Annotated in this window: 101 protein-coding genes and 2 tRNA genes; 37 read left to right on the top strand and 66 right to left on the bottom strand. The window is 59.4% G+C overall.

Translation table 11 applies throughout. From position 1 onward, the window contains the following. The first annotated feature begins 416 nt into the window (after positions 1-416). The 8 genes from KGB24_RS05705 (at position 417) to KGB24_RS05670 (ending at position 10,291) form a co-directional block, all read left to right on the top strand. Complete coding sequence (locus KGB24_RS05705) at positions 417-2,867, top strand: penicillin acylase family protein (protein WP_223416042.1); 2,451 nt, start codon at positions 417-419, stop codon at positions 2,865-2,867. Between the two features lie 199 nt (positions 2,868-3,066). After that, on the top strand, positions 3,067-4,101 hold the full coding sequence (locus KGB24_RS05700) for a ligase-associated DNA damage response exonuclease (protein WP_008030073.1): 1,035 nt from the start codon (positions 3,067-3,069) through the stop codon (positions 4,099-4,101). Beyond that, on the top strand, positions 4,098-5,786 hold the full coding sequence (locus tag KGB24_RS05695) for an ATP-dependent DNA ligase (RefSeq protein ID WP_223416041.1): 1,689 nt from the start codon (positions 4,098-4,100) through the stop codon (positions 5,784-5,786). The genes KGB24_RS05700 and KGB24_RS05695 overlap by 4 nt, the downstream gene beginning before the upstream one ends. A 321-nt stretch (positions 5,787-6,107) precedes the next feature. Further along, entirely contained in the window at positions 6,108-6,890 is a 783-nt protein-coding gene (locus KGB24_RS05690; RefSeq protein ID WP_008030070.1) for a transporter substrate-binding domain-containing protein, read from the top strand. Between the two features lie 56 nt (positions 6,891-6,946). After that, on the top strand, positions 6,947-7,675 hold the full coding sequence (locus KGB24_RS05685) for an ABC transporter permease (protein ID WP_008030068.1): 729 nt from the start codon (positions 6,947-6,949) through the stop codon (positions 7,673-7,675). Beyond that, positions 7,672-8,382, top strand: coding sequence for an ABC transporter permease (locus KGB24_RS05680; protein WP_008030066.1), 711 nt, complete (start codon positions 7,672-7,674; stop codon positions 8,380-8,382). Before KGB24_RS05685 ends, KGB24_RS05680 begins: the two co-directional genes overlap by 4 nt. A gap of 12 nt (positions 8,383-8,394) precedes the next feature. Then, on the top strand, positions 8,395-9,513 hold the full coding sequence (locus KGB24_RS05675) for a succinylglutamate desuccinylase/aspartoacylase family protein (protein WP_223416040.1): 1,119 nt from the start codon (positions 8,395-8,397) through the stop codon (positions 9,511-9,513). Positions 9,514-9,526: 13 nt separating this feature from the next. Continuing rightward, on the top strand, positions 9,527-10,291 hold the full coding sequence (locus tag KGB24_RS05670; RefSeq protein WP_008030062.1) for an ABC transporter ATP-binding protein: 765 nt from the start codon (positions 9,527-9,529) through the stop codon (positions 10,289-10,291). Positions 10,292-10,422: 131 nt separating this feature from the next. Here KGB24_RS05670 and KGB24_RS05665 read toward each other — a convergent pair whose 3' ends face one another. Both KGB24_RS05665 and dcd read right to left on the bottom strand, forming a co-directional pair. Beyond that, positions 10,423-10,632: a hypothetical protein gene (locus tag KGB24_RS05665; protein ID WP_084321795.1), complete on the bottom strand. Its 210-nt coding sequence runs from the start codon at positions 10,630-10,632 to the stop codon at positions 10,423-10,425. A 107-nt stretch (positions 10,633-10,739) separates the two neighbouring features. Then, positions 10,740-11,306: a dCTP deaminase gene (dcd, locus tag KGB24_RS05660; RefSeq protein WP_008030058.1), complete on the bottom strand. Its 567-nt coding sequence runs from the start codon at positions 11,304-11,306 to the stop codon at positions 10,740-10,742. A gap of 353 nt (positions 11,307-11,659) precedes the next feature. On the opposite strand from dcd, the gene KGB24_RS05655 reads away from it, so the two are divergent. Further along, positions 11,660-11,869, top strand: a complete 210-nt coding sequence (locus KGB24_RS05655) for a cold-shock protein (RefSeq protein WP_002554837.1) — start codon at positions 11,660-11,662, stop codon at positions 11,867-11,869. A 196-nt stretch (positions 11,870-12,065) separates the two neighbouring features. On the opposite strand, the gene KGB24_RS05650 is transcribed toward KGB24_RS05655, so the two are convergent. Beyond that, positions 12,066-13,073 carry a DUF481 domain-containing protein gene (locus KGB24_RS05650; protein WP_223416050.1) on the bottom strand — a complete coding sequence of 336 codons (1,008 nt, stop codon included), beginning with the start codon at positions 13,071-13,073 and terminating at the stop codon, positions 12,066-12,068. A gap of 253 nt (positions 13,074-13,326) precedes the next feature. Between KGB24_RS05650 and KGB24_RS05645 the strand changes: the two genes are divergently transcribed. From KGB24_RS05645 to KGB24_RS05630, 4 genes are all read left to right on the top strand, one after another. Further along, positions 13,327-13,680 carry an MGMT family protein gene (locus tag KGB24_RS05645; RefSeq protein ID WP_008030054.1) on the top strand — a complete coding sequence of 118 codons (354 nt, stop codon included), beginning with the start codon at positions 13,327-13,329 and terminating at the stop codon, positions 13,678-13,680. Positions 13,681-13,723: 43 nt separating this feature from the next. Next, positions 13,724-15,283, top strand: coding sequence for an AmpG family muropeptide MFS transporter (locus KGB24_RS05640; RefSeq protein WP_008030052.1), 1,560 nt, complete (start codon positions 13,724-13,726; stop codon positions 15,281-15,283). A 130-nt stretch (positions 15,284-15,413) separates the two neighbouring features. Further along, positions 15,414-17,129, top strand: a complete 1,716-nt coding sequence (locus tag KGB24_RS05635; protein WP_008030050.1) for a proline--tRNA ligase — start codon at positions 15,414-15,416, stop codon at positions 17,127-17,129. Between the two features lie 17 nt (positions 17,130-17,146). After that, the gene (locus KGB24_RS05630) at positions 17,147-18,100 is read left to right on the top strand and encodes a hypothetical protein (protein WP_223416039.1); all 954 of its coding nucleotides are present in this window, start codon (positions 17,147-17,149) and stop codon (positions 18,098-18,100) included. 94 nt (positions 18,101-18,194) lie between these two features. On the opposite strand, the gene dinB is transcribed toward KGB24_RS05630, so the two are convergent. Continuing rightward, complete coding sequence (gene dinB / locus KGB24_RS05625) at positions 18,195-19,256, bottom strand: DNA polymerase IV (protein ID WP_223474747.1); 1,062 nt, start codon at positions 19,254-19,256, stop codon at positions 18,195-18,197. 301 nt (positions 19,257-19,557) lie between these two features. Between dinB and KGB24_RS05620 the strand changes: the two genes are divergently transcribed. The 4 genes from KGB24_RS05620 to KGB24_RS05605 all read left to right on the top strand — a co-directional run bounded on the left by KGB24_RS05620 (position 19,558) and on the right by KGB24_RS05605 (position 24,321). Then, positions 19,558-19,634, top strand: a tRNA-Met gene (locus tag KGB24_RS05620). Between the two features lie 394 nt (positions 19,635-20,028). Then, positions 20,029-20,105 (top strand) — tRNA-Met (locus tag KGB24_RS05615). Between the two features lie 278 nt (positions 20,106-20,383). Beyond that, complete coding sequence (gene mprF, locus KGB24_RS05610; protein ID WP_192228525.1) at positions 20,384-23,026, top strand: bifunctional lysylphosphatidylglycerol flippase/synthetase MprF; 2,643 nt, start codon at positions 20,384-20,386, stop codon at positions 23,024-23,026. Further along, positions 23,026-24,321: a virulence factor family protein gene (locus tag KGB24_RS05605; protein ID WP_008030041.1), complete on the top strand. Its 1,296-nt coding sequence runs from the start codon at positions 23,026-23,028 to the stop codon at positions 24,319-24,321. The genes mprF and KGB24_RS05605 overlap by 1 nt, the downstream gene beginning before the upstream one ends. A 532-nt stretch (positions 24,322-24,853) precedes the next feature. On the opposite strand, the gene KGB24_RS05600 is transcribed toward KGB24_RS05605, so the two are convergent. Continuing rightward, the gene (locus tag KGB24_RS05600) at positions 24,854-26,755 is read right to left on the bottom strand and encodes a potassium transporter Kup (protein ID WP_223414436.1); all 1,902 of its coding nucleotides are present in this window, start codon (positions 26,753-26,755) and stop codon (positions 24,854-24,856) included. A gap of 287 nt (positions 26,756-27,042) precedes the next feature. On the opposite strand from KGB24_RS05600, the gene rimO reads away from it, so the two are divergent. The 6 genes from rimO to tsaA all read left to right on the top strand — a co-directional run bounded on the left by rimO (position 27,043) and on the right by tsaA (position 32,257). After that, on the top strand, positions 27,043-28,380 hold the full coding sequence (rimO, locus tag KGB24_RS05595) for a 30S ribosomal protein S12 methylthiotransferase RimO (RefSeq protein ID WP_008030039.1): 1,338 nt from the start codon (positions 27,043-27,045) through the stop codon (positions 28,378-28,380). Positions 28,381-28,493: 113 nt separating this feature from the next. After that, positions 28,494-28,967 (top strand): GNAT family N-acetyltransferase, encoded by a 474-nt coding sequence (locus tag KGB24_RS05590; RefSeq protein WP_008030037.1) that lies wholly within the window; start codon positions 28,494-28,496, stop codon positions 28,965-28,967. Positions 28,968-29,155: 188 nt separating this feature from the next. Continuing rightward, positions 29,156-29,866 carry an rRNA pseudouridine synthase gene (locus tag KGB24_RS05585; protein ID WP_223414435.1) on the top strand — a complete coding sequence of 237 codons (711 nt, stop codon included), beginning with the start codon at positions 29,156-29,158 and terminating at the stop codon, positions 29,864-29,866. 75 nt (positions 29,867-29,941) lie between these two features. Beyond that, positions 29,942-30,412 (top strand): DUF1456 family protein, encoded by a 471-nt coding sequence (locus KGB24_RS05580; RefSeq protein ID WP_008030033.1) that lies wholly within the window; start codon positions 29,942-29,944, stop codon positions 30,410-30,412. Positions 30,413-30,602: 190 nt separating this feature from the next. Then, positions 30,603-31,373: an SDR family oxidoreductase gene (locus KGB24_RS05575; RefSeq protein WP_223414434.1), complete on the top strand. Its 771-nt coding sequence runs from the start codon at positions 30,603-30,605 to the stop codon at positions 31,371-31,373. A 185-nt stretch (positions 31,374-31,558) separates the two neighbouring features. Further along, positions 31,559-32,257, top strand: a complete 699-nt coding sequence (tsaA, locus tag KGB24_RS05570) for a tRNA (N6-threonylcarbamoyladenosine(37)-N6)-methyltransferase TrmO (protein WP_223414432.1) — start codon at positions 31,559-31,561, stop codon at positions 32,255-32,257. A gap of 185 nt (positions 32,258-32,442) precedes the next feature. On the opposite strand, the gene fpr is transcribed toward tsaA, so the two are convergent. Next, a complete protein-coding gene (fpr, locus tag KGB24_RS05565) occupies positions 32,443-33,222 on the bottom strand; it encodes a ferredoxin-NADP reductase (RefSeq protein WP_003443014.1) in 780 nt (259 codons plus the stop codon). Between the two features lie 122 nt (positions 33,223-33,344). Between fpr and KGB24_RS05560 the strand changes: the two genes are divergently transcribed. After that, positions 33,345-34,271, top strand: a complete 927-nt coding sequence (locus KGB24_RS05560; protein ID WP_008030029.1) for a LysR family transcriptional regulator — start codon at positions 33,345-33,347, stop codon at positions 34,269-34,271. On the opposite strand, the gene KGB24_RS05555 is transcribed toward KGB24_RS05560, so the two are convergent. The 3 genes from KGB24_RS05555 to KGB24_RS05545 all read right to left on the bottom strand — a co-directional run bounded on the left by KGB24_RS05555 (position 34,268) and on the right by KGB24_RS05545 (position 36,309). After that, positions 34,268-34,630 carry a diacylglycerol kinase gene (locus KGB24_RS05555; RefSeq protein ID WP_008030027.1) on the bottom strand — a complete coding sequence of 121 codons (363 nt, stop codon included), beginning with the start codon at positions 34,628-34,630 and terminating at the stop codon, positions 34,268-34,270. The two genes, KGB24_RS05560 and KGB24_RS05555, sit on opposite strands and share 4 nt — an antisense overlap. Before the next feature lie 75 nt (positions 34,631-34,705). Next, on the bottom strand, positions 34,706-35,356 hold the full coding sequence (erdR, locus tag KGB24_RS05550; RefSeq protein ID WP_192228519.1) for a response regulator transcription factor ErdR: 651 nt from the start codon (positions 35,354-35,356) through the stop codon (positions 34,706-34,708). A gap of 209 nt (positions 35,357-35,565) precedes the next feature. Next, a complete protein-coding gene (locus KGB24_RS05545) occupies positions 35,566-36,309 on the bottom strand; it encodes a tRNA-uridine aminocarboxypropyltransferase (RefSeq protein ID WP_223414431.1) in 744 nt (247 codons plus the stop codon). 186 nt (positions 36,310-36,495) lie between these two features. Here KGB24_RS05545 and KGB24_RS05540 point away from each other — a divergent pair, with 186 nt between their 5' ends. Next, complete coding sequence (locus tag KGB24_RS05540) at positions 36,496-36,924, top strand: PA3611 family quorum-sensing-regulated virulence factor (protein ID WP_008030019.1); 429 nt, start codon at positions 36,496-36,498, stop codon at positions 36,922-36,924. On the opposite strand, the gene KGB24_RS05535 is transcribed toward KGB24_RS05540, so the two are convergent. Both KGB24_RS05535 and KGB24_RS29210 read right to left on the bottom strand, forming a co-directional pair. After that, complete coding sequence (locus tag KGB24_RS05535) at positions 36,925-37,119, bottom strand: hypothetical protein (RefSeq protein ID WP_008030018.1); 195 nt, start codon at positions 37,117-37,119, stop codon at positions 36,925-36,927. It lies immediately after the preceding gene. A 108-nt stretch (positions 37,120-37,227) separates the two neighbouring features. Continuing rightward, complete coding sequence (locus tag KGB24_RS29210; RefSeq protein WP_259331695.1) at positions 37,228-37,353, bottom strand: hypothetical protein; 126 nt, start codon at positions 37,351-37,353, stop codon at positions 37,228-37,230. A gap of 132 nt (positions 37,354-37,485) precedes the next feature. Here KGB24_RS29210 and KGB24_RS05530 point away from each other — a divergent pair, with 132 nt between their 5' ends. Continuing rightward, entirely contained in the window at positions 37,486-38,604 is a 1,119-nt protein-coding gene (locus KGB24_RS05530) for a TIGR00730 family Rossman fold protein (protein WP_008039292.1), read from the top strand. 214 nt (positions 38,605-38,818) lie between these two features. Here the strand turns inward: KGB24_RS05530 and recX are convergent, their stop codons facing one another. The 23 genes from recX to KGB24_RS05415 all read right to left on the bottom strand — a co-directional run bounded on the left by recX (position 38,819) and on the right by KGB24_RS05415 (position 56,259). Beyond that, on the bottom strand, positions 38,819-39,286 hold the full coding sequence (gene recX, locus KGB24_RS05525) for a recombination regulator RecX (protein WP_192228517.1): 468 nt from the start codon (positions 39,284-39,286) through the stop codon (positions 38,819-38,821). An 8-nt stretch (positions 39,287-39,294) separates the two neighbouring features. Continuing rightward, positions 39,295-40,353, bottom strand: coding sequence for a recombinase RecA (recA, locus tag KGB24_RS05520; RefSeq protein WP_008030012.1), 1,059 nt, complete (start codon positions 40,351-40,353; stop codon positions 39,295-39,297). Between the two features lie 83 nt (positions 40,354-40,436). After that, positions 40,437-40,937 (bottom strand): CinA family protein, encoded by a 501-nt coding sequence (locus KGB24_RS05515; RefSeq protein WP_008030009.1) that lies wholly within the window; start codon positions 40,935-40,937, stop codon positions 40,437-40,439. Positions 40,938-41,016: 79 nt separating this feature from the next. Further along, positions 41,017-41,553, bottom strand: coding sequence for a lysis system i-spanin subunit Rz (locus KGB24_RS05510; protein ID WP_223414430.1), 537 nt, complete (start codon positions 41,551-41,553; stop codon positions 41,017-41,019). Continuing rightward, on the bottom strand, positions 41,535-42,098 hold the full coding sequence (locus KGB24_RS05505) for a glycoside hydrolase family 19 protein (protein ID WP_223414429.1): 564 nt from the start codon (positions 42,096-42,098) through the stop codon (positions 41,535-41,537). Before KGB24_RS05505 ends, KGB24_RS05510 begins: the two co-directional genes overlap by 19 nt. Before the next feature lie 60 nt (positions 42,099-42,158). Continuing rightward, complete coding sequence (locus tag KGB24_RS05500) at positions 42,159-43,172, bottom strand: phage late control D family protein (protein WP_223414428.1); 1,014 nt, start codon at positions 43,170-43,172, stop codon at positions 42,159-42,161. Positions 43,173-43,181: 9 nt separating this feature from the next. Further along, on the bottom strand, positions 43,182-43,394 hold the full coding sequence (locus KGB24_RS05495; RefSeq protein ID WP_223414427.1) for a tail protein X: 213 nt from the start codon (positions 43,392-43,394) through the stop codon (positions 43,182-43,184). Then, positions 43,387-43,770 (bottom strand): phage tail protein, encoded by a 384-nt coding sequence (locus KGB24_RS05490; RefSeq protein WP_008030000.1) that lies wholly within the window; start codon positions 43,768-43,770, stop codon positions 43,387-43,389. The genes KGB24_RS05495 and KGB24_RS05490 overlap by 8 nt, the downstream gene beginning before the upstream one ends. After that, positions 43,770-45,302, bottom strand: coding sequence for a hypothetical protein (locus tag KGB24_RS05485; RefSeq protein ID WP_223414426.1), 1,533 nt, complete (start codon positions 45,300-45,302; stop codon positions 43,770-43,772). Before KGB24_RS05485 ends, KGB24_RS05490 begins: the two co-directional genes overlap by 1 nt. Before the next feature lie 128 nt (positions 45,303-45,430). Next, complete coding sequence (locus KGB24_RS05480) at positions 45,431-46,015, bottom strand: phage tail assembly protein (RefSeq protein WP_223414425.1); 585 nt, start codon at positions 46,013-46,015, stop codon at positions 45,431-45,433. Between the two features lie 161 nt (positions 46,016-46,176). Next, positions 46,177-46,683 carry a phage major tail tube protein gene (locus tag KGB24_RS05475; RefSeq protein WP_223414423.1) on the bottom strand — a complete coding sequence of 169 codons (507 nt, stop codon included), beginning with the start codon at positions 46,681-46,683 and terminating at the stop codon, positions 46,177-46,179. Next, a complete protein-coding gene (locus KGB24_RS05470) occupies positions 46,683-47,849 on the bottom strand; it encodes a phage tail protein (RefSeq protein WP_223414422.1) in 1,167 nt (388 codons plus the stop codon). The genes KGB24_RS05475 and KGB24_RS05470 overlap by 1 nt, the downstream gene beginning before the upstream one ends. A gap of 2 nt (positions 47,850-47,851) precedes the next feature. Continuing rightward, the gene (locus KGB24_RS05465) at positions 47,852-48,061 is read right to left on the bottom strand and encodes a hypothetical protein (protein WP_008029992.1); all 210 of its coding nucleotides are present in this window, start codon (positions 48,059-48,061) and stop codon (positions 47,852-47,854) included. 100 nt (positions 48,062-48,161) lie between these two features. Further along, the gene (locus KGB24_RS05460; protein WP_223414421.1) at positions 48,162-48,542 is read right to left on the bottom strand and encodes a phage tail assembly chaperone; all 381 of its coding nucleotides are present in this window, start codon (positions 48,540-48,542) and stop codon (positions 48,162-48,164) included. Next, positions 48,539-50,818, bottom strand: coding sequence for a phage tail protein (locus KGB24_RS05455; protein ID WP_223414420.1), 2,280 nt, complete (start codon positions 50,816-50,818; stop codon positions 48,539-48,541). Before KGB24_RS05455 ends, KGB24_RS05460 begins: the two co-directional genes overlap by 4 nt. Continuing rightward, complete coding sequence (locus KGB24_RS05450; RefSeq protein ID WP_223414419.1) at positions 50,819-51,454, bottom strand: phage tail protein I; 636 nt, start codon at positions 51,452-51,454, stop codon at positions 50,819-50,821. After that, positions 51,451-52,446, bottom strand: coding sequence for a baseplate J/gp47 family protein (locus KGB24_RS05445; protein ID WP_223414418.1), 996 nt, complete (start codon positions 52,444-52,446; stop codon positions 51,451-51,453). Before KGB24_RS05445 ends, KGB24_RS05450 begins: the two co-directional genes overlap by 4 nt. Next, positions 52,443-52,775, bottom strand: coding sequence for a hypothetical protein (locus KGB24_RS05440; protein WP_008029983.1), 333 nt, complete (start codon positions 52,773-52,775; stop codon positions 52,443-52,445). The genes KGB24_RS05445 and KGB24_RS05440 overlap by 4 nt, the downstream gene beginning before the upstream one ends. A 10-nt stretch (positions 52,776-52,785) precedes the next feature. Continuing rightward, a complete protein-coding gene (locus tag KGB24_RS05435; protein WP_223414417.1) occupies positions 52,786-53,397 on the bottom strand; it encodes a phage baseplate assembly protein V in 612 nt (203 codons plus the stop codon). A 3-nt stretch (positions 53,398-53,400) separates the two neighbouring features. Continuing rightward, on the bottom strand, positions 53,401-53,925 hold the full coding sequence (locus KGB24_RS05430; RefSeq protein WP_223414416.1) for a hypothetical protein: 525 nt from the start codon (positions 53,923-53,925) through the stop codon (positions 53,401-53,403). Between the two features lie 87 nt (positions 53,926-54,012). Next, the gene (locus KGB24_RS05425) at positions 54,013-54,360 is read right to left on the bottom strand and encodes a phage holin family protein (RefSeq protein ID WP_008029976.1); all 348 of its coding nucleotides are present in this window, start codon (positions 54,358-54,360) and stop codon (positions 54,013-54,015) included. Positions 54,361-54,430: 70 nt separating this feature from the next. Beyond that, the gene (locus KGB24_RS05420; RefSeq protein WP_008029974.1) at positions 54,431-55,006 is read right to left on the bottom strand and encodes a DUF642 domain-containing protein; all 576 of its coding nucleotides are present in this window, start codon (positions 55,004-55,006) and stop codon (positions 54,431-54,433) included. Between the two features lie 518 nt (positions 55,007-55,524). Then, positions 55,525-56,259, bottom strand: coding sequence for an XRE family transcriptional regulator (locus KGB24_RS05415; RefSeq protein WP_008029972.1), 735 nt, complete (start codon positions 56,257-56,259; stop codon positions 55,525-55,527). A 201-nt stretch (positions 56,260-56,460) separates the two neighbouring features. Here KGB24_RS05415 and mutS point away from each other — a divergent pair, with 201 nt between their 5' ends. Both mutS and fdxA read left to right on the top strand, forming a co-directional pair. Further along, the gene (gene mutS / locus KGB24_RS05410) at positions 56,461-59,040 is read left to right on the top strand and encodes a DNA mismatch repair protein MutS (protein WP_223414415.1); all 2,580 of its coding nucleotides are present in this window, start codon (positions 56,461-56,463) and stop codon (positions 59,038-59,040) included. 142 nt (positions 59,041-59,182) lie between these two features. Next, complete coding sequence (gene fdxA / locus KGB24_RS05405) at positions 59,183-59,506, top strand: ferredoxin FdxA (protein ID WP_223414414.1); 324 nt, start codon at positions 59,183-59,185, stop codon at positions 59,504-59,506. Positions 59,507-61,366: 1,860 nt separating this feature from the next. On the opposite strand, the gene rpoS is transcribed toward fdxA, so the two are convergent. The 8 genes from rpoS to KGB24_RS05365 form a co-directional block, all read right to left on the bottom strand. Further along, a complete protein-coding gene (gene rpoS / locus KGB24_RS05400; RefSeq protein ID WP_008029016.1) occupies positions 61,367-62,374 on the bottom strand; it encodes an RNA polymerase sigma factor RpoS in 1,008 nt (335 codons plus the stop codon). Positions 62,375-62,479: 105 nt separating this feature from the next. Next, positions 62,480-63,337 carry a peptidoglycan DD-metalloendopeptidase family protein gene (locus tag KGB24_RS05395; RefSeq protein ID WP_008029014.1) on the bottom strand — a complete coding sequence of 286 codons (858 nt, stop codon included), beginning with the start codon at positions 63,335-63,337 and terminating at the stop codon, positions 62,480-62,482. Between the two features lie 202 nt (positions 63,338-63,539). Beyond that, positions 63,540-64,175 (bottom strand): protein-L-isoaspartate(D-aspartate) O-methyltransferase, encoded by a 636-nt coding sequence (locus KGB24_RS05390; protein WP_177318174.1) that lies wholly within the window; start codon positions 64,173-64,175, stop codon positions 63,540-63,542. Between the two features lie 38 nt (positions 64,176-64,213). Further along, complete coding sequence (gene surE / locus KGB24_RS05385) at positions 64,214-64,963, bottom strand: 5'/3'-nucleotidase SurE (RefSeq protein ID WP_008029009.1); 750 nt, start codon at positions 64,961-64,963, stop codon at positions 64,214-64,216. Continuing rightward, positions 64,951-66,009, bottom strand: coding sequence for a tRNA pseudouridine(13) synthase TruD (gene truD, locus KGB24_RS05380; RefSeq protein ID WP_223414413.1), 1,059 nt, complete (start codon positions 66,007-66,009; stop codon positions 64,951-64,953). The genes surE and truD overlap by 13 nt, the downstream gene beginning before the upstream one ends. Further along, the gene (gene ispF / locus KGB24_RS05375; RefSeq protein WP_008029005.1) at positions 66,006-66,479 is read right to left on the bottom strand and encodes a 2-C-methyl-D-erythritol 2,4-cyclodiphosphate synthase; all 474 of its coding nucleotides are present in this window, start codon (positions 66,477-66,479) and stop codon (positions 66,006-66,008) included. Before ispF ends, truD begins: the two co-directional genes overlap by 4 nt. A 53-nt stretch (positions 66,480-66,532) precedes the next feature. Beyond that, positions 66,533-67,378, bottom strand: coding sequence for an S-formylglutathione hydrolase (gene fghA / locus KGB24_RS05370; RefSeq protein WP_223414412.1), 846 nt, complete (start codon positions 67,376-67,378; stop codon positions 66,533-66,535). Positions 67,379-67,386: 8 nt separating this feature from the next. Next, positions 67,387-68,499 carry an S-(hydroxymethyl)glutathione dehydrogenase/class III alcohol dehydrogenase gene (locus KGB24_RS05365; RefSeq protein ID WP_008029001.1) on the bottom strand — a complete coding sequence of 371 codons (1,113 nt, stop codon included), beginning with the start codon at positions 68,497-68,499 and terminating at the stop codon, positions 67,387-67,389. A gap of 106 nt (positions 68,500-68,605) precedes the next feature. Here KGB24_RS05365 and KGB24_RS05360 point away from each other — a divergent pair, with 106 nt between their 5' ends. Continuing rightward, positions 68,606-69,502: a LysR substrate-binding domain-containing protein gene (locus tag KGB24_RS05360; protein ID WP_008028998.1), complete on the top strand. Its 897-nt coding sequence runs from the start codon at positions 68,606-68,608 to the stop codon at positions 69,500-69,502. A 131-nt stretch (positions 69,503-69,633) separates the two neighbouring features. Here KGB24_RS05360 and ispD read toward each other — a convergent pair whose 3' ends face one another. The 23 genes from ispD to rpsB all read right to left on the bottom strand — a co-directional run bounded on the left by ispD (position 69,634) and on the right by rpsB (position 95,770). Then, complete coding sequence (ispD, locus tag KGB24_RS05355; protein ID WP_223414411.1) at positions 69,634-70,341, bottom strand: 2-C-methyl-D-erythritol 4-phosphate cytidylyltransferase; 708 nt, start codon at positions 70,339-70,341, stop codon at positions 69,634-69,636. Next, positions 70,338-70,616 (bottom strand): cell division protein FtsB, encoded by a 279-nt coding sequence (gene ftsB / locus KGB24_RS05350; RefSeq protein ID WP_008028992.1) that lies wholly within the window; start codon positions 70,614-70,616, stop codon positions 70,338-70,340. The genes ispD and ftsB overlap by 4 nt, the downstream gene beginning before the upstream one ends. A gap of 172 nt (positions 70,617-70,788) precedes the next feature. Further along, entirely contained in the window at positions 70,789-72,078 is a 1,290-nt protein-coding gene (gene eno / locus KGB24_RS05345; RefSeq protein WP_008039408.1) for a phosphopyruvate hydratase, read from the bottom strand. Positions 72,079-72,234: 156 nt separating this feature from the next. After that, positions 72,235-73,080 carry a 3-deoxy-8-phosphooctulonate synthase gene (gene kdsA, locus KGB24_RS05340; protein ID WP_008028990.1) on the bottom strand — a complete coding sequence of 282 codons (846 nt, stop codon included), beginning with the start codon at positions 73,078-73,080 and terminating at the stop codon, positions 72,235-72,237. Between the two features lie 5 nt (positions 73,081-73,085). After that, on the bottom strand, positions 73,086-74,717 hold the full coding sequence (locus tag KGB24_RS05335; RefSeq protein WP_008028989.1) for a CTP synthase: 1,632 nt from the start codon (positions 74,715-74,717) through the stop codon (positions 73,086-73,088). A 274-nt stretch (positions 74,718-74,991) separates the two neighbouring features. Beyond that, positions 74,992-76,320, bottom strand: coding sequence for a tRNA lysidine(34) synthetase TilS (tilS, locus tag KGB24_RS05330; protein ID WP_223414410.1), 1,329 nt, complete (start codon positions 76,318-76,320; stop codon positions 74,992-74,994). A 146-nt stretch (positions 76,321-76,466) separates the two neighbouring features. Further along, complete coding sequence (locus KGB24_RS05325; protein ID WP_008028987.1) at positions 76,467-77,414, bottom strand: acetyl-CoA carboxylase carboxyltransferase subunit alpha; 948 nt, start codon at positions 77,412-77,414, stop codon at positions 76,467-76,469. Between the two features lie 140 nt (positions 77,415-77,554). Further along, positions 77,555-81,076, bottom strand: coding sequence for a DNA polymerase III subunit alpha (gene dnaE, locus KGB24_RS05320; protein WP_008028986.1), 3,522 nt, complete (start codon positions 81,074-81,076; stop codon positions 77,555-77,557). A gap of 76 nt (positions 81,077-81,152) precedes the next feature. Continuing rightward, entirely contained in the window at positions 81,153-81,791 is a 639-nt protein-coding gene (gene rnhB / locus KGB24_RS05315) for a ribonuclease HII (RefSeq protein ID WP_008028985.1), read from the bottom strand. Further along, positions 81,788-82,918, bottom strand: coding sequence for a lipid-A-disaccharide synthase (gene lpxB / locus KGB24_RS05310; RefSeq protein ID WP_223414408.1), 1,131 nt, complete (start codon positions 82,916-82,918; stop codon positions 81,788-81,790). The genes rnhB and lpxB overlap by 4 nt, the downstream gene beginning before the upstream one ends. A 2-nt stretch (positions 82,919-82,920) precedes the next feature. Next, a complete protein-coding gene (gene lpxA, locus KGB24_RS05305) occupies positions 82,921-83,697 on the bottom strand; it encodes an acyl-ACP--UDP-N-acetylglucosamine O-acyltransferase (protein ID WP_008028983.1) in 777 nt (258 codons plus the stop codon). Further along, positions 83,694-84,134, bottom strand: a complete 441-nt coding sequence (gene fabZ, locus KGB24_RS05300; RefSeq protein ID WP_008028982.1) for a 3-hydroxyacyl-ACP dehydratase FabZ — start codon at positions 84,132-84,134, stop codon at positions 83,694-83,696. Before fabZ ends, lpxA begins: the two co-directional genes overlap by 4 nt. Before the next feature lie 108 nt (positions 84,135-84,242). Next, complete coding sequence (gene lpxD / locus KGB24_RS05295) at positions 84,243-85,298, bottom strand: UDP-3-O-(3-hydroxymyristoyl)glucosamine N-acyltransferase (RefSeq protein ID WP_008039404.1); 1,056 nt, start codon at positions 85,296-85,298, stop codon at positions 84,243-84,245. Positions 85,299-85,301: 3 nt separating this feature from the next. Beyond that, positions 85,302-85,805: an OmpH family outer membrane protein gene (locus KGB24_RS05290; RefSeq protein WP_008028980.1), complete on the bottom strand. Its 504-nt coding sequence runs from the start codon at positions 85,803-85,805 to the stop codon at positions 85,302-85,304. Positions 85,806-85,850: 45 nt separating this feature from the next. Continuing rightward, complete coding sequence (gene bamA / locus KGB24_RS05285; protein WP_008028979.1) at positions 85,851-88,226, bottom strand: outer membrane protein assembly factor BamA; 2,376 nt, start codon at positions 88,224-88,226, stop codon at positions 85,851-85,853. Positions 88,227-88,300: 74 nt separating this feature from the next. Continuing rightward, positions 88,301-89,653: a sigma E protease regulator RseP gene (rseP, locus tag KGB24_RS05280; RefSeq protein WP_008039401.1), complete on the bottom strand. Its 1,353-nt coding sequence runs from the start codon at positions 89,651-89,653 to the stop codon at positions 88,301-88,303. A 52-nt stretch (positions 89,654-89,705) separates the two neighbouring features. Next, complete coding sequence (gene ispC / locus KGB24_RS05275) at positions 89,706-90,896, bottom strand: 1-deoxy-D-xylulose-5-phosphate reductoisomerase (RefSeq protein WP_223414406.1); 1,191 nt, start codon at positions 90,894-90,896, stop codon at positions 89,706-89,708. Next, positions 90,893-91,699, bottom strand: coding sequence for a phosphatidate cytidylyltransferase (locus KGB24_RS05270; RefSeq protein WP_223414404.1), 807 nt, complete (start codon positions 91,697-91,699; stop codon positions 90,893-90,895). The genes ispC and KGB24_RS05270 overlap by 4 nt, the downstream gene beginning before the upstream one ends. Continuing rightward, complete coding sequence (gene uppS, locus KGB24_RS05265; protein WP_008028970.1) at positions 91,699-92,454, bottom strand: polyprenyl diphosphate synthase; 756 nt, start codon at positions 92,452-92,454, stop codon at positions 91,699-91,701. Before uppS ends, KGB24_RS05270 begins: the two co-directional genes overlap by 1 nt. Positions 92,455-92,467: 13 nt before the next feature. Next, positions 92,468-93,025, bottom strand: coding sequence for a ribosome recycling factor (gene frr, locus KGB24_RS05260; protein ID WP_008028968.1), 558 nt, complete (start codon positions 93,023-93,025; stop codon positions 92,468-92,470). Further along, positions 93,022-93,765, bottom strand: coding sequence for a UMP kinase (pyrH, locus tag KGB24_RS05255; protein ID WP_003172271.1), 744 nt, complete (start codon positions 93,763-93,765; stop codon positions 93,022-93,024). Before pyrH ends, frr begins: the two co-directional genes overlap by 4 nt. Positions 93,766-93,975: 210 nt before the next feature. Beyond that, on the bottom strand, positions 93,976-94,839 hold the full coding sequence (gene tsf, locus KGB24_RS05250) for a translation elongation factor Ts (protein ID WP_008028965.1): 864 nt from the start codon (positions 94,837-94,839) through the stop codon (positions 93,976-93,978). A gap of 193 nt (positions 94,840-95,032) precedes the next feature. Next, complete coding sequence (gene rpsB, locus KGB24_RS05245; protein WP_008028964.1) at positions 95,033-95,770, bottom strand: 30S ribosomal protein S2; 738 nt, start codon at positions 95,768-95,770, stop codon at positions 95,033-95,035. 373 nt (positions 95,771-96,143) lie between these two features. Between rpsB and map the strand changes: the two genes are divergently transcribed. From map to KGB24_RS05225, 4 genes are all read left to right on the top strand, one after another. Next, positions 96,144-96,926 carry a type I methionyl aminopeptidase gene (map, locus tag KGB24_RS05240; protein WP_008028962.1) on the top strand — a complete coding sequence of 261 codons (783 nt, stop codon included), beginning with the start codon at positions 96,144-96,146 and terminating at the stop codon, positions 96,924-96,926. Positions 96,927-96,971: 45 nt separating this feature from the next. Next, entirely contained in the window at positions 96,972-99,674 is a 2,703-nt protein-coding gene (locus tag KGB24_RS05235) for a [protein-PII] uridylyltransferase (RefSeq protein ID WP_223414403.1), read from the top strand. A gap of 152 nt (positions 99,675-99,826) precedes the next feature. Continuing rightward, positions 99,827-101,026, top strand: coding sequence for a succinyldiaminopimelate transaminase (dapC, locus tag KGB24_RS05230; RefSeq protein WP_223414402.1), 1,200 nt, complete (start codon positions 99,827-99,829; stop codon positions 101,024-101,026). 224 nt (positions 101,027-101,250) lie between these two features. Then, positions 101,251-102,006 (top strand): hypothetical protein, encoded by a 756-nt coding sequence (locus KGB24_RS05225; RefSeq protein ID WP_223414401.1) that lies wholly within the window; start codon positions 101,251-101,253, stop codon positions 102,004-102,006. A gap of 119 nt (positions 102,007-102,125) precedes the next feature. Here the strand turns inward: KGB24_RS05225 and KGB24_RS05220 are convergent, their stop codons facing one another. Then, positions 102,126-103,757 carry a Na+/H+ antiporter gene (locus KGB24_RS05220; RefSeq protein ID WP_223414400.1) on the bottom strand — a complete coding sequence of 544 codons (1,632 nt, stop codon included), beginning with the start codon at positions 103,755-103,757 and terminating at the stop codon, positions 102,126-102,128. A 288-nt stretch (positions 103,758-104,045) separates the two neighbouring features. Here KGB24_RS05220 and KGB24_RS05215 point away from each other — a divergent pair, with 288 nt between their 5' ends. From KGB24_RS05215 to KGB24_RS05200, 4 genes are all read left to right on the top strand, one after another. Continuing rightward, positions 104,046-104,408 carry an ArsC family reductase gene (locus KGB24_RS05215; RefSeq protein ID WP_008039388.1) on the top strand — a complete coding sequence of 121 codons (363 nt, stop codon included), beginning with the start codon at positions 104,046-104,048 and terminating at the stop codon, positions 104,406-104,408. A gap of 33 nt (positions 104,409-104,441) precedes the next feature. Then, complete coding sequence (gene dapD, locus KGB24_RS05210; protein WP_008039387.1) at positions 104,442-105,476, top strand: 2,3,4,5-tetrahydropyridine-2,6-dicarboxylate N-succinyltransferase; 1,035 nt, start codon at positions 104,442-104,444, stop codon at positions 105,474-105,476. Between the two features lie 147 nt (positions 105,477-105,623). Then, positions 105,624-106,829, top strand: a complete 1,206-nt coding sequence (locus KGB24_RS05205; RefSeq protein ID WP_223414000.1) for a cysteine desulfurase — start codon at positions 105,624-105,626, stop codon at positions 106,827-106,829. Beyond that, positions 106,826-107,230, top strand: coding sequence for a SufE family protein (locus KGB24_RS05200; protein WP_223414001.1), 405 nt, complete (start codon positions 106,826-106,828; stop codon positions 107,228-107,230). The genes KGB24_RS05205 and KGB24_RS05200 overlap by 4 nt, the downstream gene beginning before the upstream one ends. Positions 107,231-107,287 lie beyond the last annotated feature (57 nt).

The raw sequence follows: 107,287 nt of genomic DNA, 5'->3' as shown, positions 1-107,287 counted from the left end.
GGCTGTGGCGGTAGTCGCCCCCTCGAGAGGCCGGGCGCAGGTTCTGCGCAGTGGGCAACCCGGCATGGATGCCGGGTTAGCCGCCCCCGGCCATGGATGGCCGATGGCGGCGGGCCCACGGAGCAGGATCGGAGCGAGGGCATGCCGAGCCACAGCGAGGCACCGAACGAAAGGGGCAAGAGCGCTTTGGTTACTTTCGCGCTTTTCGAAAGTGACTCGCTGTAAAAGCGAAACCAATAGCCGCCGTCCCCCCCAAAATGGATATGTACTCCAAACCAAAAAACAACAGCATTCCCCCCAACCATCACGGTTTATCCGACAAATCCTGAAATAACCCCCTACCCTGCTTGCGCGCCCACCTCCTGCTCTCTAACGTAGCGCCTTTACTGACGCTACCCCCCCGCAGGAGCTTTGCCATGGCCTCGCCAGCCCTCACACATTTTCTTCCCCGGTTCGGCGTTGCCGCAGCAGTGGCCGGTGTTTTGAGCCTGTCCGGTTGTCAGACCTGGAACGCCCAAGACACGCTCCCGCCCACCACCGGCGTGCAGCCGCTCAAAGGTCTGGCGCAAAACGTTTCGGTGCGTCGCAACGCCATGGGCGTGCCGTTGATCGAAAGCAGCAGCTTCCACGACGCGCTGTTCACCCTCGGCTATGTACACGCGAGCGACCGCATCACGCAGATGGTCACCCTGCGCCTGCTGGCCGAAGGCCGGTTGTCGGAGATGTCCGGTTCGGACCTGCTGGACGCCGACCGCTACATGCGCGCCGTCAACCTGAAGAAAAGCGCCGGCGAGTTGTACAAGGCCTCTTCGCCGCGCCTCAAACGCTTCTTCGAAGTCTATGCGCGCGGGGTCAACGCCTACCTGTTCCGCTACCGCGACAAGTTGCCGGCCGACCTCACCGCCACCGGCTACAAGCCCGAATACTGGAAACCGGAAGATTCGGCGCTGATTTTCTGCCTGCTGAACTTCAGCCAATCGGCGAACCTGCCCGAGGAAGTTTCCTCGCTGGTACTGGCCCAATCGGTCACCACCGACAAACTCCCATGGCTGACACCGTCCGCCCCCGACGAAAAACTGCCGGTGGCCGAAGCCGAAAAACTTCAGGGTCTCAAGCTCAACGGGGCGATTCCAGGCCTCGCCGAAATCAGCAAAGCAACCGGCCAACTGTCCGATCTGAATCTGCTGGGCGCCACGTCATCGAACAACTGGGCGATTGCCCCGCAACGCAGCCGCAGCGGCAAAAGCCTGCTGGCCAGCGACAGCCATGGGCCGCTGGGCGTGCCGTCGCTGTTCAGTTACGTGCAGATTCGTGCGCCGAAATACCAGGCGTCCGGCGTGACCATCGCCGGTTTGCCGATGGTGCTGGGCGGTTTCAACGGCAAAGTGGCGTGGAGCATGACCTCGGTCATGGGCGACAACCAGGACCTGTTCCTGGAAAAAATCCAACGCCAGGGCAACGGTCTCTCCTACGAAGTCGGCGGCAAATGGCAGCCGGTTATCGTTCGCAACGAAACCTATTTCGTCAAAGGCCAGCGGCCGATTCGCGAAGCGGTGTACGAAACGCGCCACGGGCCGCTGCTCAACAGCGCCAAAGGCACGGCGCTGGCCAACGGTTTGGGCCTGGCGTTGCAGACACCGAACTTCACCGATGACAAATCCCTGGACGCGTTTTTCGACCTGTCTCGCGCACAAACCGTGGAGAAAGCCTCGGACGCCAGCCGTGAAATCCGTGCGATCACGCTGAACCTGGTCTTTGCCGACGCCAGCAATATTGGCTGGCAAGTCACCGGTCGTTACCCGAACCGTCGCGAAGGCGAAGGCCTGCTGCCATCGCCGGGCTGGGAAGGTCGTTATGACTGGGACGGTTACGCCGACGCGATGCTGCACCCATACGATCAAGACCCGGCGCAAGGTTGGCTCGGCACCGCCAACCAGCGGGTCATTCCCCATGGTTATGGCATGCAGCTGTCCAATTCGTGGTCGGCACCGGAGCGTGGCGAACGCATGGCTGAACTGGCCGGCGTGGGCAAACACGACACGCGCAGTGTGATCGCCATGCAATACGATCAGACCACCACGTTCGCCGCCAAACTGAAAAAGATGTTTGCAGCGCCGGGCATGGCCCAGCCGCTCAAGCAGGCCATTGAAGCCCTGCCGGTAGCCGATCGCGGCAAGGCGCACGAAGCGCTTACCCGCCTGATGGCATTCGACGGCAAACTCGCCGCGACCTCCGCCGATGCAGCGATTTACGAGCTGTTCCTGCAGGAAAGCGCCAAGCAAACCTTCCTCGATGAACTGGGCCCGGAAAGCAGCCCGGCGTGGAAAGCCTTTATCGCCAACGGCAAGTTGTCCTACGCGGCGCAGGCCGATCATCTGTTGGGTCGTGAAGACAGCCCGTTCTGGGATGACGCACGCACGCCGCAGAAAGAAGACAAACCGGCGATTCTCGCCCGCAGCCTCGCGGCGGCCATCACCGCAGGCGACAGTCAGTTGGGCGGCGATCACAAAGCCTGGCAGTGGGGCAAACTGCACCGCTATGAATGGAAGAACGCCAGTGGCCAGACCGTGCGCGGTCCGCTCGCGGCCGGCGGCGATCACACCACGTTGAACACGGCGGCGTTCGCCTGGGGCCAGGACTTCAACACCACGCTGGCACCGGCCATGCGCTTCATCGTCGATTTCGGCCAGGCCGAACCGTTGATGGGCCAGAACGGTACCGGCCAGTCGGGTAACCCGGCGAGTCCGAATTACCTCGACAGCGTTGATCCGTGGTTGAAGGGGCAATACGTGAGTCTGCCGATGCAGCCGCAAAACTTCGACAAGGTCTACGGGACCAAGCGGTTGACGCTGACACCCGGCAAATAACGCAATTCCCCCTGTAGGAGCTGGCTTGCCAGCGATGGTCGTTAACGATTACGCGCACTGCCCGGTTAAACGCGGTGCATGTGAGTCCATCGCTGGCAAGCCAGCTCCTACAGGGACGTTATTTACTGTGAAGTTTCGATAGAACTTCTGACCTCGCCCAAACCTCATAGCTAACAAGTCCCTCCATTTTGGTAACAACATGGATCTTGTTATCGCGCGTCCCGAAGGTTTGTACTGCCCCGCCGGGGATTTCTATATCGACCCGTGGCGGCCAGTCGAACGTTCGGTCATCACTCACGCCCACGGCGATCATGCCCGAGGCGGCAACCAGCATTATCTGGCAGCCGCGCCCGGCGAAGGCATCCTGCGCGCGCGACTGGGCCAGGACATCAATCTGCAAACCCTGGCCTATGGCGAGCGGTTGCTGCATCACGGCGTCACCCTGAGTTTCCACCCCGCCGGCCATGTACTCGGTTCGGCGCAGGTGCGCCTGGAATATGGTGGCGAAGTCTGGGTCGCCTCCGGGGATTACAAAATCGAACCCGACGGCACCTGTGCGCCATTCGAGCCGGTGCGCTGCCACACCTTCATCACCGAATCGACCTTCGGCCTGCCAATCTATCGCTGGCCGCCTCAGGCGCAGGTGTTTGCCGAGATCAATCAGTGGTGGCAAGCCAATGCCGCCGAAGACAAGACCAGCGTGCTGTTCTGCTATTCCTTCGGCAAGGCGCAGCGGATTCTCCACGGTATCGACGCGCGCCTCGGCCCTATTCTGGTGCACGGCGCCGTCGAACCGCTCAACCGGGTGTATCGAGAAAGCGGCGTTTACCTGCCACCAACGATCCACGCTGGCGAGGTGAAAAAGAGCGACCCGATGATGCGCAAGGCGCTGGTCCTGGCCCCGCCCTCGGCGGGCGGCAGCACCTGGATGCGGCGCTTCGGCGATTACAGCGATGGCTTCGCCAGTGGCTGGATGCGCTTGCGTGGCACGCGTCGGCGACGGGGAGTGGACCGGGGTTTTGTGCTGTCGGACCACGCCGACTGGCCAGGCCTGCTCTGGGCAATCGAACAGACCGGTGCCGAGCGCGTGATGGTCACCCACGGTTCGGTCGCGGTCCTGGTGCGCCATTTGCGCGAGCAAGGTTTCGACGCCCAGGAATTCACCACCGAGTACGGCGACGACGAGGAAGACATCACCGACACCGAACCGCAAAGCGCCGAGGTGCTGCCGTGAAGGCCTTTGCCCGGTTGTACGCCGAGCTCGACGCGACAACGTCCAGCAACGCCAAACTGGCGGCGATGCAACATTACTTCGCTCAGGCCGCCCCGGAAGACGCCGCATGGGCGGTGTACTTTTTGTCCGGCGGGCGACCTCGACAACTGGTGCCGGTGCGCATCCTGCGTGAACTCGCCGAGGCGTATTCCGGCCTGTCGCCGTGGTTGTTCGAAGAGAGTTATCAGGCGGTGGGCGATCTGGCGGAAACCATCTCGCTGGTGCTGCCCGAAGCGCCCCACAGTTCCACCGACGGTTTGGCGGTATGGATCGAAGACAAACTGCTGCCCTTGCGCGGCGAACCTCCCGACGTGCTCGCCCAGCGATTGCCCGAACTCTGGTCGCAACTGGACCGTCCCGGCCTGATGCTCTGCATCAAACTGATCACCGGCAGTTTTCGCGTCGGCGTCTCCAAGTTGCTGGTAACCCGCGCCTTGGCAGCGATGGCGCGGCTCGACAGCAAACGCGTGGCTCAGCGACTGGTGGGTTACACAGACCTGTCCAGCCGTCCCAGCGCAGCGAGTTACCTGAAACTGATCGCTGCCGAGTCGGCCGACGAACACTCACAACGGGGCGGCCAGCCGTATCCGTTTTTTCTCGCCCACGCGTTGTCGCAACCGGTGGAGCAATTCGAAACCCTGCTCGGTCCCGCCAGCAACTGGCAGGTGGAATGGAAGTGGGACGGCATCCGCGCCCAAGTGGTCAAGCGCGATGGACGACTGTGGATCTGGTCGCGCGGCGAAGAATTGGTCACCGAGCGCTTTCCCGAATTTGACAGCCTGGTTCACGGCTTGCCGGACGGCACGGTGATCGACGGCGAGATCGTTGCGTGGAAAACCGCACCACCGAGCACCGAAGATGCCTTCGATCCACTGGCGCCGAACCCACCGGCGGTGCAACCGTTCGCCCTGCTGCAACAGCGGATCGGCCGCAAGACCCTGGGCAAGAAAATCCTCGATGATGTGCCGGTTGTCGTGCTGGCCTTCGACTTGCTGGAATGGCAAGGCGCAGACTGGCGCAACCAGCCTCAAACCCGGCGGCGCACCCAACTGGAACAGGTCATCACCCAGTGCAATAACCCGGTGTTACTGCCCTCCCCGGTGTTGACCGGCAAAGACTGGCTCGACCTCGCCCGCCAACGCGAAGCCTCCCGCCGCCTCGGCGTCGAAGGCATGATGCTCAAGGCCCGGGATGCGCTGTATGGCGTCGGCCGGACCAAGGACATGGGCGTCTGGTGGAAGTGGAAAGTCGACCCGTTCAGCATCGACGCCGTGTTGATTTACGCACAACGCGGCCATGGTCGCCGAGCCAGTCTGTACAGCGATTACACGTTCGCGGTGTGGGACAGTCCGCCCGGCGCCAGCGAGCGCACGCTGGTGCCATTCGCCAAGGCGTATTCAGGGCTCACCGACGAGGAAATGCGCCAGGTCGCCAGCATCGTGCGCAAGACTACGGTGGAGACATTCGGTCCGGTGAGCAGCGTAAAACCGAGCCTGGTGTTTGAATTGGGGTTTGAGGGGATCGCCTTGTCCAAGCGTCACAAGAGCGGGATTGCGGTGCGGTTTCCGCGGATGTTGCGGTGGCGCAAAGACAAGAGCGTTGACGAGGCTGACAATCTCGCCACCCTGCAGAATTTACTCGGCTGAACGCAGCCCTCTGTAGGAGCCAGCTTGCTGGCGATGGACGTTAACGATGACGCGTTCTCTCTGAAGAAACGCGGTGCTTTCAAATTCTTCGCTGGCAAGCCAGCTCCTACAAAAAGCAGGATCGTGCGCTCAATGACGGTGCAGCTATTTCCCGGCGCCCGTTTTCGTGCATAAATCCCGTCCAGCCATTTCTTGAATCACCTTTTAAAACGCTTGTTCGGGACTCTGGTTCGGAAATTGCTACTTTCAATAGGTCTTACGCTTTCCAGTAACAATAATTCTGCGCCACAAGCGCTCATATTGGTTCTTAGGGATTGAATAATGAAAAAAGCATTGCTGACCCTTTCTGCACTGGCGTTGTGCATGGCTGCCGGCTCCGCGCTGGCCAAGGAATATAAAGAACTGCGTTTTGGCGTTGACCCTTCCTACGCACCGTTCGAGTCGAAAGCGGCCGACGGTAGCCTGGTGGGCTTTGATATCGATCTGGGCAATGCCATCTGTGCCGAGCTGAAGGTCAAGTGCAAATGGGTCGAAAGCGATTTCGACGGCATGATTCCGGGCCTGAAGGCCAACAAATTCGACGGTGTGATCTCTTCGATGACCGTCACCCCGGCCCGCGAAAAAGTCATCGACTTCTCCAGCGAGCTGTTCTCCGGCCCAACCGCCTATGTGTTCAAGAAAGGTTCCGGCCTGACCGAAGACGTCGCGTCCCTGAAAGGCAAGACCGTAGGCTACGAGCAAGGCACCATCCAGGAAGCCTATGCCAAGGCCGTGCTGGACAAGGCTGGCGTGAAAACCCAGGCCTATCAGAACCAGGATCAGGTGTATTCGGACCTGATGTCCGGCCGCCTCGATGCCGCGATCCAGGACATGTTGCAAGCCGAACTGGGCTTTTTGAAGTCGCCAAAGGGCGAAGGCTACGAAGTCAGCAAGCCGGTTGACAGCGAATTGCTGCCAGCCAAAACAGCTATCGGTATCTCTAAAGGTAACAAAGACCTCAAGGCACTTTTGGATAAAGGTATCAAAGCGTTACACGATGATGGCACCTACGCCACCATTCAGAAGAAACACTTTGGCGATCTGAATCTGTACAGCGGCAAATAATGCCCGGCGCCCATCTCGCGATGGGCGCTTTTTTCATCCGATCAGGTTGCTGATTTATGTTCGAAAACCTATTACAAAATCTGGGGCTCTCAGCCTTCAGCCTCAAGGGCTTCGGTCCGTTGCTGATGGAAGGCACCTGGATGACAATCAAATTATCGGCGTTGTCGCTGCTGGTGGCCGTGTTGCTCGGCCTGCTCGGCGCCAGTGCCAAACTGTCAAAAGTCAAACTCGTGCGCGTCCCGGCGCAGGTCTACACCACGCTGATTCGCGGCGTGCCGGACCTGGTGCTGATGCTGCTGATTTTCTACAGCCTGCAAACCTGGTTGACGTCGTTCACCGATTTCATGGAATGGGAATACATCGAGATCAACCCGTTCAGCGCCGGGGTCATCACCCTGGGCTTCATTTATGGCGCGTACTTCACCGAGACCTTTCGTGGCGCGATTCTCGCGGTGCCACGGGGCCAGGTCGAAGCGGCCACCGCCTATGGCCTCAAACGTGGCCAGCGGTTCTGGATCGTGGTGTTCCCGCAGATGATGCGTTTCGCCCTGCCGGGTATCGGTAACAACTGGATGGTGATGCTCAAGGCTACCGCGCTGGTGTCGATCATCGGCCTCGCCGACCTGGTCAAGGCTGCCCAGGACGCCGGCAAAAGCAGTTATCAACTGTTCTACTTCCTGGTGCTGGCTGCGCTGATTTACCTGCTGATCACCAGCGCCTCCAACGTCATCCTGCGCTGGCTTGAACGCCGCTACGCTGCTGGCTCCCGGGAGGCCGTACGATGATCGAACTCCTGCAGGAATACTGGAAACCCTTCCTTTACACCGACGGCTACAACATCACCGGCCTGGCCATGACCCTGTGGCTGCTCAGTGCGTCGATCTTCATCGGTTTCCTGGTGTCGATCCCGCTGTCCATCGCCCGGGTGTCGCCGCACTTCTACATTCGCTGGCCGGTGCAGTTCTACACCTACCTGTTTCGCGGGACGCCGCTGTATATCCAGCTGCTGATTTGCTACACCGGCATCTACAGCCTGGCCGCCGTGCGAGAGCAGCCGATACTCGATGCGTTCTTTCGCGACGCGATGAACTGCACCATCCTCGCCTTCGCCCTGAACACTTGCGCCTACACCACGGAGATTTTCGCCGGGGCAATTCGCAGCATGGCCCACGGTGAAGTCGAAGCGGCCAAAGCCTACGGCCTGACCGGCTGGAAGCTGTATGCCTACGTGATCATGCCGTCAGCCCTGCGTCGCTCGCTGCCTTATTACAGCAACGAAGTGATCCTGATGCTGCACTCGACCACCGTGGCGTTCACCGCGACCATCCCGGACATCCTGAAAGTCGCGCGGGACGCCAACTCGGCGACCTTCCTGACCTTCCAGTCGTTCGGCATCGCCGCGCTGATCTACCTGACCGTCACCTTTGCGCTGGTCGGCCTGTTCCGCCTCGCCGAACGCCGATGGCTGGCCTTCCTCGGGCCGACCCACTAGGACTTTTCGCACATGCGCCACCAGATACATGACTTGCTGGCCCCGCTGCCGGGGACCGCACGACAGATTCACAGCTTCCACTTCGGCCCGACGTCGGCCCAGGGCAAAATCTACATCCAGGCGTCCCTGCACGCCGATGAAATGCCCGGCATGCTGGTCGCCTGGCACCTCAAACAACGCCTGGCCGAGCTGGAAGCCGCCGGCCACCTGCGCAGCGAAATCGTGCTGGTGCCGATTGCCAACCCGGTCGGTCTCGAACAAGTGCTGATGGATGTACCGCTGGGCCGCTACGAGCTCGAAAGCGGGCAGAACTTCAACCGCTGGTTCGTCGATTTGAGCGAGGAGGTTGGCAATGAGATCGAAGGCCAGCTCGGCGACGATCCGCAACGCAACCTCGAACTGATCCGCAGCAGCCTGCGCCAGGCTCTGGCGCGACAGACTGCCAGCACTCAACTGCAATCCCAGCGCCTGATCCTGCAACGACTGGCCTGTGACGCAGACATGGTGCTGGACCTGCATTGCGATTTCGAAGCGGTCGCGCACCTCTACACCACGCCCGAGGCTTGGCCACAGGTCGAGCCGCTGGCCCGCTACATCGGTGCCGAAGCGAGTCTGCTGGCCACCGATTCCGGCGGCCAGTCGTTCGACGAATGTTTCACCCTGCTCTGGTGGCAGTTGAAAGAGCGCTTCGGCGAACACTTCGACATTCCGCTCGGCAGCTTCTCGGTCACCGTCGAATTGCGTGGCCAGGGCGACGTCAATCACCCGTTGGCCAGCCTCGACTGCCAGGCGTTGATCGATTACCTGATTCACTTCGGCGCGATTGCCGGCGAACCGGCGCCACTGCCGGAACTGCCGTATCCCGCCACGCCGCTGGCGGCCGTCGAACCGGTGGCCACGCCCGTGGGCGGTTTGCTGGTGTTCACCGCGCTGCCGGGGGAATACCTGGAGGCCGGGCAACTGATCGCCGAAATCGTCGACCCGATCAACGATCTCGTCACCCCCGTTCACTGCACTGTCGCCGGGCTGATGTACGCCCGCTCGCTACGGCGCATGGCCACTGCCGGCATGGTGATCGCCCACGTCGCGGGCACCGAAGCCTATCGCAGCGGCTACCTACTTTCGCCTTGAGGATGCATGCCCCATGTACAAACTGACCATCGAAGGCCTGCATAAAAGCTATGGCGATCATCATGTGCTCAAAGGCGTTTCACTCAAGGCCAACACCGGCGACGTCATCAGCCTGATCGGCGCCAGCGGCTCGGGCAAAAGTACCTTTCTGCGCTGCATCAACTTTCTCGAACAGCCCAACGACGGCGCCATGAGCCTGGACGGCCAGAACATCCGCATGATCAAGGATCGCCACGGCATGCACGTGGCCGACGCCGATGAACTGCAACGGATCCGCACCCGCCTGGCCATGGTGTTCCAGCACTTCAACCTGTGGAGCCACATGACTGTGCTGGAAAACATCACCATGGCTCCGCGCCGGGTGTTGGGTTGCAGCAAGCAGGAAGCCGAGGACCGCGCACGTCGTTACCTCGACAAGGTTGGCCTGGCCGCACGCGTGGCCGACCAGTACCCGGCGTTTCTTTCCGGGGGCCAGCAACAGCGGGTCGCCATTGCCCGCGCATTGGCCATGGAGCCGGAAGTCATGCTTTTCGACGAACCGACATCGGCGCTCGACCCGGAGCTGGTGGGTGAAGTGCTCCGAGTGATCCAGGGCCTCGCCGAAGAAGGCCGGACCATGATCATGGTGACCCACGAAATGAGCTTCGCCCGCAAAGTGTCGAGTCAGGTGCTGTTTCTGCACCAGGGCCTGGTCGAGGAAGAAGGCGCGCCGGAAGACGTGCTGGGCAATCCGAAGAGTGAACGGCTGAAGCAGTTCCTCAGCGGCAACCTCAAGTAACACGCAGCCCTTGTAGGAGTGAAGCTTGCTCGCGAAAGCGGTGGGTCAGGAGAGAAAGATGTCGGCTGACCCACCGTCTTCGCGAGCAAGCTTCGCTCCTACAAATACAAGCCATTCATTCGCGTGGTTGATCACACAACCGGCGCGGGAGGCGGCTCATCCGGCAGGGTCGGCTCACCGGGTTCGGTCGGTTGTTCGTTGGGGGTATCGGGATCAGGCTGGCCGGGGATGCCCCCCGCCATGCTGATGGGCGGATGTGCCAGCAACGACCAGGCCAAAACGCCAACCTGATTGGGCTCAAGCCTTGCCAGTTCGGCACTTATACGCGGGTCGATCTTCATATAGCACTCCTGAGCGATGGCCCGATCCGCCTTGCGCAGATCGGAGCAGTACACCCCATAGAGTGTACGCTCGCCCAGGAATTCCCACGGCTTGTCAGACGGTTGACTCAGGTGCGTGGCAGCGTCACGCCGCGTTGGCCCTGATACTTGCCGCCACGGTCCTTGTAGGACACTTCGCACTCTTCGTCGGACTCAAGGAACAGCATCTGCGCCACGCCTTCGTTGGCGTAGATCTTCGCCGGCAGGTTGGTGGTGTTCGAGAATTCCAGGGTCACGTGACCCTCCCACTCAGGCTCAAGCGGGGTGACGTTGACGATGATGCCGCAGCGGGCATAGGTGCTTTTGCCCAGGCAAATGGTCAATACGTTGCGCGGAATACGGAAGTATTCGACGGTGCTGGCCAGGGCGAAAGAGTTCGGCGGGATGATGCAGACGTCGCTGTGGATATCGACGAAGCTGCCGGCATCGAAGTTTTTCGGGTCGACGATGGCCGAATTGATGTTGGTGAACACTTTGAAGTGATTAGTGCAGCGAACGTCGTAGCCGTAACTCGACACGCCGTAGGAGATCACTCGGCTATCGTCGCTGCCGCGCACCTGGCGCTCGACGAACGGTTCGATCATGCCCTGCTCTTGCGCCATGCGGCGAATCCACTTGTCCGATTTGATGCTCATGGCGGGTGTCCTGAATAGCGAGGTGGAAAAAATCTGTCCGGCATCTTACCGGGGCGCGCCGCCGGTTCAAAGTCCGGGGCACAATTCTTGGCGATCCCCCTTAAATTCCGGACCTCGACGGCAATACAATGCACCGTCAGTCACGAAAACAGAGAAACCTTCGCAGGAAGCATTGGCACGTTCCGGAAAAAGGGTTAAGGTGGCGCCACTGTGCTGCTTGTGTCACTGAGAATCTCTACACGATATGTTGAATTTCGATCCAACCATCTACAAGAATTTTTCCTGCTCTTTGCACTCAGTCTCGGCCAGGGTTCTTCCTGAGTCGCAGTTATCTTTGTTCAAGGAGTTACACCATGTCTAATCGCCAAACTGGTACCGTTAAGTGGTTCAACGATGAAAAAGGCTTCGGCTTCATCACTCCACAATCCGGTGACGACCTGTTCGTTCACTTCAAAGCTATCCAATCCGACGGCTTCAAAAGCCTGAAAGAAGGCCAACAGGTTTCTTTCATCGCTACCCGCGGTCAGAAAGGCATGCAAGCTGAAGAAGTTCAAGTTATCTAACTTGTACTTGCTTTAGTAAAAAGCCCCGCCCTTAAAAGCGGGGCTTTTTTGTGGGCGAATGTTTTGTAGTGATCCAAACGCTATGGACAGTACTGACGCCTTCGCGGGCAAGCCTCGCTCCTACAGGTTTTGCGTCGGTATCGGAAATCGCGATCGACGCAAAACCTGTAGGAGCGAGGCTTGCCCGCGAATGGTTTTACCAGGCCACACCAAACCCTGCGGTGTAGCGGGTCTTGTCCAGATCGGCATCGTCTGTACCGCTGATGATGTCTCGCTCGGCCTTCAGATTAAGCGACGCCCACTCGGTCACTTTGTAGCGCAAGCCCATTTCGGCATCGAGCGCATAATCCGCCACACCCGACAACGGCTTGCCCACTTCGCCATTGGTGAAGAACTCCACCTTCTTGCCGATCAGGTAGCGGTTGTAATCCCACTTCATCGCCAGGGAATAGAAGTTGTCCTTGCTGCCGTCGGAGAACTGGTAGTCCGTATGGTTGACCAGCGAACCCAGCGAGAATGCGCCTAGCTCGTCATCCCAAAATTGGTAACCCGGACCGGTACCGACGGTGCGCTGACGGGAGAGCTCTTCAACCTTGTCGCGCTTATAAACCGCGCGGCCCTGCCAGAACCACTTCTCGGTCAGGAAGCGGTCGAGCGAGTACTCGCCCCGCCAGTTGTCGGTGGTGACCACGTCATCCTGGAATTCACGGTTGTACTCGCCTTCGGCGATATGCCGCCATCTGCCATGACGCGCAGTGGTCTTGAAGTCGATGTCGTAGTCGTCGGTGTCCTTTTCCGCCCGCTGGTAATCCAGCGCCGCATCGATATTGCCTTTCCAGACCAGATCTTCGACCACCGGCTTGGGCTTGAGTATCTGCTGGATACTCGCCAGCTCGACGGTCTTCGGTGCCTCGCCGTTTTCCAGCGTGACTTTGCCGTCGTCTGCCGCGTGCAGCGACTTGGCCTTCTCACCGCTGTAGGCATCCTGCTTGACCAGCAACTCCTGATCGCTCTCCAGGGTTTTGACCTGCTTCCAGTCGATCGGAACCGAACCGGCGTATTCGGTCTGGATCACCAGCTTGCCGCCGTCAAACAGAGTGATCTTGCCACTCAGCTTGTCACCGTTCTTTAACCACACGGTATCGGCGAGCAAGGGCGTGGAAGCACTCAGGACAGCGAGGCACAACAGGGTTCTGGACACCATAAGCAAAGACAGGCTCAAGTTTGCGAAAAAAGTCGGCATTATCCATAGGAATAAGGCCCTAACAAGGACTGACCCGCCCATCTCTATTGAGTTCATTTCTCAATTACTGATCGAGGATTTACCCTACAGACGGTCAGCCACTGTAGGTACGAGCCTGCTCGCGATAAACTCAGGATCGACGCGTTTTCCCAGACAGCTCGCGTTATCGTTAACGACCATCGCGAGCTGGCTGGCTCCTAAAGGGATCCCGGATGTGACCGACGCCGATGCAGAAACCGAAAGCCCTGCGCAAATCCGACGCACGGCGCTGTACCTCACTCTGGCGCAGGTGCCCGAGGGCAAAGTCGTGAGTTATGGTCAACTTGCCGAACTCGCAGGACTGGGTCGCGCCGCGCGCTGGGTCGGTCGTACGCTCAGCCAGTTGCCTGGCGACACCAAACTGCCCTGGCACCGGGTACTCGGCGCCGGCGGTCGGATCAGCCTGCCCGTGGGCAGTCCTTCAGGGGACGAGCAACGCGCACGATTGCGCTCCGAAGGCGTCAGTGTCCTGAACAATCGTGTTGATATTCAGCGCCATGGCTGGCGCCCGGTAGAGCACAGCGGTTAGAGTGCGCGCTTTGTTTCCGTAATCTTGAGGCAGACTTCAGCCCATGCCCCGTAAAACCTGGCGCGCCGCGCTCGCCGCCTATGCCAGCCCATCGACACTTGTGCTGTTGTTGCTTGGTTTCGCCGCCGGCCTGCCCTACATGCTGGTGTTTTCGACACTGTCAGTCTGGTTGCGTGAAGCCGGTGTGGCTCGCGAAACCATTGGCTATGCAAGCCTGATCGGTCTGGCCTACGCCTTTAAATGGGTCTGGTCACCGTTGCTGGACCAATGGCGCCTGCCATTTCTCGGCAAGCTCGGTCGCCGTCGCTCGTGGTTGGTACTTTCCCAGGCACTGGTAATCCTCGGCTTGATCGGGATGGGTTTCTGCGACCCGCAAAAACACCTGTCCTGGCTGATCGCCATCGCCGTAGTCGTGGCCTTCGCCTCGGCGACGCAAGACATCGCGGTCGACGCCTATCGCCTGGAAATCGCCGAAGACAGCCGCCAGGCTGCCCTGGCCGCCAGCTACATGTCCGGCTATCGGATCGCGGCACTGCTGGCCACCGCCGGCGCCCTGTTCTTCGCCGAAGGCTTTGGCTCCACCGGTTTCAACTACAAGCATTCGGCATGGGCCGGCACTTACCTGCTGTTCGGCGCCCTGATGGTTCCGGCGTTGCTGACCTCTTTCTTCATGCGCGAACCGCCGGTGCCGTTGCGCACGCAACTGCAGGCCGGGCGCTACAGTTTCGTGCATCAACTGGCTTCGGTGTTCGTACTGATCGTGCTGCTGGTTTCCGTGCCGGCCATGTTCACCCAGCTCTACAACACCGACTTCGCCAGCGTGCTGTTTGACGGCGTCAGCCTGCTCGACCTGCTGCTCCAGGACCGTGCATTCCTGCGAGCGATCCTCTACACCTCGCTGACTGCGATGTGCCTGTCGGCCATGGGCCGTCGTGGCCTGGCGCCGGTGCTGACACCGGTCAACGACTTCATTCTGCGTTACCGCTGGCAAGCGCTGCTGCTGCTCGGGCTGATCGCCACGTATCGGATGTCGGATACGGTGATGGGCGTGATGGCCAACGTGTTCTATATCGACCAGGGCTTCACCAAGGATCAGATTGCCAGCGTCAGCAAAATCTTCGGCCTGATCATGACGCTGGTCGGCGCCGGCATGGGCGGCCTGCTGATCGTGCGTTTCGGCATCCTGCCGATCCTGTTCATCGGCGGCGTGGCGTCAGCGGGCACCAATTTGCTGTTCCTGATGCTCGCCGACATGGGCGCCAACCTGAACATGCTGATCCTGACCATTTCCCTGGACAACTTCAGCTCGGGACTGGCGACCTCCGCGTTCGTCGCCTACCTGTCGAGCCTGACCAACCTCAAGTTCTCCGCCACCCAATACGCCCTGCTCAGCTCGATCATGCTCCTGCTGCCGCGCCTGATCGGTGGCTATTCCGGGGTCATGGTGGAAAAGTTCGGTTACCATGATTTCTTCCTGATCACCGCGTTGCTGGGCGTTCCGACGCTGGTGTTGATCGCCTTGCACTGGTTCCAGGAGAGCCGCCGCGAAGGCCCGACCCCAAAGCCTGAACCGGTTCCAGCCCAGGTCGCAGAAGAATCGTAGGAAGCATCGCAAAGGGCGTGGAGATTCCCGCCCTCCTGCCACACCACCGACCGCGCGCCTGTACGCCAGCAGATCTCGCCCGTACAATGCTCCGTCATTTCTCGTCATCAGCAACCGACAACGGCCAACCATGCGCACCAGTCAATTTTTGCTCGCCACACAGAAAGAAACGCCTTCCGACGCGGTCGTCATCAGCCATCAGCTGATGCTGCGCGCCGGCATGATCCGCAAACTCGCCTCGGGCCTGTACACCTGGCTGCCGATGGGCTTGCGAGTGATGCGCAAGGTCGAAGCCATCGTTCGTGAAGAAATGAACGCCGCAGGCTCTCTTGAAGTGTTGATGCCGAGTACACAACCGGCTGAACTGTGGCAGGAATCCGGTCGCTGGGAAGAATACGGCCCTGAATTGCTGCGCTTCAAGGATCGCCACGGTCGCGACTTCTGCGCCGGCCCGACCCACGAAGAAGTGATCACCGACCTGATGCGCAACGAGTTGAGCAGCTACAAGCAGCTGCCGATCAACCTGTATCAGATCCAGACCAAATTCCGTGACGAAATCCGCCCACGCTTCGGTTTGATGCGCGGCCGCGAATTCATCATGAAGGACGCCTATTCGTTCCACGCTGACCAGGCTTCGCTGCAGGTCACCTACGACCGCATGCACCAGGCGTACTGCAACGTATTCACCCGCCTGGGCCTGAAGTTCCGCCCGGTTGAAGCCGATAACGGCTCCATCGGCGGCGCTGGCTCCCACGAATTCCACGTGCTGGCCGAATCCGGCGAAGACGATATCGTCTTCAGCAACGGTTCCGACTACGCCGCGAACATCGAGAAAGCCGAAGCGGTACCGCGCGAAACCTCCCGCGCCGCGCCGGCTGAAGAGATGCGCCTGGTCGACACGCCGGATACCAAGACCATCGCCGCGCTGGTGGAAAAATTCAATCTGCCGATTGAAAAGACCATCAAGACCCTCGTGGTTCACGCTGAAGAGAAAGGCAAGCTGATTGCCCTGATCATCCGTGGCGACCACGAGCTGAACGAAATCAAGGCCGCCAACCAGCCTGGCGTTGCCAGCCCGCTGGTCATGGCGTCCGAAAGCGAACTGCGCGACGCCATTGGCGCCGGTGCCGGCTCCCTGGGCCCGTTGAACCTGCCGCTGCCGATCATCATCGACCGTTCCGTCGAGCTGATGAGCGACTTCGGTATCGGTGCGAACATCGACGACAAGCACTACTTCGGCGTGAACTGGGAGCGTGACCTGCCGGTTCCTACCGTTGCCGACCTGCGTAACGTCGTGGCCGGTGATCCGAGCCCGGACGGCAAAGGCACCCTGGAAATCAAGCGCGGCATCGAAGTCGGGCACATCTTCCAGCTGGGCAACAAGTACAGCAAAGCGATGAAGTGCGAAGTGCTGGGCGAGAACGGCAAGCCGGTCACCCTGGAAATGGGTTGCTACGGCATCGGCGTTTCCCGCGTGGTGGCTGCGGCCATCGAGCAGAACAACGACGCCAACGGGATCATCTGGAGCGACACACTGGCTCCATTCCAGATCGCGCTGGTGCCGCTGCGCTACGAAACCGAACAGGTTCGCGAAGCGACCGACAAGCTGTACGCCGAGTTGACTGCGGCCGGCTTCGAAGTGCTGCTGGACGATCGCGACAAGAAAACCAGCCCGGGCATCAAGTTCGCGGACATGGAGCTGATCGGCATTCCTCACCGGATCGTGGTCAGTGACCGCGGCCTCGCCGAAGGCAATCTGGAATACAAGAGCCGCACCGAGCCCGAGGCGCAAGCGCTGCCGGTCGCTGACGTGCTGTCCTTCCTCCAGGCCCGTATCCGCCGCTGACACCAGATAGAGAAGTCATGTTCAAGCGAAACACCTTAGGCCTCGGTGGTGCCGCCCTGTGCGGCACCCTGCTGGTCAGCGGCTGCGCCAATCACATGTCGCAACGCAGCGAGCACGAGGCTCGTGTCGAGCGCAAATTGCTCGATCACAGCCTGCAGATCGATGTCGGTGAGCCCAAGGTGCTTGAGCTGCCGCAACGTCGGGTGAAGATCCACGAGCAGAAGACCTTCGAAGTCACCGAGTTCGAAGTCACCCGTCATTACGATCGCTACACGCCTTACCAACCCTGGCGGGAGGTCTACGAGATCCCGCTGGGCGCGGTGGCCGTGGTGGCCGGTGTCGGCGCGAACGTGGTCAACGTGTTCGCCCTCGGCAACCTGCCGGATAGCGTGACCAAGGACTGGTTCAGCTACGGTCTCGCCGGGCTCAACCCGTTCATGAACGCGCCGTCCCACGGTCGTGCGCAGCAGAACCTCGCCGGCATCGACGAAGTCCAGCTCGACAAGCGCACCGAATACTCGAGCCTGCCCTGGAGCGAGCGCCCGGTGGAGGTCAAGGCCGGCAAGGAAACCTTCGAGCTGAGCACCGACAAAAACGGTGTGTTGCGCCTGAACCTGCTGGACAGCCCGTTCGCTGAACATGACATCAATCACCTGAGTCGACTGCTGATCAAGGTCGAAGATAGTCAGGACGATGTGCACACGGACTCGACCCTGGCGGTCAGCAGCTCGTTGCGCGGCAAATTGCTCGAAGCCCACGGGCTGATTTACGACGACCTTGAAGACGACGAAGTGAGCCAGTGGGTTCACCGGGTCAAGCGTCTGTCGGAGCTGGGTCTGGAAGAAGAAGCCAGTGAGCTTGAACAGAGTTTGATTGAGCTGACGCGTAACGATCCTGAGTTGCAGACCGAATTCCTCAAGTCGCTGACCAAGGATGCCGGGCGGCTCGTCGCGGATCCGGGACCGAACTAAAAGCTTCGCGGGCAAGCCTCGCTCCTACAGGTCTCGCATAGTCCCTGTAGGAGCGAGGCTTGCCCGCGAAGAGGCCATCACATTCACCGCTAAACTACCGCTCAAACAACTCCATCTGCTCAAACCCTCCGCGCAAATCCTCCAGCCGCACCCCGATCCCCAACAACCGCACCGGTTTCCCGCCGCGATTGAACGCCTGGGTCAGCAGCAACTGATAACTCCCCAGATCCCGCCCTGCCCCGGCCTGCTCCAGCGTGGTCTGGGTAAAATCATGGAATTTCACTTTGACGAACGGTTTGCCCGGCCGATAGCTGTTGTCGATTCGCGCCATGCGGCCCGCCAGGGTTTCCAGCAACTCGGGCAATTTATCCAGACAGCTCACCAGATCCGGCAGATCCACGTCATAGGTGTTTTCAACACTGATCGATTGCCGCCGACTGTCGTTGTGCACCAACCGATCATCGATCCCACGGGCCAGACTCCACAATCGCTCGCCAAAACTGCCGAATTCACGCACCAGCGCCAACTTGTCCCATTCGCGCAAATGCGAACAATCGACAATGCCGAGCCTGCCCAGTTTGTCGGCAGTCACTTTGCCAACGCCATGGAGCTTGCTGACGGGCAAACCGCTTACGAAATCCTCGACCTGATCCGGCGTAATGACAAACAAGCCATTGGGCTTCTTCCAGTCGCTGGCAATTTTGGCCAGGAATTTGTTCGGCGCCACGCCGGCGGAAACGGTGATGTGCAGCTGATTGGACACCCGACGACGGATGTCCTGGGCAATTCGCGTGGCGCTGCCGCCGAAGTGCGCACTGTCCGACACGTCGAGGTAAGCCTCATCGAGGGAAAGCGGTTCGATCAGGTCGGTGTAATCGCGAAAGATCGTATGAATTTCCTTCGAGGCTTCCCGGTAGGCGTCCATGCGCGGCTTGACGATGGTCAGGTCAGGGCACAACTTCAAGGCGTGCCCCGACGACATCGCGGAACGCACGCCATACGCCCGCGCTTCATAGTTACAGGTGGCAATCACCCCGCGCCGATCCGCCGAACCACCCACCGCCAGGGGTTTTCCGGCGAGGCGCGGGTCGGCGCGCATCTCGATGGCTGCGTAGAAGCAGTCACAATCGACGTGGATGATTTTTCGCTGGCTCATATAAAAGCGGTGTTCATGGCGTAGAATTGGAGTCAAGGCGTGCCGGATCTGCAGTATCTCACCGACACCTGTATATAGCACCAGTAGTCTGAATGTTCTTACCCAATGGTAGGAAAAGTTACAGATGAATTTATTTTCTCAATCGAAAGCGCCCATGCGATAGAGCTGAAAGCCTTGCCAGGCCTGACTCACAGCCGATCACACCGCCCTCTATCAGAGCTAAGCGATTGAACCAGAACAGGTTTTATCTGGATTGAAGGTTGACAGCCCGGCGTTCCTCTGTAGAATGCCGACACACAGACGCGGGATGGAGCAGTCTGGTAGCTCGTCGGGCTCATAACCCGAAGGTCGTCGGTTCAAATCCGGCTCCCGCAACCAAACATCAAAAAAGGCTACTCGAAAGAGTGGCCTTTTTTGTGCGCGCGTGTTTTGCCATGCGATTCGATTTCAATTCATGCACGCTTTCCTGTAGGAGCCGGCTTGTCTGCGGGCGGCGCTCCGACGATGGTCGTTAACGATAACGCGTGCTGCCTGAATCAACGCGGCGCACTCGAGTCCATCGCCAGCAAGCCGGCTCCTACAGGTAATGCGCATCGGTGCGTCCCCCAACATTCCGTGAGAAATTTGTTTTTTGACAGCACGGAGAAATCGTTCTGATTCCGAAACTTAACGCTCCCCTGCGACCGTTCGCCGCTTATTTACGCTTATTTGACCCTGCGCCGGATTAACGGTTGACACACCAGCGTATCTCTATAGAATGCCGCCACACAGACGCGGGATGGAGCAGTCTGGTAGCTCGTCGGGCTCATAACCCGAAGGTCGTCGGTTCAAATCCGGCTCCCGCAACCAAACATCAAAAAAGGCTACTCGAAAGAGTGGCCTTTTTTGTATCTGTTGAAAAAGTCCTTTCGCAACAATGACCTGTCACTGTGTAGGGAAGCGTTCGGGGTCACCTGAGTTCTGAGTTCAGACTATGCTGAATCGCAGACCGAACCCCCTACGACGGATGCCATGCCATCGCCGCTGATCGGCGAGAGGCGTTAATATTTGTGATTATTTTTTTCTACAGGGATTGGTAACTTGGCTGGATACCCCCATCCTGTCGCGCACAATCCAAGAGGTGATTGATGCGCGCCAACTCGTCTGATTCACAAGACACCGTCACAGCGACACAACCGATCAAGGCCGAGCGTCTGCGCTTGCTTGATCTGGTCAGCAAGTACCGTCAGCCCATTGGCCTGGCGGTCACCCTGCTGTTGTTCGCTATCGCGCTGATTGCCTGTCGCCACCTGTTGAGCGAACTCGATCTTTACGCTCTGCACGACTCCATTCTCGATGTACCGAAACCGGCACTGCTCGGCGCATTGGCCGCCACTGTGGTCGGCTTCATCATCTTGCTTGGCTACGAATGGTCGGCCAGCCGCTATGCCGGCGTGACCCTGGCGCCGCGGCTTCTTGCCCTGGGCGGGTTCACGGCATTTGCCATCGGTAATGCCATTGGCCTGTCGATGCTCTCGGGAGGCTCGGTTCGCTACCGTTTATATGCGCGTCATGGCCTGGGGGCTTCCGATGTCGCGCACATGACGCTGTTCGCCAGCCTCTCGCTCGGCTGCGCCCTGCCCCCGCTGGCCGCCCTCGCCACGCTCAGCAACCTGCCTGCGGCCTCTGCCGCCCTGGGCCTCTCTCAGATGCTGCTGGGTGCGATTGCCGCCGCTGTATTGCTGCTGTTTACCGTATTGGCCGTCGGCATCTATCGCCGGCGCCTGCCAGATCAGCCTTATGCAGACAACCTGCTGGTCAAGGTCGGTCGTCGCACCTTGCGCCTTCCTGGCCGTCGCCTGACGTTCCTGCAACTGGTCATTACCGCCCTCGACGTAGCTGCCGCCGCGACCGTGCTGTATCTGTTGCTGCCGGAAGCTCCGCCCTTCGGTGCATTCCTGCTGGTGTACCTGCTGGCGTTGGCCGCTGGCGTGCTCAGCCATGTTCCCGGTGGAGTCGGCGTGTTCGAGGCGATTCTGCTGGCCGCCTTCGCCGACAAACTTGGCGCCGCGCCGCTGGCCGCCGCGTTGCTGCTCTATCGCCTGATCTACGTGGTGCTGCCGCTGCTGGTCGCGTGCTTGCTGCTGTTGGTCAATGAAGGCCAGCGTTTGTTTCAGACGCGCCAGTCTTTGCGTGCAGCCTCCGGCCTGGCCGCGCCGATTCTGGCGGTGCTGGTGTTTCTGTCCGGCGTGGTGCTGCTGTTCTCCGGCGTGACCCCGGAAATCGATACGCGCCTGGAACACATTGGTTTCCTGATCCCCCATCGACTGGTCGACGCTTCGCACTTCGGCGCCAGCCTCGTCGGCGTACTTTGCCTGCTGCTGGCCCAAGGCCTGCGTCGACGCCTGTCGGCCGCCTGGATGCTGACCACCATTCTTTTGCTGGTCGGCGCCGTGCTCTCGCTGCTCAAGGGTTTCGACTGGGAAGAAGCCTGCCTGATGACCCTGACCGCGAGCCTGCTGGGGGTTTTCCGGCGCTCGTTCTATCGCCCGAGCCGCCTGACCGAACTGCCGTTTTCGCCGCTGTATCTGGTGTCGAGCCTTTGTGTACTCGGTGCGTCGATCTGGCTGCTGCTGTTCGCTTATCAGGACGTTCCCTACAGCCATCAACTCTGGTGGCAGTTCACCCTTGATGCCGACGCCCCGCGTGGCTTGCGCTCGCTGCTCGGCGCCGCCGTGCTGCTGGTGGTGGTGTCCCTGACCTGGCTGCTGCGCACCGCACGCCCGGTGATCCACCTGCCCACGCCAGACGAACTGGACCGCGCGGTAAAAATCCTGATGGCTTCCGCACAACCGGACGGTGGCCTCGCCCTGACCGGTGACAAGGCGCTGCTGTTTCACCCTAACGACGAAGCGTTCCTGATGTACGCCCGCCGTGGACGCAGCCTGGTGGCCTTGTATGACCCGATCGGCCCGACCCAGCAACGGGCGGAAATGATCTGGCAGTTCCGCGACCTCTGTGACATCCACCACGCCCGCCCCGTGTTCTATCAAGTACGCGCCGAGAACCTGCCGTACTACATGGACATCGGCCTGACTGCGATCAAGCTCGGCGAAGAAGCCCGGGTCGATCTGCAGCGCTTTGATCTCGAAGCCAAGGGCAAAGAGATGAAAGACCTGCGCTACACCTGGAACCGTGGCACCCGTGATGGCCTGTCGCTGGAGATCCATGAGCCAGGGCATGCGCCGATGGATGAGCTCAAGGTGATTTCCGATGCCTGGTTGACCGGCAAGAACGTGCGCGAGAAAGGCTTCTCCCTCGGTCGTTTCGGTGATGACTACCTCAAGCATTTCCGCATCGCTGTCATCCGTTTCGAAGGGCGCCCGGTGGCGTTCGCCAATTTGCTCGAGACTTTCGGCCATGACCTGGCCAGCCTCGACCTGATGCGCGCACACCCGGACGCCCCCAAACTGACCATGGAATTCATGATGGTCGGCCTGATTCAACATTATAAAAATCATGGATACGCGCGCTTCAGCCTGGGCATGGTGCCGCTGTCGGGGTTGCAACCCCGTCGTGGCGCACCACTGACCCAGCGTCTGGGCTCGATGGTTTTCCGCCGTGGTGAGCAGCTGTACAACTTCCAAGGCTTGCGCCGCTTCAAAGACAAGTTCCAGCCTGACTGGGAACCCCGTTATATGGCTGTGCCCGCCGGACTCGATCCGCTGGTTGCCCTGGCCGACACTGCTGCCCTGATTGCGGGCGGCTTGACTGGATTGGTGAAACGCTGATGATTCAACGCTCCTTGCGGTACGTACTGGGCACACTGGTAGTGCTGGCCCTGATTCTCGGTGGCGGTTACTGGTACCTCAAACGCCCGGCGCCAGAACCGACGCTCGAACGGCTGACACCGGCCGACGGCGCCGCGATGACCCGCGTCATCCCCGGCAACACGCCGCGCGCCCAGGTGCTGGTGGCGGTCAATGACGACCAGAAGCTCAGCGACAAACAATTGATGACCCTGAGCCGCAGCGGCTCGGCGCAGATCGTTCAGGTGATCCTGCCCAAGGACTGCCTGTTGCAAAGCCGCGCCCTGCAATCCGGCCTGAGAGAACTCAAGGGCCCGGCGACGCTGGTCAGCGGCATCGGCCCTGGCGCCGTGCTGGCATGGCGCTGGTTGTCCGAGCAGAAGGACGACAAGTCCCAGGCCGTGTCGGTGGACCTGGCCCTGGAAAAACCCGGCTGCACCCACCTGCTGCCGAAAAGCGCTGCTCACGGTCACTGGCTGGTGGCATGGAACGACAACCCGGACGACACCAGCGCCGGCTTCGTGCGCGACCAACCCAACGCCGAAACCAGCATCAGCGACTACGACATCAACCTGCCGCAAGTGCTGAACAACGAACTGCGCAAGCTCCTCGTCGGTGGTGACAAAGCCGCTGGCGGCCTGCAGATTCCAGTGGTTGAAGTCCCGGCCGGCCAGGCCAAGGACACCGTCACCCTGTTCCTTTCCGGCGACGGCGGCTGGCGCGACCTCGACCGCGACGTAGCGGGCGAAATGGCCAAGATCGGCTACCCGGTCGTCGGCATCGACACCCTGCGCTACTACTGGCAGCACAAGAGCCCGGAGCAAAGCGCCCTGGACCTCGCTGAACTGATGCAGCACTACCGGCAGAAATGGGGCACCAAGCGCTTCATCCTGACGGGCTACTCGTTCGGCGCTGACGTCCTGCCGGCAATCTACAACCGCCTGGAAGCCTCGGAACAGCAACGCGTCGACGCAATCATCCTGCTGGCCTTCGCCCGCACCGGCAGCTTCGAAATCGAAGTCGAAGGCTGGCTCGGCAACGCCGGCAAAGAAGCCGCCACCGGCCCGGAAATGGCCAAGCTGCCGCCGGAGAAAGTGGTGTGCATCTTCGGTGAAGAAGAAATCGACGAAAGCGGCTGCACCGACAAGACCGCCGTAGGCGAAGCCATCAAACTACCCGGCGGCCACCACTTCGACGAGAACTACCCGAAACTGGCCCAGCGGTTGGTGGATGTGATCGAGAAGCGCCAGGCGAAGGAGACGGCGGCTCAGGAGTGACCTGATCCCGCCCACAAAAAAGCCCCCGCTGCCTTACGGTAGCGGGGGCTTTTTTATAGTTCTTCACCGATTACCGGGAAACACAGAACCTGTAGGAGCCAGCTTGCTGGCGATGGTCGTTAACGATTACGCGTACGGACTGGTTCACCGCGGTGCACTTGAGTCCATCGCCAGCAAGCTGGCTCCTACAATGCTTCAGCCTTTCCTGGCGTGCCGTCCTCGCATATCGTCGTGGCCGATTGCGCAGGTCTCATCAAAACCGGTCAGGCGCTCCAGAACGGCTGCTTCAGTCCGAATGTCATCCAGCTCGTCGAGCGTTTCTTGATACACAAAAAAGCCAGCAACACGGTCCCTGTAGGAGCCAGCTTGCTCGCGATAGCGGTCTGTCAGGCAACATTAATGGTGCATGTTAATCCGCCATCGCGAGCAATCTTGCTCCTACATTGATTCTTCATCGTGCTTACGTTATGCACCTGGCCACAAAAAAGCCCCCGCTGCCGCATTGGCAACGGGGGCTTTTGATGTCGCGGCCTTACATCTCGACCTGCGTCCCCAACTCAATCACCCGGTTCAGCGGCAGATTAAAGAACCGCAAATTGCCATTCGCATTCTTCAACATGAACGCAAACAACGCCTCGCGCCAACGCGCCATCCCCTCAAGCTTCGAGGCGATGACCGTCTCGCGACTGAGGAAGTAGGTCGTGCGCATCGGGCTGAAGTCGAGGTCATCGAGGTGACACAACTTCAGCGCTTGCGGCACGTCCGGTTCGTCGATAAAGCCAAAGTGCAGGATCACCCGGAAGAACCCTTCGCCGTGGGATTCCACCTCGAAGCGCCGTGTCGTCGGTACTCGCGGGATGTCTTCGTACACCACCGTCAGCAGCACCACTTGCTCGTGCAGCACCTGGTTATGCAGCAAGTTGTGCAACAACGCGTGGGGTACGGCGTCTGGCCGCGCGGTGAGGAACACGGCGGTGCCCTGGACGCGATGCGGCGGTTGCACGGCAATACTGCTGATGAAAATCGGCAGCGGCAGCCCGCCTTCGTCCATGCGCTCCACCAGCAGTTGTTTGCCGCGCTTCCAGGTAGTCATCAGCACGAACAGCGCAATACCGGCGATCACCGGGAAGGCCCCGCCCTGTACGATTTTCGGCACGTTGGCGGCGAAGTACACGCCATCGACCAGCAAAAATCCCAACAGGACCGGCACCGCAAGGACCGGCGGCCATTTCCATAGCAGCAGTATCACTGCCGACACCAGAATGCTGGTCATCAGCATGGTCCCGGTCACCGCTACGCCGTAAGCCGAGGCCAGGGCGCCGGAAGATTCGAAACCCAGCACCAGCAGCACCACGCCGACCATCAGCGCCCAGTTCACCGCACCGATGTAGATCTGGCCTTGCTCGGCGCTGGAGGTGTGCTGGATGTGCATGCGCGGAATGTAGCCGAGCTGGATCGCCTGGCGGGTCAGGGAGAACGCGCCGGAAATCACCGCTTGCGAAGCAATCACCGTGGCCAGGGTCGACAGGCCGACCAGGGGAATCAACGCCCAGCTTGGCGCCAACAGATAGAACGGGTTACGCGCCGCTTCCGGGTCACCGAGCAGCAAGGCGCCCTGGCCGAAGTAGTTCAGCACCAGCGCCGGTAGCACGAGGATGAACCAGGCGCGGGCAATCGGCTTGCGGCCGAAGTGGCCCATGTCGGCGTACAGCGCTTCGGCACCGGTCAACGCCAGCACCACCGCGCCGAGGATCGCCACGCCCATGCCTGGGTGAACGATGAAGAAGCGCACGCCCCAGACCGGGTTCATCGCTTGCAACACTTCCGGATGCTGCATGATGCCGTAGACGCCCAGTGCGCCCAGGACCAGGAACCAGGTGACCATGATCGGCCCGAACAGGATGCCGATTCGCGCGGTGCCGTGGCTCTGGATCAAAAACAGCGCCACCAGCACGATCAACGACAGCGGCACCACCCAATGGTCGATGCCTTCGAAGGCCAGCCCGAGACCTTCAATCGCCGAAAGCACGGAGATCGCCGGAGTGATCATGCTGTCGCCATAGAACAGCGCCGCGCCGATCAGCCCGCAGACCACCAGCAACGTGCGCAACCTCTTGTGCCCCGCCGCTGCCCGCCGCGCCAGCGCGGTCAACGCCATGATCCCGCCTTCGCCCTGGTTGTCGGCGCGCAGGACAAACATCATGTACTTGATCGAGACAACCCAGATCAGCGACCAGAAGATCAGCGCCAGGATGCCCAACACGCCGTCATGGTTGACCGGTACACCGTAACCACCGGAAAACACTTCTTTGAGGGTGTACAGCGGGCTCGTGCCGATATCGCCGTAAACCACCCCGACCGCCGCGACCAGCATACCGATCGGCTTCGCCGCCGAATGCTCGGCACCCGCCGCCTGACTACTTGCCTGACCCATCCAACACTCCTACTACCCAGACCGGACTTCTTGGAAGAAGCACTATGCTTTGTCACGCAGCATGCGCTGTTTTACATGACGTTACAGACGTTTTGTTGACTGTAAAAAATCGGTAACGCGTAACGGCGCGAAGCATAGCGCAGCACTCGTCGTATTTCCCTCCATAAAGCTGGTCAAGTGCGTCTCTCATCGCTAGAATTGCGCACTTTTTGATCAGAGGCGCAACAAGCGCCCGTCTGTCGCCTTGCCGTCTTCGGCTGGAGGCGTCACAAATACCGAGGTTAGACATGTCCACCACTCCTGCGCCGGCCAATCCAAAGGTTGGCTTCGTATCCCTGGGTTGCCCCAAAGCACTGGTCGACTCCGAGCGCATCCTTACCCAGCTGCGCATGGAAGGTTATGACGTTGTGTCCACTTATCAGGACGCCGATGTCGTGGTGGTCAACACCTGCGGTTTCATCGACTCGGCCAAGGCAGAATCTTTGGAAGTTATCGGCGAAGCCATCAAGGAAAACGGCAAGGTCATCGTGACCGGCTGCATGGGCGTCGAAGAAGGCAACATCCGCAACGTACACCCGAGCGTACTGGCCGTGACCGGTCCGCAGCAGTACGAGCAAGTGGTCAACGCCGTGCACGATGTCGTGCCGCCGCGTCAGGATCACAACCCGCTGATCGACCTGGTGCCGCCGCAAGGCATCAAGCTGACCCCGCGCCACTACGCGTACCTGAAGATTTCCGAAGGCTGCAACCACAGCTGCAGCTTCTGCATCATCCCGTCGATGCGCGGCAAGCTGGTCAGCCGCCCGGTCGGTGACGTCCTCGACGAGGCCCAGCGCCTGGTCAAGGCCGGCGTCAAAGAGCTGTTGGTGATCTCGCAAGACACCAGCGCCTACGGCGTCGATGTGAAGTACCGCACCGGTTTCTGGAACGGCGCGCCGGTGAAAACCCGCATGACCGAACTCTGCGAAGCCCTGAGCACCCTCGGCGTCTGGGTTCGTTTGCACTACGTTTACCCGTACCCGCACGTCGACGAGCTGATCCCGCTGATGGCCGCCGGCAAGATCCTGCCGTACCTGGACATCCCGTTCCAGCACGCCAGCCCGAAAGTCCTGAAGTCGATGAAACGCCCGGCGTTCGAAGACAAGACCCTGGCGCGCATCAAGAACTGGCGCGAGATCTGCCCGGACCTGATCATCCGCTCGACCTTCATCGTCGGCTTCCCGGGCGAAACCGAAGAAGACTTCCAGTACCTGCTGAACTGGCTGACCGAAGCCCAGCTCGACCGCGTCGGCTGCTTCCAGTACTCGCCGGTCGAAGGCGCACCAGCCAACGACCTGGACCTGGACATCGTCCCGGACGACGTCAAGCAAGACCGTTGGGACCGCTTCATGGCGCACCAGCAAGCCATCAGCTCGGCACGTCTGCAAATGCGCGTCGGCCGTGAAATCGAAGTGCTGGTCGATGAAGTCGACGAGCAAGGCGCGGTTGGCCGCTGCTTCTTCGACGCCCCGGAAATCGACGGCAACGTGTTCATCGACAACGGCAGCAACCTGAAACCGGGCGACAAAGTCTGGTGCAAGGTCACCGACGCCGACGAATACGACCTGTGGGCTGAACAGATCTAAACGCAAAAAATACGCAAAGCCCCGCTCTCTTGACGAGATGCGGGGCTTTTTTACGTCTATCGTTTTGTGGGAGAAAGGACTCGCGCCATCCACTGCAAAAGGGGCATTCGGCCATGCGCCAACATTCGGTCATCCACACGCCGAAACAGAGCGACTACCAGGAACTGACTCGGGTCTGGGAAGACTCGGTGCGCGCCACCCATGACTTTCTGCCGGACAGTTACATCGAACTGCTGAAGAATCTGGTGCTGACGCGCTACCTCGACGCGGTGATGCTGATCTGTACCAAAGACTCGCGCCAGCGCATCACCGGGTTCGCCGGCGTGGCAGCGGGCAAAGTCGAAATGCTCTTCATCGACCCGGCCCACCGTGGCCAGGGCCTGGGCAAGCAGTTGCTGCGTTATGCCATGGAACACCTGAACGCCGATGAACTGGACGTCAATGAACAGAACCCGCAGGCGCTGGGGTTCTACTTCAAACAGGGCTTCGAGGTGATCGGCCGCACCGAGCATGACGGCATGGGGCAGCCTTATCCGTTGTTGCATATGCGGCTGCGCCAAACCCGGCAACAGTCGAGCAACGGCTAACCGGTGTAGGAGCCAGCTTGCCGGCGATGGACGTAAACGATAACGCGTCCTTTCTGGATAAACGCGGTGTTCCGACCTCCATCGCTGGCAAGCCGGCTCCTACAAAAAGCTGTACGGCGTAAATGGAGCCGGGATTAACCGGCGCCCAGCAGGTACAATGCCCACCCCTTTTTTGTTACGGCCCTGTCATGACTGACCCGATACGTCTCTCCAAACGCCTCATCGAACTCGTCGGCTGTTCCCGTCGGGAGGCTGAGCTGTTCATCGAGGGCGGCTGGGTCACCGTGGACGGCGAAGTCATCGACGAGCCGCAGTTCAAGGTCGACACCCAGAAAGTCGAGCTCGACCCGCAGGCCAAGGCCACCGCGCCAGAGCCGGTGACCATCCTGTTCAACGTGCCGGCAGGCATGGACGCGGACACCGCGATGGCCACCCTCAGCGCCGAAACCCTGAGCGAAGAACATCGCTTCAGCAAACGCCCGCTCAAGGGCCATTTCCAGCGCCTGACCGCCAGCACCGACCTGCAGGCCAACGCCAGCGGTCTGCTGGTGTTCACCCAGGACTGGAAGATCCTGCGCAAACTCACCGCCGACTCCGCGAAAATCGAGCAAGAGTATGTGGTCGAGGTTGAAGGCGAGATGGTGGCTCACGGCCTCAACCGCCTGAACCATGGCCTCACCTACAAGGGCAAGGAACTGCCGCCGGTCAAGGCCAGCTGGCAGAACGAAAACCGCCTGCGTTTTGCGATGAAGAACCCACAACCGGGCGTGATTGCCCTGTTCTGCCAGGCCGTCGGCCTGAAGGTCGTCGCTATCCGCCGCATCCGCATCGGCGGCGTGTCCATCGGCAAAGTGCCGTTGGGCCAATGGCGCTACCTGTCCGGCAAAGAGAAGTTCTAAGACTTTTCACGCCGCCACACATTCTGGCGCCGCGGCTTATGCGGCGCCCACTGCCGACTATCAGGATTGCACACCATGATTCATAACGACGTACTGCGCAGCGTGCGCTACATGCTCGACATCAGCGACAAGAAAGTCATCGAGATCATCAAGCTCGGCGGCATGGACGTGTCCCTGGAAGCCCTGCTGACCTACCTCGACAAGAAAGAAGAGGACGAGGAAGGCTTCGTACGCTGCCCGGACGAGGTCATGGCGCATTTCCTCGACGGCCTGGTGATCTTCAAGCGTGGCAAGGACGAAAGCCGTCCGCCGCAGCCAATCGAAGTGCCGGTGACCAACAACATCATCCTGAAAAAACTGCGCGTGGCCTTCGAGCTGAAAGAAGACGACATGCACGCGATCCTCAAGGCCGCCGAGTTCCCGGTGTCCAAGCCTGAGCTGAGCGCGCTGTTCCGCAAGTTCGGCCACACCAACTATCGTCCGTGCGGCGACCAGTTGCTGCGCAACTTCCTCAAGGGCCTGACCCTGCGCGTTCGCCCGCAATAAGCGCCCCGCTTCTGTAGGAGCCAGCTTGCTGGCGATGGCGATTTTGAGGACGCCATCGCCGGCAAGCCGGCTCCTACAGGGGTGGCAGTAGCCGAAGGCTCTATAGACCTTCATTCCGCGCAAAAATAGTGGCTCCGCTTCCAGCGGCTGACGACTAGGGTGTATGCACTCTCAGCTCTCAGGATTCGCCATGCACCCGTACTTTTCCCTGCAAGGCCGTACCGCTCTGGTGACCGGCGGCACCCGTGGTATCGGCAAAATGATCGCCAAGGCCTATGTCGAGGCCGGCGCCACCGTGTACGTCTGCGCGCGCGATGCCGAAGCGTGTCAGCAAACGGCTGACGAGTTGAGCGCCTTCGGAACGTGCCGCGCGGTGGCCGCCAACCTGGCCACTGAAGAAGGTGTGCTGCAACTGGTCACGGGGTTGGCCGAGCAGATCACCCATCTGGATATCCTGGTGAACAACGCTGGCACCACCTGGGGCGCGCCGCTGGAAAGCTATCCGGTCAAGGGCTGGGAAAAGGTCATGCAGCTCAACGTGACATCGGTGTTCAACTGCATCCAGCAATTCTTGCCGCTGCTGCGCAAGGCCGGGTCAGAAGCCAATCCGGCGCGGATCATCAATATCGGCTCGGTGGCGGGGATTTCTTCCTTTGGCGAACAGGCTTATGCCTACGGACCGAGTAAAGCGGCCCTGCATCAACTGTCGCGGATTCTGGCGCGGGAACTGGTGAGCCAGCACATCAATGTCAACGTGATCGCACCGGGACGCTTTCCGAGCAAGATGACCCAGCACATCGGGAACGATGAGCAGGCGCTGGCGGAGGATACGGCGTTGATTCCAATGAAGCGCTGGGGCCGGGAGGAAGAGATGGCGGCGTTGGCGATCAGCCTGGCGAGTACGGCGGGGGCTTACATGACCGGGAATATTATTCCGTTGGATGGTGGGTTTAGCCTTTAGATTAGTGGTGCAGCTATCGCGAGCAGGCTCACTCCCACAAGGATTTTCTGTGTCCACAGAATCTGTGGCAGACCGAGATCCACTGTGGGAGTGAACCTGCTCGCGATGGGGCCGGCACAAGCACCGCTGAATGTATGTCGATCGGGTTATCATGCCCGCCTCAATCCTGCTTCGACCCTAAACCAATGACCTACAGCGTTTCCCCCATCGGCTTCGTGCGCTCCTGTTTCAAGGAGAAGTTCGCCATCCCGCGCCAGCCGCAACTGGCACCCGCCGCTCGCGGCGTGCTGGAACTGGTGGCGCCGTTCGATCAGGGCGACGCCGTGCAGGGTCTGGAGCAGGTCAGCCACGTCTGGCTGCTGTTCCTGTTCCATCAGGCCCTGGAAGAAAAACCACGCCTGAAAGTCCGCCCGCCTCGCCTCGGCGGCAACAAATCCATGGGCGTGTTCGCCACCCGCGCGACGCACCGGCCCAACGGCATCGGCCAATCCGTGGTGAAGCTGGACAAGGTCGAGGCCAATCGCCTGTGGATATCCGGCATCGACTTGCTGGATGGCACACCGATTCTGGACATCAAACCCTACGTGCCTTATGCCGACATCATCGACACGGCGTCCAATAGCATCGCCAGCGCTGCGCCACAGCTGATTGCCGTGCAGTGGACGGACTCGGCGTTGCAACAGGCGCATGGGCACGCTCAGCGGCTGGAAGAGCCTTTGGTGGCGCTGGTTGAGCAGTGCTTGGCGCAAGATCCGCGGCCGGCTTATCAGACGCCCGCGCCTGAGCGGGAATATGGCGCGCAGTTCTGGGATGTGGATGTGCGCTGGCACTATCCGACGCCGGATTCGATCTGCGTCCTTGAGGTCATTCCCGCACAGGTTTAAACGCCAGAAACGAAAAAGCCCGCATGACCTTCTCAGGTCATGCGGGCTTTTCCATGCGCTACGCGATTAATGTAGGAGCCGGCTTGCTGGCGATGGACTGGAACTCAGCGCGTTTATCCTGGGAGAAACGCGTCATCGTTAACGACCATCGCCGGCAAGCCGGCTCCTACACAGGTGACCTTCGGTCACTTCTCGACGAACGCACGCTCGATCAGGTAATCACCCGGCTCGCGCATCCTCGGCGAAACTTTCAGGCCGAAGCTGTTCAGCACTTCGCTGGTTTCGTCGAGCATGCTCGGGCTGCCGCACAGCATGGCGCGGTCGTCCTGCGGGTTGATCGGTGGCAGGCCGATGTCGCTGAACAGCTTGCCGCTGCGCATCAGGTCGGTCAGGCGACCTTCGTTCTCGAACGGCTCGCGGGTCACGGTCGGGTAGTAGATCAACTTGTCACGCAGGGCCTCGCCGAAGAACTCGTTCTGCGGCAGGTGCTCGGTGATGAACTCGCGGTAAGCGACTTCGTTGACGTAACGTACGCCGTGGCACAGGATCACTTTTTCGAAACGCTCGTAGGTTTCCGGGTCCTGGATTACGCTCATGAACGGCGCCAGACCGGTACCGGTGCTGAGCAGGTACAAATGTTTGCCAGGCTTCAAGTCGTCCAGTACCAGCGTGCCGGTAGGCTTCTTGCTGATGATGATCTCGTCGCCTTCCTTCAGGTGCTGCAACTGGGAAGTCAGCGGGCCATCAGGCACCTTGATGCTGAAGAACTCGAGATGCTCTTCCCAGTTCGGGCTGGCAATCGAGTAAGCGCGCATGAGCGGCCGGCCGTTGGGCTGTTGCAGGCCGATCATCACGAACTGACCGTTCTCGAAGCGCAGGCCCGGATCGCGGGTGCACTTGAAGCTGAACAGAGTGTCGTTCCAGTGGTGAACACTGAGGACACGCTCGTGGTTCATGTTGCTCATGTACGTGGGACTCCTGGAGATTTTGCCTGCGCCTTTGATCTGCGCAATTGCATCGCATTCTAATGGCAGCGACAATATCTGTTAAATGGATTATTAAGATAAGGGTTATCGGTTATATCGATATGCGATTTACTCTCCGTCAACTTCAAGTCTTCGTCGCCGTCGCCCAGCAGGAAAGCGTATCCCGTGCTGCGGGCCTGCTCAACCTGTCGCAATCGGCGGCAAGCACCTCGATCACCGAACTGGAGCGTCAGTCCAGCTGCCAGCTGTTCGACCGCGCCGGTAAACGACTGAGCCTCAACGCCCTCGGCAAGCAATTGTTGCCGCAAGCGGTGGCGTTGCTCGACCAGGCCAAGGAAATCGAAGACCTGCTCAACGGCAAATCCGGTTTCGGCTCGCTGGCGGTCGGCGCAACCCTCACGATCGGCAACTACCTAGCCACGTTGCTGATCGGCAGCTTCATGCAGCGCCACCCGGAAAGCCAGGTGAAGCTGCACGTGCAAAACACTGCCAACATCGTGCAACAAGTTGCCCATTATGAAATTGATCTGGGTCTAATCGAAGGCGACTGCAGCCATCCGGACATCGAAGTGCAGAGTTGGGTCGAGGATGAGCTGGTGGTGTTCTGCGCGCCACAGCATCCGCTGGCCCTGCGCGGCACGGCGACCATGGAAGAACTGAGTCACGAGGCGTGGATTCTGCGTGAGCAAGGCTCGGGCACGCGCCTGACCTTTGACCAGGCCATGCGTCATCATCGCAGCGCGTTGAATATCCGCCTGGAGCTGGAACACACCGAAGCGATCAAGCGCGCGGTGGAATCAGGATTGGGGATTGGCTGCATTTCACGGCTGGCACTGCGCGACGCGTTTCGCCGCGGCAGCCTGGTGCCGGTGGAGACGCCAGATCTCGATCTGGCGCGGCAGTTCTATTTCATCTGGCACAAACAGAAATTTCAGACGCCGGCGATGCGCGAATTCCTCGACCTGTGCCGCGCTTTCACCGCCGGGGTTCAGCGCAGCGACGAGATCGTGCTGCCCACCATCGCTTAAAGCAGGATCACCGCCCACACCAGCGCGATCATGGTCAACGCCACCAGCTGCGCGGCGCTGCCCATGTCCTTGGCGTTCTTGGACAGTGGGTGCAGTTCCAGGGAAATGCGGTCGATGGCCGCTTCCACCGCTGAATTGAGCAACTCGACGATCAACGCCAACAAGCAGACGGCTATCAACAGCGCCTGCTCGACGCGGCTGACGTTCAAAAAGAACGAAATCGGAATCAGGATGACATTGAGCAACACCAGTTGCCGGAAGGCCGCTTCGCCGGTGAAGGCTGCGCGCAGGCCGTCCAGCGAGTAACCGGAGGCGTTGAGGATGCGTTTCAGGCCGGTCTGGCCTTTGAAAGGGGACATAAGCGTGGCAACTGACCAAAAAGGAGTGGGAAAGCTAGATCAACCAAAGTCAAAAAAGCGTGAAGACGCCAGCCTTTAGTGGCTTGAAATTGACTCAAGTTGTTGCAGGAGCAACGCCGCCTGGGTTCGGGTCCGCACATTCAGCTTACGGAAAATCGCCGTGACGTGGGCTTTGATCGTCGCTTCGGACACGCTCAGTTCGTAGGCAATCTGTTTGTTCAGCAGGCCTTCGCAGACCATGGTCAGCACCCGGAATTGCTGCGGTGTCAGGCTGGCGAGACCTTCACTGGCGGCCTTGGCTTCATCGGAAACGCTGACCGCTTCGAACGCCTGAGGCGGCCAGAACACATCGCCATCCAGTACCGAACGCACGGCTTTCTGGATCACGCTCAGGTCACTCGATTTGGGAATGAAACCGCTGGCACCGAACTCACGGGACTTGACCATGATCGAGGCTTCTTCCTGGGCCGACACCATCACCACCGGAATTTGCGGGTACTGACCACGCAGCAGCACCAGCCCGGAAAAACCGTAGGCGCCCGGCATGTTCAGGTCCAGCAACACCAGATCCCAGTCAGATTTTTCGTCGAGGCGGGTTTCCAACTCGGCGATGCTCGCCACTTCCACCAGACGGACTTCCGGGCCAAGGCCCAGGGTCAACGCTTGATGCAAGGCGCTACGAAAGAGTGGGTGGTCATCGGCAATCAGGATTTCGTATGTGGCCATTTTTCAAATGATCCTGTTCTTCTAACAGCTCAAGGCGCAGCCACGGAGCTGCACCAACAGGGCACGTTCAACGCCAATGACGTGGCAATCACGTAAAGAATACGGCGTCTGAAACTACAGCCGCGCCCCAATCGGCGCCAAGCATGCCCAGCGAAACCGGGGTGGTCAAGGTGCCTGGCCGCTACAGTTCTTTGCAGTATGGGCGACAATCAGGCCGTGACGGCGGCCGTTTTCGGTACGAAAGGCATCAGCTCGGCATGCGCCGGTGTTGCGACGTTCATTTCCAGCTGATGCTTGGCGTCGAGGTAATGTTGGCTGAACACGTCGAAATAAGCGTCCAGCGCCGACGCGGCGTCGACATCGCCTGCCAGATCGAGGCACAGCGCCGCCACTTCCGCCGTGCACAAATGCTCGCTGCGAGTCGACCGGCGCAGACGATAGCGCGACAGCTTCTCGGGCAGCAGGCTCAGGATCGGCAATGTTTCAAAATACGGGCTTTTGCGGAAAATCTTCCGGGCTTCGGTCCAGGTCGCGTCCAGCAGAATGAACAGCGGTCGCTTGCTGCTATCCACCTCGACGGTGTTGGTCACGCGCTCAGGCTCGACGTACTCGCCCGGAAACACCAGATACGGTTGCCATTGCGGGTCGGCGAGCAACGCCAGCAGCTGCGGGTCGGTTTCCGTGCGCGACCAGATGAACGCATGGTTGTCGCGCACTACGTCAGCGATCAGCCACCCCGTGTTGCTCGGTTTGAACACTTCCTTGTTGGTCATGATCAGGCACACGCCCGAGCGGGTCTCGACCTGCGGACGCCAGGCACACAGGCAATGGCTCTCGATCACGCGGCAGGCACGGCAACGCGCCGCCCTCCAGCCTCGGGCCTGAATCGGCTTGATGCCCTCCTCTTCGCGCTGGTCGCGCAAGCGGGCTACGGCGTTGGGGGCGTGGTTCATCGTGGACAACACCGGCAGACAGGAAAACTCGACACGAACGGCACTCAGGGCGATAAAGGCCGGCAGTTTACCAGAGCGGCCGGCACAAGCCTGTACCGTCCAGACGGGCTCCCCTATAATTCGCCGCCAATGAACGCACAGCCTTGTGGCTGGTCGAACCACCAGTCACTGAACCAGGAGAGTTTCATGCTGCGCCTTATCGTTCCCACCGCTGCCATCCTGCTGGCGTCGTCCTTCAGCGCTCAGGCTGCGTCCTTGAGTGAGCAGAATCTCAACAGAGAGCTGCGAAACGTCGCCGCACAAAGCAGCGTCGGCACGCCACGGGCGATCAACGAAGACATTCTCGATCAGGGCTACACCGCCGAAGGCAATGTTCTGATCAACCACTTGAGCGTGCAAAGCAGCCACGCCAACAAGATGCGGGCTGATCCGAAAGCGGTGTACTTCCAGCTTGGCGCCTCCGTCTGCAGAAACGAGGGGTTCCGCAAGCTGATGAAGAAGGGCGCGATCATGCGTTACGACTTTACCGAGGTGAAAACCAATCGCGCGGTCGGCTCCGCCAGCTTCGAGGAATCGGATTGCCCGAAAGCCACGCCGCCGGCAAAGAAAAAGTAATCAATGGGAATTGGCGCGCCGCTGTTCATCCTCGGCGCGCAGTTCGGCCAACAACGCCTGTAAATAGCGCGAGCGCCGCTCGGCTCCCTCCAGACGCCGGCAACACTCCTCTTCGAGACTCAAATGATTGGTCTCGGCCGATGACTTCAATAATCGATACAGTTGCGTATCGATCTCCAGAATGACTCTGGCCATAGCATCCCGCCTCCTTGCACTTCGCCCTTGCTTGAGCGACAAAATCCTTGAACCGCTTGTACCGTGCGCCCTGCCTTTGACGCAAAGCTGTCGTGTCACGCCTGTAATTTAGTAAATCAGAGTGCCGGACACTTGGCGCAGGTTCAGACGAGCGGTGAAATCACCTTGCAAATCGTCAATAAGCGGTTGCCAGGAAAGACTTTGCAGCGCAATGATCAAGTCAGCGAAAACCATCTAGAGGGTCTAGATTCATAGTGTTCCCGTTCACTTTTCAGGGCAGAAAAGGGGCTGCCTGGTTTGCGTTTTCCGATGCGAATGTTTCTTTCATCCAAAGGAACAACAGAGCCTGTACGGAAGGAGAAGTTGATGCCTTACCAACCGAATGACCTCCTCAGCCGTCATTTCGAAGAAAGCGGCCACGACCTCATCAGCAAGGTCGAAGAGCAACTCAACCTGGTTTCACCCAACAGCCCGAACATCCCGATCTACCGCGACATGATCCTGACCGTGCTGCGCATGGCCCAGGACGATCACAACCGCTGGAATGCCAAGATCACCCTGCAAGCCCTGCGCGAACTCGAACACGCCTTCCGTGTGCTCGAACAGTTCCGGGGCCGGCGCAAAGTCACGGTATTCGGCTCGGCCCGCACACCGATAGAACACCCGCTGTATGGCCTGGCCAGAGAACTCGGCGCCGCACTGGCGCGCTCCGACCTGATGGTGATCACCGGCGCAGGCGGCGGCATCATGGCGGCCGCCCACGAAGGTGCCGGCCTTGAACACAGCCTGGGATTCAACATCACCCTGCCCTTCGAGCAGCATGCGAATCCCACCGTGAACGGCACCACCAACTTGCTGCCGTTCCACTTTTTCTTTACCCGCAAACTGTTCTTCGTCAAGGAAGCCGATGCGCTGGTTTTGTGCCCTGGCGGTTTCGGCACCCTTGATGAAGCGCTGGAAGTGCTGACACTGATTCAAACCGGTAAAAGCCCGCTGGTACCGGTGGTGCTGCTGGACGCTCCAGGTGGCACGTTCTGGCAAGGCGCACTGGATTTCATCCGCAATCAACTGGAGGAGAACCGCTACATCCTGCCGACCGACATGAAGCTGGTGAGCCTGGTCTACAACGCCGAGGAGGCGGTTGAGCAGATCAATCAGTTCTACAGCAACTTCCACTCCAGCCGCTGGCTCAAGCATCAATTCGTGATCCGCATGAACCACAAGCTCAGCGACGCGGCGCTCGAACACATGCAACAAGCGTTCGCCGACCTGTGCCTGAGCGATCACTTCCATCAGCATGCCTACAGCGGCGAGGAGCACGACGAGCCGCAGTTCAGCCACCTCGCTCGCCTGGCCTTCACCTTTAACGCCCGTGATCATGGACGACTGCGCGAACTGGTGGACTACATCAACCTGCCGGAAAACTGGGCGCAGTCAAAACCACAGGCGCAACAACGCACGCGGGAACCGTCAAAGGTTACGTGAGGAAAAGCACGGCAGCGTACTCGCCCCACCCGTAGGAGCCGGCTTGCTGGCGATGGACTCAAGTGCGACGCGTTGATTCAGACAGCACACGTCATCGTTAACGACCATCGCCAGCAAGCCGGCTCCTACAGGTTATTGAGTTGCCTGAGTTTCCCGGAACCTTATGAAGAGGCAAAAAAAACGGCCCGCTATCGAAATAGCGGGCCGTTTTTGTTTAATCATCCATTCCTCGACCGCTGAACAAGCGGTTGATCATTTCCATGGAATACCCCCGATAAGCGAGGAACCGCCCTTGCTTGGCGCGTTCCCGAGCGTCTATCGGTAAATGCCCGGCAAACTTGCGCCGCCAGGTATCTTCCAGTTGTTCCTGCCAGTTGATACCGCTCTCGCGCAGTGCGAGTTCGATGTCATTGCGTTGCAGGCCACGCTGGCTCAACTCTTCGCGAATACGCAAAGGGCCGTAGCCGGAACGGGAGCGGTAGGAAACGAAGCTTTCGAGGTAACGGGATTCGGACAACAGGCCCTCTTCCGTCAAGCGGTCGAGTGCTGTGTCGATCATTTCAGGGAGAGCGCCGCGCTGACGCAGTTTACGCGTCAGCTCGACTCGACCGTGCTCGCGTCGCGCGAGCAGGTCCATTGCGGTTCGCCGCACCGCGACGAGTGTATCGAGTACGGCAGTCATCGGATCAATCAGATATCAGCGTCAGCCAGGTCATCTTCAGTCTCTTTGACCGCAGAGGCTTTGGACTCCGCTACCGATGACGGAGACAGCAACTTGTCACGCAATTGCTTCTCAAGTTTCGCCGCGATTTCCGGGTTGTCCGCCAGGAACTTGGCCGAGTTGGCCTTGCCCTGACCGATCTTGGTGCCTTCGTAGGCATACCAGGCACCGGACTTCTCGACGAAACCGTGCAGAACACCCAGGTCGATCATCTCACCGTTCAGGTAGATGCCCTTGCCGTAAAGAATCTGGAACTCGGCCTGACGGAACGGCGAAGCGACCTTGTTCTTCACAACCTTGACGCGGGTTTCGCTACCGACGACTTCATCACCTTCTTTCACCGCGCCAGTACGACGGATGTCCAGACGAACCGAAGCGTAGAACTTCAGCGCGTTACCACCGGTGGTGGTTTCCGGGCTGCCGAACATCACGCCGATTTTCATACGGATCTGGTTGATGAAGATCACCAGGCAGTTGGCGTTCTTGATGTTACCGGTGATTTTACGCAGCGCCTGGGACATCAGACGGGCTTGCAGGCCCACGTGCATGTCACCCATTTCGCCTTCGATTTCGGCCTTTGGAACCAGGGCGGCTACGGAGTCGACGATGATCACGTCAACCGCGTTGGAACGCACCAGCATGTCGGTGATTTCCAGGGCCTGCTCACCGGTGTCCGGCTGGGAAACCAGCAGGTCGTCGACGTTGACGCCAAGCTTGCCGGCGTATTCAGGATCGAGGGCGTGCTCGGCGTCGACGAATGCGCAGGTCGCGCCGGCTTTTTGAGCCTGGGCGATCACCGACAGTGTCAGCGTGGTTTTACCGGAGGATTCAGGACCGTAGATTTCAACGATACGGCCTTTTGGCAGACCGCCAATGCCGAGCGCGATGTCCAGACCCAGAGAGCCAGTGGAAATAGCCGGGATCGCCTGACGGTCCTGATCGCCCATACGCATTACGGCACCCTTGCCGAATTGACGTTCGATCTGACCCAGGGCCGCAGCCAAGGCTTTCTTCTTGTTGTCGTCCATTAAAGTCCTCACGTAATCAATAAGGCCTGACGGCCAACACCTGTATAAGTAGCCAGTATTATTCCACAGCGATTCAGGATCGCCTACCCCTGATTTGAGATTTCTCCCGAGGCATGGCGCAGCAGCCCCTCTAGCGCGGCCTTCACCGTTTGTCGGCGGACCTCATCGCGGTTGCCGGGGAAGTGCTGCACCTCGCTGAACACCCGATCCCCCACACCCCAGGCCAGCCAGACCGTGCCGACCGGCTTGTTCGGCGAACCGCCATCCGGACCGGCCACACCGCTGACCGCCACGGCAAAATACGCCCGGCTTTTTTCCTGGGCGCCACGGACCATGGCCTCGACCACTTCGCGACTGACCGCCCCCACCGTCGCAAACAACCCGACCGGGACATTCAATTGCTCGGTCTTCTGCCGGTTGGAGTACGTCACATAACCGGCTTCGAACCACGCCGAACTCCCCGGAATCCGGGTAATCGCCTCGCAAATGCCGCCGCCGGTACAGGATTCGGCTGCGGTGACGTGAGCATTGAGAAGCTGCAGGCGTCTGCCCAGTTCAGCGGCCAGTTGGGTGATTTCTTTCACGGTCATCTCCTGAGCGGGCGGAATGGGACTACCGTACACGAGCGGATCACGCTTGCAAGTTACAGGATCGATCAAAATGTTAGCGACCGAGCGCCCTGATATAGGCCTGACAGGCCTGCAACGCAATCAGTGCACGGTCGCCGGCGTCGGTGATGGCGATAATTCGTTGAGCATGCGCCGGGTCAAGTCGGGCTCGAACGGCGCCATGATCCACGCTGCCGGTGCTGGCGGCGGTTGGCACTGCACAGGCTGAGGCAGCGTCATGGGCATCGAGGAGGACTGACAGCCGCACATCAGCAGTGGCAAGACGATCGCGCAAGCGACCTTGATCACGTTGGGCATCGCTAAGCGCTCGATAATGGGTTTGTTCGCTGGCCGATAGCCGCTGTTCCAGCGCCAGCCGTTTATCTTGCTCGGTCTGTTGTCGAGCGGCCGCCGCCAGGGTCAGTTGGTTGAGCATCTCGGCGTGCGCCCCGGCCTGTTCCGCCAGTTGCCGCCCATAACGCCCATCCTGAAATCGCCAGGCCAGCGTTGCCGAGCCACCAGCCAACACAGTCAGCAACACAACAACGCCAACCACCCGCCACGACCCCGGGATCAAACCGAAGGCTGGCATAACACCGCCCTCGCCCGCGCCCAGAGTTGCAAACGGTCTTGCAACCCGTTCAGCCCCCCGTTGATCCGGCGGGTGATGCTGTTGAACTGGTCACGATCAGCCAGCTCGTTGAGGCCGTTTTGCCCCCAGAACCAGGCGGCGGATTCGGCTGCCCATTGCGGTTGCTCCAACAGTTCCGGCAACTGCAGCAGTCGCTCGTCGCCGAACAATCCGAGACTGCACTGTTGGTAGTTATGGTGGCCGGTAATCTGGATCAGCCCACGGCCTCGGTACCTTTGGCCATCACCGTCGGGCATGGGTGTATTGCCCAAACGAGCGGCCAGGGTGCCGGTGTCGTACTTGCTCAAATACTGATCACCGCCGAGTTCGCGCACGTAGTGCAACTGCCCGGATTCGTGACCGACTTGCGCAAGGAAAGCGGCGCTGCGTTTGGGCGTGTTGATGTCATGGCCATCCATGGCGCTATTGAGAGCAGAAATGAAAACGCCCGCTTGGCTGCGGGCGTTGGGAAGTATTTGCTGTAATTGCAGGACAGTAAGCGGCATGAGTGATGTTCCGTTCGCCATTGATCCGCCAGACCGGCGCCAGTGCATTTGATTGCGTTATTACGTGGCATCCGGACACTTCGCCTCGATCATGCAGCGATAGCTTTGATATTTGTCACCGCTGGCAGTGACCTTTTCGATCGACCAGTACCCGCGCAGGAAATCCGGCCAGGACTGGTCGAGCAACAAGACACCCTCGGCGGACAGCGCCGGATTACCCGGGCAACTGATTTTCACCTTGAGCTTTTCACGCAGCAATTTGCGCACTTCACCCTCGCCGATATCCCTGGCCTCCGCTTCATTCTGGCAGAGCCGACCGATGACCTTGAACGGCGCGCTACCGGTTTCAATCACCCGCACCACCCCCGCTGCCGCGTCCCACCAACTCGTCTTGCAGCCCTGGTTTTTCGCCCGGACGGAGTCATCGAGCGTGGCGGAAATGAAGGCGCGATCGCCGGGTCGATTGTTGGTGGTCACCGACAGTTTCACCTGGGGCAACACCTTGCCCGACAGTGACTTGGTCTGACTTGGGAGCGCCAGCACATACAGCTCATTTATCGGTTTGGCGATGGCCTTGTATATGCCGGCGAGGCGAGTCAAAAACGCCATGTCACTTTCGTTGGACTGATCGATGTGGTCGATTTTTTTCAGTGCCAGTTGGGGTGCCACCCGTGGCGAAAAACCATGCCGCTCAGCGATCTCGCGAAACAGCGCACCCAGGGTGGTCGGCCCATGACTGGCCGATCGACGCTGCAGGAAGCCGGTCTTGTCATCGGCACTGAACGGCGCTGCGGTTGCCACCAGCGTCAAGCGCAGCGGGAACAACGTCGGCGTCAGGCGAGACACCGTGAACTGGCCCTTATCCACCAGACTGGACTCCGCGTAACCGACCTTCAGGCCAATCTTGCCGCCCAGGATCGGCAGCCCCTCAAGCCCTTCCAGATCGAGCGTCAATGTCAATTGATCGGACTCGGTACCGGCGGCATCAATGTGCTCCCAACTGATCAGGCGCTTGTTGATCAAGTCCTTATTGGCCCCATAAATCTCTACCTCTGGCGTAAAACCCAATGCCATGAAACCTCCTTAATCCCACGCGGTAACCGGCGTGGTCACCACAGGTTGTGAGTCAATTTCCGGCAGGACTACCCAGATACCCGCAGGTAATACCGCCCCCTGTTCTGCCAGCGTGGGGTTGAGCCGCCACAGTGCCTCTTCGACGGCGTCGTCACAGCGACCCAGTTCGCGGTACAGCAACAGGTTCACCGAATCACCGGCCACACTTCGAACTCTACGCATGGATGAACTCCGACAGGTCTATTGCCCAACCGACGACCATCGCCGTGCCGTCATCGATGATCACGCTTTGGGTTTCCGTCACCGTGTTGATTCGCCAAAGCCCCCAGTTGCGTCCGATGCCATCCACCAACGGCACCGGCCTGCGCTGCTCCTGAAGGGTGCGCAGCTCATTGAGCCGCTCCATGGCCACCGCGTACATCGACGTCCCCGTAATTTTCAGCGTCTGGGCTTTTTGCCCGGTCTGACTGGATTTCGGCTTGCCGGTCACGATGTCCAGCTCCACCCAGCCACCGTCCGATGTGTGCACGATGCTGTGGTAGGCGAAATTGCGGGACAGGCCGAAAATGAAACTGCCCAGGATCATTTGCTGGCGCATTACCTGCCTCCATCGGTCAGGGCCGCACCACGTCGGGTGGCGAGGGCGTTGGTGGTCATCAATGGAACAAACTCGCCGTGGAACTGCGTTTGCAGCTGCTGCGCCACGATCGTCCGGATGTGCTCGGAGCTCTCCCCACCGGTGCAGGTGACCTGAATCGACGGTGAGTAATTGATCTGCTGGTTTTGTGCTGGTGCGCTGGTCAGTTCCTTGTTGATCTGCTCTGGCGAGGCCAAACGATCGGCTGTCGGAGCGGCCAGCTTGTCGCCCAGTGCCGCACCCGATTCACTGCCCAGCCAGCCACCAATCAGGCCACCCAGAACACCGCCAATGGCGGTGCCGATCACTGGAACAACACTGCCTAACGTGGCACCCACCGCAGAACCGGCGGTCGCACCCGCCCAGCCGCCACCTGCTGCACCAAGACCGGCACCGAGCATGCGGCGATTGCCGGTCATTACGCCGCCGACGACGTCCATCGCCGCACCGACGGCTTTCAGCGGCCCGGGTGCGCGGCGGGTCAGCGAGCGCATCGAGGCCCCCATCGCCATCAGACGTGAAGCTCCGCGCGAGCCTCGTGGACTGACACGCACGGTCGGGCCATCTCTAGGTCCAGGACGCGAGACTGCCTCGCTTGTGTCCGCTTTCTCCGCTTTCTCCGCTTTGTTCGCTCGATTCTTTTCTCTGAAATCTTCGGAAAACACCTGACCGAACTGTTTTGGAAGCCGGGCAGATACCGCTCCCAAAAGCCGCTTGGCCATCTGATTTTTCATCTCGTCGAGTACGGGTGTGAACAGGGCTACCAAATACGGAAAGACTGCCGTGGCAGTGTCCTTCAGACCACTGAGCCGAGGGCTGAGGGAGGCAGGTGTGCTTTCTGCCGCCACGGGCGGTGTATTGCCGGTGGCCACGGGTAAATGATTGTCGCGAACGCTGTCGATGTTCGACTGTTGCTCGCCGGGTATTTTCCCAGGGCGATTGATGATCTGCGGCTGATCAATTACCTCGTGACTGTCGAGCCTCAAAGGTATCCGCCAGCCGGTCTGCTTCTCTGCCTCCATCATGGCCGGCGTTCTGAACGCCGACGCAGAGATTGCGGCAGCCATCAGCGGGACACTGGCGACGCTCTGGTTTGACTCCATCACCGTCTCGCGCCGACGCTCGGGTGAACGATCAGCCTCACCAGTGCTCTTCACGCCGACCGACTTGAGCAGCGATGGCCGCTCTATGGCACCACCCGCTTCGCCCACATTGTTTTGCCCGCTGGCCAACGCAGTCTTCGCGCTGGAACCTGTTGCCGGCATCAACGAGCGCGGCGAGGAAAACGTCAGGTTCAACGATTCCAGTGCCGTGGTCAGCAGACTGATTTTGAGACTCAGTGTGGCCAGCACCTGGCTGAAACCGGGCGCCAGATCCTCTGTGCCCTCCCCCGTCACCAGCGATGACACGGCACTGCTCAGGCCCACCTCGCGAAACTTCAGCCAGTCTTCATTGATGGCTGTGTTCTTGAGCGAATATTTATCGTCCGCCATCCCCCTCTACTCCTGTTTGACGCCAAGGCGATTGATCGCAATGTCGTAGCGGCGCAAGGCCTTGCCGACGTCCCATTCCAGAATGTCCGCTTCACTTATCGGATAAATGAGCGGCACCACATCGAGGATTACTTCGATGTCGCGCTCCGAAAGAAGGCCGCCGGTTTGTTTAAAAAATCGTCGATTCGCACCTGCAATTGTGTCCAGTCAGGCACGGTCAAACCGGCCAGATCGGGCAGCATCAAGCCGGTGCAATGGGCCGTGATGAATTCGGCGCGTTCCTTGGCGGTCTTGAGTTTTTTCATCGCCTTGGTCGCACGCAGCACCGGCATTTCCAGGGTCAGCGTGGTCAGGGTGCGACCCGCCACGGTGAGCGGTTGCAGCAAGCTCACTTCGTCGGGATCGGCCGACGGTTGTTCACCCTCGTCCGCTTGTTCAAGGAAATGCGACGTCGGCAAGGTCGACATCTCATGCACGTACTGCGCGATGCTCACGTAGTCCGGGCGTTTGAGTTGATCGAGTTCCTTGACCGACAAACCGGTGGCCAGCAGCGCCAGCTCGAAGAACTGATCGTCCTCATCATCGCCGGCACGGGCCAGGGCTTCTTTCTGTGCGGCGTAATACAACGGTTTGAGTTGAATCTGTTCGATCTCCGACTGATTGTCGGCGGTGATCGGCGACAACAAGGCGTGAACAGGTGGAGTCCAGGACATGAAATGAATTCCTTGATGAATCATGGGAGGCGTTGCGCATTGCACCTTGTGGGAGCGGGCTTGCTCGCGAAGGCGGAGTGTCAGTCGACATTTACTTTGACTATCAATCCGCGTTCGCGAGCAAGCCCGCTCCCACATTAGTTCGGTGCTCGCAGTGCGACTTAAGGGATCAACACCGCGCGACGGGCGCCGCCAAGAATGTCGACGCCGTTGAGCACGAACTTCTGCGTGCGCACATCGATGTCGATCACCGGGATGCCGTTTTCCAGGCGGTTGTAGGTGCGGCACGACAGCTCAAGCGTGGTGAGGGGTTTTTCGCCCATCTTCAGCTTGGCCTCGGTCAGCGATTTGAGCTTGCCGCCGACGGTGTGGTAGGTGAACCAGGTGTTGCCATCCTGATCCTGACCGGCTTCACGGACGTTCAACAAAATGTCGTCGCCCAGCTTCACGCCGAGGGAGAGCATCACTTCGGCACCGACGCCTTGCAAAATGAGGGTCGCGCCCAACACTTTGCCGCTCTTGATCATTTCTTCGGCGATGAAGCGCCCGCCCGCCATCGGTTCCATATCGAATTCGATCTTCGGCGGGGTGAACTCTTCCACCGTCGCCGACAACGGCAGGCCTTGCAGGGTGGCCGCGATGGCCTGTCTTACGCGGTTGGTAAACATTAGAGAACGTCCTCCAGGAACTGCTCGATGATTTCATCGCGGGCATTGAGTTGATAAACCATGTGTTCGTTCGGCGCGTAGCGGCCGTAGTCGATGACCACGTACCAGGTGCCGTTTTTGTACTTCTCGACGCTGTTCAATTCCGGGTGCAGGTACACGCTGCCGCCGGGGATGGTTTCGTCGGCGACCAGGGTTTGCAGCCAGTCGTTGATGCGCTTGACCTCCTGGTCCATGAACGACTTGGTGAGGTTCTTGGCCATGGCTTTCTGGCCGGCCTTGACCAGCTTGCGGCTGATCGCATCTTCCAGGCCGACGTAGCTGATGAACTTGCCGGTGATGGAACGGTTACCCAGCAGCGAGAAGCCGCCGAGAATGGTGCGGGCGTAGTAGCTGATGCCGTAGCGGTTGAGCAGATCGCCTTCGGTGGATTTGTCGAGAATGTTGTATTCCACAACGCGCGAAACGTCCTCGGCGAAGGTCACCTGATTGCCCGGGCTCTCCCATTGCTTGACCTTGGCCAAAGCCGCGATGGCCAGGCTCGAAGGCGACAGGAACACGTTTTTCTTCGCTGCCTTGGAGTAAACCGATGGCATGTTGTGCACCAGCAGGCAGCGGTCGAAACCCAGTTCCGCGCCACCCAGTTCCTGGCTGTAAGTCACCTGATCGGCGACCGCGGCATCCTTGCCGTCGAGCACCACACGGGCCTTGATGCGTTTGCCGAACGAGGCGAATTCACCGGCCACGGCTTTGGTGCTGGTGAAGCCCGGCGCGCCGATGATGGTCAGGTCTTCCGGCACGCTGCCCAGTGCCGCGAGGCCGAGTTTGCGGCCGGTCAGCGGATCGACACCGCCGATGACGTTGTTCAGCGTGTCCGCCGGGGTCGCGCCTTCTTCGACGATGACCACGTAGACCGGCACCTTGACCACTTTCAGGATCTGGAAGACCGCGTGATACAGCGTGCCTGCCTCGGTGCCGGTCGGGTCGAGCAGCGCCTGGGTGGTGAAGCTGTTGATGCGGAATGGCGCATTGCGTGGAATCAACGGGTCTGCCTTCGGCGCGGTGCCGATCAGACCGATGACGTTGTCACCCAGGCCACCCATGGCCTCGGGGGATTCGGTGGCATTGACGGTAATGCCGTTGTGCTCGAAGTTCAAAACCTCAGCCATGGTTATTCAGCCTTCTTGGCAGCAGCTTTTTTCGCTGCGGTGGATGGAGAGGCCGAATCGGCAGCCTCGGCTTTTTTCAGCTCCAGACGACCAGCGCTGCGTAGCGCACTGGCCTCCACATCGAGCAGTTGCAGTTCCTGACCGATACTCGACCAGTGGCCACCCCCGGTAGGGAATGGAAGGAGCACGGTGTACGTTTGGCGTTCTGCCATTTCTGTTTCTCCATAAACGAAAAAGCCCCTTGGGTAAGGGGCTGTCGGGTGTTGTGTGTTTGTGTTGCGGATAAGAAAACGCCCCGGCGGTGCGGGGCGTTTATTGGGTGTGTTCGGCGATCCAGGACGGAGCGACCGGACGATGCTGGGTATCGGGGAAATCCGGTGATTGAGGCCAGTCGCGCAGAGCCTGGATGTACACGAGCAACTCACCGAACTGCTCTGCGGTCAGCGTGGTAGACCCTCCGATTTCGCGCTGATCGCGATGACGCTCGCGCAGCCACATCAGCGAAACCAGCTCGGCATCGCGCCACTTTCGCTCATCGTCCGCTTTCGTGGTCGTGGGCGCTGTTGCGCTCTGGATATATGCCTGAACCTCTGCCTCGGACATAGGCACCAACCCGGCAGAGATGAAGTGCGCGGGAGCGTCATCTTCGTAAGCATTGACGTTACCGGTCTGTGGATTGTGGAAATACTTCATGGGCGCAGCTCCGACCAGACAGCATTGACAGGGCTTGAGAGAGTCACGGAATAGGTTGTTCCGACCGGGACAACGAAGGCGGCGTGAAAGCCCGAGGTTGTGAGAGTTACACCACCACAGGTGGCTGTGACCGAGCCGGACTGGATTGCCACTTGAACCTGAATCGGTCGACCAGTGGTGTTGGTGTAGACGGTGCCACTCACGCGACTGGCGGTGACGTTCTGCCAGGTCTGGCCATCACCTACGCCGCGTGGTCTGGCTTCAAGCCCTCCCACTTGTGCCGCCAGGCCCGCCACGTCGATGGTTCCCTGATTGACCGGGGCGTTCCAGGCCTTGATGCACCACATGATGGCCAGGTTATTGGGTCGGGTTATGCCATAAGTGACTTCTGCGCTACCCGGGAGCGTGGTGTTCGTCACCGCGTTCACCCCAATAAGAGTTACGCCAGCATAAAGCCCCACATCACCAGCATCGTAGCCAGCCCGAACCCTTGACGCCGCAGCATCAGCGAGGTTGGTAGCGATCGTCTGGGCCGCTACTACGTTGATATCAACAGCGACCATGCTGCCTTTCTGCCAACTGCCAACTGCTCGACCAGGATCCACCCCTCGCCCATGGTCCCAACCGCGCAAAAACTCGCCGCGAGTCTCTGGTAACCGGGTAGATCCTATGGGATCGCCTGCCACGTTATATTTTTTGTCCAGATACGCAGCCAGCTCGGGATAAATGGAATCCACAAAAAGACTGTTATCCGCCTCAAGGTAGCCGGGAGGAACGGTGCCCAATGGGAACGGCACAAGCGCGCCCACTGGAACGGCGGCTTTCAGCTTTTGCACTTCCTTGACCAGTTCACCGACGTCAACCTGTCCCTGATTGATCGGCGCGTTCCAGGCCTTGATGCACCACATCACCGCCAAGTTGCGCGGCCGGGTTTCCGTGCCGCCAGTTAGCTGTGTTTCAGTGATGTACAGGTTCCCGTCCTGGCCTGCCCCCCCCGCATAACCAATGCCTGTTTCCGTAACAACGTTTGCGGCCAGACTATGCTTGTGACTCTTTAATTCGTCAGCCTGATAGGTACCCACCGCACGACCTGCATCCACCCCGCGCCCATGATCCCAACCGCGCAAAAACTCGCCGCGCGATTCGGGAAGACGGAAATTGCCCCCACCTTCGTTGCCCTGGTTGAACGCCGTCCCGAGGAACGCGGCCAAGTCCGGATAGATCGCAATGCTGCGCACACTGCCGTCAAGTTCAAGAAAGCCGGGCGGGACCTTGTTCACCGGCAACCCGACCATACTCCCGACCGGCAGTGCCGATGCCTGAGCAATCAACGCCTCGACTTCAGGCTTGGTGTAAGTGTCCTTGATACCAAAACCCGCCAGCGTTTCCGGATTCGTACCCGCAGTGGCGCGACCATACTTGTCGACAGTCACACTCTTGTAGGTCCCTACCAGAATCCCCGTTCTGCCAGCCAGCATTTCAAAGCTCAGCGCCGTAGTCGCCAGCGTGATCGGCCCGCTCGTCACCAGGTGCCAAAGCGAATCACCATTCGCCGCGCCCTCCTCGACCATCACCGTCAGGCCCGGCGTCACCTTGGCGCTGGCATTGGCATCTGCCGCCCGTACCCAAGCACCGTTGGCCGCAACATAAATACCGTTATCCTTCGCCAGCATTTGCGCCGTCACCAGCACGCGCTGGCCGGACAGCACCGAGACACCGTCAATTTGCTGCGCACCACTGAGCACGATGTTTTCCGTGGTAGCCACGCGCACCGACTGCTTGCCATCCAGCTTCGCCAGTTCGTCGGCGAGATAACCCATCACCCAGGCTCGCGTTGCCTTGACCACCGTGTCGTCAATCAGCAACGTGACGAGCGACGCGTTGCTGGTCTCGAAAATCGAACGGATGTAGAACTCTTTGCCCGAACCCGACGTCGCCAGAACCGGTTTGAACGACTCCGGGTATTTGACGATGGCGTAGAGGATGCCAGTGTCGGTCCAGAGCCCGGCCTCACGCACATACCAACCACCCTCTTCTGGCGGGATGGTCACTTCGGCGAGCAGCCAGCTCGGATTTTTCTCGTCCTGGAACAGCGCATTCAGTGGCCCGCGCCACACTTCTCGTTTAAGCGCCGTGGCGGTTGCCGCCGGGTTGTAAACCGCGCCGCCGCCGTCGCCGACCGAAATCTGCGACAGTTTGATCGGCACGCCCGCCGCCTTGCAGGCAGTTTCATAGGCGATCCCCGCATTGGTAAGCAGGGTGTAATAGTCGGCCATTTAGGACCCCTGAGGATAAATAGTGGATGTTTCAACGGCGTAGAGCCCGGCGGCCATGAAGGCCTGCCCCGAGGCTTCAAGCCCTTCGATGACAATCGGATAAACCGTGGTCAGTTCGCCGCACACCGTCACTGCGCCGATGACGTGACTGCCGAATGCGCTCAAGCCGACGGACACCGACAGAACGTCGCGCTCGCTTTTGGCGTCCGCCAGACGCCGGTCGAGACGAGCGTCGATTTCTTCGCTGTAGGGTTGCTCGGTAAATGCCCTGACGGAAAAGCTGTAAGGCGCGCCCGGCGGTGTCTGCTCGTACCAGGCACGTACCTCGGGCATTAACCGCAATCCTTTCGCGGCGTTTTCCAGGGCCTGACGTGTCCCGGCCTGTCGCGCGGTGGGCCAGGCCAGTTCAACGGTTAAACGCTTTTCCGCCTCGGCGGCCTCGGCGCTCCATTCACTGACACCACGATCCGCTGCGAGATAAGGCAGAAATGCCAGAGGCGTCGAGGTCGGGTTCATCAGCTCGGGGAACGGCGGCGCAATGCGGTCAAGCAATGCACCGAAGCCGATATCGAGGGCTTTTTCCAACGGTGAGCTGTTGGCTGGCAACAGGCTCGGGCGCGGCGTCTGGTCACTCATAGCGTGAGCACCTCGACCTCGACCCCGGTGCAGTAAGGCGCTTCAAACGCCGTCGTCACAATCGGCTCGACCGGTTCGAGAATGTCCAGTTGAACCGCGCCGGCGTTATGCAGCGTGTAGTCGATCCAGCTCGGATCGATCCGCCCTTCCAGTCGATGACAGCTCTGGGCATACGCTTGCAGTTGCTGTTGCGCGGCAACCTTGGTCAGCCCCGAATCAGGGCCGGCGTTGATTCGGGTGACGACGCGGATTTTGTAGTTTTTGATATGGGCGCTTTGCACTGTGACCCGATCCGTTTCCGGTCGGACGTCGGGCCGGGCGAAGTGCCGGCGCACGCCGTCGAGCAGGTCATCGGACGCGGTGCCATCGCCCTCCCGAGCCAGCACCGTGACCATCACCTCACCGGGTGCGGTGCGGCGTCCATTGCCGTCCTTGACCTGCGCCGCGTAGCCGTCCGGGTCGAAGGTGTACGTGACCGTCACCTCGCCCGGTGCATGAGTGTCCACCTTCACCACAGGACGCTCGCCGAGGGTGAAGACCTCCCGGCGATATTGCATGCGTGAACCGGCGGCCGGTGCGTGCGGCGCCAGGTAATAACGCAACCGGGCGTCGTCGTCGCTTTCGTACACGGGCGCAATCGGCGGGAATGCCGCCGGGTCGCCAGGGTCCAGCAACTGACGCTCAAGCCCCATGTCCGCGAGGCGGGCATCGAGGTTGCTGCCAGTCGCCCACCAGGCCAGCATCTGCTTGATGCGGGCGTTGTATTTGCGTTCGTGGATTTGCAGGCGCACACAAAAGGCCTCAAGGGCCAGGGTCAGCAACTCGCTTTCGTTTTCGAGGCTGACCTTGATCTTTGCCGCCGACTCCGGAGCGCGGGCGCCGACGTACTCGACGACAAACGTCTTGAATTCGGCGAGCAAATCCTCGAACGCTTCGACGGTGACGATCGAAGGTTCGGCCAACTGGTTCTGGCCGGGTATCAACATGCTCATGTCACCACCTCGAAGGTCTGTTTGCGGTTTTGCCAGGTGCCGGCGAATCGCAGGACCAGCCCGGCGCCTTGCCGGCTGGCCACAATGACCTGCGGCTGGAAATCATCGATGCCGTTCTGCGGGTTGTAGAACGCCTGTGCCGCGTGGCTCTGGGCAAGCATCAGCAGGTCGTCGCCGAGGTTGCGGCCCAGCAGTTCCGGGATCAGCGAGCCATACAAAGGACGCTTCTGCCGGGTGCCCAACGGCGTAGTCAGCGCTCGGGTTGCGCGCTGTACAAACTGCGGCCAGTCATCGACCGCCGCCCCGGTGTTTCTTTCGATTCCGATCATGGGAAACTCTTTATGCGGTACTGATGACGCGTCCCTGGTGATCCACCACCGGGCCGCTCAGGTGCACACCGGAAGCGTCGAGTCGCAAGCCGACCGCGCCCAGTTGCAGTTCGATGGCCTCAGGCGTGATCGCCAGTCTCGCCGGGCCGAGATTCAACTCGAGCGCTTCGCGAGAACCGTTGAACGCCGCCGGGCCGTTCTTCCAGTGCAAGGCATGAAGGGCGTCGTCGTAACCGCTTTCCGTACCGTCCAGATAGAGGCGACGCGTCAGCGAAGCCTGGGTCGAGGCGGGTGGAAACCGATTGCCGTTAAGCCCGAACAACGCCACGGATTGAGCGCCGCCCTCGCCGCCGCCATGGTTCAGCAACAGGCATTGCTCGCCGACCGAGGGGATACGCGACTCGCTTTGCGCCCCGGCGCTGGGGTTGAAAAAACGGATGGCCGGCGTGAGTAATTCACCGTGACTGACCCGGCAGGTATTGCTGGCCGCATCGACTTCCTGGCACACGCCGATACGACACAGGCTGTCGGTGCGCCGGTGCACGTCTTCAAGTTCGGCCTCCATCTCGGCCAGCCGCTCAATGATCGGGCCAAGCTGCTGACGTAAAAGCGCATCGAACATGGCTCAGTCCTCAAGTGCGGTGTATTGGTCCGGGTCGTCGATGTTCGAGACTTCCCAGGTTTTGGCGAATTTCGGGATGCCCAGCGGGTCGTCCAGCAGCAATGCGCCGAGGTAAATCGTCTGGGTGAAGGAAAGGGTCCAGGCGAGGTACTCCTGCGAACCGCTGATGAGCGTCGACGGCAAGGCATCGATATTCATGGGCAGGTCGCATTGACTACCCGGCAGGCCCCAGCGGTTCTCCGTGACCAATCCCTTGAGGACGCTCGCCAGATCAACAGCGGCCAATCCCGGGTTGTTCAGCGTTGGCGGCACAATGATTTGCAGCGAGACCGTCAAAACATGGGCGATGCGCCCGTCATGGGCGCGGTCGCCGGCTGCATTGCGTTCGATGGCGATCAGGACCCACGCCTGATCGAACGTGCCGTCGAAGTCCTGACGACTTCCGACCTTCAAACCCGGGCCAACTGCACGTAGCGCGTCGGCAATGGCAAAAAACAGACGCGACGGCTTATCGATGTCGAGGGACATAAGTGGCTTCCATTCAAATTTCGAGGCGTCCGGCTGCGTGGGTTGATGCAGCGGACCGGGGATGCCAGAACGGCAATGGGCCCGGTTTTATTGATCCGGGCGGGAGTCACGCGGCGGCACTTCACACACGCCGATCCGCTTGGCCGCCCAGCGCTCATAAAGGCCAATGGCGACATCGGCGCCGGCCATCGCCGTGAGGCAACCGAACGCGCCGGCCGCCCAGATCGACATGCCGGCGGCGTACAGCAGCATGATGGCCGAGACCCCGCAGATCATGCAGGCCCCGGAACGCAGGGCCAGACGCCGCAGCAATGACCAGCCGCGAGCGCCCTCCTTGTCGGCACGCCACATTTCGCCGGTTACCCCGCCCACCAGGGCGAGCACGATGACCAGCCAGATCGGCATGTCCAGCAACGCTTGTTGCTCGTTTGTCATGTCACGCCTCCTTGGGATCGATGAGATGGGCCTCTCGGAAATGAGCCGGCTGGTTTTGATCGACGAAGAACTACAGCTTTTCAACGATCACGTTGTCGATGAAAGCGAAGTTGACGTACGGGTTCTGCTCGTTGGAAAAGGCCAGGGTCGTTTGAGACGTGATAGCCGTGAAGTCATAAGTCACAGTGCTCCACTCGACGACGCCACCCTTGGCCGTCGGCGTGTTGAAGAGCGCGGTCTGACCGGCCACTTTCACTTGCACGACACCATCACCGGATCGGTTGGCGTACAGCGAATTGCCCATGCTGAAAGTCAATCGGTACTTGGCCCCTGGCACGGTGGCAAAGTTCTGCTGAATCCCGCCGCCATTGCTGTAAACGTTGTTAGCCAGATCGACGATCACTGCGCCTTCCGCTGCAGCAGAGCCAGGGATCGAAGCGCGCATGTTGAAATACTCGGCACCCGACAGAAAGGTCGTCCAGCCCGTGATGAAGTTGGCTTTCGCGGTCGTGTCCAGCACGCAGCTGTCGCTGCAGCCGGGTTGTTCAAAGCTGCCGTTGACCAGAAGGTTCGCCGCAGTAGCGCTACCGGCAGCACCGACAAGAGCCAGCATCAGCGGGGCAATGATTTTTTTGATTCCGTTCATGGTTGTACCTATTGAGTGAGATGTATTGAATGCGCAGCAGTTGCTGCACAGGCAGACCCCAAATGCGGGGTTGATATGCCTGACGTCAGGCAGGCATTCCAAAAAGCCCGGTCACCCAGGCTTTTCAGTAATGCGATCCTTCGCGTTGACCTTTCGGCGCTACTGGCGCGGTACGGGTCCATTCAGATTGTTTTTCCGACCGCGGTCCCTGCCCGCCGGATAACTGCTTTCGGTGCTTTACGCTGCACACCCGGGTCAGTTGCCAACCCTCTGAACCGTTGAGGCCGGTTCATCGCTGCCTTTGTGGCGGAACTAAAGAACTTCGTTTCGAGCTGCTTTGTTGAGCGGCTTGAGACAAAGAATATGCATGGATGCATATACAGTCAATGCATAAATGCATTTATTTATGCACGACAAATGCATTGACGCATGGAAGCCCCGCAGACAAAGGCGTTGACGGTTTTCAGCAGACGAAAAAAAACCCGCTCGGTGGCGGGTTTTATCTGACAGCGATGCGGTTAGCGGGCGTACATGCCCCACCAGAAGACGTGGCCGAGGATGACAATCTGCTCTTCCTGGATCTCCTGGAAGGTGTAGTCCTCGTCCGGATGTTCATCGCGATTGAAACTGCGCAGGCGAATCCCCGTGGGCAAGCGATAAAGCTGTTTAACCCGCAGCTGACCGTTGTGGTTGATCGCATAAAGGTCGCCATCGACGATATCGCCGATCCCGCACTTGCCGGCATTGACCCCCACGGTGGCGCCGTCGCGCAGTACCGGCAGCATGCTGTTACCACGCACCGTCACGCATTTGGCCTGGTCGAACTGCACACCGTTGTGGCGCAAACTGCGCTTGCCGAAGCGCAAGCTAGAGCGCTCGCTTTCTTCGATGACGAATCTTCCTGATCCAGCAGCCAATTCAACCTCGCGAAGAAAGGGGACCGACACCTCGTCGTCATCGACAGGCGTATCGTCGTCCCACAGGCTTATGTCCTTGAGTTCGGAATGCAATTCATCGCGAGCGGAATTGGCGGCAGGCGCGACATCCGCGCGGCCACGCAACTGATCGGTGCTCACGGCGAAGTACTCGGCGATCTTCGAAATGTGCTTATCCGAAGGATCGACAATCTTCCCGCCGAGGATCCGCGAGAGAGTGGATTGAGGCACGCCGGTGCGACGGTGAAGCTCCGTGGGGGAGATCCCGTGCTGATCGAGCAGCGCTCTTAAGACGGTAGAAACATTGCGTTTTTGCATAACGCGCATAGTGCTTGATCTTTTTTACGGAGGCAAATGCAGAATTGCATAAATCATGCATAGACAGCAGAAATGTATCGCACAGCTTTAGTTGCCTGCGTCGGGCGGACCGCCCATGGTAACCTTGCGCCCATCGCGGAAAAGCCGGGCCGATGTCCCTCCTTTGCCCTACACCTTTCAACGAATTTGCCTGATTATCCGATGAATAAAGCACTCTCCGATCTGTCCTCTCACACGCCAATGATGCAGCAGTACTGGCGCCTGAAGAACCAGCACCCCGACCAGTTGATGTTCTATCGCATGGGTGACTTCTACGAAATCTTCTATGAAGACGCGAAGAAGGCCGCCAAGTTGCTGGACATCACCCTGACCGCCCGTGGGCAGTCTGCTGGCCAGGCGATTCCGATGTGTGGGATTCCTTACCACGCCGCGGAAGGTTACCTGGCGAAACTGGTGAAGCTCGGCGAATCGGTGGTGATCTGTGAACAGGTCGGCGATCCGGCGACCAGCAAAGGGCCAGTTGATCGGCAAGTGGTGCGGATCATCACGCCGGGCACGGTCAGTGATGAAGCGCTGCTGGATGAGCGTCGGGACAACCTGATCGCGGCGGTGCTGGGTGACGAGCGTCTGTTCGGTCTGGCGGTGCTGGACATCACCAGCGGCAACTTCACCGTGCTGGAGATCAAGGGCTGGGAAAACCTGCTGGCGGAACTGGAGCGGGTCAATCCGGTGGAGTTGATGATCCCGGATGACTGGCCGAAGGATTTGCCGGCGGAGAAACGTCGTGGGGTTCGTCGTCGTGCGCCGTGGGATTTCGAGCGCGACTCGGCGCTGAAAAGTCTGTGCCAGCAGTTTTCGACCCAGGACCTGAAGGGTTTTGGCTGCGAGAACCTGACCCTGGCCATCGGCGCTGCCGGTTGCCTGCTCAGCTACGCCAAGGAAACCCAGCGCACCGCCCTGCCCCATTTGCGCAGCCTGCGCCATGAGCGCCTGGACGACACCGTGGTGCTGGATGGCGCAAGCCGTCGCAACCTGGAACTGGACACCAACCTGGCCGGTGGCCGCGACAACACGCTGCAATCAGTGGTCGATCGCTGCCAGACCGCCATGGGCAGCCGCTTGCTGACCCGCTGGTTGAATCGTCCGCTGCGGGACCTGAACGTTTTGCTCGCGCGCCAGACCTCGATCACGTGCCTGCTCGACGCTTACCGTTTCGAAAAGCTGCAACCGCAGCTCAAGGAAATCGGTGACATCGAGCGGATTCTCGCGCGGATCGGTTTGCGTAATGCGCGTCCTCGCGACCTGGCGCGTCTGCGCGATGCCCTCGGTGCATTGCCCGAGCTGCAAGTGGCGATGGCCGAGCTGGAAGCGCCGCACATTATTCAACTGGCGAAAACCACCAGCACCTACCCGGAACTGGCGGCCCTGCTGGAAAAAGCCATCATCGACAACCCGCCTGCGGTGATCCGTGACGGCGGCGTGTTGAAAACCGGTTACGACAGCGAACTCGACGACCTGCAATCGCTCAGCGAAAACGCCGGGCAGTTCCTGATCGACCTGGAAGCACGCGAGAAGGCCCGTACCGGCCTGTCGCACCTGAAAGTCGGTTACAACCGCATTCACGGCTACTTTATCGAACTGCCGAGCAAGCAGGCTGAATCGGCACCGGCCGACTATATCCGTCGCCAGACGCTCAAAGGCGCCGAGCGCTTTATCACGCCGGAACTGAAGGCGTTCGAGGACAAGGCGCTGTCGGCCAAGAGCCGCGCCCTCGCCCGCGAGAAGATGCTCTACGAAGCGCTGCTCGAAGACTTGATCAGCCAATTGCCGCCGCTGCAAGACACCGCTGCAGCCCTGGCCGAGCTGGACGTGCTGAGCAACCTCGCCGAACGCGCGCTGAACCTCGACCTGAACTGCCCGCGCTTCGTCGACGAGCCGTGCATGCGCATCAGCCAGGGTCGTCACCCGGTGGTCGAGCAAGTGCTGACCACGCCGTTCGTGGCCAACGACCTGAGCCTCGACGACAACACACGCATGCTGGTGATCACCGGTCCGAACATGGGCGGTAAATCCACCTACATGCGCCAGACCGCGTTGATCGTACTGCTGGCGCACATCGGCAGCTTCGTGCCGGCGGCCAGTTGCGAATTGTCGCTGGTGGACCGGATCTTTACCCGGATCGGTTCCAGCGACGACCTGGCCGGTGGACGTTCGACCTTCATGGTCGAAATGAGCGAAACCGCCAACATTCTGCACAACGCCACCGAGCGCAGCCTGGTGCTGATGGACGAAGTCGGTCGCGGCACCAGCACCTTCGACGGTCTGTCCCTGGCATGGGCTGCGGCTGAACGCCTGGCGCAGCTGCGGGCTTACACGCTGTTCGCCACGCACTATTTTGAACTGACGGTGCTACCGGAAGCGCAACCGCTGGTGGCCAACGTGCACCTCAATGCCACTGAGCACAACGAGCGCATTGTGTTCCTGCACCACGTGCTGCCCGGGCCTGCCAGCCAGAGTTATGGCCTGGCCGTTGCACAACTGGCCGGCGTGCCGAGCGAAGTGATCGTGCGCGCTCGCGAGCATCTGGGTCGACTGGAAGCCACCGCGCTGCCGCATGAGGTGCCCAAGGCTGCCAAAGGCAAATCGGCCGCGCCGCAGCAAAGTGACATGTTCGCCAGCCTGCCGCATCCGGTACTCGAAGAACTGGCCAAACTGGATCTGGACGACCTGACACCGCGTCGTGCACTAGAAATGCTCTATACACTAAAGACACGGATCTAACGCACTTGCCTGCAAGCTGTTAGAATCTCGCGCGGTTTGGGATGCTGCAGGCTAATAGCCTGGTCTGCAGACTATCGCTCCCAAACCTGGCGACCCCAACGTGAAGGGGCTCCGCTGCCGCCGCCTGAGGAGAAAATTAGAAATGACCTTCATCGTCACCGACAACTGCATCAAGTGCAAGTACACCGACTGCGTAGAAGTCTGTCCGGTGGACTGCTTTTACGAAGGCCCGAATTTCCTGGTGATTCACCCGGATGAGTGCATCGACTGCGCACTGTGCGAACCAGAATGCCCTGCCGTGGCCATCTTCTCCGAAGATGAAGTCCCGGAAGAGATGCAGGAATTCATTCAGCTGAACGTTGAGTTGGCCGAAATCTGGCCGAACATCACCGAGAAGAAAGAATCGTTGCCCGATGCCGAAGAGTGGGATGGCGTCAAAGGCAAGATCAAAGACCTCGAACGCTGATTGACCCTGCGTTCCCGAAAAGGCCCCTTGCGGGCCTTTTTGCTTTTCTGCAGGCAAAAAAGTTAGATAACGCAAAAACCTGTAGGAGCCAGCCTGCTGGCGATGGATTCAAGTGCGCCGCGCCGAGTCTATCCAGGCAGCACGCGTTATCGTTGACGACCATCGCTGGCAAGCCAGCTCCTACAGATTCTGTGTCGTGAGACAGAACCGGGATCACGCCACCCCTGTAGGAGCCAGCTTGCTGGCGATGGATTCAAGTGCGCCGCGTCTATCCAGGCAGCACGCGTTATCGTTGACGATGATCGCTGGCAAGCCAGCTCCTACAGATTCTGTGTCGTGAGACAGAACCGGGATCACGCCACCCCTGTAGGAGCCAGACTACTGGCGATAGATTCAAGTGCGCCGCGTCTATCCAGACAGCACGCGTTATCGTTGACGACCATCGCTGGCAAGCCAGCTCCTGCAGATTCTGTGTCGTGAGACAGAACCGGAATCACGCCACTCCTGTAGGAGCCAGCCTGCTGGCGATGGATTCAAGTGCGCCGCGTCTATCCAGACAGCACGCGTTATCGTTGACGATGATCGCTGGCAAGCCAGCTCCTACAGATTCTGTGTCGTGAGACAGAAACGGGATCACGCCCCCCCTGTAGGAGCCAGCCTGCTGGCGATGGATTCAAGTGCGCCGCGTCTATCCAGGCAGCACGCGTTATCGTTGACGACCATCGCTGGCAAGCCAGCTCCTGCAGATTCTGTGTCGTGAGACAGAACCGGAATCACGCCACTCCTGTAGGAGCCAGCTTGCTGGCGATGGATTCAAGTGCGCCGCGTCTACCCAGACAGCACGCGTTATCGTTGACGACCATCGCTGGCAAGCCAGCTCCTACAGATTCTGTGTCGTGAGACAGAACCGGGATCACACCACTCCTGCTGGCGATGGATTCAAGTGCGCCGCGTCTATCCAGACAGCACGCGTTATCGTTGACGACCATCGCTGGCAAGCCAGCTCCTACAGGGGTAATGCGTACCCCCAGCAACCAGGTCGGCTGGCAGGCCGCCTCGGTTGCTTTGGCGGTGCACGCCCCCTCGAGAGGCCGAGTGGAGGTTCTGCGCAGTGGACAACCCGGCATGGATGCCGGGTTAGCCGCCCCCGGCCATGGATGGCCGATGGCGGCGGGCCCACGGAGCAGGACCGGAGCGAGGGCATGCCGAGCCACAGCGAGGCACCGAACGAAAGGGGCAAAAGCGCTTGGTTACTTGGCGCTTCTCCAAGTGACTCGCCGTAAGGGCGAAACCATAAGCCGCCGTTACCGCAGGAATGGATATGTACACCACCAGCAAGAGATTGGTCGGCCCAGAGGCCGCCATCGCCGGCAAGCCAGCTCCTACAGGGGAGACCACGCACAACTCGAAAATAAAGTGGCCCCCAAACCAAAAAAAAGACAAAAAAAGGGGCGGTTTGACCCGCCCACATTTTTTCCCTATTCCCTGTGTTCCTTTTCATCGTCCTGATGAATCGCATCCTGCAATGTCCTTTCCCCTCATCCTTGAAGGGCGTGTCTGTCCGTCGACACAACCTGAATACTAGAGAATTCCCGAGCAAGAGCAATTGCCCTCCGCGGCAAAAATCCACTGCCACATGCTCCTGATTTTTATAAATACCTATAAAAATCAAAGCATTAAAATCAGCCCCGGAAAACAATAGTCGTCTTCCAGGGTGTAAAAATAGCGAACACTTACGCAAGAGTAAGCCAAGACTTACACCGCAAGACTACAAACATATCGTCTTTGCAGGAACGCCAGCCAGACAACAAAAAGCCCCGAACCAGTCGGGGCTTTTTGCATGCCGCTCAAGCGATTCGCTTATTGGAACAGCGACTCACTCGACAGGCCATTTTTCTCCAGAATCTCCCGAAGACGCTTCAGGCCTTCAACCTGAATCTGTCTGACGCGTTCCCGGGTCAGGCCAATCTCCAGGCCTACATCTTCCAGCGTGCTGCTCTCGTGCCCGCGCAAGCCGAAGCGGCGTATCACCACCTCGCGCTGCTTGTCGGTCAGTTCCGAGAGCCATTGATCGATGCTCTGGGACAGGTCGTCATCCTGCAGCAGTTCGCATGGATCGGTCGGACGGTCGTCGGTAAGGGTGTCCAGCAGGGTTTTATCCGAATCCGGACCCAGTGAGACATCGACCGAAGAAACCCGCTCGTTCAGGCCCAGCATGCGCTTGACCTCGCCCACCGGTTTTTCCAGCAGGTTGGCGATTTCTTCGGGTGAGGGTTCATGATCGAGTTTTTGCGTCAGCTCCCGTGCGGCCCTCAGGTACACGTTAAGCTCTTTGACCACATGGATCGGCAACCGGATGGTCCGGGTCTGATTCATGATCGCGCGCTCGATGGTCTGACGAATCCACCAGGTTGCGTAGGTCGAAAAGCGGAAGCCACGTTCGGGGTCGAACTTTTCTACCGCCCGAATCAGTCCGAGGTTGCCCTCTTCGATCAGGTCCAGCAGCGACAAGCCACGATTGACATAGCGTCGGGCGATTTTCACCACCAGCCGCAGGTTGCTTTCAATCATGCGTTTGCGCCCGGCCGGATCGCCACTTTGCGACAAGCGTGCAAAGTGAACTTCTTCTTCGGGGGACAGCAGAGGGGAAAAGCCGATTTCATTGAGGTACAGCTGCGTGGCATCGAGCGCACGCGTGTAATCGATGTACTTGTGTTGCTTTAACGAGGCGGAGTGTCTGGATTTGGCACGAACGGAAGGTGGAGCAGCCCCTTCATCATTCGACATCGAATCCGTACCGATGCCGGTCTCCATCAGGAGAACCTCATCGTCGATGTCAAACTCCGGCACTTCTTTACTGAGAGCCATTGTTATAGTCCTTTGGTGAGTTCGACCTCAGGCTCAAGCGGCGCCTTTATCCTTGGCAACGCTGGAGCCTGTTCCCTCTACGTGACGGAACAGGCTGGTAACAAATCAACGACGTGGCAGGAACTGCAGCGGATCTACAGGTTTACCTTGTCGGCGAATCTCAAAATGCAGTTTCACCCGGTCTGTACCCGTTGACCCCATTTCGGCAATTGTCTGTCCGACCTTGACCTGCTGCCCCTCCCGAACCAACAGCCTGCGGTTGTGACCGTAGGCACTGACGTAGGTGTCGCTGTGTTTGATGATGACCAATTCGCCGTAGCCCCTTAAGCCACTCCCGGCGTATACCACCGTCCCATCAGACGCAGCTAAAACAGGCTGTCCCAAATCCCCGGCGATATCAATTCCTTTATTCAAACTACCGTTTGAAGAGAATTTTCCAATGAGAATGCCATTAGAAGGCCACCCCCAGCCGGTCGGGGCCGGGCCTGCGGGAGGCATCGGAGCGGGTGCTGGCTTGTTGGCGACGGACGGTGCAACCACCGTTGTCGTCGTAGTTGCGCCATTTGGCTGGCGCCGGATTACTGTGGTTTTACTCGACGATGAAGGCGCCGAATCGGCCGGGCTGGCCACCGCCGTCGGCGTTGAACCGGTGCGACCATCAAAGCGAATCGTCTGACCCGGATGTATCGTGTAAGGCGTAGGAATGTTGTTGCGTGCGGCGAGGGCTTTGTAGTCCCAGCCGTAGCGAAAGGCGATGGAGAACAAGGTGTCTTTAGGTCGAACCACATACTGACCCGTGGTCACTGCCGGACGCTGGGCCACGGCATTGTTGCGATCGACGACGCGTACGTCGCTCGACTTGTTGCTGGAACAACCGACCAGCAAGGTACTCAAGACTAGGCCAGTCACCAGGCGCTGAAAGCTCGTTATACCCATTCGCTGCGCAATGACTGTGAGACTCACCCGCCGCTCCCTTTGTGGTGGCTGAAATATTGAATTGCCGTGCTCCCGGCATGAAGTGTCACCAGTATAACGGGCTGTGCAGGCTTTACCTTTAATGAAGCGAAGCACACGTTTGCTACCTGACGATGAAACCCGTTTAACCGATCGACGCCGCTGTAAGACAGAGGCAATCGAAGAGAATTCACCGCGTCCGGACAAATGCTCAGGCCAGGGGGCCGTTGAGCAATGGAACGAAACGCACCGCCCCCAGAACACGCCTGGAAAACCCGTGTTCTTCGCGGATGATCAGCATCAACTGTTGCACTTCACCCGAACCGACCGGTATGACCAGTCGCCCTCCAGGTGCCAACTGATCGAGCAAGGCCTGAGGTACATCGGTCGCCACCGCCGTCACGATAATGCCGTTATACGGCGCCAGCGCAGGCCAGCCTTCCCAACCATCGCCCCAGCGGAAAACCACATTGCGCAAGTTCAGATCAACCAGGCGTTCCTTGGCCCGGTCCTGCAGAACCTTGATGCGCTCGACGGAAAAAACCCGCTCGACCAGTTGCGACAGGATTGCGGTCTGATAACCCGACCCTGTGCCGATTTCCATTACCTTGTCCAGAGGCCCCGCTTCCAGCAGCAGCTCGCTCATGCGGGCCACCATGTAAGGCTGGGAGATCGTCTGGTTGTTACCGATCGGCAACGCCGTGTCTTCGTAGGCACGGTGTGCCAGCGCTTCGTCGACAAACAGGTGTCGTGGCGTAAGGCGGATCACTTCCAGCACCTTGGTGTTGGAAATACCTTCCTCGTACAACCGCTGAATCAGACGCTCGCGGGTGCGTTGCGAGGTCATCCCGATACCGCGATGCATCGGGTCTTGTTCACGAGCCATCAGCGCAGTCCCTCCAGCCAGCCGTCGAGACTTGCGAAAGCATCATTGAAGGTGCGATCCAGTTGCAGCGGCGTGATGGATACATAGCCTTGCATCACCGCATGAAAGTCGGTGCCCGGGCCGCCGTCTTCGGCGTCCCCTGCGGCGGCGATCCAGTAGCCGGACTTGCCGCGCGGGTCGACCACTTTCATCGGTGCCGCGGCGCGGGCGCGATGGCCGAGGCGCGTCAGCTGGATTCCGCGGATGTGGTCCAGCGGCAAATTGGGAATGTTCACGTTCAGCACCGTGCGCGGTGGCAGATCAAGGTCAGCGTGGGCTTCCACCAGTTTGCGCGCAAAGTAAGCGGCTGTGGGAAGGTTCTCGACCTGCCGTGAGACCAACGAAAAGGCAAACGATGGCCGCTTCAGGAAACGCCCCTCGAGGGCCGCTGCCACGGTACCGGAATACAACACATCGTCCCCCAGGTTGGCGCCCAGGTTAATGCCGGAAACCACCATGTCCGCTTCGCGCTCCAGCAAGCCGTTGAGGCCCAGGTGCACGCAATCGGTCGGTGTGCCATTAAGGCTGATAAAGCCGTTGGCCAGGGTTTGCGGGTGCAACGGACGGTCGAGCGTCAGCGAACTGCTGGCGCCGCTTTTGTCCTGGTCCGGGGCGATAACCACGCATTCGGTGTAATCCGCCAGCGCAGCATAAAGCGCGGCGAGACCGGGTGCGGTTACCCCATCGTCGTTAGAAATCAGAATACGCATGGGCTGTCCGTCTGCCCCACCGGCACCAGATCAACGAGCTCGCGCACCAATACAGTGGCAAAGCATCCGGCCGGCAGGACGAATTCCAGTTGCAGAATGTCAGGCTCGGGATAATGCCACGTCAACCCACCAATGGGCAGCCGCAGGATGCGACGTTCGTGGCTCATTCCGGCATTAATCAACCAATCGCGAAGGTCTGCTTCGCGGGCGGCGATTGCCTGCTCCAGTTCATGGACAGCGCCCGTCGCCGGCGAGTCACCTTCGCCCCACTGCGGGCCGGTCGGGTGCAGGTCGAGAATCGCCAGACGCGGGTCGCTGCACTCAGCCTCACCGGCGGGAAAGAAGCTGCGGCTGTCGGTGAAGGCCAACAAATCGCCAACCTGCGCTTGCTGCCAGGTGCCATCAGCGACGCGTGCCGCCAACACTTGGTTAAACAGAAAACTGCGGGCGGTGGAAAGCAGACGCGAACGCACATTGCGCTGCTCCGGCAAGGCCTTGCGCGCGGCCCAGCTACGGGCATCGACCACGTTGCCACCGTCAAAGCCGAAACGCTGAGCGCCGAAATAATTCGGAATACCTTGTTTGGCGATCAGTTGCAGACGCGCTTCGATCGCCGCTTTGTCGCCAGCGAATTGCGTGAGGCGCAGAGTAAAACCGTTGGCCGAGTGGGCACCGCGTTGCAGCTTGCGTTTGTGCCGACCGGTCTTGAGGATTTTCAGCGTATCGTTTTCCGCCGCCGACAGATCGGGGTCGGCCTTGCCCGGCAGTTGCACGCTGAACCACTGACGCGTCAGCGCCTGACGATCCTTGAGACCGGCGTAACTGACGGTGCGCAATGGCACGCCCGCCGCCTTGGCGATTCGACGTGCTGCCTCTTCGGTATTCAGACCGCGTTTTTCCACCCAGACCCACAGGTGCTCGCCGTCGCCGCTGAGAGGAATATTGAGGACTTCATCGACCTGGAAGTCTTCCGCCGTAGCTTTCAGTACAGCGGTGCCGAGGGCTTCGCCGTAGGCACGCGGGCCAAGCAATTGCAGTTCGTTCATGCGCGCAGCAACAAGGCAACGGAGTGCACGGCAATACCTTCTTCGCGACCGACAAAGCCGAGCTTTTCGGTGGTGGTAGCTTTCACGTTCACTTGATCCAACTCAACTTGAAGATCCGCGGCAATCAGCGCACGCATCGATTCAATATGCGGGGCCATTTTCGGCGCTTGGGCGACGATGGTGTTATCGACGTTGCCGACTTTCCAGCCCTTGGCGTGGACCAGTGCGACGACATGACGCAACAGCACACGGCTGTCGGCACCCTTGAATGTCGGGTCGGTGTCCGGGAAATGCTTGCCGATATCACCCAGCGCAGCAGCGCCGAGCAAGGCATCGCTCAAGGCGTGCAGCAGGACGTCACCGTCGGAATGAGCGAGCAGCCCGAAGCCGTGTGCAATGCGCACGCCGCCCAGAGTAATGAAATCGCCTTCAGCGAAACGGTGCACATCATAGCCGTGGCCAATACGCATAAAAAAACGCCCCGATTTTTGTCAGGGCGTGATTCTACCTGCTTTGTCAGTCATTAGGCGCTTAGAGCACGTCCATGATGCTGCAAGTGTTCATCGATGAAGCTGGCGATGAAGAAATAGCTGTGGTCGTAGCCCGGTTGCAAGCGCAACGTCAGCGGATGACCGGCCAGTTTGGCCGCCTGTTGCAAGGCTTCAGGCTTGAGCTGGGTGGCGAGAAAATCATCTCGATCACCTTGGTCGACCAACAGCGGCAGCTTCTCGTCAGCCTCGGCAATCAGCGCACAGGCATCCCACTCGCGCCACTTCGAACGGTCTTCGCCGAGGTAACGGGAAAAGGCTTTCTGACCCCACGGGCAATCCATCGGATTGTTGATCGGCGAGAACGCCGACACCGACTGATAGCGCCCCGGATTGCGCAACGCACAGACCAGCGCGCCGTGACCGCCCATGGAGTGGCCGCTGATACCGCGCTTGTCCGAAGCCGGGAAATGGGCTTCGACCAATGCCGGCAATTCCTGCACGACATAGTCATGCATCCGATAGTGCCGCGACCAGGGTTCCTGCGTGGCATTCAGATAAAACCCGGCGCCCAGGCCGAAGTCCCAGGCACCGTCCGGATCACCCGGCACATCGGGACCGCGCGGGCTGGTGTCCGGGGCAACGATGATCAACCCAAGCTCGGCGGCCATGCGCATGGCGCCGGCCTTTTGCATGAAGTTTTCGTCGGTGCAGGTCAGGCCGGACAACCAGTACAGCACCGGCAGTTTGCCGCCCTGCTCCGCTTGCGGCGGCAGGTACACGGCAAACACCATGTCGCAACCGAGCACGTCGGAGCGGTGCCGGTAGCGTTTGTGCCAGCCGCCAAAGGTTTTCTGGCAGGAGATATTTTCCAGGCTCATGACCGACCTCAGAAATGGATGACGGAACGGATGCTTTTTCCTTCATGCATCAGGTCGAAAGCCTTGTTGATATCTTCCAGGCCCATGGTGTGGGTGATGAACGTATCCAGCGGGATTTCACCGGTCTCGGCCATTTCGACATAGCTCGGCAACTCGGTACGACCGCGCACACCGCCGAACGCCGAACCGCGCCAGACGCGACCGGTGACCAACTGGAATGGGCGGGTAGCGATTTCCTGACCGGCACCGGCGACGCCGATGATCACCGACTCACCCCAACCTTTGTGGCAGCACTCAAGTGCGGCGCGCATCAATTGGACATTGCCGATGCATTCGAAGGAAAAGTCGACACCGCCATCGGTCATGTCGACGATGACTTCCTGGATCGGACGGTCGAAGTCTTTCGGGTTCACGCAGTCGGTTGCACCCAACTGTTTGGCGATCTCGAATTTGGCCGGGTTGATGTCGATGGCGATGATGCGCGCAGCCTTGGCTTTTACCGCGCCAATGACCGCCGACAGACCAATACCGCCAAGACCGAAAATCGCCACGGTATCACCCGGTTTCACCTTGGCTGTATTGAGTACCGCGCCAATGCCGGTGGTGACACCGCAGCCCAGCAGGCAGACTTTTTCCAGTGGCGCTTCTTTAGGAATCTTGGCGACGGAGATTTCCGGCAGCACGGTGTATTCGGAGAACGTCGAAGTGCCCATGTAGTGGAAAATCGGCTGGCCCTTGTAGGAAAAACGCGTGGTGCCATCTGGCATCAGGCCTTTGCCCTGGGTCGCACGAATCGCCTGGCACAGGTTGGTCTTGCCCGACAGGCAGAATTTGCACTGACGGCATTCCGGGGTGTACAGCGGGATCACATGATCGCCGACAGCGACCGAGGTCACGCCCTCGCCAATCGCTTCAACCACCGCGCCACCTTCGTGACCGAGGATCGACGGGAAGATACCTTCCGGGTCAGCGCCCGACAGGGTGTAGGCATCGGTATGACAGACACCGGAGGCAACCACACGCAACAGAACTTCACCGGCCTTGGGCAGGGCGACATCGACTTCAACGATCTCGAGGGGTTTCTTGGCCTCAAAGGCAACGGCGGCGCGCGACTTGATCATGTTGGTTCTCCAGTGAATAAAACGAGACAGTGAGTGTAATACAGCGCCTTACGATGAATAATCCGGACAAAAGCAAAACATTATTGCCACACAGGGATAATCGTTAATGTCCGAGAACCGCTGGGAAGGTATCGACGAGTTCGTCGCCGTGGCCGAGTGCAGCCAGTTTACGGCGGCGGCGGAGCGTCTTGGGGTGTCTTCCTCCCACATCAGTCGCCAAATAGTACGCCTCGAAGAACGCCTTCAGACGCGCCTGCTGTACCGCAGCACCCGGCGAGTCACGCTGACCGAAGCCGGGCAAACTTTTTTGCAACATTGCCAACGCTTGCAGGACGGTCGTGAAGAAGCGCTCAGAGCCGTCGGCGACCTGACCAGCGAGCCCAAAGGCATGTTGCGCATGACCTGCGCGGTGGCCTACGGCGAGCGCTTTATCGTGCCGCTGGTGACGCGATTCATGGGGCTTTATCCGCAACTGCGGATTGATATCGAACTGAGCAACCGGCAACTCGACCTGGTGCATGAAGGCCTGGACCTGGCGATCCGCCTCGGCCGCCTTCAGGACTCGCGACTGGTGGCAACGCGACTGGCACCGCGACGCATGTATTTGTGTGCGTCGCCGTCCTACCTGGAACGGTATGGTCGCCCACATAGCTTGTCGGAATTGAGCCGCCACAACTGCCTCATCGGTAGTTCGGACCTGTGGCAACTGGAACAGAACGGGCGGGAATTTTCCCAGCGGGTGCAGGGAAACTGGCGTTGCAACAGTGGGCAAGCGGTGCTGGATGCGGCGTTACAGGGCGTCGGGCTCTGTCAGTTGCCGGATTATTACGTGCTGGAGCATCTGAAAACCGGGGATTTGATTTCGCTGCTGGAGGCTCATCAGCCGCCGAACACTGCCGTTTGGGCGCTTTATCCACAGCAGCGGCATCTGTCGCCGAAGGTGCGCAAGTTGGTGGATTATTTGAAGGAAGGGTTGGCCGAAAGGCCGGAGTATCGGAGTTAGAAGAGGGTCGGAGTGTCAGTGGAATGCTGGTTGTCTGGACCGCCGCCATCGCGGGCAAGCCCGCTCCCACAAGGACTACAAAAAACCTGTGGGAGCGGGCTTGCCCGCGATAGCAATCTATCAAGCAAGAGTCAGCGGCGGTTAGCCCAACGCTGTCTCAACCACTCGAGGTCCTCGGGGCGAGTAACCTTGAGGTTGTCCGACCGACCTTCAATCAAGCGAGGAGCCATACCAGCCCACTCCATCGCCGACGCTTCATCAGTGATCACCGCATCCGCCACCAGACTGTCCGCCAACGCACGATGCAACGCACCAAGTCGAAACATCTGCGGCGTATACGCCTGCCAGATCACGCTGCGATCCACGGTTTCAACGACACGACCGTGCTTGTCGACCCGCTTCAGGGTATCGCGTGCCGGAACCGCCAGCAGCCCGCCGACCGGATCGTCAGCCAGTTCAACCAGCAACTTGTCCAGATCATCGCGGCTCAGATTCGGCCGCGCAGCATCGTGGACCAACACCCAATCCTCATCGTCCGCACCCAAGGCATGCAAGTGCAGCAAGGCATTGAGCACCGACCCGGAACGCTCGGCGCCACCGTCAACGCGTTGAATACGCGAATCGCCGGCGCATGCCAGATTGGGCCAATAAGGATCATCAACAGCCAGACTGACCACCAGCCCCTTGAGGGAAGGATGGTCAAGGAAACAGCCAAGGCTGTGTTCAAGAATAGTGCGCCCGCCCAGGTGCAAATATTGCTTGGGACGGTCTGCGGCCATACGGGCACCGACGCCCGCGGCAGGGATAACGGCCCAGAAGGCCGGTAACGAGGAATTCATTGAGCCAACTGGTAAAGGGTTTCACCGTCCTTGACCATGCCCAACTCATGGCGAGCCCGCTCTTCAACGGTCTCCATGCCTTTTTTCAATTCACTGACTTCAGCGTCCATGACCCGATTGCGCTCCAGCAGGCCTTCGTTCTCAGCATGTTGATCCGCGATCTGCTGAGTCAGCTCGGCCACTTGCGCCAGACTGCCATTACCCACCCACAGGCGGTATTGCAGGCCAGCCAGCAACAAGAGCAAGACGAGGAACAACCAATTGGGACTGCGCATCGAATATCAGGTATCCAGTGAAAAAAGACAGCCATGCCAAAACTTTGAAGCTTCTGATAGCACGAAGCCTGGAAAATCCAGGCTTGTGCTCTTAAGGCATCAGATTAGTGGCAAAAACGTCGCTGTCGCGATTTTTCCGACACAATCCGGTGTCTTTTTTACCTTATAGCAATCAGCCGCGGAACTCGCTGCGACCGTTGTACTTGGCTTTTCCATTCAACTGCTCTTCGATGCGCAGCAGTTGGTTGTACTTGGAAACGCGGTCGGAACGGCACAGGGAGCCGGTCTTGATCTGGCCAGCCGAAGTGCCCACAGCCAGGTCGGCAATGGTCGAATCTTCGGTTTCGCCGGAGCGGTGCGAGATGACGGCGGTGTAACCAGCGGCCTTGGCCATCTGGATGGCTTCCAGAGTTTCGGTCAGGGTGCCGATCTGGTTGAACTTGATCAGGATCGAGTTGGCGATCTTTTTATCGATGCCTTCTTTCAGGATCTTGGTGTTGGTCACGAACAGGTCGTCGCCTACCAGCTGGGTTTTCTCGCCGATCTTGTCGGTGAGGATTTTCCAGCCAGCCCAGTCGGACTCGTCCAGGCCATCTTCGATGGAGATGATCGGGTAGCGCTCGGTCAGGCCTTTCAGGTAATCGGCGAAACCTTCAGCGGTGAACACCTGGCCTTCGCCGGACAGGTTGTACTTGCCGTCTTCGTAGAACTCGCTGGCCGCGCAGTCCAGTGCCAGGGTCACGTCGGTGCCCAGCTTGTAACCGGCGTTGGCCACGGCTTCGGAGATCACTTTCAAAGCGTCTTCGTTGGATGCCAGGTTCGGTGCGAAACCACCTTCGTCACCGACGGCAGTGCTCAGGCCACGGGCCTTCAACACAGCTTTGAGGTGATGGAAAATCTCGGTGCCCATGCGCAGACCTTCCGAGAAAGACTTGGCGCCAACCGGCTGAACCATGAACTCCTGGATGTCGACGTTGTTATCGGCGTGCTCGCCACCGTTGATGATGTTCATCATCGGAACCGGCATCGAGTAAACACCCGGGGTGCCGTTCAGGTTGGCGATGTGTGCGTACAGCGGCAGGTCCTGGTCCTGAGCTGCTGCCTTGGCCGCGGCCAGGGAAACGGCGAGGATCGCGTTGGCGCCCAGGGAGCCTTTGTTTTCAGTACCGTCCAGCTTGATCATCGCGTGATCCAGCGCTTTCTGGTCGCTTGGATCTGTACCTTTCAACAGGTCGCGGATCGGACCGTTGATGTTGGCGACGGCTTTCAGAACGCCTTTGCCCAGGTAACGGCTCTTGTCGCCATCACGCAGCTCGAGCGCTTCACGCGAGCCAGTGGAAGCACCGGACGGCGCGCAAGCGCTGCCGATGATGCCGTTATCGAGAAGCACGTCCGCTTCCACGGTGGGGTTGCCACGGGAGTCGAGAACTTCACGACCTTTGATGTCGACGATTTTTGCCATTGTTGTAAACACTCCAAAGTTGACGAAAACGACGCAGCTGAAGGAAATCTTTTATCGCCGGCAAGTGATGTGCAACGGGCAGACTTGCGGACGATAAGGCTCAGGCCCGAGGGCCTGAGCAACAAATCGTGCGGTACTTTACCGGAGAAATGAGGATTACGCGGTTTCTACCGTCGGAAAACTCTTCACCAGTTCGTCCAAAGCTTTGAGCTGGGCCAGGAATGGCTCCAGTTTGTCCAGACGCAAGGCGCAAGGGCCGTCGCATTTGGCGTTGTCCGGGTCCGGGTGGGCTTCGAGGAACAGACCGGCCAGTGACTGGCTGATCCCGGCTTTCGCCAGATCGAGGACCTGGGCGCGACGACCGCCGGCGGAATCGGCACGACCGCCAGGCATTTGCAGCGCGTGGGTCACGTCGAAGAACACCGGGTACTCGAACTGCTTCATGATGCCGAAGCCAAGCATGTCGACCACCAGGTTGTTGTAGCCGAAGCTCGAACCACGCTCGCAGAGGATCAACTGATCGTTACCCGCTTCCACGCACTTGTTCAGGATGTGCTTCATTTCCTGAGGTGCGAGGAACTGGGCTTTCTTGATGTTGATCACCGCACCGGTCTTGGCCATCGCGACCACGAGGTCGGTCTGGCGCGACAGGAAGGCCGGCAGCTGGATGATGTCGCAGACTTCAGCGACGACCGCGGCCTGTTCAGGCTCGTGGACGTCGGTGATGATCGGCACGCCGAAGGCTTGCTTGATGTCCTGGAAAATCCGCATGCCCTCTTCCAGGCCGGGGCCACGGTAAGAGGTCACGGAGGAACGGTTGGCCTTGTCGAAGCTGGCCTTGAACACGTAAGGGATACCGAGTTTCTCGGTGACCTTCACGTATTCTTCGCAGACCTGCATCGCCATGTCGCGGCTTTCCAGCACGTTCATGCCACCGAAAAGCACCATTGGCTTGTCGTTGGCAATCTCGATATCGCCTACGCGGATGATCTTCTGCGCCATAAGGTTCAAGCCTTCTTCTGGTGTTGAGCCAAAGCTGCTTTGACGAAGCCGCTGAACAACGGGTGACCGTCGCGTGGCGTCGAGGTGAACTCAGGGTGGAACTGGCAAGCGACGAACCATGGATGATCCGGGGCTTCGACCACTTCAACCAGCGCACCATCACCGGAGCGACCGGAGATTTTCAGACCGGCTTCCATGATTTTCGGCAGCAGGTTGTTGTTCACTTCGTAGCGGTGACGGTGACGCTCGACGATCACGTCCTTGCCGTAGCAACCGTGAACCAGGGAACCCGGCTCCAACAGGCAATCCTGCGCGCCGAGACGCATGGTGCCGCCCAGATCGGAGGTTTCGGTACGGGTTTCGACGGCGCCGGTGGCGTCTTCCCACTCGGTGATCAGACCCACGACCGGGTGACCGCTTGCACGATCGAACTCGGTGGAGTTGGCGTCTTTCCAGCCCATGACGTTACGAGCGAACTCGATGACCGCCACTTGCATGCCCAGGCAGATGCCGAGGTACGGAACCTTGTTTTCGCGAGCGTACTGGACGGCGGTGATCTTGCCTTCCACGCCGCGCAGACCGAAGCCGCCAGGCACCAGAATCGCGTCGACGCCTTCCAGCAGCGCAGTGCCCTGGTTTTCGATGTCTTCGGAATCGATGTAGCGCAGGTTGACCTTGGTGCGGTTGCTGATGCCGGCGTGACTCATCGCTTCGATCAGCGACTTGTAGGCGTCCAGCAATTCCATGTACTTGCCGACCATGGCGATGGTGACTTCGTGCTCAGGATTGAGCTTGGCGTCAACCACGGCTTCCCACTCGGACAGATCGGCGCCGCCGCATTGCAGGCCGAAACGCTCGACCACAAAATCATCCAGGCCTTGCGAATGCAGGATGCCCGGGATCTTGTAGATGGTGTCGGCGTCTTCCAGCGCGATCACCGCACGTTCTTCAACGTTGGTGAATTGCGCGATCTTGCGACGCGAGGAGATGTCGATCGGGTGATCGGAGCGGCACACCAGCACGTCAGGTTGCAGGCCGATGGAGCGCAGCTCCTTGACCGAGTGCTGGGTTGGCTTGGTTTTGGTTTCGCCGGCAGTGGCGATGTACGGCACCAGTGTCAGGTGCATCAGCATCGCGCGCTTGGCGCCGACTTCGAAACGCAGCTGGCGGATGGCTTCGAGGAACGGTTGGGATTCGATGTCACCCACGGTGCCACCGATCTCGACCATGGCCACGTCGGCATCGCCGGCGCCCTTGATGATCCGGCGCTTGATTTCGTCGGTGATGTGCGGGATCACCTGGATGGTCGCGCCCAGGTAATCACCACGGCGCTCTTTGCGCAGGACGTGTTCGTAGACACGGCCGGTGGTGAAGTTGTTGTTCTGGGTCATGGTCGTGCGGATGAACCGCTCGTAGTGACCCAGGTCCAGGTCGGTCTCGGCGCCGTCGTGGGTGACGAACACTTCACCGTGCTGGAACGGGCTCATGGTGCCCGGATCGACGTTGATGTACGGATCCAGCTTCAGCATGGTGACCTTAAGTCCCCGCGCCTCCAGGATGGCCGCCAATGAAGCCGATGCAATGCCTTTCCCCAATGAAGAAACAACACCGCCCGTGACGAATATGTAGCGCGTCATGAAAAACCCTAGAAGTCTGCGTTAAAGCGGTCCGAGCCGCCGGGGAAAGCGAAGGAAGGCCGAAGCCCCCGATCACCTGCATTAATCACAGTGCACCTTTCAAAAAAACCGCCGCGTTGGGACAGACCGGAAGATGAAACACCGGTACGTTGCTCGCTACACATTTTTTGGAATCGCCCAGCAAAGACTGCTTGGTAATCGGCAACTCCTGCAATTCAGGCGAATCCACAGAAGTTGTATCAAGAAGGGAGCGTAGTCTACCGGAAAGCCCCTTTCAGCTCAAACCTTGATCTTCGTTCGGTGGTTGCCAATGCAAATTCCAGCCGTCCTGCTCACTGCCATTCAAGCCTCGCAGCCTCGCCACCGCCAGCAATTGCTCGCCCTGATAGAGCAGCGGCAATCGGCCACGGACGAAGCCCGGGACCCCGCGTTCGTTGAGCAAACGCTTCAGATCACGATGACCGCGCTCGGGCAGACTCATGACCTCCCCCCCTTCACGATAGCGGATATGCAGCGGCCCATCGGGGGGTTGACCGGTGAGCGAGAGCACGCCGTTATCCGGCAACGCCAGCGATAGCGAGGGATCAGGCCAATCAGGCGCGGGCGGTGGCGTTCGCAGCCAGCAGCCCGACAGCCACCAGATCCGCCCGCCCGCCCGGTGCAATTCCCCATCGGCCAAGCGCCAGACCGGAGAGGCATCCGCAGCAGCATCACGAAAATTTTCCCAACCCGACCAATGGTCGCTATCCGGTAAACGGGTCAGTGCCGAGAGCCAGTGACTCACTGCATTTCGCTGGCGAGCGGCGGACAGGCTGGCAAGCGTAGAAAGCTCAAGTGACGGCACACTCAGCCAATCGAATTCACTGATGGAGCTGGCCTGGGCCAGATCGATTTGCGCCAACTCATCAAGCAGTTCCTGCGCTTCGCTCAGATGCGCGGCGCTGCGAGCCATAGTCGCCATCGCTTGAGGCCAGCGCTCGGTCAGCACCGGGAACACCTGATTGCGCAAATAATTACGCGAGAAACGTCGATCCTGATTGGAAGGATCCTCGATCCAGCTCAATGAGTACTGGTTCGCGTAACCCTCCAACTCTGCTCGCGAGACATCGAGCAAGGGGCGCACCAGATGCCCTTTGCCCAACACACGTTGACGTGGCATCCCTGACAACCCTCTCGCCCCTGCCCCACGCAGCAATCGGAACAACAGGGTTTCCGCCTGATCATCACGATGCTGGGCGGTCAGCAGCACTTCATTGGCTTGAGTAGCCTCGATGAACGCACCATAACGCGCGTCACGGGCTGCACGCTCAAGGCTGGCGCCGGGCTGAACCTGGACGTGAATGACCTGTAGCGGTATTCCCAGCGCATCACAGACTGACTGGCAATGCTCCGGCCACGCGTCGGCCGCAGACTGGAGGCCGTGATGAATGTGAATAGCTTTCAGCTCAGGGAGGTGTTCGGTTTTGGCGAGATGGGCGAGAAGGTGCAAAAGGACCGTGGAGTCGAGTCCACCGGAGAAGGCGATGTGCCAGGTTGTTGCTTCGCGCCACGGTTTCAGATTCATCAAAAGCCGGGAAGGCAAATCAATCGTGGGCCGATCCATATCTTTCCCTTTGCACAAATCAAATGTGGGAGCGAGCCTGCTCGCGATAGCGGCTTAACATTCAACAAACTTGCTGACTGTTATACCGCTATCGCGAGCAGGCTCGCTCCCACATTGGTTACATCATTTGCCGAAGCAGTGGTCGATCAGAGACCGTAGCTCATCAGTCGCTCGTAACGGCGCTTGAGCAGCGCTTCGTTATCGAACTTCTTCAGCATCGCCAGTTGCGAGGTCAGCTCGGCACGGATCGATGCAGCGGCCGCCACCGGGTCGCGATGAGCGCCGCCCAGAGGTTCGCCGATCACTTTGTCAACGATGCCCAGGCCTTTCAGGCGCTCGGCGGTGATGCCCATGGCTTCAGCGGCATCCGGCGCTTTTTCGGCGGTTTTCCACAGAATCGACGCACAACCTTCCGGCGAAATCACCGCGTAGGTCGAGTACTGCAGCATATTCAACTGATCGCACACGCCGATTGCCAGTGCACCACCGGAACCACCTTCACCGATTACGGTGGCGATGATCGGGGTTTTCAGGCGAGCCATGACACGCAGGTTCCAGGCAATCGCTTCGCTCTGGTTGCGCTCTTCAGCGTCGATGCCCGGGTAAGCACCCGGCGTGTCGATGAAGGTCAGAATCGGCATTTTGAAACGTTCGGCCATTTCCATCAGGCGGCACGCCTTGCGGTAGCCTTCCGGACGCGGCATGCCGAAGTTGCGGCGAACCTTCTCGCGCACTTCGCGGCCTTTCTGGTGACCGATGATCATCACTGGCTGGTCATCCAGACGGGCCACGCCACCAACGATGGCAGCGTCGTCAGAGAAGTGACGGTCGCCGTGCAGCTCGTCGAACTCGGTGAAGATGTGCTCGATGTAGTCCAGAGTGTATGGACGTTTCGGGTGACGCGCCAGACGCGCGATCTGCCAGCTGGTCAGCTTGCCGAAGATATCTTCGGTCAGCGTGCTGCTTTTGTCCTGCAGGCGGGAGATCTCATCGCCGATATTCAGCGAATTGTCGTTACCGACCAAGCGCAACTCTTCGATCTTGGCTTGCAGGTCGGCGATCGGCTGTTCGAAATCTAGAAAATTCGGGTTCATAGGCGTCCGTCTTGGGTCGACGTCCAAGAGAGCTTGGGCCGGCCGGTTGTCTATTCGCGCCCTACCTTAAGGGAGAGGCGCGTTCAGGTCGAGATTAAAAATTCAGGTCGAGATCAGGGCGTTCAGTTGCTACCTGACCGTCAACGGTATTGGAGGAAGACGTTGTCTCGCCCGAACTGGTCACGCAAGGCTTGAATCAACGCATCCGCCGGGTCGATTCGCCAAGTCTCGCCGAACTGCAGCAAGGCCTTCGCATCGGGGCTCGTGTACTCCATGGTGATCGGGCACGCACCTCGGTGACGCTTGAACAGCTCACCCAGCCAGCGTAGCTGATCGCCTTTCAAATCCTTGGTCTGCAGCTTCAAGCGCAGACTTTCGGCCAGGTTGGTGCGCGCATCTTCCATGCTCATCACCCGCTTGACCCGCAGGCGCAAACCGCCGGAGAAATCGTCGTTGCTGACTTCGCCTTCAACAACAACCATCGCATCAGTCTGCAACAGCGACTGCGCCGAATGGAACGCATCGGCAAACAACGAAGCTTCGATGCGTCCAGAGCGATCGTCAAGGGTGATGAACCCCATCTTGTCGCCCTTTTTGTTTTTCATCACGCGCAGGGCAATGATCATCCCCGCAACGGTCTGAGTATCGCGAGCCGGCTTCAGGTCGATGATGCGCTGACGGGCAAAACGGCGGATTTCACCTTCGTATTCGTCGATCGGGTGACCGGTCAGGTACAGGCCCAGGGTGTCTTTCTCCCCTTTCAGGCGCTCCTTCAGGGTCAGCTCTTTCGCCTTGCGATGATTGGCGTAGACGTCGGCGTCTGCCTCGACGAACAGCCCGCCAAACAGATCGGCGTGACCACTGTCGTGGGTGCGAGCGGTTTGTTCGGCGGCCTTGATCGCCCCTTCCATCGCATTCAGCAGCACCGCGCGGTTCTGGTCGATGCTCGCTTGATAGGCTTTCGGTTCGTCATGGAAATACGGGCCCAGACGATCCAGCGCACCGCTGCGGATCAAACCGTCGAGGGTGCGCTTGTTGATGCGTTTGAGGTCGACACGGGCACAGAAATCGAACAGATCCTTGAACGGACCGTCCTGACGCGCCTCGGTAATCGCCTCTACCGGGCCTTCGCCCACACCCTTGATCGCGCCGAGGCCGTAAATGATGCGGCCTTCGTCATTCACCGTGAACTTGAACTCAGAGGTATTCACATCCGGCGCGTCGAGACGCAGCTTCATGGTGCGAATTTCTTCGATCAAGGTCACGACCTTGTCGGTGTTGTGCATATCCGCCGACAGTACCGCGGCCATGAACGGCGCCGGGTAGTGCGTTTTCAGCCACGCGGTCTGGTACGACACCAGCCCGTAGGCGGCGGAGTGGGATTTGTTGAAGCCGTAACCGGCGAATTTCTCTACCAGGTCGAAAATGTTACCGGCCAGGTCGGCTTCGATATTGTTGGTCTTGCAACCTTCAATGAAACCGCCGCGCTGCTTGGCCATTTCTTCGGGCTTTTTCTTACCCATGGCCCGCCGCAGCATGTCCGCACCGCCGAGGGTGTAACCGGCCATGACCTGGGCGATCTGCATCACCTGTTCCTGATACAGGATGATGCCGTAAGTCGGTGCCAGTACCGGTTTCAGGCCTTCGTACTGGTAATCCGAGTGCGGGTACGCGAGTTCGGCGCGCCCGTGCTTACGGTTGATAAAGTCGTCAACCATGCCGGATTGCAAAGGGCCCGGACGGAACAGGGCCACCAGTGCGATCAAGTCTTCCAGGCAGTCGGGCTTGAGCTTTTTGATCAGCTCTTTCATGCCGCGCGACTCGAGCTGGAACACCGCGGTGGTTTCCGCTTTTTGCAGCAGCGTGTAGGTCGGCTTGTCGTCCAGCGGGATGAACGCGATGTCCAGCGGCGGTTCGTTGACCTTGGCGCGGTCGCGGTTGATGGTTTTCAGCGCCCAGTCGATGACCGTCAGGGTCCGCAGACCGAGGAAGTCGAACTTCACCAGGCCGGCGGCTTCAACGTCGTCCTTGTCGAACTGGGTTACCAGGCCGTCACCGGCCTCGTCGCAATAGATCGGCGAGAAGTCGGTCAGCTTGGTCGGCGCGATAACCACACCACCGGCGTGTTTACCGACGTTACGCACGACGCCTTCAAGCTTGCGCGCCATTTCCCAGATTTCCGCGGCTTCTTCATCGACCTTGATGAAGTCACGGAGGATTTCTTCCTGCTCGTAGGCTTTTTCCAGGGTCATGCCGACTTCGAACGGAATCATCTTCGACAGACGATCCGCCAGGCCGTAGGACTTGCCTTGCACCCGCGCCACGTCACGGACCACAGCCTTGGCGGCCATGGAACCGAAAGTGATGATCTGGCTTACCGCGTTGCGCCCGTATTTCTCGGCCACGTAGTCGATTACGCGGTCACGACCGTCCATGCAGAAGTCAACGTCGAAGTCGGGCATGGAGACCCGTTCCGGGTTGAGGAACCGCTCGAACAGCAGGTCATATTCCAGCGGGTCGAGGTCGGTGATTTTCTGCACATAGGCCACCAGCGACCCGGCACCCGATCCACGGCCAGGGCCTACCGGCACGCCGTTGCTCTTGGCCCACTGGATAAAGTCCATCACGATCAGGAAGTAACCGGGAAAGCCCATCTGGATGATGATATCCAGCTCGAAATTCAACCGGTCGACGTAGACCTGGCGCTTGGCTTCATAGTCTTCGGTGGTGTCCTTGGGCAGCAGAACGGTCAGTCGTTCTTCCAGGCCATCGAAAGACACCTTGCGGAAATATTCGTCGATGGTCATGCCATCGGGAATCGGGAAGTTGGGCAGGAAGTGCGTGCCCAGCTTCACTTCGATGTTGCAGCGCTTGGCGATCTCGACGGTGTTTTCCAGCGCCTCGGGAATGTCGCTGAACAGCTCGGCCATTTCCTCGGCGCTTTTGAGGTATTGCTGATCGCTGTAGTTCTTCGAACGCCGCGGATCGTCGAGGGCGCGGCCCTCACCGATGCAGACGCGGGTTTCGTGAGCGGCAAAGTCTTCCTGTTTGATGAAGCGCACGTCGTTGGTCGCTACCAGCGGCGCCCCGATTTTCTCGGCCAGGGCCACGGCGCCGTGCAGTTGTTCTTCATCGTTAGGGCGGTTGGTGCGCTGGATTTCCAGGTAGAAACGATCCGGAAACACCGCCATCCATTCGCGCGCCAGTTTTTCCGCTTCCGCCGGATTGCCGCTGAGCATGGCCAGGCCGATTTCGCCTTCCTTCGCCGCCGACAGCATGATCAAGCCTTCGCTGGCCTCGGCCACCCACTCACGCTCGATAATGATCGAGCCATTGCGCTGGCCGTCGATGAAACCGCGGGAGATCAGCTCGGTCAGGTTGCGATAGCCGACAGCGTTCATGGCCAGCAGGCTGATCCGGCTCAGGGCGTTGTCCGGGTCCTTGTTCGACAGCCACAAGTCGGCGCCGCAGATCGGCTTGATACCTGCGCCCATCGAGGCTTTATAGAATTTGACCAGGGAACACATGTTGTTCTGATCGGTGACCGCTACGGCAGGCATGTTCATGCCGACCAGGGTCTTGACCAGCGGTTTGATCCGCACCAGACCGTCGACCAGGGAGTATTCAGTGTGCAGGCGTAGGTGAACGAATGAAGCCGGCATAGTGATCCTGCGTTATGTCATGAAAACAACAAGGCCCGGATTGTACCGGGCCTTGGCGAAAACATCAGCCTCGCGACTAACTCTCGATGAGGCTTTCGCGCGCCTCATAAGCCAACCGCACCGGCGCGAACGAGCGGCGGTGAATCGGCGTCGGCCCCAAGCGTGCCAGCGCCTCCAGATGAACGGGCGTCGGGTAGCCCTTGTGACCGCCGATGCCGTAACCCGGGTAAATCAGTTCGAAAGCAGCCATTTCACGGTCGCGGCTGACCTTGGCCAGAATCGAGGCCGCGGCGATGGCAGGGACCTTGCTGTCGCCCTTGACCACGGCTTCAGCGCGCATGGCCAGTTTCGGGCAACGGTTACCGTCGATCATCGCCAGTTTTGGCTGAATGTGCAGGCCTTCGATCGCACGCTGCATGGCCAGCATGGTGGCATGGAGGATGTTCAGCTCGTCGATTTCTTCGACTTCCGCGCGAGCGATGCACCAGCTCAGGGCTTTTTCGCAGATTTCGTCGAAGAGTTTTTCGCGGCGGGCTTCGGTGAGCTTCTTCGAATCGTTGAGGCCAAGGATCGGACGATTCGGATCGAGAATCACCGCTGCCGTCACCACGGCGCCGCAGAGCGGGCCGCGACCGACTTCATCAACACCGGCAACCAGCTCTTCGACTTCGGCGACCAGGGTGAAATCAAGGCCCATCTGTTGTGCTTTTGTCATTGTGTTTTGCCGATCAGATTCAGTACCGCGTCCGCCGCCTGATTGGAGGCATCCAGGCGCAAGGTCCGGTGGATTTCGTCGAAACCGCGGGTCTGCTCTTCGCCACCTTCGATCAGGGGCGACAGCGTCTGGGCCAAGGCTTCAACCGTTGCATCGTCCTGTAACAATTCAGGCACCAAGAGGCGCTGGGCGAGCAGGTTCGGCAACGAGACGTAAGGGCTTTTCACCATGCGTTTGAGGATCCAGAACGTCAGCGGTGCCAGACGATAAGCCACCACCATCGGACGCTTGTACAGCAAGGCTTCGAGGGTCGCTGTTCCGGAGGCAATCAACACTGCGTCGCAGGCGGCCAGCGCCAGATGGGACTTGCCGTCGAGCAGGGTCAGCGGCAGATCGCGACCGGCCAGCAGTTCTTCAAGCTGCGCGCGGCGCTGAGGGCTGGCACAAGGAATAATGAACCGCACGCCAGGACGCATGGCGCGCAAACGCTCGGCGGCATCGAGGAACAAAGCGCCCAGACGCCCGACTTCGCCACCGCGACTGCCCGGCATCAGCGCGACCAATGGGCCATCAGGCAAACCGAGCTCGGCGCGTGCGGCGCGACGATCAGCCTCAAGGGGTATCGCATCGGCCAAGGTGTGACCGACAAACCGCACCGGCACGCCCTTCTCTTCATAGAATTTCGCTTCAAACGGGAACAGCGTCAGCATCAGGTCGCAACCTTCGCGAATCTTCAGCACCCGCTTCTGCCGCCACGCCCACACTGACGGGCTGACGTAATGCACGGTCTTGATCCCGGCCTGACGCAGCTTCAGTTCGATGTTGAGGTTGAAATCCGGCGCATCGATACCGATGAACACGTCCGGTTTCTCGGCGATCAAGTCTGCGATCAGCTTCTTGCGGCGTTTCAACAACTCGCGCAGCCGACCGAGCACTTCCACCAGCCCCATGACCGAGAGACGTTCCATCGGAAAATATGAGGTCAGGCCTTCAGCCTGCATCAGCGGACCACCGACACCGATGAACTCGACCGCCGGATGCTGTGTCTTGAGCGCACGCATGAGACCGGCGCCCAGAATGTCACCGGAAGCCTCACCCGCCACCAGCGCAATACGCAGATTAGCCATGATTAACGTGTGATGCCGCGGGTCGAAGACTGGATGGAGTCACGGAACACCGCAACTTCCGGGAATTGCTCCGAAGGTTCGGCCAGCTCCGCGAGTGCCTGCTCAACCGTGAGGCCCTGGCGATAAACCACCTTGTAGGCACGGCGCAGGGCGTGGATCGCGTCTTCGCTGAAACCACGACGGCGCATGCCTTCGAAGTTCATGCTGCGCGCTTCGGCCGGGTTGCCGAACACCGTGACGTACGCTGGAACGTCCTTGCCAATGGCGGTACCCATACCGGAAAAGCTGTGGGCGCCGATGTGGCAATACTGGTGAACCAGGGTAAAACCGGACAGGATCGCCCAATCTTCAACATGCACATGGCCCGCCAACGCGGTGTTGTTGACCAGGATGCAATGGTTGCCGATGACGCTGTCGTGGCCGATGTGAGCATAGGCCATGATCAGGTTGTGATCGCCCAGGGTCGTTTCGGAACGGTCCTGAATGGTCCCGCGGTGAATGGTCACGCCTTCACGGATGACGTTGTGGTCACCGATGACCAGACGGGTTTCTTCACCCTTGTATTTCAGATCGGGCGTGTCTTCGCCTACCGAAGAAAACTGGTAGATGCGGTTGTGCTTACCGATTCGGGTCGGGCCTTTGAGAATCACATGCGGCCCGATTACTGTCCCCTCGCCGATTTCCACACCAGCGCCGACGATCGACCAAGGGCCGACCTCGACGTCGTCGGCCAGGACGGCCGTCGGATCGATGATTGCGCGAGGGTCAATCAAACTCATACTTTTTGTTCCGCACAGATGATCTCGGCCGAGCAGACCGGCTTGCCATCTACCGATGCCTGGCATTCGAACTTCCAGATCTTGCGCTTGCAGCTGATGAACGTGGCTTCAAGGATCAACTGGTCGCCAGGCTTGACCGGCTGACGGAAACGCAGTTTGTCGGAGCCTACGAAGTAGTACAGGGTGCCATCAGCCGGCTTCACGTCCAGCATCTTGAAACCAAGGATCCCGGCAGCCTGAGCCATCGCTTCGATGATCAGTACGCCCGGCATGATTGGATGCGCAGGGAAGTGACCATTGAAGAACGGTTCGTTGATGCTGACATTCTTGTAGGCGCGAATGCGCTTGCCTTCCACATCCAGATCCACGACCCGGTCCACCAGCAGGAACGGGTAACGGTGAGGCAGGTATTCGCGAATCTCGTTGATGTCCATCATTTCGGGGGGAAGCCTATGTAAAGATTGGGAACGCGCGACTGACGCGCGCTCCTCTAGCAAATCAAGGAGGCAGTCTAGCGGCTGTGCACACTTGATATGGAAATGGTATCAGCCATCTGATGAAGCAATACCGTCAGGGGTCACTTCCCCTACTCGCTTTTCCAGCTGTCGCAGCCGCCGCGCGATGTCATCGAGCTGACGGATACGTGCCGCGCTTTTGCGCCATTCGGCAGCCGGTTGCATGGCCGTGCCGGAAGAGTAGGAGCCCGGCTCGGTAATCGAGTGGGTCACCATGGTCATTCCGGTGATGAAAACCTTGTCGCAAATTTCGATATGTCCCACCAGCCCTACGCCACCGGCGAGCATGCAATGCTTGCCGATTTTGGTGCTGCCGGAAATCCCCACGCACGCAGCCATGGCAGTGTGATCACCGACCTGAACGTTGTGGGCGATCTGAATCTGATTGTCGAGCTTGACGCCATTACCAAGAATGGTATCGGCCAGTGCACCGCGGTCGATGGCAGTATTCACGCCGATCTCCACATCGTCACCGACCAGAACGCCACCGATCTGGGCGATTTTCTGCCAGATGCCTTTCTCGTTGGCAAAGCCGAAGCCTTCGCCACCCAATACTGCACCGGACTGAATCACCACCCGCTTGCCGATACGCACGTCGTGATACAGCGTGACGCGCGGTGCGAGCCAGCCACCTTCGCCGATAACGCTACGAGCGCCAATGAAGCAATGTGCGCCGATGGTCGTACCTGCATCAACTCGCGCCCCGCTCTCGATGACCACAAAGGCACCGATGCTCGCCGCTGGATCAACCACCGCGTCCGCCGCAATCACTGCGGTCGGATGAATGCCGGCAGCCGCCTTGGGCTTGGGATCGAACAGGTGGGAAACACGAGCGTAGGCGGCGTACGGATCAGGTACGACCAATGCATTCCCGGCAAAACCTTCAGCGTCAGCGGCTTTCAGCAACAGAGCTGCAGCCCGGCTGTCAGCCAGGTATTTGCGGTATTGAGGATTTGCCAGAAAGCTCAACTGAGCTGGGCCAGCCTCTTGCAAAGTGGCTAGCCCAGTAATTTCCTTCTCTGGGTCGCCACGTAGAGTGGCGCCGAGGAACTCGGCCAACTGGCCGAGTTTTATGGTCGCTGTCATGGATTACTTCAGCTGATTCATGCGCTCGATAACCTGGCGAGTGATGTCGTACTGAGGTTTGACATCAATCACTGCGCCACGCTCGAAGACCAGGTCAAAAGCACCTTTCTTGATGACTTCTTCCACAGCGCTGTCCAGTTTCGGCTTGAGCTGCTTCAGCATTTCACGGTCGGCAACGGCTTTGGCTTCGTTCAATTCCTTGGACTGGAACTGGAAGTCACGGGCCTTTTGCTTGAATTCAAGTTCCAGGCGCTCACGCTCGCCTTGCTGCATCTTGTCGCCGCCAGCCATCAGACGGTCCTGAATACCCTTGGCACTGCTTTCCAGCGTCTTGAGCTTGGTCAGTTGCGGGCCGAACTTCTTCTCTGCATCCACGGCGTACTTCTTGGCCGCGTCGGATTCCAGCAGAGCCATTTGATAGTTCAGAACGGCGATTTTCATGTCGGCAAAAGCCGGACCTGCTACCAGTACGGTCGCCAGGAGAACCAATTGAGTCAACTTACGCACGATGCACTCCTACAAAATCCATTGTCGTTATCTTGGGTCAGACGCTTAGAACGTCTGGCCGAGGGAGAATTGGAACACTTGAGTTTCAGCCTCATCCGGTTTCTTGATCGGCATGGCCAACGCGAAACTCAGAGGGCCCAGTGCGGTAACCCATGTCACACCTACACCGACAGAGCTGGCCATGTTGCTCAGGCTGATGTCGTTGCACTTGGTGTTGGACGACGAACCGTTCGCGTTGGTGGTGTCTTTGCACGATGAGTCGAAAACGTTACCCACATCCCAGAATACCGAGGTACGCAGGGAACGCTGATCCTTGACGAACGGCAGAGGGAAAAGAACTTCGACCCCGCCCTGGATCAGGACATTACCACCGAACGGCAGCGGATCCTGGTCCGGATCAAGCGCCGTACCCGGGTTGGTACCACGGCTCGGCGTACTGCGAGGACCCAAGGTACTGTCCTTGAAACCACGAACCGAGTTGAAACCACCAGCATAGTAGTTTTCATAGAACGGCAAGCCATCGGTCGAACCGTAGCCATCGCCATAACCCAGCTCGGTATGCAGGCGCATGGTGTAGTTTTCGGTCAACGGCTGGAACAACTGGCCACGGTAGTCGAGTTTGAAGAACGACAGGTCGCTGCCAGGCGTCGTGGTTTCCAGCACAAGGCTTTGCGAATGACCACGGGTCGCCAGCACGCCTTTGTTCAGGGTCGACTCGGACCAACCGGCCGAAGCCTTGAAGTTCAGGTAGTTGTCGCCTTCCTTGTTAACGAAGTCGAAGATCTCGTCAACGGTGTACACACCGGTCTTGATCTTGTCTTGTTGTGCAGTCAGGCCGAAGGTCAGACGCGAAGTCTCACTGATCGGGTAACCGACACTCACGCCTGCACCCAGGCTGTCTACGGCATAGCTGGCAACGTCGACGTCAAGGTCTTTGTAGTCAGTGGTGCGATAGAACGCGTTGTAACCCAGGCTCACACCGTCAGCAGTCCAGTACGGGTCGACATAACCGAAGTTATAGCGGCTCTGGTACTCACTGCGGGTCAAGCCAACGCTGACCTTGTTACCGGTACCGAGGAAGTTGTTCTGGGTGATCGAACCACCGAGGATCAGACCGGCACTCTGTGCAAAGCCGACACTGGCGGTAATCGAACCGGACGCTTGTTCTTCAACGCTGTAGTTCACGTCAACCTGGTCATCGACACCCGGTACAGCCGGGGTTTCGACGTTGACTTCCTTGAAGAAGCCCAGACGCTCAAGACGGGTCTTGGATTGGTCGATCAGGTAAGTCGAAGCCCAGCCGCCTTCCATCTGACGCATTTCACGGCGCAGCACTTCGTCTTCGGACTTGGTGTTGCCACGGAAGTTGATGCGGTTAACGTAAGCACGCTTGCCCGGATCGACCGCGAAAGTGATATCGACGGTGTGGTCTTCATCATGCGGCTGAGGTACGCCGTTGACGTTGGCGAAGGTGTAACCCTCGTTACCCAGGCGACGGGTGATCAGTTCGGACGTGGTAGTCATCAGCTTGCGCGAGAACACCTGACCTTTCTGCACCAGCAACAGGGACTTGACCTGATCTTCAGGAACTTTCAGGTCGCCGCTCAGCTTGACGTCACGAACGGTGTACTTCTCGCCTTCGTTGACGTTGACGGTGATGTAGACGTGTTTCTTGTCCGGGGTGATGGACACCTGGGTCGAAGCGATATCCATGTTGATATAGCCACGGTCCAGGTAGTAGGAACGCAGACGCTCCAAGTCGCCGGACAGTTTTTCACGAGCGTACTTGTCGTCGTTCTTGAAGAACGACAACCAGTTGGTGGTCTTGAGTTCGAACAGGTCGATCAGGTCTTCATCAGGGAAGACCGTGTTACCCACCACGTTGATGTGCTGGATAGCTGCAACGGTGCCTTCGTTGATATTGACCTTGAGGCCGACGCGGTTACGCGGCTGCGGCACCACTTCGGTGTCAACGGTAGCCGAATAGCGACCCTGAGCGACGTACTGACGCTGCAGCTCGTTGCGAACACCTTCGAGGGTGGCGCGCTGGAAGATCTCGCCTTCGGCCAGACCGGATTGTTTGAGGCCCTTCATCAGGTCTTCAGTGGAGATCGCCTTGTTACCCTCGATCTCGATACTGGCAACGGACGGACGCTCGACTACCGTAATGACAAGGACGTTGCCATCACGGCCCAGCTGGATATCTTGAAAGAACCCGGTTTTGAACAGCGCACGAGTGGATTCCACCAGGCGACGATCATCCGCCTGTTCACCGACGTTTAACGGCAAAGCACCAAAGACGCTACCCGCGGAGACCCGCTGGAGGCCATTGACGCGAATATCAGAGATAGTGAAGGACTCGGCGTGAACTTCGGCGATCATCAATACGGTGAGAACCGCAGTTAGCAGCAGACGTTTCATGAAGTCCTTTCTTATTCCAACTGGCAATAAACAAACTGCCGCAAAATGCGGCAGATTCGCAATTCAGCGAAGTGTTACAGACGACCCAAATCATTGACCAGAGCGAGCAACATCACCCCGACCACCAAACTGATGCCGATCTGTATCCCCCAACCCTGCACCCGATCCGACAAGGGGCGACCACGCGCCCACTCAATCAGATAAAACAACAAATGCCCCCCATCCAGTACCGGAATGGGCAACAAATTCAGAACCCCCAGGCTAATACTCAGATAAGCAAGGAAATTCAGGAAATCAGCGACGCCCGACTGGGCAGAAGCGCCCGCCACTTTAGCAATGGTTATCGGTCCACTCAAGTTTTTTACCGAGAGCTCACCGAACAACATTTTCTTGAGCGAATCGAGGGTCAGTATGCTCATGGTCCAGGTGCGTCGAGCCCCCTCGCCAATCGCGGCCAAAGGACCGTAACTGACCTCGCGAATCATCTCCGGCGGCCAATCGATCGCCTTCACCCCGGCGCCGAGATAACCACTGGGCGACTTTTTCTCGCCGCGAGCAGCGAGCGTCACAGGGACGTCGATTTGAGCACCATCGCGCTCGACGCGCAGCATGATTTTGGTATCAGGATGAATACGGACGATATCGACCACTTGTTGCCAGTCATCGAGCGCCTTGCCATCCAGGGCCAACAGCCGGTCACCGGTTTTAAGGCCGGCAGCCTGCGCCGGGCCTTTCGGATCGAGTTCCGCCAACACCGGCGGCAGCGCCGGACGCCATGGGCGAATACCCAGCGAGCGAATCGGATCCGGCTCGTCAGCGCCCTTGAGCCATTTATCCAGCACCAGCTCACGCGGCGAATCCGCTGTGGAACCCTGCTCACGGACCAGCAACTGAAGGGAACCGCTCTCGCCAAGACGGCGAACCAGCTGCAGATTTACGGCGCCCCAGCCCGAAGTCGGCTCACCATCAATGGCAACAATTTCCTGACCTGCACTCAAACCCGCCCTGGCGGCGATGCTGCCGGATTCAACGGCGCCGATGACTGGCCGCACCTGCTCGCTGCCAAGCATGGCGAGCACCCAGAAAAAAATCATTGCCAGCAAGAAGTTGGCAATCGGCCCCGCCGACACGATAGCAATGCGCTGACGGACGGATTTGCGATTGAAGGATTGGTCGAGCTGATCGGCCGGCACTTCACCTTCGCGCTCGTCGAGCATTTTTACGTAGCCACCCAGCGGGATGGCAGCAATCACGAATTCAGTGCCTTTCTTGTCGTGCCAGCGCAGCAACGGCATACCGAAGCCCACGGAGAAACGCAGCACTTTGACTCCACAGCGACGTGCGACCCAGAAATGGCCGAATTCGTGGAAAGTGACCAGCACGCCCAGGGCTACCAGGGTGCCGACAATCATATAGAGCGCGCTCATCTACTTTCTCCGCAACTTATCCAGTGCTGCATGGGCCAACGTATTGCAGCACTTACCGCCCGTGACGACTCAACCAGTGCCCGGCCAGTACTCGCGCTTTCGCGTCAGCCGTGAACACCGCCTCGAGATCATCCACCGCAACCACGGGCTCGAGATTTAACACTTCTTCGATGATACTCGCGATTTCCAGATAGCGAACCCGCCCGTCGAGAAAGGCCGCGACAGCCACTTCATTCGCCGCATTGAGCATGGCTGGCGCGCTATTGCCAGCCTCTGCGGCCTGACGCGCCAGGCGCAGACATGGGAAACGCTCTTCATCGGGGGCCTGGAAATCCAGGCGCGCAATGGCAAACAGATCCAGCGGTGCGACACCCGAATCGATGCGTTCCGGCCAGGCCAGCGCATTGGCAATAGGCGTGCGCATGTCGGGATTACCCAACTGAGCCAGGACCGAACCATCGATGTAATCGACAAGCGAATGAATCACGCTCTGCGGGTGAATCACCACTTCGACCTGCGACGGCTTGGCATCAAACAGCCAGCAGGCTTCGATCAGCTCGAGGCCTTTGTTCATCATGCTGGCCGAATCTACCGAAATCTTGCGCCCCATGGACCAGTTCGGATGGGCACACGCCTGATCAGGGGTTACATGCACCAGCTCAGCCATAGGCGTCTGCCGGAAAGGACCACCGGAAGCCGTCAGCAAGATACGACGGACACCGACCGCACCCAGACCACGGGCGAAATCCTGCGGCATGCACTGGAAAATCGCGTTGTGTTCGCTGTCGATCGGCAGCAGCACCGAACCGCTTTTACGCACGGCCTGCATAAACAACGCACCGGACATCACCAGTGCTTCTTTATTGGCCAGGAGTATTTTCTTGCCGGCCTCGACCGCCGCCAGCGTCGGGCGCAGGCCCGCCGCACCGACAATAGCGGCCATGACGGCATCGACTTCAGGGTCGGCGGCGACCTGACACAGCCCCTCCTCCCCCACCAGAACGCGGGTCGACAACCCCGCCGCACGCAAGTCGTCCTGCAAGCCTCGGGCAGCGCCCTGCTCTGGCACGACAGCGAACCGTGGCGTATGACGGACGCACAACGCGAACAACTCACTCAGGCGAGTGAAACCGCTCAAGGCGAACACTTGATAACGTTCGGGATGACGGGCAATGACATCGAGCGTGCTCAGACCGATCGAGCCGGTAGCCCCCAGAACGGTAATCTGTTGAGGGCGGCTCACGGTGCCGCCATCCACAGCAACACCGCGAACACCGGAATCGCTGCCGTCAGGCTGTCAATACGATCGAGTACACCACCGTGGCCGGGCAGCAGATTGCTACTGTCCTTGATCCCGGACTGGCGCTTGAACATGCTTTCGGTGAGATCACCCACTACCGAGATCAACACGATAATTGCGGCACCGATCAACCCTTTGAAAAGCTCGGCAACCGTCCAGTCGCGAACCAGGCCGACAATGACGGTGATGACCAGGCTCAGTGCGAGGCCGCCATACACGCCTTCCCAGCTCTTGCCGGGACTGACCTGTGGCGCCAGCTTGCGCTTGCCGAAGGCCCGACCGGAAAAGTAAGCACCGATGTCGGCGCCCCAGACCAGCACCATGACCGCCATGATCAACCAGTTGCCCAATGGGTATTGTTTGATCTGCACCAGACCTTGCCAGGCCGGCAGGAGAATCAACAGGCCGATCACCAGCTTGGTCGCCGCACTGGACCAACGCTCGCTCGAACGCGGATACGTCAACACCAGGTACGTCGCCACGCCCCACCACAGCACCGAAGCGCCCAGCACCCAAGGTGCGAGCCCCGGCAGGATGTGCATGACAAACAGCATCAAAGCGACCACTGCAGCATAGGCAACGCGGAACGGCTGCTCAGTGAAACCCGCCAGACGCGCCCATTCCCAGGCACCGAGGGTCACGACCAGCCCGATGAACAGCGCGAAACCGGAGCCTTCGAGCAGGAAAAACCCGCACAAGGCGATCGGCAGCAGGATCAGCGCGGTGATGATTCGTTGTTTGAGCATTAAACCCGGGCCCCAGCCTCGACCTGCTCGCTCGTTTTACCGAAGCGGCGCTGGCGAGAAGCGAAATCGGCCAGCGCGGTGCGCATGGCGTCGTGTTTGAAGTCCGGCCAGAACAGGTCGGAGAAGTACAACTCGGCGTAAGCCAGTTGCCACAGCAGGAAGTTGCTGATGCGGTGCTCGCCACCGGTACGGATGCACAAGTCCGGCAGCGGCAGATCGCCGGTGGCCAGACAGGTTTGCAACAGCTCCGGGGTGATATCTTCCGGGCGCAGATGCCCGGCCTGAACTTCCCGCGCCAGACGCTGTGCGGCTTGCGCGATGTCCCACTGACCGCCGTAGTTGGCGGCGATCTGCAGAACGAAGCGATTGGCGCCTGCGGTCATCGCTTCCGCCTCACGCATCGCAGCCTGAAGCTCTGGATGGAAACGCGAACGGTCACCAATGATACGCAGACTGATGTTGTTGTCGTTGAGGCGCTTGGCCTCACGACGCAACGCCTTGAAGAACAGGTCCATCAAGGCACTGACTTCATCAGCCGGACGCTGCCAGTTCTCGCTGGAGAAGGCGAACAGAGTCAATACCTCGACCTTGGCCTCGGCACAAACCTCGATCACTGCACGAACCGCATCCACGCCCGCTTTATGCCCGGCGACACCCGGCATAAAGCGTTTTTTCGCCCAGCGATTATTGCCATCCATGATGATCGCGACATGACGCGGCACCGCGGACGGCACTGACTGCTTGGTCTTTTCCATGAAAACGCGACCCTTATACGGCCATCAGGTCTTTTTCTTTCTGCGCCAAATTCGCGTCGATTTCAGCCACGTACTTCTTGGTCAGATCATCAATTTCGCCAGTGGCGCGACGTTCTTCGTCTTCACTGATTTCCTTTTCCTTGACCAGATCCTTGAGTTGGCTGTTCGCATCACGGCGGATGTTGCGCACGGCAACACGGGCATCTTCAGCGACATCGCGAGCCTGCTTGGTGAAGCCCTTGCGGGTCTCTTCGGTCAGGGCCGGCATGGAGATCAGCAGCAACTCACCGAGGTTCGTCGGGTTGAGGTTCAGACCGGCGCTGCCGATAGCCTTGTCGACGGCACCGAGCATGTTGCGCTCAAAAGCAACGACCTGCAGGGTACGGGCGTCTTTGACGGTGATGTTCGCCACTTGCTTGATCGGGGTGTCGGAACCGTAGTACGGCACCATCACACCTTCAAGAATGCTTGGGTGCGCCTGGCCAGTACGAATACGGCCGAAGTTGTGCATCAGCGACTCGACGGATTTCTGCATACGCTCTTTAGCGTCTTTCTTGATTTCGTTGATCATTGTTGGCCTTCCTCGATCAGGGTCCCTTCAGCGCCGCCATGCACGATGTTCAGCAGGGCGCCGGGCTTGTTCATGTTAAATACGCGCAACGGCATCTTGTGGTCGCGGCACAGGCAAATGGCGGTCAGGTCCATCACACCCAGCTTGCGATCCAGCACTTCATCGTAGGTCAGATGATCGAACTTCTCGGCATGCGGGTCTTTGAATGGATCAGCGGTGTAGACGCCATCGACCTTGGTCGCCTTGAGCACGACATCGGCATCGATTTCGATTGCTCGCAGGCAGGCCGCCGAATCCGTGGTGAAGAACGGATTGCCGGTACCGGCCGCGAAGATCACGACCTCCTTGGCATTCAGGTGACGCATGGCCTTGCGGCGATCGTAGTGATCAGTCACGCCAACCATGGAAATCGCCGACATCACGATGGCCGAGATATTGGCACGTTCCAGCGCGTCGCGCATGGCCAAGGCATTCATCACGGTGGCCAGCATGCCCATGTGGTCGCCGGTGACCCGATCCATGCCGGCCGCGCTCAGCGCTGCACCGCGAAACAGGTTGCCGCCGCCGATCACCAGGCCGACCTGGACGCCGATGCCGACCAGTTGGCCGACTTCCAGCGCCATGCGGTCCAGAACTTTCGGATCGATCCCGAACTCTTCCGAGCCCATCAGGGCCTCGCCGCTAAGCTTGAGTAGAATGCGTTTATAGCGAGCCTGATAACCACTGCCCTGCTGAGCCATTGCGAATCTCTCCTGCGGCGTATTTTAAAAATTCTTTGCGAGCTGTTTACAGCTGGCGTTCACTCTAGCTTGGCGCTGCTTCAGCGCCATCGGAACATGGCTTTGTAAGCCAGTTCCAAAAGGAAACCAATTAAAAATTGGTGCCCCATCTGAAAAGAGGCTGCGCGCGTAAGCGGGCAGCCTCTTCAGGGCGACAGTTAAAAAACCGTCTTATTGCTTGGCGGCAGCCAGCTGGGCAGCAACTTCTTCAGCGAAGTTGTCGACCGGCTTCTCGATGCCTTCGCCTACTTTGAAGTAGGTGAAAGAAACGATTTCTGCACCGGCTTTCTTGGCCAGTTCGCCAACCTTGATTTCAGGGTTCTTGACGAACGCCTGCTCAACCAGGCTTGCTTCAGCCAGGAACTTGCTGATACGGCCTTTGACCATGTTCTCAACAATGTTTTCTGGCTTGCCTTTGATTTTTTCTTCGTTCAGCTGCAGGAACACGGCTTTTTCGCGCTCGATAGCTTCAGCAGAAACTTCCGATGGCAGCAGGAACTCAGGGTTGCTGGCCGCTACGTGCATAGCGATGTCTTTGGCCAGCTCAACGTCGCCGCCTTTCAGAACAACCGCAACACCGATTTTGTTGCCGTGCAGGTAACCACCAACAACATCACCTTCAACGCGAACCAGGCGACGGATGTTGACGTTTTCGCCAACCTTGCCGACCAGTACCAGGCGAGCAGCTTCTTGAGCTTCGATCAGCGGAGCGACGTCAGTCAGCTTGTCGGCGAACGCTTTTTCAACGCTGGCAGCAACAAATGCCTTGAAGTCGTCCTGCAGAGCCAGGAAGTCGGTCTGCGAGTTCACTTCCAGCAGAACGGCGGATTTACCGTCTTCTTTCAGAGCGATAGCGCCTTCAGCAGCCACGTTGCCTGCTTTCTTGGCAGCCTTGATGGCGCCCGAAGCACGCATGTCATCAATGGCTTTTTCGATGTCGCCGCCAGCCTTGGTCAAGGCCTTTTTGCAGTCCATCATGCCTTCGCCAGTACGCTCGCGCAGTTCTTTGACCAACGCTGCAGTAATCTCTGCCATTTCAAAATTCCTCTTGGATAGGTTTTCAACCATTCCACCCGATCGAACGGGCGTTCAATTCTTCCCGAACCACCCTTGTTAGCAGCTGCAAGTTACAAATGATGTAAATGCGCCACCGGACAAATGGTTTTCGAGGTGGCAAAAAGGGGGCCAAGCCCCCTTTTTGCTTACTGAGTCAACGCCAAGGCGTCAGTTACTCAGCTGCAGCTGCCGGAGCTTCTTCAACGAACTGCTCGGTGCCGCCAGCAACGTGGTTGCGACCGCGGATTACAGCGTCAGCCATCGAACCCATGTACAGCTGGATAGCGCGGATTGCGTCATCGTTGCCTGGGATGATGTAGTCAACGCCTTCCGGGCTGCTGTTGGTATCGACTACGCCGATAACCGGGATACCCAGCTTGTTGGCTTCGGTGATCGCGATGCGCTCGTGATCAACGTCGATAACGAACAGAGCGTCTGGCAGACCGCCCATGTCCTTGATACCACCCAGGGAACGATCCAGCTTTTCCAGGTCACGGGAGCGCATCAGCGCTTCTTTCTTGGTCAGCTTGGCGAAAGTACCGTCTTCGGCTTGTACTTCAAGGTCACGCAGACGCTTGATGGAAGCACGGATGGTTTTGAAGTTGGTCAGCATGCCGCCCAACCAGCGGTGATCGACGTACGGCGAACCGCAACGTGCTGCTTCTTCAGCAACGATCTTGCCAGCGGAACGCTTGGTGCCGACGAACAGAATCTTGTTTTTGCCCTGGGCCAGACGCTCTACGAAAGTCAGAGCTTCGTTGAACATTGGCAGGGTTTTTTCAAGGTTGATGATGTGGATCTTGTTACGCGCGCCGAAAATGTATTTACCCATTTTCGGGTTCCAGTAACGGGTCTGGTGACCGAAGTGCACACCGGCCTTCAGCATATCGCGCATGTTGACTTGGGACATGATAGTTCCTTAATAAGTCGGGTTTGGCCTCCACGTATCCCAATGACCAACCAGCAGCATCAGCTGAAGGCACCCAGGTCATCGTGTCGACACGTGTGTGGATTTAAGCCTTTCGGGGTATCCCCGGAAAGCGGCGCATTTTATATCACAAGGCTCGCAAAAACGGAACCCGGATTCTCAATTCCTGACGCGCGCCTTTATCCGCGCCCTTGGAATCGCTCAAGAATGCGCCTATCTATAGAGAGAAGCGATGTACAGAGGCTCAGATTTGCGCTGTTCGTCTGTTAGAATCGCGTTTTTCAGGGCGGCGAACATTGATCGCACACTGCCCATTCCGTTTTGACAAGCGCCATCGAGCGTAGAGAGAGCCTGTATGACCGTCACCCTCAAAACCCCGGAGGACATCGCAAAAATGCGTGTCGCCGGCAAACTGGCCGCCGATGTGCTGGAAATGATTGCTGAACATGTCAAGCCAGGCGTCACCACTGAAGAGCTGGACCGCATCTGCCACGACTACATCGTCAACGTGCAGCAGGCCATCCCTGCCCCGCTCAACTACAAAGGCTATCCGAAGTCGATCTGCACCTCGATCAACCACGTGGTCTGCCACGGCATCCCGAACGAGAAGCCATTGAAGGACGGCGATACGCTGAACATCGACGTCACCGTGATCAAAGACGGCTACCACGGCGACACCAGCCGCATGTTCCACGTCGGCACCGTGCCGGTCTGGGCCGAGCGCCTGTCGCAAGTGACCCAGGAATGCATGTACAAGGCCATCGAAATCGTCAAACCCGGCTGCCGCCTGGGCGACATCGGTGAAGTGATCCAGAAGCACGCCGAAAAGAACGGCTTCTCGGTGGTTCGCGAGTTCTGCGGCCACGGCATTGGCAAGGTGTTCCACGAAGAACCGCAGATCCTGCACTACGGCCGTGCTGGCACCGGCATGGAACTGAAAGCCGGCATGACCTTCACCATCGAGCCGATGATCAACCAGGGCAAGGCCGACACCAAGGTGTTGGGCGATGGCTGGACCGCGATCACCAAGGACCGCAAGCTCTCGGCCCAGTGGGAACACACCCTGGCAGTGACCGAAACCGGTTACGAGATCTTCACCCTGCGCAGCGACGACACCATCCCGCGCGTTTCGGCCTGATCCGGTCCGCACAGCTCTCAGCCTTATAGATAGGAAAGCCAATCGATGCCGCAGGTGGATCCCGAACTCTTCGACCGTGGCCAGTTCCAGGCTGAACTAGCCCTGAAGGCCAGCCCGATCGCGGCCTTCAAGAAGGCGATCCGCCAGGCGCGCGAGGTGCTCGACGAGCGCTTTCGCAGCGGCCGGGAGATTCGCCGGCTGATCGAGGATCGTGCGTGGTTCGTCGACAACATCCTGCAAAAGGCCTGGGAGCAGTTCAACTGGAGTGAAGATGCCGACATCGCGCTGGTCGCGGTCGGCGGCTACGGTCGCGGGGAATTGCACCCTTATTCCGATATCGATTTGCTGATCCTGCTGGACAGCGCCGACCACGAAGTTTTCCGCGATTCCATCGAGCGTTTTCTGACGTTGTTGTGGGACATCGGCCTGGAAGTCGGTCAGAGCGTTCGCTCGGTTGAAGAATGCGCCGTTGAAGCCCGCGCCGACCTGACGGTCGTCACCAACCTGATGGAAAGCCGCACCATCTGCGGCCCCGAGCGATTGCGCCAGCGCATGCTCGACGTCACCAGCACTGCGCACATGTGGCCGAGCAAGGACTTCTTCCTCGCCAAGCGCGCCGAGCAGAAAGCCCGTCATCACAAGTACAACGACACCGAATACAACCTGGAACCAAACGTCAAAGGCTCGCCCGGCGGACTACGGGATATTCAAACGATTCTGTGGGTCGCCCGTCGCGAATACGGCACCCTGAACCTGCGGGCATTGGCCGGCGAAGGGTTTCTGGTCGAGAGCGAAAACGCCTTGCTGGCTTCATCCCAGGAATTCCTGTGGAAAGTCCGCTACGCGCTGCACATGCTCGCTGGCCGTTCCGAAGACCGCTTGCTGTTCGACCACCAGCGCTCGATTGCCGGCCTGTTGGGTTTCAAGGGCGATGACGCCAAGCAAGCCATCGAAAACTTCATGCAACAGTATTATCGGGTGGTCATGAGCATCGCCCAGCTCAGCGACCTGATCATCCAGCACTTCGAGGAAGTCATCCTCGCGCCCGAAGACGAAGCGCCGCCGCAGCCGATCAACTCGCGGTTCCAGTTGCACGACGGCTACATCGAGGCGCGCAACGACAACGTGTTCCGCCGCACGCCGTTCGCCATGCTCGAAATCTTCGTGCTGATGGCCCAGCAACCGGAAATCAAAGGCGTGCGTGCCGACACCATTCGTCTGCTGCGGGAAAACCGGCACCTGATCGACGACGATTTCCGCAACGACATTCGTAATACCAGCCTGTTCATCGAACTGTTCAAGTGCAAGATCGGCATTCACCGCAACCTGCGGCGGATGAACCGTTACGGCATCCTCGGGCGCTATTTGCCGGAGTTCGGCTTCATTGTCGGGCAGATGCAGCACGACCTGTTTCACATTTATACGGTCGACGCGCACACCCTGAACCTGATCAAACACCTGCGTAAGTTGCAGTACACGCAAGTGTCGGAAAAATTCCCGCTCGCCAGCAAACTCATGGGCAAGCTGCCCAAGCCCGAGCTGATCTACCTCGCCGGCCTGTACCACGACATCGGCAAGGGCCGGCATGGCGATCACTCGGAAATCGGCGCAGTGGACGCCGAAGCCTTTTGCCAGCGCCATCAATTGCCGATCTGGGACAGCCGCCTGATCGTGTGGCTGGTGCAGAACCACCTGGTGATGTCGACCACCGCCCAGCGCAAGGACTTGTCCGACCCGCAGGTGATCCATGATTTCGCGCAGATCGTCGGTGACGAAACCCGCCTTGATTACCTGTACGTGCTGACCGTCGCCGACATCAACGCAACCAACCCGACGCTTTGGAATTCCTGGCGCGCCAGCCTGCTGCGCCAACTCTACACCGAGACCAAGCGTGCGTTGCGTCGCGGCCTGGAAAACCCGGTGGATCGCGAAATGCAGATCCGCCAGACCCAGAGCGCCGCCCTGGACATTCTGGTACGCGGCGGCAACGACCCCGACGACGTCGAGCAGTTGTGGTCGCAACTGGGCGATGACTATTTTCTGCGTCACACCGCCGGCGATGTGGCCTGGCACACCGATGCGATCCTCCAGCAGCCGGCCGATGGCGGCCCGCTGGTGCTGATCAAGGAAACCACCCAGCGCGAGTTCGAGGGCGGTACGCAGATCTTCATCTACGCACCGGACCAGCACGACTTCTTCGCCGTGACCGTGGCCGCGATGGACCAACTCAACCTGAACATTCACGACGCCCGGGTCATCACCTCCAGCAGCCAGTTCACCCTCGACACCTACATCGTGCTCGACACCGACGGCGACTCGATCGGCGATAACCCGGCGCGGGTCAAACAGATCCGCGAAGGCCTGACCGAAGCCCTGCGCAACCCGGACGATTACCCGACGATCATCCAGCGTCGCGTACCGCGCCAGCTCAAGCATTTTGCGTTCGCGCCTCAGGTGACGATCCACAACGACGCCCAGCGCCCGGTGACGGTGCTGGAGCTCAGCGCCCCGGATCGCCCGGGCTTGCTGGCGCGGATCGGTACAATTTTTCTGGAATTCGACCTGTCATTGCAGAACGCCAAGATCGCCACGCTCGGCGAGCGCGTGGAAGACGTGTTCTTCATTACCGACGCCAACAACCAACCGTTGTCTGACCCACTGTTGTGCAGCCGTTTGCAGGATGCGATCGTCGAACAGCTCAGTGTCAGCCAGGAACCCGATATCAAACTGTCGCGCATAAGCATTTGAATTGGCCGGCTCTTTGTAGGAGCTGGCTTGCCAGCGATGGACTTGAAGGCCCCGCGCTTACCCGATAAGCACGCGTCATCGTTAACGACCATCGCCGGCAAGCCAGCTCCTACAAAGGGCAGGCAGGCCTCCACATTGAACGAGATCTACCGATGAACAACGCTCTGTCCCAATTGCAGCCTTACCCGTTCGAGAAGCTCCGCGCCCTGCTCGGCAGCGTCACGCCAAACCCGGACAAACGCCCTATCGCGCTGTCCATCGGCGAGCCGAAGCACCGTTCGCCAAGCTTTGTCGCCGAAGCCCTGGCAAGCAATCTGGACCAGATGGCCGTTTATCCGACCACCCTCGGCATTGCGGCCCTGCGCGAAGCCATCACCGCGTGGTGCGAACGCCGCTTCAACGTGCCGAACGGCTGGCTCGACCCGGCGCGCAACGTACTGCCGGTCAACGGCACCCGCGAAGCGCTGTTCGCGTTCACTCAGACCGTAGTCAACCGTGGCGACGACGCCCTGGTGGTCAGCCCGAACCCGTTCTATCAGATCTATGAAGGTGCCGCGTTCCTCGCCGGCGCCAAGCCGCATTACCTGCCGTGCCTGGACGAGAATGGCTTCAACCCGGACTTCGATGCCGTTTCCCCGGACATCTGGAAGCGTTGCCAGATCCTGTTCCTGTGCTCGCCGGGCAACCCGACCGGCGCGTTGATCCCGGTCGAAACCCTGAAAAAGCTGATCGCCCTGGCCGATGAGTACGACTTCGTGATCGCTGCGGACGAGTGCTACAGCGAACTGTATTTCAACGAACAAACCCCGCCCGCCGGCCTGCTCAGCGCCTGCGCGGAACTGGGCCGCAAGGACTTCAAACGCTGCGTGGTGTTCCACAGTCTGTCCAAGCGCTCCAACCTGCCGGGCCTGCGTTCGGGTTTTGTGGCGGGTGATGCCGACATTCTCAAAGGCTTCCTGCTGTACCGCACCTACCACGGCTGCGCGATGCCGGTTCAGACTCAACTGGCCAGCGTTGCCGCCTGGAATGACGAAGTGCATGTGCGCGCCAACCGTGCGTTGTATCGCGAGAAGTATGACGCGGTGCTGGAAATCCTCGGCCCGGTGATGGACGTGCAGCGCCCGGATGGCGGTTTTTACCTGTGGCCGAATGTTGAAGGTGATGACGAGGCGTTCTGCCGCGATCTGTTCGTCGAAGAACACGTGACCGTGGTGCCTGGCTCCTATCTGTCCCGTGACGTTGACGGCGCGAATCCGGGTGCCGGTCGGGTGCGCATGGCGCTGGTTGCGCCACTGGCTGAGTGTGTGGAAGCCGCTGAACGTATTCGCAGCTTTATAACTCGCCACAAATAAAACAAAACTTGCCTGCACTGTGCAACGCAGTGCAGGCATTAACCACCCTCGCAATAACAACTAATAAATACCAACTTTACGCCCAACTACACACTCAACTAATCTCCCGCCAGAGCCGCATCAACTTAACAACTTCATAGTTTTACAATCCAAGACTGATGCGCAAAACAAAACCAAGTAAACATCTTCAGAAAAAACAACTTTAATAATACATGGATGTATATATGACAAACGCACCTTGTTGCCTCATTGAAAAACCAGTAGACCTCCAGGCTGCTTACGAGACTGCCATCGCCGAAAACCCTGCGAATCGGCTAACTTCAGTGCCCGGACGTAAAAAGCGCGCAGTCGCCAGGCACACCTACTTCTGGGCACCGGGCCGCACATTGCGCATTGCTTTTCTGAACGGTGATCAAAGTTTTAAGGACGCCGTCAAGGCTGCGGCCAATAACTGGCTGCCACACATTAACCTGAAGTTCGAATTCATCGAAGGCGAGGAAGGTGATATTCGTATCAAGAGCGAACCAGGCGTGTACTGGTCCCACATCGGCACCAGCGCCTTGACCGAGACAGATCAAAGCCTCCCGACCATGCTTCTGTCACCGGACCACCAACTTTCCTTGAAATTCTTCAACGCCAATACCATGCACGAATTTGGCCATGTACTGGGCGCAGAACATGAACACCTGCACCCGGAGTCGAACATTCCCTGGAACAGACAGGCCGTCTACGCGGCACATGGCGTGCCTGAAGGCGCTGACGAGGATAACTACACGCGACGCATCGTTGACGCACGCTACTTCAACCTCCTTGACCCCAGCGAAGTTGTTCACTCACCTTATGATCCAAAGTCGATCATGCACTATCCCGTGCAGCAGGACTGGACCGAAGGCGACTTCGAGATCTACCTCAACCTTGTTCTCAGCGAAAAAGACAAAGCATTCATGGCCGAAGTTTATCCCTCTTCCACCACGGACTAATGTCTCTCTCTTGAACATTTGCCTTGTCGCACTAATGCCTCTTACGACCGGCATTCAGTGATGCATTATCAAGCTTTCAAGGAACTCGCCAAGGGCGACCGGCATCAGCCGCAACAGGGCTATTTCACGACGCCCAGATTAGCCTCGCTCAAATCGAGTTCTCCCAGCACCTCGCGCAACACGTCATCACCAATCTGGTGGTGACGGCTGAGCTTGTACAACTCCAGGCGTTGCGCCCGCAGCGCCTTCAAGCACAGACGCCGTTCCAGCAGGTCCATCTGAAACGCCAGCGCCTGGGCTTCCGCCGAATCGTTGAAAACCTCCAGTTGATGCCGATACTCGGACATGATCCGTGCCTTGAGTTCGACAGCGAGCGCTGCCTGGGCAGCGTCCTGCGGATTGGCCTCTTCGGTTTCGAGCGCATGAATGGCGGCTTCGGCGGTTTTGCGCCAGGCATCGCGCACTTCACTGCGACGTTTGTCGTCAGGGCTCTTCTCGATGCCGCGCAGCAGCAATGGCAATGCAATACACGCGGCAATCAGCGACAGCAGAATGACCCCGGCCGCGATGAAAATCAGCAGATCGCGCTCAGGAAACGCCTCATTCCCCATCAGTATCGGAACTGACAACACACCCGCCAGCGTCACCGCACCGCGCACCCCGCCGACGGTCAACAACCAGCAGGAACGCGCCGTCGGCACTTGCGTCATTTCGCCCTTGCCGCGCCAGCGACGCAGCAGCCCCGACAATCGCCAGATGCTCTGCACCCAGACAAACCGCAACACCACCAACACCAGGAAAATCGCCACCACGTCGAGGCAGCGATACAGCAGCGTTGGCCACAACGACGTTTCGTGGCTGGCCACGGCTTTGATGATGTCCGGCAACTGCAACCCCAGCAGCAGGAAGATCAGCCCGTTAAACGCGAACTCCAGCAGTGACCAGACGCTGCGGTTGAGCAGTCGGGTGCTGGTCTGGCGCGGCAGCAGATCGAGCCAGCTCTGCATCATCCCGGCCGCCACGGCAGACAGAATCCCCGAGCCCCCCAGGCGTTCGGCCAGCACGTAAGCCGCAAACGGCAGCAACAACATGAAGACAACGTGCGTCGCAGGATCATCCCAACCGCGAGCGATCATCCACGAGCGCAAACGCCCGACCAGCCAGCTCAACGCAACACCGACCGCGAGGCCACCGACCGCCACAAACACGAACGTCAGGCTGGCGTTGGCCAGCGAGAACACCCCGGTCACCGCCGCGACCAGGGCGAACTTGAAGGTCACCAGGCCCGACGCGTCATTCATCAGCGCCTCGCCCTGCAGCATGTGCATCAGTGGCGTCGGCAGACGGTTTTGAGAAATCGCCGAGACGGCCACCGCATCCGTTGGCGACAACACCGCCGCAAGGGCAAAGGCCACCGGAAGCGGAATGCTCGGCAGCAACCAGTGGATGAAGTAACCCGCACCGACGACGGTAAACAGCACCAGGCCGACCGCCAAGGTCAGGATCGGCCCCCGCAGTCGCCAAAGTTCGCGCTTGGGCATGCGCCAGCCGTCGGAGAACAGCAGCGGCGGCAGAAACAAAAACAGAAACAATTCCGGGTCCAGGGCGACGTGCAAACCGAGTGTCGGCCAGGCCAGCAAGGCACCGGCACCGATTTGCACCAGCGGCAATGGCAACAGGATCACGCGTCCGACCAAGCGAGAAACACTGACCAGCATCAACAGGATCAGGACGGTGTAGGCGGTTTGCATAAAGCGCGGTTCCCGGACAATCGACAGCATTGAAGTGCCATATTAGCCGCTTAGACTGCGGGTTGACCGTTGTACCAATGTCGCAGGCTGTCGCCAGTCTCGAAAAAACCCCAAACCCTGTAGGAGCCGAGCTTGCTCGCGAAAGCGGCCTGACATTCAACATTGATAGTGGCTGACCTGCCGCTTTCGCGAGCAAGCTCGGCTCCTACAGGGTTTTGCGTTTTAAGCGGACGGTCATGGCATAATCCGTCACCTTTTTTTTCCAGCACCTGTAAAGGGGGCAATTCCTTGACCGATTCAAGCAAAACGTTGCACCTTTTCGGCATCAAAGCCTGCGACACCATGAAAAAGGCGCGCACCTGGCTCGATGAACACGCTGTCAGCTATGACTTTCATGATTACAAAGCGGTCGGAATCGACCGTGAACACCTGAGCCAATGGTGCGACGAGCACGGCTGGCAAGTGGTGTTGAACCGTGCAGGCACGACCTTTCGCAAGCTCGACGACGAACGCAAAGCCGATCTCGACCAGCCGAAAGCCATCGAACTGATGCTCGCACAACCCTCGATGATCAAGCGCCCGGTGCTCGATCTCGGTGACCGAACCCTGATTGGCTTCAAGCCAGATATCTACGCGGCAGCGCTCAAGTAAGCCAGCCCGTTCAATTTTGTTAGAGGTATTTACATGTCCACTTCCGTATTCAGCCTGGCCTTTGGTGTCGGCACTCAAAATCGTCAGGGCGCATGGCTCGAAGTGTTTTACGCTCAGCCGCTGCTCAACCCGTCGGCCGATCTGGTCGCGGCCATCGCGCCGGTTCTGGGTTACACCGAAGGCAATCAGGCCATCGCGTTCAGCACCGCCCAGGCTTCGCAACTGGCTGAAGCACTGAAAGGTGTCGACGCAGCCCAGGCTGCCCTGCTGACCCGTCTGGCCGAAAGCCACAAGCCGCTGGTCGCCACCATTCTGGCCGAAGATGCGCCGCTGACTTCCACGCCTGAGGCTTACCTCAAGCTGCACCTGCTGTCCCATCGTCTGGTCAAGCCGCACGGCCTGAACCTGGCCGGCGTGTTCCCGCTGCTGCCGAACGTCGCATGGACCAGCCAGGGCGCGATCGACCTTGCCGAACTGGCCGAACATCAACTGGAAGCCCGTCTGCGCGGCGAGCTGCTGGAAGTGTTCTCGGTCGACAAATTCCCGAAAATGACCGACTACGTCGTGCCCGCCGGCGTGCGTATCGCTGACGCGGCCCGTATCCGTCTGGGCGCTTACGTCGGCGAAGGCACCACCGTGATGCACGAAGGTTTCGTCAACTTCAACGCTGGCACCGAAGGCCCGGGCATGATCGAAGGCCGCGTTTCCGCTGGCGTGTTCGTCGGCAAGGGTTCGGACCTGGGCGGCGGTTGCTCGACCATGGGCACCCTGTCGGGCGGCGGCAACATCGTGATCAAGGTTGGCGAAGGCTGCCTGATCGGCGCCAACGCCGGTATCGGTATCCCGTTGGGCGACCGCAACACCGTTGAATCGGGCCTGTACGTGACCGCTGGCACCAAAGTGGCGCTGCTGGACGAAAACAACAAACTGGTCAAAGTCGTGAAGGCTCGTGAACTGGCCGGTCAGCCGGACCTGCTGTTCCGCCGCAATTCGGAAACCGGTGCCGTGGAATGCAAAACCCACAAATCGGCGATCGAACTGAACGAAGCGCTGCACGCTCACAACTAAGCCACACGACCACCCGCACCTGTGTAGGAGCGAGCCTGCTCGCGATGGACGTCAACGATAACGCGCGGCATCAGACAGCCCGTGTCGTCCGCGCGATCATCGCGAGCAAGCTCGCTCCTACATAGGTCAGGCGTACAGGCGAACACCATGATGATTCTCTCCCCCTGGCGCGCCGATTTTCCGGCCATCGCCGCCCTGCAACGGCAAGACCAGACCTATCTGGACAACGCCGCCACCACGCAAAAGCCTCAAGCCCTGCTGGATGCCCTGGCGCATTACTACGCCAATGGCGCAGCCAACGTGCATCGGGCGCAACACTTGCCCGGCGCGCATGCCACCCAGGCGTTCGAGGACAGCCGCAATAAAGTCGCGCAATGGCTGAATGCCGGTGATTGCGGGCAGATCATCTTCACCCACGGCGCGACCTCTGCGCTGAACCTGCTGGCCTATGGCCTGGAACACCTGTTCAATCCGGGCGATGAAATTGTCATCAGCGCCCTGGAGCACCACGCCAACCTGCTGCCATGGCAGCAACTGGCCCACCGTCGCGATCTGAAACTGGTGATCCTGCCGCTGGACGCCGACGGCTTGATCGACCTGGATGCCGCCGCCGCGTTGATCGGCCCGCGAACCCGCTTGCTGGCGGTCAGTCAGCTGTCCAATGTGCTCGGCGCCTGGCAGCCATTGCCCGCGCTGCTGGCGCTGGCCAAGGCACACAACGCGTTGACCGTGGTCGATGGCGCCCAGGGCGTGGTCCATGGCCGGCACGATGTGCAGGTGCTGGGTTGCGACTTTTATGTGTTTTCCAGCCACAAGCTCTATGGCCCGGATGGCCTGGGGGTGTTGTTCGGCCGCCATGAGGCGCTCAAGCAAGTGCGCCATTGGCAGTTCGGCGGCGAAATGGTGCTGGATGCGGATTACCAGCACGCGCGCTTTCGTCCTGCTCCGCTCGGTTTCGAGGCTGGAACGCCGCCGATCTCCAGCGTGATTGGTCTCGGGGCGACGCTCGATTACCTCGCCGGCCTCGATCAAAGCGCGGTTTCGGCCCATGAAGCCGCGCTGCATGACTATTTGTTGAAAGGTCTTGAGGCGCGCGACGGCATTCGCTTGCTGGGCAAACCGCAACTGGCCCTGGCGAGTTTTGTCGTCGAGGGTGTGCATAACTCTGATCTGGCGCACTTGCTGACAGAACAGGGGATCGCAGTTCGCGCCGGTCATCACTGCGCGATGCCGCTGCTGAAAAGCTTTGAACTGGCCGGGGCGATTCGGGTGTCGTTGGCGCTTTACAACGATTCCGAGGACCTGCAACGGTTCTTTGATGCGCTGGATCAAGCGCTGGAGTTGTTGCGATGAACCTCCCCGCTGATGCCGAAATGGCGCTCGAAACTTTTCAGGCCGCCACCGGCTGGGAGCAACGGGCGCGACTGCTGATGCAATGGGGCGACCGGCTGCCGGCGTTGAGCGATGTGGATAAAGTCGACGCCAACCGCGTGCATGGCTGTGAAAGTCAGGTGTGGCTGGTGGGATCGTTGCAGGACGGTCACTGGCAGTTTGCCGCGAATAGTGACGCACGATTGATTCGCGGGTTGGTGGCGTTGCTGCTGGCGCGGGTTAACGGGTTGTCGGCGGCCGAATTGCAGCAGGTGGATTTGCCGGACTGGTTCAACCAGCTTGGACTCAGCCGACAGTTGTCACCTTCGCGCAGCAATGGCCTCAATGCCGTGCTCCAGCGAATGCGAGAACTCGCCCTGTAGGAGCCGGCTTGCTGGCGATGGCATCACTGCGGTGTAACTGAATGACCGCATCGATGC

Source organism: Pseudomonas sp. BF-RE-25, assembly GCF_019956105.1.
Lineage (GTDB): Bacteria > Pseudomonadota > Gammaproteobacteria > Pseudomonadales > Pseudomonadaceae > Aquipseudomonas > Aquipseudomonas migulae.
This window is presented reverse-complemented; position numbering and strand designations above follow the sequence as displayed.

Coding starts and splice junctions, on each gene's coding strand:
- uppS (WP_008028970.1), bottom strand. CDS start 92,454: ATGGAAAAGACCAAGCAGTCAGTGCCGTCCGCGGTGCCGCGTCATGTC.
- KGB24_RS05475 (WP_223414423.1), bottom strand. CDS start 46,683: ATGTTTACCAACCGCGTAAGACAGGCCATCGCGGCCACCCTGCAAGGC.
- KGB24_RS05630 (WP_223416039.1), top strand. CDS start 17,147: ATGTTCAAGCGAAACACCTTAGGCCTCGGTGGTGCCGCCCTGTGCGGC.
- lpxB (WP_223414408.1), bottom strand. CDS start 82,918: ATGGCTAATCTGCGTATTGCGCTGGTGGCGGGTGAGGCTTCCGGTGAC.
- truD (WP_223414413.1), bottom strand. CDS start 66,009: ATGAACGAACTGCAATTGCTTGGCCCGCGTGCCTACGGCGAAGCCCTC.
- KGB24_RS05420 (WP_008029974.1), bottom strand. CDS start 55,006: ATGAACGGAATCAAAAAAATCATTGCCCCGCTGATGCTGGCTCTTGTC.
- KGB24_RS05460 (WP_223414421.1), bottom strand. CDS start 48,542: ATGAAGTATTTCCACAATCCACAGACCGGTAACGTCAATGCTTACGAA.
- eno (WP_008039408.1), bottom strand. CDS start 72,078: ATGGCAAAAATCGTCGACATCAAAGGTCGTGAAGTTCTCGACTCCCGT.
- KGB24_RS05540 (WP_008030019.1), top strand. CDS start 36,496: ATGCTGCGCCTTATCGTTCCCACCGCTGCCATCCTGCTGGCGTCGTCC.
- rnhB (WP_008028985.1), bottom strand. CDS start 81,791: ATGACAAAAGCACAACAGATGGGCCTTGATTTCACCCTGGTCGCCGAA.
- tsaA (WP_223414432.1), top strand. CDS start 31,559: ATGACCTACAGCGTTTCCCCCATCGGCTTCGTGCGCTCCTGTTTCAAG.
- rpsB (WP_008028964.1), bottom strand. CDS start 95,770: ATGTCCCAAGTCAACATGCGCGATATGCTGAAGGCCGGTGTGCACTTC.
- erdR (WP_192228519.1), bottom strand. CDS start 35,356: ATGGCCACATACGAAATCCTGATTGCCGATGACCACCCACTCTTTCGT.
- KGB24_RS05225 (WP_223414401.1), top strand. CDS start 101,251: ATGACAAACGCACCTTGTTGCCTCATTGAAAAACCAGTAGACCTCCAG.
- KGB24_RS05235 (WP_223414403.1), top strand. CDS start 96,972: ATGCCGCAGGTGGATCCCGAACTCTTCGACCGTGGCCAGTTCCAGGCT.
- pyrH (WP_003172271.1), bottom strand. CDS start 93,765: ATGGCTCAGCAGGGCAGTGGTTATCAGGCTCGCTATAAACGCATTCTA.
- KGB24_RS05585 (WP_223414435.1), top strand. CDS start 29,156: ATGACTGACCCGATACGTCTCTCCAAACGCCTCATCGAACTCGTCGGC.
- surE (WP_008029009.1), bottom strand. CDS start 64,963: ATGCGTATTCTGATTTCTAACGACGATGGGGTAACCGCACCCGGTCTC.
- KGB24_RS05580 (WP_008030033.1), top strand. CDS start 29,942: ATGATTCATAACGACGTACTGCGCAGCGTGCGCTACATGCTCGACATC.
- KGB24_RS05685 (WP_008030068.1), top strand. CDS start 6,947: ATGTTCGAAAACCTATTACAAAATCTGGGGCTCTCAGCCTTCAGCCTC.
- frr (WP_008028968.1), bottom strand. CDS start 93,025: ATGATCAACGAAATCAAGAAAGACGCTAAAGAGCGTATGCAGAAATCC.
- KGB24_RS05495 (WP_223414427.1), bottom strand. CDS start 43,394: ATGCGTAGAGTTCGAAGTGTGGCCGGTGATTCGGTGAACCTGTTGCTG.
- KGB24_RS05640 (WP_008030052.1), top strand. CDS start 13,724: ATGCCCCGTAAAACCTGGCGCGCCGCGCTCGCCGCCTATGCCAGCCCA.
- KGB24_RS05455 (WP_223414420.1), bottom strand. CDS start 50,818: ATGGCCGACTATTACACCCTGCTTACCAATGCGGGGATCGCCTATGAA.
- dcd (WP_008030058.1), bottom strand. CDS start 11,306: ATGAGCATCAAATCGGACAAGTGGATTCGCCGCATGGCGCAAGAGCAG.
- KGB24_RS05200 (WP_223414001.1), top strand. CDS start 106,826: ATGAACCTCCCCGCTGATGCCGAAATGGCGCTCGAAACTTTTCAGGCC.
- KGB24_RS05360 (WP_008028998.1), top strand. CDS start 68,606: ATGTCCGAGAACCGCTGGGAAGGTATCGACGAGTTCGTCGCCGTGGCC.
- KGB24_RS05510 (WP_223414430.1), bottom strand. CDS start 41,553: ATGCCAGCCTTCGGTTTGATCCCGGGGTCGTGGCGGGTGGTTGGCGTT.
- recX (WP_192228517.1), bottom strand. CDS start 39,286: ATGACTGCCGTACTCGATACACTCGTCGCGGTGCGGCGAACCGCAATG.
- KGB24_RS05560 (WP_008030029.1), top strand. CDS start 33,345: ATGCGATTTACTCTCCGTCAACTTCAAGTCTTCGTCGCCGTCGCCCAG.
- rseP (WP_008039401.1), bottom strand. CDS start 89,653: ATGAGCGCGCTCTATATGATTGTCGGCACCCTGGTAGCCCTGGGCGTG.
- KGB24_RS05415 (WP_008029972.1), bottom strand. CDS start 56,259: ATGCAAAAACGCAATGTTTCTACCGTCTTAAGAGCGCTGCTCGATCAG.
- rimO (WP_008030039.1), top strand. CDS start 27,043: ATGTCCACCACTCCTGCGCCGGCCAATCCAAAGGTTGGCTTCGTATCC.
- kdsA (WP_008028990.1), bottom strand. CDS start 73,080: ATGGCGCAGAAGATCATCCGCGTAGGCGATATCGAGATTGCCAACGAC.
- KGB24_RS05490 (WP_008030000.1), bottom strand. CDS start 43,770: ATGCGCCAGCAAATGATCCTGGGCAGTTTCATTTTCGGCCTGTCCCGC.
- KGB24_RS05500 (WP_223414428.1), bottom strand. CDS start 43,172: ATGGCATTGGGTTTTACGCCAGAGGTAGAGATTTATGGGGCCAATAAG.
- KGB24_RS05650 (WP_223416050.1), bottom strand. CDS start 13,073: ATGGTGTCCAGAACCCTGTTGTGCCTCGCTGTCCTGAGTGCTTCCACG.
- KGB24_RS05680 (WP_008030066.1), top strand. CDS start 7,672: ATGATCGAACTCCTGCAGGAATACTGGAAACCCTTCCTTTACACCGAC.
- KGB24_RS05700 (WP_008030073.1), top strand. CDS start 3,067: ATGGATCTTGTTATCGCGCGTCCCGAAGGTTTGTACTGCCCCGCCGGG.
- KGB24_RS05675 (WP_223416040.1), top strand. CDS start 8,395: ATGCGCCACCAGATACATGACTTGCTGGCCCCGCTGCCGGGGACCGCA.
- KGB24_RS05590 (WP_008030037.1), top strand. CDS start 28,494: ATGCGCCAACATTCGGTCATCCACACGCCGAAACAGAGCGACTACCAG.
- KGB24_RS05545 (WP_223414431.1), bottom strand. CDS start 36,309: ATGAACCACGCCCCCAACGCCGTAGCCCGCTTGCGCGACCAGCGCGAA.
- KGB24_RS05390 (WP_177318174.1), bottom strand. CDS start 64,175: ATGACCTCGCAACGCACCCGCGAGCGTCTGATTCAGCGGTTGTACGAG.
- bamA (WP_008028979.1), bottom strand. CDS start 88,226: ATGAAACGTCTGCTGCTAACTGCGGTTCTCACCGTATTGATGATCGCC.
- ispD (WP_223414411.1), bottom strand. CDS start 70,341: ATGAATTCCTCGTTACCGGCCTTCTGGGCCGTTATCCCTGCCGCGGGC.
- KGB24_RS05670 (WP_008030062.1), top strand. CDS start 9,527: ATGTACAAACTGACCATCGAAGGCCTGCATAAAAGCTATGGCGATCAT.
- KGB24_RS05480 (WP_223414425.1), bottom strand. CDS start 46,015: ATGTCCTGGACTCCACCTGTTCACGCCTTGTTGTCGCCGATCACCGCC.
- recA (WP_008030012.1), bottom strand. CDS start 40,353: ATGGACGACAACAAGAAGAAAGCCTTGGCTGCGGCCCTGGGTCAGATC.
- KGB24_RS05425 (WP_008029976.1), bottom strand. CDS start 54,360: ATGACAAACGAGCAACAAGCGTTGCTGGACATGCCGATCTGGCTGGTC.
- fghA (WP_223414412.1), bottom strand. CDS start 67,378: ATGAGCCTGGAAAATATCTCCTGCCAGAAAACCTTTGGCGGCTGGCAC.
- rpoS (WP_008029016.1), bottom strand. CDS start 62,374: ATGGCTCTCAGTAAAGAAGTGCCGGAGTTTGACATCGACGATGAGGTT.
- KGB24_RS05655 (WP_002554837.1), top strand. CDS start 11,660: ATGTCTAATCGCCAAACTGGTACCGTTAAGTGGTTCAACGATGAAAAA.
- KGB24_RS05575 (WP_223414434.1), top strand. CDS start 30,603: ATGCACCCGTACTTTTCCCTGCAAGGCCGTACCGCTCTGGTGACCGGC.
- mutS (WP_223414415.1), top strand. CDS start 56,461: ATGAATAAAGCACTCTCCGATCTGTCCTCTCACACGCCAATGATGCAG.
- KGB24_RS05365 (WP_008029001.1), bottom strand. CDS start 68,499: ATGATCAAGTCGCGCGCCGCCGTTGCCTTTGAGGCCAAGAAACCCCTC.
- fabZ (WP_008028982.1), bottom strand. CDS start 84,134: ATGATGGACATCAACGAGATTCGCGAATACCTGCCTCACCGTTACCCG.
- KGB24_RS05465 (WP_008029992.1), bottom strand. CDS start 48,061: ATGGCAGAACGCCAAACGTACACCGTGCTCCTTCCATTCCCTACCGGG.
- KGB24_RS05665 (WP_084321795.1), bottom strand. CDS start 10,632: ATGAAGATCGACCCGCGTATAAGTGCCGAACTGGCAAGGCTTGAGCCC.
- KGB24_RS05325 (WP_008028987.1), bottom strand. CDS start 77,414: ATGAACCCGAATTTTCTAGATTTCGAACAGCCGATCGCCGACCTGCAA.
- KGB24_RS05485 (WP_223414426.1), bottom strand. CDS start 45,302: ATGGCGGACGATAAATATTCGCTCAAGAACACAGCCATCAATGAAGAC.
- KGB24_RS05205 (WP_223414000.1), top strand. CDS start 105,624: ATGATGATTCTCTCCCCCTGGCGCGCCGATTTTCCGGCCATCGCCGCC.
- KGB24_RS05435 (WP_223414417.1), bottom strand. CDS start 53,397: ATGTTCGATGCGCTTTTACGTCAGCAGCTTGGCCCGATCATTGAGCGG.
- dnaE (WP_008028986.1), bottom strand. CDS start 81,076: ATGCCGGCTTCATTCGTTCACCTACGCCTGCACACTGAATACTCCCTG.
- KGB24_RS05690 (WP_008030070.1), top strand. CDS start 6,108: ATGAAAAAAGCATTGCTGACCCTTTCTGCACTGGCGTTGTGCATGGCT.
- lpxD (WP_008039404.1), bottom strand. CDS start 85,298: ATGACAGCGACCATAAAACTCGGCCAGTTGGCCGAGTTCCTCGGCGCC.
- KGB24_RS05445 (WP_223414418.1), bottom strand. CDS start 52,446: ATGAGCATGTTGATACCCGGCCAGAACCAGTTGGCCGAACCTTCGATC.
- dapD (WP_008039387.1), top strand. CDS start 104,442: ATGTCCACTTCCGTATTCAGCCTGGCCTTTGGTGTCGGCACTCAAAAT.
- KGB24_RS05535 (WP_008030018.1), bottom strand. CDS start 37,119: ATGGCCAGAGTCATTCTGGAGATCGATACGCAACTGTATCGATTATTG.
- KGB24_RS05505 (WP_223414429.1), bottom strand. CDS start 42,098: ATGCCGCTTACTGTCCTGCAATTACAGCAAATACTTCCCAACGCCCGC.
- fpr (WP_003443014.1), bottom strand. CDS start 33,222: ATGAGCAACATGAACCACGAGCGTGTCCTCAGTGTTCACCACTGGAAC.
- KGB24_RS05605 (WP_008030041.1), top strand. CDS start 23,026: ATGATTCAACGCTCCTTGCGGTACGTACTGGGCACACTGGTAGTGCTG.
- dapC (WP_223414402.1), top strand. CDS start 99,827: ATGAACAACGCTCTGTCCCAATTGCAGCCTTACCCGTTCGAGAAGCTC.
- KGB24_RS05335 (WP_008028989.1), bottom strand. CDS start 74,717: ATGACGCGCTACATATTCGTCACGGGCGGTGTTGTTTCTTCATTGGGG.
- KGB24_RS05600 (WP_223414436.1), bottom strand. CDS start 26,755: ATGGGTCAGGCAAGTAGTCAGGCGGCGGGTGCCGAGCATTCGGCGGCG.
- KGB24_RS05555 (WP_008030027.1), bottom strand. CDS start 34,630: ATGTCCCCTTTCAAAGGCCAGACCGGCCTGAAACGCATCCTCAACGCC.
- ftsB (WP_008028992.1), bottom strand. CDS start 70,616: ATGCGCAGTCCCAATTGGTTGTTCCTCGTCTTGCTCTTGTTGCTGGCT.
- map (WP_008028962.1), top strand. CDS start 96,144: ATGACCGTCACCCTCAAAACCCCGGAGGACATCGCAAAAATGCGTGTC.
- ispF (WP_008029005.1), bottom strand. CDS start 66,479: ATGCGTATTGGCCACGGCTATGATGTGCACCGTTTCGCTGAAGGCGAT.
- lpxA (WP_008028983.1), bottom strand. CDS start 83,697: ATGAGTTTGATTGACCCTCGCGCAATCATCGATCCGACGGCCGTCCTG.
- KGB24_RS05220 (WP_223414400.1), bottom strand. CDS start 103,757: ATGCAAACCGCCTACACCGTCCTGATCCTGTTGATGCTGGTCAGTGTT.
- KGB24_RS05450 (WP_223414419.1), bottom strand. CDS start 51,454: ATGAGTGACCAGACGCCGCGCCCGAGCCTGTTGCCAGCCAACAGCTCA.
- KGB24_RS29210 (WP_259331695.1), bottom strand. CDS start 37,353: ATGGTTTTCGCTGACTTGATCATTGCGCTGCAAAGTCTTTCCTGGCAA.
- mprF (WP_192228525.1), top strand. CDS start 20,384: ATGCGCGCCAACTCGTCTGATTCACAAGACACCGTCACAGCGACACAA.
- KGB24_RS05430 (WP_223414416.1), bottom strand. CDS start 53,925: ATGTCCCTCGACATCGATAAGCCGTCGCGTCTGTTTTTTGCCATTGCC.
- KGB24_RS05440 (WP_008029983.1), bottom strand. CDS start 52,775: ATGATCGGAATCGAAAGAAACACCGGGGCGGCGGTCGATGACTGGCCG.
- KGB24_RS05530 (WP_008039292.1), top strand. CDS start 37,486: ATGCCTTACCAACCGAATGACCTCCTCAGCCGTCATTTCGAAGAAAGC.
- tilS (WP_223414410.1), bottom strand. CDS start 76,320: ATGGATCGGCCCACGATTGATTTGCCTTCCCGGCTTTTGATGAATCTG.
- KGB24_RS05270 (WP_223414404.1), bottom strand. CDS start 91,699: ATGCTCAAACAACGAATCATCACCGCGCTGATCCTGCTGCCGATCGCC.
- tsf (WP_008028965.1), bottom strand. CDS start 94,839: ATGGCAGAGATTACTGCAGCGTTGGTCAAAGAACTGCGCGAGCGTACT.
- fdxA (WP_223414414.1), top strand. CDS start 59,183: ATGACCTTCATCGTCACCGACAACTGCATCAAGTGCAAGTACACCGAC.
- KGB24_RS05635 (WP_008030050.1), top strand. CDS start 15,414: ATGCGCACCAGTCAATTTTTGCTCGCCACACAGAAAGAAACGCCTTCC.
- KGB24_RS05470 (WP_223414422.1), bottom strand. CDS start 47,849: ATGGCTGAGGTTTTGAACTTCGAGCACAACGGCATTACCGTCAATGCC.
- dinB (WP_223474747.1), bottom strand. CDS start 19,256: ATGAGCCAGCGAAAAATCATCCACGTCGATTGTGACTGCTTCTACGCA.
- KGB24_RS05705 (WP_223416042.1), top strand. CDS start 417: ATGGCCTCGCCAGCCCTCACACATTTTCTTCCCCGGTTCGGCGTTGCC.